Annotated in this window: 120 protein-coding genes and 3 pseudogenes (2 of these 123 only partly in view); 65 read left to right on the top strand and 58 right to left on the bottom strand. The window is 49.3% G+C overall.

Translation table 11 applies throughout. From position 1 onward, the window contains the following. Together P4D80_RS01710 and P4D80_RS01705 are read left to right on the top strand one after the other, a co-directional pair. A protein-coding gene (locus P4D80_RS01710; protein WP_421657129.1) for an ATP-binding protein crosses the window boundary here: on the top strand, positions 1–1128 show its 3' portion. It extends 792 nt beyond the left edge of the window; the window shows 1128 of its 1920 coding nt (coding positions 793–1920); its start codon lies beyond the left edge, outside the window; its stop codon occupies positions 1126–1128. Between the two features lie 248 nt (positions 1129–1376). Beyond that, positions 1377–2027 (top strand): PTPA-CTERM sorting domain-containing protein, encoded by a 651-nt coding sequence (locus P4D80_RS01705; protein WP_421657128.1) that lies wholly within the window; start codon positions 1377–1379, stop codon positions 2025–2027. A 55-nt stretch (positions 2028–2082) separates the two neighbouring features. Here the strand turns inward: P4D80_RS01705 and P4D80_RS01700 are convergent, their stop codons facing one another. From P4D80_RS01700 to P4D80_RS01690, 3 genes are all read right to left on the bottom strand, one after another. Then, a complete protein-coding gene (locus P4D80_RS01700) occupies positions 2083–2415 on the bottom strand; it encodes a hypothetical protein (protein WP_421657127.1) in 333 nt (110 codons plus the stop codon). Positions 2416–2856: 441 nt separating this feature from the next. Further along, positions 2857–3336 (bottom strand): CYTH domain-containing protein, encoded by a 480-nt coding sequence (locus tag P4D80_RS01695; protein WP_421657126.1) that lies wholly within the window; start codon positions 3334–3336, stop codon positions 2857–2859. 48 nt (positions 3337–3384) lie between these two features. Then, positions 3385–4368: a carbohydrate kinase family protein gene (locus tag P4D80_RS01690; protein ID WP_421657125.1), complete on the bottom strand. Its 984-nt coding sequence runs from the start codon at positions 4366–4368 to the stop codon at positions 3385–3387. 214 nt (positions 4369–4582) lie between these two features. On the opposite strand from P4D80_RS01690, the gene P4D80_RS01685 reads away from it, so the two are divergent. Next, complete coding sequence (locus P4D80_RS01685) at positions 4583–4843, top strand: hypothetical protein (RefSeq protein WP_421657124.1); 261 nt, start codon at positions 4583–4585, stop codon at positions 4841–4843. A 33-nt stretch (positions 4844–4876) separates the two neighbouring features. Here P4D80_RS01685 and P4D80_RS01680 read toward each other — a convergent pair whose 3' ends face one another. Further along, on the bottom strand, positions 4877–8041 hold the full coding sequence (locus P4D80_RS01680; RefSeq protein WP_421657123.1) for a PAS domain S-box protein: 3165 nt from the start codon (positions 8039–8041) through the stop codon (positions 4877–4879). A 568-nt stretch (positions 8042–8609) separates the two neighbouring features. Continuing rightward, positions 8610–9071: a hypothetical protein gene (locus tag P4D80_RS01675; RefSeq protein ID WP_421657122.1), complete on the bottom strand. Its 462-nt coding sequence runs from the start codon at positions 9069–9071 to the stop codon at positions 8610–8612. A 326-nt stretch (positions 9072–9397) separates the two neighbouring features. On the opposite strand from P4D80_RS01675, the gene P4D80_RS01670 reads away from it, so the two are divergent. The 5 genes from P4D80_RS01670 to lptC all read left to right on the top strand — a co-directional run bounded on the left by P4D80_RS01670 (position 9398) and on the right by lptC (position 15299). After that, a complete protein-coding gene (locus tag P4D80_RS01670; protein ID WP_421657121.1) occupies positions 9398–9871 on the top strand; it encodes a phycobilisome protein in 474 nt (157 codons plus the stop codon). A 286-nt stretch (positions 9872–10157) separates the two neighbouring features. Then, positions 10158–10865: a phycobilisome rod-core linker polypeptide gene (locus P4D80_RS01665; RefSeq protein WP_421657120.1), complete on the top strand. Its 708-nt coding sequence runs from the start codon at positions 10158–10160 to the stop codon at positions 10863–10865. Positions 10866–11638: 773 nt separating this feature from the next. Further along, positions 11639–13246 carry a methionine--tRNA ligase gene (metG, locus tag P4D80_RS01660; RefSeq protein WP_421657119.1) on the top strand — a complete coding sequence of 536 codons (1608 nt, stop codon included), beginning with the start codon at positions 11639–11641 and terminating at the stop codon, positions 13244–13246. 76 nt (positions 13247–13322) lie between these two features. Continuing rightward, entirely contained in the window at positions 13323–13928 is a 606-nt protein-coding gene (locus P4D80_RS01655; protein ID WP_421657118.1) for an NYN domain-containing protein, read from the top strand. Between the two features lie 192 nt (positions 13929–14120). After that, positions 14121–15299, top strand: a complete 1179-nt coding sequence (gene lptC, locus P4D80_RS01650; protein ID WP_421657117.1) for an LPS export ABC transporter periplasmic protein LptC — start codon at positions 14121–14123, stop codon at positions 15297–15299. 24 nt (positions 15300–15323) lie between these two features. On the opposite strand, the gene P4D80_RS01645 is transcribed toward lptC, so the two are convergent. Both P4D80_RS01645 and P4D80_RS01640 read right to left on the bottom strand, forming a co-directional pair. Continuing rightward, on the bottom strand, positions 15324–16076 hold the full coding sequence (locus P4D80_RS01645) for a Uma2 family endonuclease (protein WP_421657116.1): 753 nt from the start codon (positions 16074–16076) through the stop codon (positions 15324–15326). Between the two features lie 65 nt (positions 16077–16141). Further along, positions 16142–17488: a D-alanyl-D-alanine carboxypeptidase gene (locus tag P4D80_RS01640; RefSeq protein ID WP_421657115.1), complete on the bottom strand. Its 1347-nt coding sequence runs from the start codon at positions 17486–17488 to the stop codon at positions 16142–16144. 392 nt (positions 17489–17880) lie between these two features. On the opposite strand from P4D80_RS01640, the gene P4D80_RS01635 reads away from it, so the two are divergent. Together P4D80_RS01635 and P4D80_RS01630 are read left to right on the top strand one after the other, a co-directional pair. Next, on the top strand, positions 17881–18555 hold the full coding sequence (locus tag P4D80_RS01635; protein ID WP_421657114.1) for a cofactor assembly of complex C subunit B: 675 nt from the start codon (positions 17881–17883) through the stop codon (positions 18553–18555). 173 nt (positions 18556–18728) lie between these two features. Continuing rightward, positions 18729–19247 (top strand): DUF456 domain-containing protein, encoded by a 519-nt coding sequence (locus P4D80_RS01630; protein WP_421657113.1) that lies wholly within the window; start codon positions 18729–18731, stop codon positions 19245–19247. Between the two features lie 32 nt (positions 19248–19279). On the opposite strand, the gene P4D80_RS01625 is transcribed toward P4D80_RS01630, so the two are convergent. The 3 genes from P4D80_RS01625 to P4D80_RS01615 form a co-directional block, all read right to left on the bottom strand. Continuing rightward, positions 19280–20164 carry a class I SAM-dependent methyltransferase gene (locus tag P4D80_RS01625; protein ID WP_421657112.1) on the bottom strand — a complete coding sequence of 295 codons (885 nt, stop codon included), beginning with the start codon at positions 20162–20164 and terminating at the stop codon, positions 19280–19282. A gap of 613 nt (positions 20165–20777) precedes the next feature. Further along, positions 20778–22148: a thioredoxin-disulfide reductase gene (trxB, locus tag P4D80_RS01620; RefSeq protein WP_421657111.1), complete on the bottom strand. Its 1371-nt coding sequence runs from the start codon at positions 22146–22148 to the stop codon at positions 20778–20780. A 163-nt stretch (positions 22149–22311) separates the two neighbouring features. Then, entirely contained in the window at positions 22312–22980 is a 669-nt protein-coding gene (locus P4D80_RS01615; RefSeq protein WP_421657110.1) for a hypothetical protein, read from the bottom strand. Between the two features lie 443 nt (positions 22981–23423). On the opposite strand from P4D80_RS01615, the gene P4D80_RS01610 reads away from it, so the two are divergent. Further along, positions 23424–25598 carry an FAD-dependent oxidoreductase gene (locus P4D80_RS01610; protein WP_421657109.1) on the top strand — a complete coding sequence of 725 codons (2175 nt, stop codon included), beginning with the start codon at positions 23424–23426 and terminating at the stop codon, positions 25596–25598. Between the two features lie 166 nt (positions 25599–25764). Here the strand turns inward: P4D80_RS01610 and P4D80_RS01605 are convergent, their stop codons facing one another. Together P4D80_RS01605 and P4D80_RS01600 are read right to left on the bottom strand one after the other, a co-directional pair. Next, complete coding sequence (locus P4D80_RS01605; protein ID WP_421657108.1) at positions 25765–26406, bottom strand: DUF1361 domain-containing protein; 642 nt, start codon at positions 26404–26406, stop codon at positions 25765–25767. Positions 26407–26620: 214 nt separating this feature from the next. Then, positions 26621–27256: a hypothetical protein gene (locus P4D80_RS01600; protein ID WP_421657107.1), complete on the bottom strand. Its 636-nt coding sequence runs from the start codon at positions 27254–27256 to the stop codon at positions 26621–26623. A 62-nt stretch (positions 27257–27318) separates the two neighbouring features. Here P4D80_RS01600 and P4D80_RS01595 point away from each other — a divergent pair, with 62 nt between their 5' ends. Beyond that, positions 27319–27552: a hypothetical protein gene (locus P4D80_RS01595; RefSeq protein WP_421657106.1), complete on the top strand. Its 234-nt coding sequence runs from the start codon at positions 27319–27321 to the stop codon at positions 27550–27552. A gap of 115 nt (positions 27553–27667) precedes the next feature. Here P4D80_RS01595 and ilvN read toward each other — a convergent pair. Then, a pseudogene (gene ilvN, locus P4D80_RS01590) lies at positions 27668–28190 on the bottom strand (acetolactate synthase small subunit). 258 nt (positions 28191–28448) lie between these two features. Between ilvN and P4D80_RS01585 the strand changes: the two are divergent. The 4 genes from P4D80_RS01585 to ndk all read left to right on the top strand — a co-directional run bounded on the left by P4D80_RS01585 (position 28449) and on the right by ndk (position 32203). Continuing rightward, entirely contained in the window at positions 28449–28802 is a 354-nt protein-coding gene (locus tag P4D80_RS01585; protein ID WP_421657105.1) for a translation initiation factor, read from the top strand. A 71-nt stretch (positions 28803–28873) separates the two neighbouring features. Beyond that, positions 28874–30034 carry a glycoside hydrolase family 10 protein gene (locus P4D80_RS01580; protein WP_421657104.1) on the top strand — a complete coding sequence of 387 codons (1161 nt, stop codon included), beginning with the start codon at positions 28874–28876 and terminating at the stop codon, positions 30032–30034. A gap of 83 nt (positions 30035–30117) precedes the next feature. Further along, complete coding sequence (locus tag P4D80_RS01575) at positions 30118–31695, top strand: FAD-dependent oxidoreductase (RefSeq protein ID WP_421657103.1); 1578 nt, start codon at positions 30118–30120, stop codon at positions 31693–31695. 58 nt (positions 31696–31753) lie between these two features. Continuing rightward, a complete protein-coding gene (gene ndk, locus P4D80_RS01570) occupies positions 31754–32203 on the top strand; it encodes a nucleoside-diphosphate kinase (protein WP_421657102.1) in 450 nt (149 codons plus the stop codon). Positions 32204–32358: 155 nt separating this feature from the next. Here ndk and P4D80_RS01565 read toward each other — a convergent pair whose 3' ends face one another. Continuing rightward, complete coding sequence (locus P4D80_RS01565) at positions 32359–33150, bottom strand: TerC family protein (RefSeq protein WP_421657101.1); 792 nt, start codon at positions 33148–33150, stop codon at positions 32359–32361. A 369-nt stretch (positions 33151–33519) separates the two neighbouring features. Here P4D80_RS01565 and psaM point away from each other — a divergent pair, with 369 nt between their 5' ends. Together psaM and P4D80_RS01555 are read left to right on the top strand one after the other, a co-directional pair. Further along, positions 33520–33615 (top strand): photosystem I reaction center subunit XII, encoded by a 96-nt coding sequence (gene psaM, locus P4D80_RS01560; protein WP_421657100.1) that lies wholly within the window; start codon positions 33520–33522, stop codon positions 33613–33615. Between the two features lie 480 nt (positions 33616–34095). Beyond that, on the top strand, positions 34096–34476 hold the full coding sequence (locus P4D80_RS01555; RefSeq protein WP_421657099.1) for a hypothetical protein: 381 nt from the start codon (positions 34096–34098) through the stop codon (positions 34474–34476). Here P4D80_RS01555 and P4D80_RS01550 read toward each other — a convergent pair. After that, positions 34473–35267 carry a tetratricopeptide repeat protein gene (locus P4D80_RS01550; protein WP_421657098.1) on the bottom strand — a complete coding sequence of 265 codons (795 nt, stop codon included), beginning with the start codon at positions 35265–35267 and terminating at the stop codon, positions 34473–34475. The genes P4D80_RS01555 and P4D80_RS01550 overlap by 4 nt on opposite strands. A gap of 879 nt (positions 35268–36146) precedes the next feature. On the opposite strand from P4D80_RS01550, the gene P4D80_RS01545 reads away from it, so the two are divergent. The 5 genes from P4D80_RS01545 (at position 36147) to P4D80_RS01525 (ending at position 39147) form a co-directional block, all read left to right on the top strand. Next, positions 36147–36611 (top strand): hypothetical protein, encoded by a 465-nt coding sequence (locus P4D80_RS01545; protein ID WP_421657097.1) that lies wholly within the window; start codon positions 36147–36149, stop codon positions 36609–36611. Positions 36612–36641: 30 nt separating this feature from the next. Then, positions 36642–37196, top strand: a complete 555-nt coding sequence (locus P4D80_RS01540) for a glutathione S-transferase family protein (RefSeq protein ID WP_421657096.1) — start codon at positions 36642–36644, stop codon at positions 37194–37196. A gap of 76 nt (positions 37197–37272) precedes the next feature. Beyond that, positions 37273–38136, top strand: coding sequence for an alpha/beta fold hydrolase (locus P4D80_RS01535; protein WP_421657095.1), 864 nt, complete (start codon positions 37273–37275; stop codon positions 38134–38136). Between the two features lie 96 nt (positions 38137–38232). After that, positions 38233–38892, top strand: coding sequence for a hypothetical protein (locus P4D80_RS01530; RefSeq protein ID WP_421657094.1), 660 nt, complete (start codon positions 38233–38235; stop codon positions 38890–38892). A gap of 117 nt (positions 38893–39009) precedes the next feature. Next, a complete protein-coding gene (locus P4D80_RS01525; RefSeq protein WP_421657093.1) occupies positions 39010–39147 on the top strand; it encodes a hypothetical protein in 138 nt (45 codons plus the stop codon). A 53-nt stretch (positions 39148–39200) separates the two neighbouring features. Here the strand turns inward: P4D80_RS01525 and P4D80_RS01520 are convergent, their stop codons facing one another. Further along, positions 39201–39791 carry a chromophore lyase CpcT/CpeT gene (locus P4D80_RS01520; protein WP_421657092.1) on the bottom strand — a complete coding sequence of 197 codons (591 nt, stop codon included), beginning with the start codon at positions 39789–39791 and terminating at the stop codon, positions 39201–39203. Between the two features lie 136 nt (positions 39792–39927). On the opposite strand from P4D80_RS01520, the gene psb29 reads away from it, so the two are divergent. The 3 genes from psb29 (at position 39928) to P4D80_RS01505 (ending at position 43570) form a co-directional block, all read left to right on the top strand. Continuing rightward, positions 39928–40656 carry a photosystem II biogenesis protein Psp29 gene (gene psb29 / locus P4D80_RS01515; RefSeq protein WP_421657091.1) on the top strand — a complete coding sequence of 243 codons (729 nt, stop codon included), beginning with the start codon at positions 39928–39930 and terminating at the stop codon, positions 40654–40656. 456 nt (positions 40657–41112) lie between these two features. Further along, entirely contained in the window at positions 41113–42204 is a 1092-nt protein-coding gene (locus P4D80_RS01510) for a polysaccharide biosynthesis/export family protein (protein ID WP_421657090.1), read from the top strand. Continuing rightward, positions 42194–43570 (top strand): GumC family protein, encoded by a 1377-nt coding sequence (locus P4D80_RS01505; protein ID WP_421657089.1) that lies wholly within the window; start codon positions 42194–42196, stop codon positions 43568–43570. Before P4D80_RS01510 ends, P4D80_RS01505 begins: the two co-directional genes overlap by 11 nt. Positions 43571–43795: 225 nt before the next feature. On the opposite strand, the gene P4D80_RS01500 is transcribed toward P4D80_RS01505, so the two are convergent. Continuing rightward, the gene (locus P4D80_RS01500) at positions 43796–44293 is read right to left on the bottom strand and encodes a hypothetical protein (protein WP_421657088.1); all 498 of its coding nucleotides are present in this window, start codon (positions 44291–44293) and stop codon (positions 43796–43798) included. A 242-nt stretch (positions 44294–44535) separates the two neighbouring features. Here P4D80_RS01500 and P4D80_RS01495 point away from each other — a divergent pair, with 242 nt between their 5' ends. After that, complete coding sequence (locus P4D80_RS01495; protein ID WP_421657087.1) at positions 44536–44919, top strand: DUF4346 domain-containing protein; 384 nt, start codon at positions 44536–44538, stop codon at positions 44917–44919. A gap of 288 nt (positions 44920–45207) precedes the next feature. Here P4D80_RS01495 and psb32 read toward each other — a convergent pair whose 3' ends face one another. Then, entirely contained in the window at positions 45208–45930 is a 723-nt protein-coding gene (gene psb32, locus P4D80_RS01490) for a photosystem II repair protein Psb32 (protein ID WP_421657086.1), read from the bottom strand. 206 nt (positions 45931–46136) lie between these two features. Between psb32 and P4D80_RS01485 the strand changes: the two genes are divergently transcribed. From P4D80_RS01485 to P4D80_RS01465, 5 genes are all read left to right on the top strand, one after another. After that, complete coding sequence (locus tag P4D80_RS01485) at positions 46137–46421, top strand: formate dehydrogenase accessory sulfurtransferase FdhD (protein WP_421657085.1); 285 nt, start codon at positions 46137–46139, stop codon at positions 46419–46421. A 79-nt stretch (positions 46422–46500) separates the two neighbouring features. Next, the gene (locus P4D80_RS01480; RefSeq protein ID WP_421659610.1) at positions 46501–46650 is read left to right on the top strand and encodes a formate dehydrogenase accessory sulfurtransferase FdhD; all 150 of its coding nucleotides are present in this window, start codon (positions 46501–46503) and stop codon (positions 46648–46650) included. Further along, positions 46628–46876, top strand: a complete 249-nt coding sequence (locus tag P4D80_RS01475) for a formate dehydrogenase accessory sulfurtransferase FdhD (protein ID WP_421659609.1) — start codon at positions 46628–46630, stop codon at positions 46874–46876. Before P4D80_RS01480 ends, P4D80_RS01475 begins: the two co-directional genes overlap by 23 nt. A 126-nt stretch (positions 46877–47002) precedes the next feature. After that, positions 47003–47497 carry an alpha-ketoglutarate-dependent dioxygenase AlkB family protein gene (locus P4D80_RS01470; RefSeq protein ID WP_421657084.1) on the top strand — a complete coding sequence of 165 codons (495 nt, stop codon included), beginning with the start codon at positions 47003–47005 and terminating at the stop codon, positions 47495–47497. 10 nt (positions 47498–47507) lie between these two features. After that, entirely contained in the window at positions 47508–47606 is a 99-nt protein-coding gene (locus tag P4D80_RS01465; protein ID WP_421657083.1) for a hypothetical protein, read from the top strand. 727 nt (positions 47607–48333) lie between these two features. Here P4D80_RS01465 and frr read toward each other — a convergent pair. The 4 genes from frr to speB form a co-directional block, all read right to left on the bottom strand. Then, positions 48334–48855, bottom strand: coding sequence for a ribosome recycling factor (frr, locus tag P4D80_RS01460; protein ID WP_421659608.1), 522 nt, complete (start codon positions 48853–48855; stop codon positions 48334–48336). A 13-nt stretch (positions 48856–48868) separates the two neighbouring features. Further along, a complete protein-coding gene (gene pyrH, locus P4D80_RS01455; RefSeq protein ID WP_421657082.1) occupies positions 48869–49597 on the bottom strand; it encodes a UMP kinase in 729 nt (242 codons plus the stop codon). A gap of 122 nt (positions 49598–49719) precedes the next feature. After that, positions 49720–50259, bottom strand: coding sequence for a thioredoxin family protein (locus tag P4D80_RS01450; RefSeq protein ID WP_421657081.1), 540 nt, complete (start codon positions 50257–50259; stop codon positions 49720–49722). 102 nt (positions 50260–50361) lie between these two features. Then, positions 50362–51270: an agmatinase gene (gene speB, locus P4D80_RS01445; protein ID WP_421657080.1), complete on the bottom strand. Its 909-nt coding sequence runs from the start codon at positions 51268–51270 to the stop codon at positions 50362–50364. 194 nt (positions 51271–51464) lie between these two features. On the opposite strand from speB, the gene P4D80_RS01440 reads away from it, so the two are divergent. Further along, positions 51465–52397 carry an alpha/beta fold hydrolase gene (locus tag P4D80_RS01440; protein ID WP_421657079.1) on the top strand — a complete coding sequence of 311 codons (933 nt, stop codon included), beginning with the start codon at positions 51465–51467 and terminating at the stop codon, positions 52395–52397. 207 nt (positions 52398–52604) lie between these two features. Here P4D80_RS01440 and P4D80_RS01435 read toward each other — a convergent pair whose 3' ends face one another. Both P4D80_RS01435 and dnaK read right to left on the bottom strand, forming a co-directional pair. Beyond that, positions 52605–53582 carry a DnaJ C-terminal domain-containing protein gene (locus tag P4D80_RS01435; protein ID WP_421657078.1) on the bottom strand — a complete coding sequence of 326 codons (978 nt, stop codon included), beginning with the start codon at positions 53580–53582 and terminating at the stop codon, positions 52605–52607. A gap of 191 nt (positions 53583–53773) precedes the next feature. Then, positions 53774–56137, bottom strand: coding sequence for a molecular chaperone DnaK (dnaK, locus tag P4D80_RS01430; RefSeq protein WP_421657077.1), 2364 nt, complete (start codon positions 56135–56137; stop codon positions 53774–53776). Positions 56138–56707: 570 nt separating this feature from the next. Here dnaK and mnmA point away from each other — a divergent pair. The 4 genes from mnmA to P4D80_RS01410 all read left to right on the top strand — a co-directional run bounded on the left by mnmA (position 56708) and on the right by P4D80_RS01410 (position 59708). After that, positions 56708–57778: a tRNA 2-thiouridine(34) synthase MnmA gene (gene mnmA, locus P4D80_RS01425; RefSeq protein ID WP_421657076.1), complete on the top strand. Its 1071-nt coding sequence runs from the start codon at positions 56708–56710 to the stop codon at positions 57776–57778. Between the two features lie 6 nt (positions 57779–57784). Then, positions 57785–58135 carry a hypothetical protein gene (locus P4D80_RS01420; RefSeq protein WP_421657075.1) on the top strand — a complete coding sequence of 117 codons (351 nt, stop codon included), beginning with the start codon at positions 57785–57787 and terminating at the stop codon, positions 58133–58135. A 258-nt stretch (positions 58136–58393) separates the two neighbouring features. Further along, entirely contained in the window at positions 58394–58570 is a 177-nt protein-coding gene (locus P4D80_RS01415) for a hypothetical protein (RefSeq protein ID WP_421657074.1), read from the top strand. 49 nt (positions 58571–58619) lie between these two features. Beyond that, positions 58620–59708: a DUF6745 domain-containing protein gene (locus P4D80_RS01410; protein WP_421657073.1), complete on the top strand. Its 1089-nt coding sequence runs from the start codon at positions 58620–58622 to the stop codon at positions 59706–59708. Positions 59709–59731: 23 nt separating this feature from the next. Here P4D80_RS01410 and P4D80_RS01405 read toward each other — a convergent pair whose 3' ends face one another. The 3 genes from P4D80_RS01405 to P4D80_RS01395 form a co-directional block, all read right to left on the bottom strand. Beyond that, positions 59732–59923 carry a hypothetical protein gene (locus tag P4D80_RS01405; RefSeq protein ID WP_421657072.1) on the bottom strand — a complete coding sequence of 64 codons (192 nt, stop codon included), beginning with the start codon at positions 59921–59923 and terminating at the stop codon, positions 59732–59734. 177 nt (positions 59924–60100) lie between these two features. Beyond that, positions 60101–60553: a Fur family transcriptional regulator gene (locus tag P4D80_RS01400; protein ID WP_421657071.1), complete on the bottom strand. Its 453-nt coding sequence runs from the start codon at positions 60551–60553 to the stop codon at positions 60101–60103. A 409-nt stretch (positions 60554–60962) separates the two neighbouring features. After that, complete coding sequence (locus P4D80_RS01395; RefSeq protein WP_421657070.1) at positions 60963–61253, bottom strand: DUF3253 domain-containing protein; 291 nt, start codon at positions 61251–61253, stop codon at positions 60963–60965. 82 nt (positions 61254–61335) lie between these two features. Here P4D80_RS01395 and ruvA point away from each other — a divergent pair, with 82 nt between their 5' ends. Then, the gene (gene ruvA / locus P4D80_RS01390; protein ID WP_421657069.1) at positions 61336–61959 is read left to right on the top strand and encodes a Holliday junction branch migration protein RuvA; all 624 of its coding nucleotides are present in this window, start codon (positions 61336–61338) and stop codon (positions 61957–61959) included. Between the two features lie 347 nt (positions 61960–62306). Then, a complete protein-coding gene (locus P4D80_RS01385) occupies positions 62307–62654 on the top strand; it encodes a hypothetical protein (RefSeq protein WP_421657068.1) in 348 nt (115 codons plus the stop codon). Positions 62655–62938: 284 nt separating this feature from the next. Here P4D80_RS01385 and P4D80_RS01380 read toward each other — a convergent pair whose 3' ends face one another. Both P4D80_RS01380 and P4D80_RS01375 read right to left on the bottom strand, forming a co-directional pair. Next, positions 62939–64699 (bottom strand): glycosyltransferase, encoded by a 1761-nt coding sequence (locus P4D80_RS01380; RefSeq protein ID WP_421657067.1) that lies wholly within the window; start codon positions 64697–64699, stop codon positions 62939–62941. 63 nt (positions 64700–64762) lie between these two features. Further along, on the bottom strand, positions 64763–65164 hold the full coding sequence (locus P4D80_RS01375; RefSeq protein WP_421657066.1) for a hypothetical protein: 402 nt from the start codon (positions 65162–65164) through the stop codon (positions 64763–64765). Positions 65165–65495: 331 nt separating this feature from the next. Here P4D80_RS01375 and P4D80_RS01370 point away from each other — a divergent pair, with 331 nt between their 5' ends. The 6 genes from P4D80_RS01370 to P4D80_RS01345 all read left to right on the top strand — a co-directional run bounded on the left by P4D80_RS01370 (position 65496) and on the right by P4D80_RS01345 (position 69285). Then, entirely contained in the window at positions 65496–67559 is a 2064-nt protein-coding gene (locus P4D80_RS01370) for a prolyl oligopeptidase family serine peptidase (RefSeq protein ID WP_421657065.1), read from the top strand. Between the two features lie 179 nt (positions 67560–67738). Then, positions 67739–68221 (top strand): response regulator, encoded by a 483-nt coding sequence (locus P4D80_RS01365; RefSeq protein WP_421657064.1) that lies wholly within the window; start codon positions 67739–67741, stop codon positions 68219–68221. A gap of 98 nt (positions 68222–68319) precedes the next feature. After that, complete coding sequence (locus P4D80_RS01360; protein ID WP_421657063.1) at positions 68320–68529, top strand: hypothetical protein; 210 nt, start codon at positions 68320–68322, stop codon at positions 68527–68529. After that, complete coding sequence (locus P4D80_RS01355; protein WP_421656047.1) at positions 68513–68734, top strand: hypothetical protein; 222 nt, start codon at positions 68513–68515, stop codon at positions 68732–68734. Before P4D80_RS01360 ends, P4D80_RS01355 begins: the two co-directional genes overlap by 17 nt. After that, positions 68710–68976 (top strand): group II intron maturase-specific domain-containing protein, encoded by a 267-nt coding sequence (locus P4D80_RS01350; RefSeq protein WP_421657062.1) that lies wholly within the window; start codon positions 68710–68712, stop codon positions 68974–68976. The genes P4D80_RS01355 and P4D80_RS01350 overlap by 25 nt, the downstream gene beginning before the upstream one ends. A 12-nt stretch (positions 68977–68988) precedes the next feature. After that, positions 68989–69285 carry a hypothetical protein gene (locus P4D80_RS01345; RefSeq protein WP_421657061.1) on the top strand — a complete coding sequence of 99 codons (297 nt, stop codon included), beginning with the start codon at positions 68989–68991 and terminating at the stop codon, positions 69283–69285. A gap of 65 nt (positions 69286–69350) precedes the next feature. Here the strand turns inward: P4D80_RS01345 and P4D80_RS01340 are convergent. Further along, positions 69351–70678 (bottom strand): annotated as a pseudogene (locus P4D80_RS01340) (IS4 family transposase). Positions 70679–70955: 277 nt separating this feature from the next. Continuing rightward, positions 70956–71456, bottom strand: coding sequence for a hypothetical protein (locus P4D80_RS01335; RefSeq protein ID WP_421657060.1), 501 nt, complete (start codon positions 71454–71456; stop codon positions 70956–70958). A gap of 501 nt (positions 71457–71957) precedes the next feature. On the opposite strand from P4D80_RS01335, the gene P4D80_RS01330 reads away from it, so the two are divergent. The 3 genes from P4D80_RS01330 (at position 71958) to P4D80_RS01320 (ending at position 73367) form a co-directional block, all read left to right on the top strand. After that, positions 71958–72107: a hypothetical protein gene (locus P4D80_RS01330; RefSeq protein WP_421655398.1), complete on the top strand. Its 150-nt coding sequence runs from the start codon at positions 71958–71960 to the stop codon at positions 72105–72107. Between the two features lie 163 nt (positions 72108–72270). Further along, a complete protein-coding gene (locus tag P4D80_RS01325) occupies positions 72271–72906 on the top strand; it encodes an IS110 family transposase (RefSeq protein WP_421656796.1) in 636 nt (211 codons plus the stop codon). Between the two features lie 71 nt (positions 72907–72977). Next, on the top strand, positions 72978–73367 hold the full coding sequence (locus tag P4D80_RS01320) for a transposase (protein WP_421657059.1): 390 nt from the start codon (positions 72978–72980) through the stop codon (positions 73365–73367). Between the two features lie 233 nt (positions 73368–73600). Here P4D80_RS01320 and P4D80_RS01315 read toward each other — a convergent pair whose 3' ends face one another. From P4D80_RS01315 to P4D80_RS01295, 5 genes are all read right to left on the bottom strand, one after another. Further along, the gene (locus tag P4D80_RS01315) at positions 73601–73981 is read right to left on the bottom strand and encodes a PIN domain-containing protein (RefSeq protein ID WP_421657058.1); all 381 of its coding nucleotides are present in this window, start codon (positions 73979–73981) and stop codon (positions 73601–73603) included. Positions 73982–73988: 7 nt separating this feature from the next. Continuing rightward, positions 73989–74249: a hypothetical protein gene (locus P4D80_RS01310; protein WP_421657057.1), complete on the bottom strand. Its 261-nt coding sequence runs from the start codon at positions 74247–74249 to the stop codon at positions 73989–73991. 152 nt (positions 74250–74401) lie between these two features. Beyond that, on the bottom strand, positions 74402–75358 hold the full coding sequence (locus P4D80_RS01305; protein ID WP_421657056.1) for a hypothetical protein: 957 nt from the start codon (positions 75356–75358) through the stop codon (positions 74402–74404). 325 nt (positions 75359–75683) lie between these two features. Continuing rightward, complete coding sequence (locus P4D80_RS01300; protein ID WP_421657055.1) at positions 75684–76100, bottom strand: hypothetical protein; 417 nt, start codon at positions 76098–76100, stop codon at positions 75684–75686. 181 nt (positions 76101–76281) lie between these two features. After that, positions 76282–76860: a WD40 repeat domain-containing protein gene (locus P4D80_RS01295; RefSeq protein WP_421657054.1), complete on the bottom strand. Its 579-nt coding sequence runs from the start codon at positions 76858–76860 to the stop codon at positions 76282–76284. Between the two features lie 162 nt (positions 76861–77022). Here P4D80_RS01295 and P4D80_RS01290 point away from each other — a divergent pair, with 162 nt between their 5' ends. Further along, a complete protein-coding gene (locus P4D80_RS01290) occupies positions 77023–77712 on the top strand; it encodes an IS1 family transposase (RefSeq protein WP_421655414.1) in 690 nt (229 codons plus the stop codon). A 12-nt stretch (positions 77713–77724) separates the two neighbouring features. Here P4D80_RS01290 and P4D80_RS01285 read toward each other — a convergent pair. Then, a protein-coding gene (locus tag P4D80_RS01285) for an ISKra4 family transposase (protein ID WP_421657053.1) occupies positions 77725–78734 on the bottom strand; the annotation gives its coding sequence in 2 pieces (ribosomal slippage) (positions 77725–78578 and positions 78578–78734; 1011 coding nt in all). A 587-nt stretch (positions 78735–79321) separates the two neighbouring features. Between P4D80_RS01285 and P4D80_RS01280 the strand changes: the two genes are divergently transcribed. Together P4D80_RS01280 and P4D80_RS01275 are read left to right on the top strand one after the other, a co-directional pair. Then, on the top strand, positions 79322–79732 hold the full coding sequence (locus P4D80_RS01280; protein WP_421657052.1) for a transposase: 411 nt from the start codon (positions 79322–79324) through the stop codon (positions 79730–79732). A 14-nt stretch (positions 79733–79746) separates the two neighbouring features. After that, a complete protein-coding gene (locus P4D80_RS01275) occupies positions 79747–80682 on the top strand; it encodes a transposase (protein WP_421657051.1) in 936 nt (311 codons plus the stop codon). 87 nt (positions 80683–80769) lie between these two features. Here P4D80_RS01275 and P4D80_RS01270 read toward each other — a convergent pair whose 3' ends face one another. Beyond that, positions 80770–81084, bottom strand: coding sequence for a hypothetical protein (locus P4D80_RS01270; RefSeq protein WP_421657050.1), 315 nt, complete (start codon positions 81082–81084; stop codon positions 80770–80772). Between the two features lie 590 nt (positions 81085–81674). Here P4D80_RS01270 and selD point away from each other — a divergent pair. Next, positions 81675–84068, top strand: coding sequence for a selenide, water dikinase SelD (gene selD / locus P4D80_RS01265; protein ID WP_421657049.1), 2394 nt, complete (start codon positions 81675–81677; stop codon positions 84066–84068). A 109-nt stretch (positions 84069–84177) separates the two neighbouring features. On the opposite strand, the gene P4D80_RS01260 is transcribed toward selD, so the two are convergent. Continuing rightward, positions 84178–85458 carry an N-acetylmuramoyl-L-alanine amidase-like domain-containing protein gene (locus P4D80_RS01260; protein ID WP_421657048.1) on the bottom strand — a complete coding sequence of 427 codons (1281 nt, stop codon included), beginning with the start codon at positions 85456–85458 and terminating at the stop codon, positions 84178–84180. Between the two features lie 213 nt (positions 85459–85671). Here P4D80_RS01260 and P4D80_RS01255 point away from each other — a divergent pair. From P4D80_RS01255 to P4D80_RS01245, 3 genes and pseudogenes are all read left to right on the top strand, one after another. Next, positions 85672–86683: pseudogene (locus P4D80_RS01255) on the top strand (ABC transporter permease). 205 nt (positions 86684–86888) lie between these two features. Further along, positions 86889–87011 (top strand): hypothetical protein, encoded by a 123-nt coding sequence (locus tag P4D80_RS01250; protein ID WP_421657047.1) that lies wholly within the window; start codon positions 86889–86891, stop codon positions 87009–87011. 85 nt (positions 87012–87096) lie between these two features. After that, positions 87097–87738 carry an ABC transporter permease gene (locus P4D80_RS01245; protein ID WP_421659607.1) on the top strand — a complete coding sequence of 214 codons (642 nt, stop codon included), beginning with the start codon at positions 87097–87099 and terminating at the stop codon, positions 87736–87738. Positions 87739–87842: 104 nt separating this feature from the next. On the opposite strand, the gene P4D80_RS01240 is transcribed toward P4D80_RS01245, so the two are convergent. After that, a complete protein-coding gene (locus P4D80_RS01240) occupies positions 87843–87998 on the bottom strand; it encodes a hypothetical protein (RefSeq protein WP_421657046.1) in 156 nt (51 codons plus the stop codon). Positions 87999–88543: 545 nt separating this feature from the next. Here P4D80_RS01240 and hetR point away from each other — a divergent pair. After that, positions 88544–89446: a heterocyst differentiation master regulator HetR gene (gene hetR / locus P4D80_RS01235; protein ID WP_421657045.1), complete on the top strand. Its 903-nt coding sequence runs from the start codon at positions 88544–88546 to the stop codon at positions 89444–89446. Positions 89447–89512: 66 nt separating this feature from the next. On the opposite strand, the gene P4D80_RS01230 is transcribed toward hetR, so the two are convergent. Further along, positions 89513–90586: a dipeptide epimerase gene (locus P4D80_RS01230; protein WP_421657044.1), complete on the bottom strand. Its 1074-nt coding sequence runs from the start codon at positions 90584–90586 to the stop codon at positions 89513–89515. Positions 90587–91124: 538 nt separating this feature from the next. Between P4D80_RS01230 and P4D80_RS01225 the strand changes: the two genes are divergently transcribed. Further along, positions 91125–91688 carry a hypothetical protein gene (locus P4D80_RS01225; RefSeq protein WP_421657043.1) on the top strand — a complete coding sequence of 188 codons (564 nt, stop codon included), beginning with the start codon at positions 91125–91127 and terminating at the stop codon, positions 91686–91688. A 26-nt stretch (positions 91689–91714) separates the two neighbouring features. Here P4D80_RS01225 and P4D80_RS01220 read toward each other — a convergent pair whose 3' ends face one another. The 5 genes from P4D80_RS01220 to P4D80_RS01200 form a co-directional block, all read right to left on the bottom strand. Beyond that, complete coding sequence (locus P4D80_RS01220; RefSeq protein ID WP_421657042.1) at positions 91715–92674, bottom strand: aldo/keto reductase; 960 nt, start codon at positions 92672–92674, stop codon at positions 91715–91717. A 95-nt stretch (positions 92675–92769) separates the two neighbouring features. Beyond that, complete coding sequence (locus P4D80_RS01215) at positions 92770–93561, bottom strand: RecB family exonuclease (protein WP_421657041.1); 792 nt, start codon at positions 93559–93561, stop codon at positions 92770–92772. A gap of 5 nt (positions 93562–93566) precedes the next feature. Further along, positions 93567–93803 carry a DUF2811 domain-containing protein gene (locus P4D80_RS01210; RefSeq protein ID WP_421657040.1) on the bottom strand — a complete coding sequence of 79 codons (237 nt, stop codon included), beginning with the start codon at positions 93801–93803 and terminating at the stop codon, positions 93567–93569. Between the two features lie 594 nt (positions 93804–94397). Continuing rightward, positions 94398–94586 carry a CPXCG motif-containing cysteine-rich protein gene (locus P4D80_RS01205; protein WP_421657039.1) on the bottom strand — a complete coding sequence of 63 codons (189 nt, stop codon included), beginning with the start codon at positions 94584–94586 and terminating at the stop codon, positions 94398–94400. Positions 94587–94595: 9 nt separating this feature from the next. Beyond that, positions 94596–96257 (bottom strand): B12-binding domain-containing radical SAM protein, encoded by a 1662-nt coding sequence (locus tag P4D80_RS01200; RefSeq protein ID WP_421657038.1) that lies wholly within the window; start codon positions 96255–96257, stop codon positions 94596–94598. 124 nt (positions 96258–96381) lie between these two features. On the opposite strand from P4D80_RS01200, the gene P4D80_RS01195 reads away from it, so the two are divergent. From P4D80_RS01195 to P4D80_RS01185, 3 genes are all read left to right on the top strand, one after another. Then, the gene (locus P4D80_RS01195; protein WP_421657037.1) at positions 96382–97905 is read left to right on the top strand and encodes an AAA family ATPase; all 1524 of its coding nucleotides are present in this window, start codon (positions 96382–96384) and stop codon (positions 97903–97905) included. A gap of 77 nt (positions 97906–97982) precedes the next feature. Beyond that, positions 97983–98459, top strand: coding sequence for an SH3 domain-containing protein (locus tag P4D80_RS01190; RefSeq protein ID WP_421657036.1), 477 nt, complete (start codon positions 97983–97985; stop codon positions 98457–98459). Positions 98460–98759: 300 nt separating this feature from the next. Next, a complete protein-coding gene (locus tag P4D80_RS01185; RefSeq protein WP_421657035.1) occupies positions 98760–99353 on the top strand; it encodes a hypothetical protein in 594 nt (197 codons plus the stop codon). 302 nt (positions 99354–99655) lie between these two features. Here P4D80_RS01185 and P4D80_RS01180 read toward each other — a convergent pair whose 3' ends face one another. The 7 genes from P4D80_RS01180 to P4D80_RS01150 form a co-directional block, all read right to left on the bottom strand. Continuing rightward, on the bottom strand, positions 99656–100117 hold the full coding sequence (locus P4D80_RS01180) for a Fur family transcriptional regulator (RefSeq protein WP_421657034.1): 462 nt from the start codon (positions 100115–100117) through the stop codon (positions 99656–99658). Between the two features lie 320 nt (positions 100118–100437). Next, positions 100438–101685 (bottom strand): RNA polymerase sigma factor SigC, encoded by a 1248-nt coding sequence (gene sigC, locus P4D80_RS01175; protein WP_421657033.1) that lies wholly within the window; start codon positions 101683–101685, stop codon positions 100438–100440. 701 nt (positions 101686–102386) lie between these two features. Then, positions 102387–103112 carry a triose-phosphate isomerase gene (gene tpiA, locus P4D80_RS01170; protein WP_421657032.1) on the bottom strand — a complete coding sequence of 242 codons (726 nt, stop codon included), beginning with the start codon at positions 103110–103112 and terminating at the stop codon, positions 102387–102389. Positions 103113–103361: 249 nt separating this feature from the next. Then, positions 103362–103622: a hypothetical protein gene (locus P4D80_RS01165; RefSeq protein ID WP_421657031.1), complete on the bottom strand. Its 261-nt coding sequence runs from the start codon at positions 103620–103622 to the stop codon at positions 103362–103364. Between the two features lie 57 nt (positions 103623–103679). Continuing rightward, entirely contained in the window at positions 103680–103880 is a 201-nt protein-coding gene (locus P4D80_RS01160) for a hypothetical protein (RefSeq protein WP_421657030.1), read from the bottom strand. 337 nt (positions 103881–104217) lie between these two features. Beyond that, on the bottom strand, positions 104218–105300 hold the full coding sequence (gene psbA, locus P4D80_RS01155; protein WP_421657029.1) for a photosystem II q(b) protein: 1083 nt from the start codon (positions 105298–105300) through the stop codon (positions 104218–104220). Between the two features lie 280 nt (positions 105301–105580). Then, complete coding sequence (locus P4D80_RS01150; protein WP_421657028.1) at positions 105581–106666, bottom strand: hypothetical protein; 1086 nt, start codon at positions 106664–106666, stop codon at positions 105581–105583. A gap of 513 nt (positions 106667–107179) precedes the next feature. Here P4D80_RS01150 and P4D80_RS01145 point away from each other — a divergent pair. Together P4D80_RS01145 and cofG are read left to right on the top strand one after the other, a co-directional pair. Beyond that, positions 107180–107971 (top strand): helix-turn-helix transcriptional regulator, encoded by a 792-nt coding sequence (locus P4D80_RS01145; RefSeq protein WP_421657027.1) that lies wholly within the window; start codon positions 107180–107182, stop codon positions 107969–107971. Between the two features lie 98 nt (positions 107972–108069). Next, a complete protein-coding gene (gene cofG / locus P4D80_RS01140; protein WP_421657026.1) occupies positions 108070–109074 on the top strand; it encodes a 7,8-didemethyl-8-hydroxy-5-deazariboflavin synthase subunit CofG in 1005 nt (334 codons plus the stop codon). 312 nt (positions 109075–109386) lie between these two features. Here the strand turns inward: cofG and P4D80_RS01135 are convergent, their stop codons facing one another. The 3 genes from P4D80_RS01135 to P4D80_RS01125 form a co-directional block, all read right to left on the bottom strand. Beyond that, positions 109387–109569 carry a chlorophyll a/b-binding protein gene (locus P4D80_RS01135; protein ID WP_421657025.1) on the bottom strand — a complete coding sequence of 61 codons (183 nt, stop codon included), beginning with the start codon at positions 109567–109569 and terminating at the stop codon, positions 109387–109389. Positions 109570–109713: 144 nt separating this feature from the next. Next, positions 109714–110616, bottom strand: a complete 903-nt coding sequence (locus tag P4D80_RS01130; RefSeq protein WP_421657024.1) for a DMT family transporter — start codon at positions 110614–110616, stop codon at positions 109714–109716. Positions 110617–110705: 89 nt separating this feature from the next. Continuing rightward, positions 110706–111098: a VOC family protein gene (locus P4D80_RS01125; RefSeq protein ID WP_421657023.1), complete on the bottom strand. Its 393-nt coding sequence runs from the start codon at positions 111096–111098 to the stop codon at positions 110706–110708. Between the two features lie 171 nt (positions 111099–111269). Here P4D80_RS01125 and P4D80_RS01120 point away from each other — a divergent pair, with 171 nt between their 5' ends. The 3 genes from P4D80_RS01120 to P4D80_RS01110 all read left to right on the top strand — a co-directional run bounded on the left by P4D80_RS01120 (position 111270) and on the right by P4D80_RS01110 (position 112878). Then, the gene (locus P4D80_RS01120; protein ID WP_421657022.1) at positions 111270–111902 is read left to right on the top strand and encodes a DUF1186 domain-containing protein; all 633 of its coding nucleotides are present in this window, start codon (positions 111270–111272) and stop codon (positions 111900–111902) included. Then, on the top strand, positions 111892–112056 hold the full coding sequence (locus P4D80_RS01115; protein ID WP_421657021.1) for a hypothetical protein: 165 nt from the start codon (positions 111892–111894) through the stop codon (positions 112054–112056). The genes P4D80_RS01120 and P4D80_RS01115 overlap by 11 nt, the downstream gene beginning before the upstream one ends. Positions 112057–112281: 225 nt before the next feature. Next, the gene (locus tag P4D80_RS01110) at positions 112282–112878 is read left to right on the top strand and encodes a DUF2721 domain-containing protein (protein ID WP_421657020.1); all 597 of its coding nucleotides are present in this window, start codon (positions 112282–112284) and stop codon (positions 112876–112878) included. Positions 112879–113086: 208 nt separating this feature from the next. On the opposite strand, the gene P4D80_RS01105 is transcribed toward P4D80_RS01110, so the two are convergent. Together P4D80_RS01105 and P4D80_RS01100 are read right to left on the bottom strand one after the other, a co-directional pair. Then, the gene (locus tag P4D80_RS01105; protein WP_421657019.1) at positions 113087–113377 is read right to left on the bottom strand and encodes a hypothetical protein; all 291 of its coding nucleotides are present in this window, start codon (positions 113375–113377) and stop codon (positions 113087–113089) included. A 14-nt stretch (positions 113378–113391) separates the two neighbouring features. Then, positions 113392–113863, bottom strand: partial view of an NAD(P)H-dependent glycerol-3-phosphate dehydrogenase gene (locus P4D80_RS01100; protein WP_421657018.1) — the final stretch only. The gene runs 491 nt beyond the window's last position; the window shows 472 of its 963 coding nt (coding positions 492–963); its start codon lies beyond the right edge, outside the window; the stop codon is at positions 113392–113394.

Here is a 113863-nt window from a genome sequence, read left to right as displayed (position 1 = left end):
TGGCTGGTCGGCTACAGCCCAGTACAGATCCCAATGAGTGCGAAAGAAAAACGCACCTGGATAGTGCTGTCCGTTGCCCCACTCAACAATGCCCTCTACAGCCTGGAAGAAGTAAAGCAGGTGTTGGTCATCCTCACCCTGGGGCTGGTTGCAGCTAACCTGCTAGCCACCATCTACATTTCCCGCGACCTGGCACGCCCCCTTGAAAAACTGGGAGACTATGCCCTCCATATTTACCAGCGTCATCCCTCCGATCTCGCTCCGAAAAATTTCAAAATTCGCGAACTCAACCAACTTGCCACCGCCCTCGATAGCATGGTGCAACGGTTGGAAGATCGTGCTGAAGAATTGGAAACTGCATGGCAGGAAGCACAGGCAGCTAATCAACTCAAGAGTGAGTTTCTGGCAACCACCTCCCATGAATTAAGAACCCCCCTCAATGCCATTATTGGTTGCCTGCGTCTGGTAAAAGATGGCTCCTGCGATAGTCGAGACGAGGAGTTGGAGTTTCTCCAGCGAGCGGATGATGCTTCCATTCATCTCTTGAAGATCATCGATGACCTGCTCAACATCGCCAAAATTGAGGCAGGCAAGATGGAACTCAACCTTCAGCCAGTCTCTATTCAAGCATTGTGTGAGCAGTGCCTGAAAATGGTGCAACCCGGTGCCGAGAAAAAACATCTTTCTCTTTCAATGGAAATCGACCCTCATCTCGATCAGGTGCCCCTGGATGAGCGGCGCGTTCGCCAGATGGTGATTAATCTTTTATCCAATGCCGTAAAATTTACACCTGAAAAGGGACACGTTCAACTAAAGGGGCGGATCGACTATGGTTACCGGTTGGAACAAGACATGCGCCCTGACCACAGTCCGGTCACTCCCAGCACTCCCTACCTCTGCCTAGAAGTAAACGATTCGGGAATCGGCATTCCCAAAGAGCGGTGGCATCTGCTTTTCCGTCCCTTTCAGCAGGTGGACTCCTCTCTTACCCGCAAACACGAAGGAACAGGACTGGGGTTAGCGCTAACAAAACGCCTTGCTGAACTTCATGGCGGCACCATTTCCTTTCAATCAATCCCCGGCAAGGGAAGTACCTTCCGGATCTGGCTACCTGTTGGAAGAAATTGAGCCTTTCAACTTCACACCACTCTATTTCAATCCGTAAATCGGTGTTGCTGAATTTGGCTATGAAATAGGTGCTGTATGCTCGAAACTTCGTTTCGATTCATACTGCTTTTCAGCAATGCCCGTAAATCTTCAGTAAAGATACGGTTGTTCGGCCCATTATTGCCGGATGGAATCATTCTAAATGGGAATAGTATCAGTACTACTACGGGCAAAATACCGGAAGTGAGCCCCCGACGTTGAGAGGAACTATGAGCACAAATATACTTCCAATGGCGATCGCTGGCGCAGCTCTGCTTACCCTTACCACTACAGGAACGGCTCAAGCGGTCACCTTCTTCACCAATCGCACAGCCTGGGAATCCGCTGTTGGACGTTTCACAACCGAAACCTTTGATGCACCAGTAGCCAATGCCCCGGTGATTACATTTGCGAATGGAGTTACCAGCACCGGATCGGGGGGCTCCATCCTCAATGAGATAGGAGGGGGAACTTACCTGGGGCGGGTAGATACGAGTGGTAACTTCCCTGACCACTTCAGAGAGATTCGATGGGTATTCCCAAAGCCAGTGTTCGGGTTTGCTGCCGATTGGATTGATACTACAACGGGTAGTGGCTTAACAGTTTCTGGAAACTTTGATGGCTCTGGTGTTCAGACTATTTCATTTCGCGATCGCCTCGGCGATCCTGGCACTGGTTTCCTAGGGATCGTGGGAATCGCTTCTTTTTCAGAACTGGTGTTTCGAGAAGAAGTTGCGGTCTTTGGAGACATCGGTGACGAATTCTTTCAAGTCGATAATCTTTCAACAACAGTCGTGCCTACCCCCGCTCTGCTACCAGGATTGATCGGACTGGGACTGGGAATATGGCGTAAGCGAAAACCGGAAGCAATGACTGATTAGAAAATAAAAGCCCCGGAAGCATTGCCGGGGCCCTCAGTTTAAGAGTGGAGTTAGATTATCTGGAATTCAGTATTCCCTTGAGCTTGTAATATCCATCACCGTGATGCTCAATTTCCTCTACCCGATACCGAACAATTTCACCGTCATTAGGCAAAATTAAATGGTCGTCGGGCTGAATTTTGCTACTGTAACCCCAAATTGAGCCTCTTCCAATTTCCCCGAAAGCCTCAAAGGTGTAGTTTTGCCCACTCTTGTAGTGGCTCAGGTTATGAACAACCGTAACCGGAGCTTGTTGAAACAAACCAGATTTCGCCAACAGCCTTGTCAGAGTCTTTAGCCGCTTCATTCGTTGCGGATTGAAGTCCGTTAAATCCAGCTGCGAGTTCATAGGGAAGCTGTTTCCAAATCGGTCAAACGCTACAAGCGACAATTTTGCATTTCTATAGCTGTCGCTAGGTTGATTGGGACATTGATCTTAAAAGGGGGCGGGGCTTACCCCCAGCCAGGAGTTCTACCCTTGCACCCCGTTTTAGACTTAGTGGTTATAGTTATTTCTCACACTCCAAATAAGATCGCTGTATAAAATTTATGAACATTAGCATTTATGGACATTAGAGTATAGTTTTGGTAGGGCTCGTTTCACCCGAATGGACGATATTTCAACTGTCTACTAAGGTATTCTCGCCTACATCAGATATATCCTGTGGAGGTAAGGTGTGGGATGGGGGGTGTGGAACAGTTGTTAGAGAGGGGTGAGGGGTTACTCTCCCACTCATCCACTTCTTTCAGTTCCTGGCCTCTTTCTTCTTTCCTCTTTCTCCCCCCGCCCCTAGTCCTTAATCCCCTTTCTCCATTGACTAAATGGATTCTTTGCTAGGTTGGCGTTGTAGTAGCGAGGATCACCAGAAACCTCTTTGCCTATCCAATCGGGTAGAGTAATTGTCTGGTTTTCGTTGGTCAACTCAACCTCTGCCAGCAACAGTCCCTTATTTTCCCCTTCAAATTCATCAATTTCCCAAATAACCCCATCCACTTCAATCCGATAACGTGTTTTCTCAATCAAGGGAGGCTCGCACAGGCTGTGCAACATTTCCAGGGCATCTTGGATGGGAATGGGGTATTCATACTCTGAGCGGCTGAACCCAACAGAGGGCCCTTTGATGGTCAAATAACCTTGATTGCCAACCACCCGGACTCTCACCGTTTTCGGCCCTGTGACGATGTAGCCTTGGCAGTAACGGCTCCCGGTTGCCAGAGAACGCCAACGATCGCCCTTAACCAAAAACTTTCGCTCAATTTCGATTGGCATACAGGATGGACCTAACTCATTAGGATTTGGCTACTGGGATACAAAACCTTAGCCCGGTTGCTGCTGGAGATACAGAAAAGCTTCCACTTCAGCAGCAGTTGGTTGGGCGGCGATCGCGCCCGGCCGGGTTGCGGTCAGGGCACCCATGGCACTGGCATACATCACCACCTCATGGGCAACTTTGGGATCGCGGAGGCTCTGAATCCCACGCCGACAGAACTGATGCAAAATTCCTGCAACGAAACTATCACCAGCACCCGTTGTGTCTTCTACTTCAACGGTAAAGGCTGGAAGCTTACCTTCATTTTCACCCAGGTAGTAAGAACAGCCCTTTTCTCCACGGGTAACCAGCACCCCCTCAAGGCTACCAGCCCGATGGGCAATCACACATGGATCGGTTGTCTCAAATAGCCATTCGGCTTCCTCTTCAGACAGCTTGAGAAAGTCTGTGTGGTTGATCAGGTCATGGATCACGGCTGGAGCGATCGCCGGATCTTTCCAGAACACTGGTCGCCAGTTTACATCCAGCAGAATCTTGAGGTAGTACTGGTCTGCCAGTTCCAATGCTCGTTGGATAGCAGCCCGGCTATCGGGGTAAGCCATTTCCAGGGTGCCCAATACTAAAAATTCAGCCGACTCAAACAGGGAAACGGGCAGCTTACTCGCTTGCAAATGGGTGTCGGCAAAGATGGAAGTGTCATACTGACCAAATCCTGCGAAGGCGCGATCGCCCGCCTCGGAACGCACTACATAAACGACCCGTGTCGGGGCTGTAGGGTGGCGCTGAACCCCAGTTCCATCTACCCCAATATCCTGCAACAGCTCTACCAGCGAGTTTCCCAATTCATCCTCCCCCACACAGCCAATAAACCCGGTAGCTGTGCCTAACTTTGCCAGACCACAGGCAACATTGGCAGGTGCGCCTCCTGGGTAGGGAGTCCAGGATTTTACCTGTTCCAGCGGCAGCCCTGGTTGGTCTGCCAGAAAATCATACAGAATTTCACCAAGACAAAGTACACGAGATTTGCTCACAACCGTCTACATTCCTTCACAGTCTTATAGCAGGTTATCAGATAGCTCCTGCGGCGGCATTGAGTGCCTCCAACTCTCCATTAAACTCCATGATTGATCCGCAAATCCCCTCAGAAGGTTGGCAGGGGTTGCACCAAAAATCCTAAGAACTACCATGTAAGAGAATCCTTTCTGTCGAGTTAAATCAGGACATTGTTGCCTGGAGATTTATCCAATGTCCCTAGATTTGACCACAAACGACTTGCTCTTACTTGAAAAATACCGTCTGGAGCGGTTACGTTCCTTCTTTGGGAATACGCTCAATTTGTGTTTTCTGCATTTAGATAAAAATAATACTCTTGCAATTCATTGTTCCGAGCCCTGGGTGGTCGATCAGGTATTGAACGAGATCAACCATCTCCGCTGGTATGCATGGATAGTGGTTGGGGCGCGACGGCTATCTATACGGCTATCTATATATTTCGCTGAAGAATAAATTTATAATATAAAACGGTTACTCGCAAACCTATCAATTCATTGAGGGCAAAATTGCGGTAAATCGAGTCCAGCCATTCTCGCTTTCAACCTGGATGGTTCCTCCGAGTTGAGTGACAAGTCGCTGTACCAGTGCCAGCCCAAGCCCGGTGCCGCCCTGCTTCCAGGGGTCTGCATTGGGGACCCGGTAAAACTTTTCGAAGATACGAGGCAATTCTGTGACGGGAATCTCTGCCTCATTACTGATGGAAAACAAAATTTGAGGAACGGTGTCAAAGGACATTTCGCTGTGCTTAACCTCTACTAACAATTTGCCACCGGGTGGGGTGTATTTGCAGGCATTATTCAGAAGTTCTGCTAGAATCCGCTCCAGTGCAGCCCTGTCTGTGACGAAGCTGGATAAATTGTTGGCTAGTTGAGTGTTGAGTATTTGCTGGCGTTCGTTAGCACGTGAGTAAAAGGGTGCCAGGATAGAGAGTAAAAACTCTTTCAAATCAATCGTTTGCAAAGAAACAGGATAGGATGAGGCTTCCAATCGCTGGAGATCCAATAAGTCGTTGATCAGTTCAATTTCCCGAATGCATTCAGACTGTAAAATTTCGAGGTAGCGATCGCGTTTGTCTGAAGTATTGACGTTCTTGAGCATGTGAATCGCCATTTTCATGTTAGACATGGGCGTGCGCAGCTCATGGGAAACCGTGCTCAGAAAATCATCTTTAAGTCGGTTTAGTTCTTCCAGGGTAGCTACCTGGGCCTGAGCGGTTTGGAACAGACGGGCCTGGCGAATGGCGATCGCACACTGATTGGCAACCTGCTGCACCATGCGAATTTCTAAATCGCTAAATATTTCCTCAGAAGGCTTAAACAGCCACAAATTACCCAGTACATTCTGATTATCCACAATCGGGCAGGCTAGAACAACACAAGGTGCCCGAAATTGGCGTACTGAACTTTCACCTATGCGACAAAACTGTAAATACTGGCCTTGCAACAATGGGTCGTAAATTTCAGAAAATTCAGCCATCTGAAATACTGAACCAATAGCAGAGGCTAGCACATCAGAGCGAATGCACTCATAGCGTATAGTGACTGTACGCTGGTCGAGGTCGTATAGGGCAGCATTACAGCCTCTAATGTCCAGAACAAATGCCAGTTCTTGCACAGCCGTTTGCAGGATCTGGTCTTCGTCCAGGCTATCGCGTACCGAGTCTGTAATCCGTTTCAGCATGGCTTCAAATTGAAGCGCCTGCTGGAGTTGAGCAGTTCGTTCCTGAACCAGACCCTCTAGCTCGGTGTTGAGTTGTTGCACCTGGCGGTAAAGTTCGGATTGTTGAATGGCGATCGCCACCTGGGTGGCCAGTTGCTCTAGCAGACTGATTTCAATCGGTTCCCAACGCCGTGCTTTAGAGCATTGGTGAACACCCAAAATGCCCCAAAGCCGATTGCTGTGTAAAATGGGCACAACCAATAACGCTTTAATTTGGGCCCCATCCAGGTAAGTTCGACAGGCTGAGGAGACTTGTTCTGTGTCATCAATCACCAGATTTTTGCCCTGCCGATAATCATCCTGACACTGCTTGAACCAGTCCTCTGTCAGGTTAAACCCCATCAGAGAATGCCAACCAGCTTCAACGGACTCTGCCGTAGCCAGCCCGTTTCCTTCCGAGTCGATGCGAAAGATGACAACCCGTTCTGCCCGTAAGCATTGCCGCACTTCAGACACCGCCGTGTTGAGAATGTCTTCCAGATTCAGTGAGTTACGAACGCGCTGGGCAATTACCCCGATCAGTCGCTCCCGCTCTGCCTGTTGCCGGAGTACCTCCTCTGCCTGTTTCCGCTCGGTAATGTCTTTTGTGAAACAGTGGTACCCAATCAGGCGATCGTGCCAATCACAGGCCGTAACCATGACCACCTCCATGTGAAAGGTGGAACCGTCCTTCCGTAACCCCCTCACCTCAACTTCGGATTTGCCCTCAATCAACATTTCCTGCCGGGCTTCTTTCAAGAGGGCTACATCATCAGGGTGAACAGTTTGTTGCAGGGACATGCCAATCATCTCTTCCTGCTGATAGCCCAGGGACATAGCGTAAGCGCGGTTCAACGCAATATAATGTCCGCCAATATCCAATCGGGCAATCCCTTCTACTGCATTGCCCAGAGCCGTACTCATCTCTAACAGTTCAGCCTGAGCTTCCCGGCGATCAGTAACGTCTAGTAAGAAGATGGATAGTCCATCCGCCGAGGGAAAAACCCGAACTTCAAACCAGGTTTTGAGCGGGGGATAGAATTCTTCAAAAGTGACGGGAACCTGCTCCTCTAAAGCCCGATGATATTCTCGGTCGAAAGTGGAACCAGCCGCTTCTGGAAAGGCTTCCCACAGGGTTTGTCCCAGCAACTCTGCGGGCGATCGCTGGAACATCTGAGCAGCCCGCTGGTTAAGGTAAGTAAACCGCCATTGATTATCCAGCGACATAAAGGCGTCGGTAATACTTTCGAGAATATTAACAATCTGACGATTGGCGGTGCGTAGTGCTTCTTCCGCCTGTTTACGCTTAGTAATGTCGTGGCAGTTAATCACAACCCCATGAATTGCCACATCTTCTAAAAGGCTTGTTGCGACTGCTTCAAAGAAGCACCAGGAGCCATTTTTGTGCCGCACTTGATACTCAATCACAGGCTGACTGACTCCTGGATGCCGAATTGCACGTTGCAGAACGTGAAGGATAGAGTTGACATCTGTCGGATGTACAAACTCAACTGCAGAATGTCCCACCACTTCCGCTGGGGTGTAACCTAAAATCTTTTCAGTCGAAGGGCTGCAATAACGGAAAATGCCCTTTTCATCCAGGATGGCGATAATATCAGTAGCATTCTCAATCAGAGAACGAAATCGCTGCTCACTCTCCTGCAAAGCTTTTTCTGCCCACTGATGGTTAACGCTCTCCTGCCGAAACTGCTCATTGGTGTTGAGTAAATCTGAGGTGCGTTCAAGGATGAGTTTACAAAGAGAGGTTTGCTGGCTATTCGGCTCTGTAATGACCACGCTATCAACTTGAGCTCCAAACAGTGATTGGCAGAGCGCACCCAGTTCTAATGGCTGACGCTCCGCCTCAGCCATTAAAAGAATTTCCCACATTTGTTTGAAGGCTGCATCACTGTGACAGCACTCGCGCAAGCTTTTGAGATATTCAGGTCTCATAGCTTTGGTCTAACGTGGATAACTGCAACTACTCTATCCGTCTCACTGGTCGTGAATCAGAGGAATATAGGACATAACTTACCAAGGTTTCCAGGTCTGATTGACTCAAATATGAAGACGAGCAAATAAACGATTCCTAGAAATTGGGTTACGAATCTTCCCAAACTGTTTTTCCGACACTGTACTTAATGCAATTCTGTTTAATTTTTTGGGTTAATGATGGTTATGAGTAGCCCAAGCCTGTTCCAAAGTCGAGTTCAAATTTGGCTTCTCCGCCATTTCGCTCAACTTAAGATGAATGAATCTCGGAAAACCACTTGGATTAGGAAGCGTTGCTGAATTTGGTTATGAAATAGGTACAGTATGAATCGAAACGAAGTTTTGATTCATACTGCTTTTCAGCAACACCGATTAAGAACTAACGTAATATCTCTACCAAAAACTGGTATGCCTATCCTAGTGTTGAATACTGAATTTTGCAACGTGGGAGAGTAGGGCTCCGCATCCACTCCCCCCCTTTATAAATTAATCTTCACATAATCTTCACAAATTAATTATGACTATCCACTTAGACCGCTGATTGTAACCACTGGCGAATGGCTCGCCCTAAAAGCTGAAAATGAGTGCTCTCGGGTAAGGGCATCGTTTCTATTGGAAAGACGTAATAAATATCACCACGCTCGTTCACTTCAAATTCAGCGAAGAATTCTTGGGCCCAACCATCCAGATGGCGACGGGCGATCGCGGGTTCTATGCGAGTTGCCGTCACATAATCGAGTAGTGACAGCCGACCCTGATTCATTCGCAATAGCTGGAAGAATTGCTCTCGCAGGGCTCGTTTTTCTGCCTGAATGCCACTGTAAAGAAGCCACCCACCCAGCAACAGAGGCGACAGCCCAAAAAACACCAACAGCATTGACAGAATCGCCAGCCCCACCCCTGTTGCATGACTCAGCGTGATCCCTAGCAACAGCCCAATGGAAACTATGCCGCCCCAAAATAGCAAGAGTCCACCTAAAATTTTACTCACTCTACTCCAAAGTCGGTTCATCCTGCCAACCTCAGCTTGTATGTTCTGTTCATTTGCATCTCTCTCTAAGCTAGCTTGTTCTCCCATCAATCGGCATTCCACCCCAGAGAAAGAGGAGTCCAACGTCTTCAACCTCTTCTGATTTGTCAGATTAAGTTTGTCAGATTAAGTTCTGCTTCATTCTGTTGAGAAACACTTCAATTTGTTGGACTCCATTTTTTGTAGGGGCAGCCTGAAGATTAAATAAGAAATTAGTTGAGCATGAGAGACTCCCATTTCCGAAATCTTCCGAAACCTATTGAAAGAACAATTTGGTTGTAATCGCCATGCATACCCTCAACCATAAGCTTGAACGTAATATCCTGGAAGCAGATGGCCGCTATTTAGATACCCAGGAACTTTATCTGCTGGAAAATTATATTCAGAGTTACACCACTCGACTCCATACCTATCAGCAGCTTCGAGATAATGGCGAGCAACTGGTGCTGCAATCGCTTCGCAAAATGGCCAAAACCTACCCGGAGCTAATTCAACAGCACGGGCAGCGCTGTAAATACGACATGACTGAGGTGCTACGGTACATTGCGCTGTCAATTTTGCGAGATGATGAAACTTTTTTTAAGGAACAAATGACCGTTTGGCTGGATACCATTCTGCTGGCTTACAAGCGTAACCAGCATTGTGTGGTTGCCTATCGAGCTTTGCAGGAGGCGATCGCAACCACCTTGCCCAGCAACAATGCGAGTCTCGTCCGTCCTTATCTTGAGATCGTCCTTCAGACTTTACAGTCTCACGCTTGAGCCTACCCGAAACCTAAAATCGCTGTTGCTTGATCCGAGTAGGTGGAGTTGCCCAGCTTAGATAAGATTTATTGTCGCTCAACTTTATTGTCGCTCAACCCGCTGTTCCAAAAATATAGCTATAGCCACCAGGCTTAGGATGGGGTGCAGGGGTGGAACCCCTGGCTCGGGGCAAAGCCCCCACACCCCTTAAAGCCAATGTCCTAAGCAACCTGACGACGACTATAACTGTTTGCCGACGCCCCCAATTCCTCAGATATATAACCGAATCTTTGAGGATATCTTTATGAACCAGACCATACCAATGACTGTTAGTCATCAATCAACTCGTGAGGAGCGTCAAATCGCTCTTTATCAGATTTACCATCAGGTTTTGGAACGCCAGCCTTATCTCTACGAGCGGAAAATTCTGGCGAAGATCGAGAAGGATTTTCTTGCTGACAAAATTGGAGTTAAACGGTTTCTAAAAGAACTGGGGCATTCCGAGGTTTATCTCAATTCCTTTTACCACAATTTCTCGAATATGAAATTTCTGGAATTGTGTTTCAAACACTTTCTAGGGCGTGCTCCTGTAGGGCAGGAGGAAATTCAGACCTACTGCAATATTTTGATGCATAAAGGGGCAACTGCCATGATCACCGCTTTGCTGGATTCTGAAGAGTATCGCAAAGTCTTTGGCTGCTTTACCATACCCTATCCACGTCAACAACCGTTTTACCCATCTCCAAAAGCTTATATGGAGACACAATTGTTGAATAATGAATACATCGGCCAGCGGGGCCAGTCAGTTCCAACCATTTACTGGCACCAGTTGGGTTTGAAGTGTGACGGGGGTACCTGCCGCCATCCGGAGGCTGACGAGGATATTGAACTCAGCTTGTCTCAGGAGGAGCTGGCTCAATTGTTAGAGTTCTTACAAAAGAATCAGCCCGAGAAGACAGGTTCGACCCTATCTCCACAGCAAAAAGCCCTGCTCAGGCGAGCGATTGGTTGATTCAATTAAGATTGATCGTTGGTTCCTTAAGGGGGCATGGTTACGCCATGCCCTTTTTAGCGATGTTCGTTACCCCCAGAACCTTCCAAATCGATTCCGTGGCTTAAAAAATTCCAAAAAAATTTTGGTAAACCTATAGCCTGAAATTCTTTCCAGGGGGATCGCCTCGTTTCCAATGAAAAAATCACAATGGATCTGAAACGATCGCCCACCTGAAATGTTAACATGTCTTTACATAAATCCAGAGATCAAGTAATCTGGTTCAGCTGATTCTAGTTTTATTAATTGACTAGCTATTTAGTTTTATTAGTTGACTGGCTATTTCCTTCGAGGCTAGCAGTATCAGAAGCGAGGCTAGCAGTATCAGAAGGGGTTGTAGTGGGAGGCGGATTCAGACGCTTTGTGCTTTTGAGAACTTTTCTTCATGGTTGTAACTGAATCTCCGCGTATTCGCAAAGCACCGTCTAATTTCTCCTGATGTGTTTGAATTCCTTAGCCAGATGGCAATTTTTTTCTACGATGACTTGAATCCTTTGAAAAGTTGGTTAATTTAAGATTTTTCTTCATATTTCAAGACGCCTTACCGCTAGAATTTTTAAATAAATGGTTACTTTTACTTAACAGTCTCTTGAAGTTAACGATCTCTTCTACGTAGGTGCTTTGCTGGTTAGTTTTAATCAGGCATTTCTCAAAACACGTTTAAAATATGCGCGTATGCGCGGTTATTCTCTTGTGCTTTGAGGTGTTCTTTTCAGGCTTCTTCAGTTTCATCCATGGGTTCTAAAATCATAAGTAAAAATCTGTTTGCTATCACCACTCCTCTCTATTACGTGAATGATTTGCCCCACGTTGGTAGCGCCTACACAACGATCGCGGCAGATGTTTTAGCCCGGTTTCGGAGATTGCAGGGGGATTCCGTTCTCTTAATCACGGGTACTGATGAACATGGACAAAAGATTCAGAGGACAGCTGAGAGCCTGAAGCGGACTCCTCAGGAGCATTGTGATCTGATTGTGTCGGGGTTTGAATCTCTCTGGAAGCAATTGGGGATCCATTACGATCGCTTCATTCGAACAACTGATCCCCGGCACGAGGCGATCGTCAAAGAATTCTTTCAACGCGTCTGGGATCGAGGAGACATTTATCTTGGCCAGCAGAAAGGGTGGTATTGCGTTTCCTGTGAGGAATTTAAGGAAGAGCGCGATCTGCTGGAAGGACACCGATGTCCGATTCATCCAAACCGCGAGGCCGAATGGCGGGATGAGCAAAACTATTTCTTTCGCCTCTCCAGATACCAGCATCAGTTAGAGGCGCTTTACCGCGATCGCCCAGATTTTATCCAACCGGAAATCCGCCGGAATGAAGTGCTGAGTTTTGTTAGCCAGGGACTGCAAGACTTTTCCATTTCCCGCATTAACCTGGACTGGGGCATTCCTGTGCCCAGTGATCCCACCCATACTCTCTATGTCTGGTTTGATGCCTTACTTGGCTACGTCACCGCCTTGCTGGAACCTGATAGTGAACCCACACTGGAAAATGCTCTGGCTAAGTGGTGGCCTATTAACCTCCATTTAATTGGCAAGGACATCCTTCGGTTTCACGCAGTTTACTGGCCTGCAATGTTAATGTCAGCGGACTTGCCGATCCCTGGCTGTGTATTTGGACATGGCTTTTTGACCAGGGATGGTCAGAAAATGGGGAAAACTTTAGGGAATATTCTTGATCCGGTTGAACTTGTTAACCGTTACGGTTCGGATGCCGTTCGGTATTACTTCCTCAAAGAAATCGAGTTCGGTCGGGATGGCGATTTTAACGAAACTCGCTTCGTCAACATCTTGAATGCAGACCTGGCAAACGATTTAGGTAATTTGTTGAACCGAACGTTAAAGATGGTTCATAAGTATTGTGGTGCCCATGTTCCTGAGTTCTCTGAGGAGAAAGTTCAGGCAGACAATGTTCTGGCTGAACTTGGACAGGATTTGGGCGATCGCGTTGCTCGCGCATATACCACACTCAAATTCAGCGAAGCCTGTGAAGCCACCCTGACTCTGGTAAGGACAGGAAATAAATATATTGATGAACAAGCTCCCTGGTCTTTACATAAACAGGGGCAGCATGCAGCCGTCGAGCAAATCCTTTATACCGTTCTGGAATCTGTTCGGCTGGCCGCCTATTTGCTGTCACCCATTACCCCTAATCTCAGTACATCCATTTATAGACAATTAGGTTTTTCGTTGAACTTTAATGAGCAGTCTTCAATTGATGTCACTGCTCCGTTTGTAACCCACGCTCATTGGGGAGCGTTGCCGCCAGGCCAGCCTCTCGAGGAACCCTATCCTGTTTTTCAACGACTGGAGTTATTAGAAACCGTCCCTCTGTAATGCCAATTTATCTCATAAACCTGATAGACCCATAAAAGCGCTGCTTTACTTTATAAGAAACTGAGGTATAACACACATGTTGAGTAGCAACATAGAAAACGAATCCGTGTTTACGCAAGAGCAGGTCCTTGAGAATCGTGGTCGGGTGGCTATCTTTATTGATGGCTCTAACCTGTTTTATGCTGCGCTTCAGTTAGGAATTGAAATTGACTACACGAAGCTGCTCTGTCGGCTTACGTCGGGTTCTCGCCTGCTTCGCTCCTTCTTTTATACAGGAGTAGACCGCACCAACGAGAAGCAACAGGGATTTTTGCTGTGGATGAGGCGCAATGGTTACCGGGTTATTTCAAAAGATCTGGTGCAATTACCTGATGGTTCCAAAAAAGCCAATTTAGATGTTGAAATTGCGGTCGATATGATGTCACTGGTTGGATCTTACGACACCGCTGTTCTGGTTAGTGGTGATGGAGATCTGGCCTACGCCGTGAATGCCGTGAGTTATCGAGGTGTGCGAGTTGAAGTGGTCAGCCTTCGTTCCATGACAAGCGATAGCCTGATCAACGTGGCAGACCGTTATATTGACTTAGACAACATTAAGGAAGATATTCAGAAAACTCCTCGCAGCTACACCTATCGTCCGCTATCAGGGATTGGCTTAATGGATGAACCTGAAGAGGACTAACTCAGGTCAAATTTTCTGGAATGATTGAAAGCGGAATCGCTAAAGCAAACCTGCACAGAGCCTGAACCAGGCTATGGGCAATTAACGTTAGACTGTGGACTATACAGAGTAAAGCCCTTGCTGCCTGTTAGTGGTCTCCCGTTGTTTGTTGCCTATTATCCGTCGCTTGCTATAAAAGTATTGAAAAGTCTCATGTCGGTTTTGTTGACGCTCCGAAGAACTTGCCCGGCTGTTTTGGCTTGCTTAAAGCTAGGACTGATCGGTTTACTGCTGGTTACGTCCTCCTGTGGTGGAGGGGGTAGCCGCACGGCTGAAAAGATTGCCAAAGACAGTAAGCAGATTGAAGAATTTGATAACCAACTGACCTTCAATGACCTCTCCCTAGAGGGGTTTGATAAGAAGGGTCGCCTCTGGTGGAAGGTGAAAGCTAGACAGGCAACTTACAGTAAAGATAAACAGGTTGCTCGCATCACACAACCTGCCGGTGAACTTTACCAGGATGGAAAAGCCATTGTTGAGGTGAAGGCCCAGAGTGGGGAAGTGCAGCAGGATGGGGAAAAGATTTTTCTACGGGGGCAAATCACAGCTAAAGATAAGCGGAATGGCATGATCCTCAAGGGTGGAGAACTGGAGTGGCAACCTCAGAAGGATTTGCTGATTGTGCGCAATAACGTATCAGGAGATTACAAAGGAACGAATGTTTCTGCTAGGAATGGACGGTTTTTAACCCGTAGCAAGCGGCTGGAATTAGAAGGAAATGTGACAGCTATTTCGAAGGACCCGAATGCACGATTTCAATCCGATCGCGTTGTTTGGCTGGTTGAACAGAAGAAGCTAATGAGCGATCGCCCCCTTCAAATTGCTGGCAACCTTCCAGGTAAAACTGGGCAAAACCAGGCTACCTCCGGAGAGGGCATTGTTGATCTAAATACCAAAACAGCCACCTTGAACCAGGGTACTCAGATTACCCTGGTTGACCCTCCTATTCAGGTTTCTGGTAATTCTCTGGTATGGAATATTACAGGCAAGACGGTGGTTGCCAATGAACCCTTGACTATTGTCAATCCTAAAGAACGTGTGACCCTAACGGCGGATCGGGGGAACCTGGATATTACAACCCGGACAGCCTATCTGACGGGCAATGTGCGTGGCTTTGGGCAAAAAAATCAGTCTCAACTAGGGGCAAGCCGCCTCACCTATAACTTGACTACGCAGGACTTTGTAGCAGAGGGTGGGGTTACCTATCGCCAGGCTGACCCTCCATTTAACCTGGCTGGTCCAAGGGCGATCGGCAAGGTACAGGATCAAACCGTTGTGGTAAGTGGGGGCAGAGTTGTGACGGAGTTTATTCCCGATACGGTCATCCGATAATTACCCTCATGGGGTTTATCTCCGCTAGAGTGAATCAGGGTCAATATTTAATTCTCGGAGCTTGGCAGCTAAAAGTTCGGCCCGTTGCTGTTCTTGCTCGGCCCGTTGCCGTTCTTGTTCGGCCCGTTGCCGTTCTTGCGCAGCTAACTCTGAGCCCCAAAGTAGAAGGTTGCCTGTTTCGTCCCACCAGCGCAGCCAGTAGCCTGAGCGATTTTCACGGGTTCCTTGCCAAACTCCTAGAAACAGCCTCATTTCAGCTATCCAGTAGCGGCTATTCTCATCGGGTTCACGAACTTGATAGTGCTTTGAATCGTCCAGTCGATAGACCTCTAATACACCACTGTCAGGTTCAAAGATGGCGTAGTTTGGCACCTGAAGAATCTGTTCGTAGAAAAACCATTTGCCAGGCGGGTAGGTCGGCTTAACAGAGTATTCTTCCCCCTCAGTAACGGAGAGAAATTCCATCACAATGGCAGGTGCTTCCCCCTGTAATTGAGGAGTATAGCTGCGTTTAACTTCTTCCCGTGAAACTCGAATCGAAGGAATATATCCCCAATCAGGAGCTTTTACAACTACTCGACCGCCTAAGGTGGCGCAGATACCGTAGTTTGTGATGGTCAAAGCATTATCTGGCAGTCTTCCAGCAAGTTCCAGGCTTTCTGTTAACGCCGCAGCAAGAGGGGGTTGGTTGATGTTGTCCACAGGTTCATCACCCAGAACAAAGTCGTCTGGCAACTTTTCCCAGGTCACTGTGTAGGGGAGAGGAGTGGCTACCATAGTAATTTTCAGTACAACGTGAGGGAAGGTTGGAGGGGGGATGGGCCTTATTTTAGGAGCTTCTCCTAATTTCCCTGGTAAGTGTTGACCTCGACCGCCGATCGCACTGCTTGATTACGGCTGGTATCCCCTAAACTGGCAGAAGCCGTGCGGGCAGAAGTGGTGGGTGCGATCGCCACTGGAACCGATGGTGCCGTTCCCCATTGACGAATCAGAGCTTGCAACAAGGCATCTTGCTGATCCCGCAGACCATCCAGATTGGTGCCCCGGTTGATAATGGCAAACCAAATCAGACCGCGATCGCGAGTGGGCAGAACACCCGCCAGGGCACTGACATCATTCAATGTTCCTGTTTTCACCACAGCCGCACTGGGGATTTTGCGGTAGTCGATAGTGCCGCCGTGATCGACTCCGGAGATGGGGAAAAGATCGGCAATCGTCAGGCTGCGGGGCTGTACATAGCGCTGAATAGCGGCAAACATGGCACAGACAGCTCTGGGGGAAATGCGGTTTTCGACTCCTAAACCAGAGCCATTTTTCAACAAGATTTCCGATTGAGGGAACCCAGCCAATAAAGCAGACTGTTGCGCGACATACTGAGCGCCACCTAAGAAATTCGCCAATGATTCAGCAATGACGTTGTTGCTGTAAACATTCATTAGCTTGAGGATTTGCACCAGTGGAAGAGATTGGTGCCGCAACAGTTGGGTTTGAGGAGGAAGGAGATCGATGCCATAGGTAACAACCTGGACACGACCCACGATCGCCACCTGTGGGCGGGGGGTTCCCTTTGGCAAAGCATTGTACTGATACTCGGCTTCCTCAGACCAGAGTCTGGAGTCCAATGCCTGCTTGAACAGTTCTCCAGCCTTCTGCAGGTCGGTTTCAAAGTTCATCAAAAAGTTGCCGGTAATGATTAGATTGCCTGCCACTTTTCGGATACCGAGACGATTCAAGTCATTGCCAAGGGCGATCGCCTCTTCCCACACCATCAGCGGGTCACTACCACCTTTAACAACCAAATCTCCCATCAATACACCATTTTCGATGGGCCCAGTTGTACTCACCACAGTCTCAAAACGGTAATCCGGCCCCAAATCATGGAGAGCAACTAAGGACGTTGCAACCTTAGTCAGAGAAGCCGCTGGCAGAGGAGCGGTGCCCTCGTTGCTGGCAAGAAAAGTAGAGCCAGTTTGCAGCCAAACCCCTTGAGCTGACACAGGCAGTCCTGTTCTGGAAAGCTGTTGAAGATATTGCTGGAGTGTTAATTGGATGTTTGGATCGGGTGTACCAGGAACGACCATCCAAGGAGTATCGATTCCAGCGACCAGATTTACTGATCGCATAGGATCTGGCACACCTGCCATCGTTAGCCAGAGAGAAACCAACCCAGTGCTAAACAGTTCCAGCAATCCTGCCTCCTGTAGTTGTACCAGAAAGAGTGATCATGAACGTTATACACCAGGTTGGGTAATGGACAAGTAGAGGAGGGTACAAGTGGGGGGTCGCGTTGTTAGTTGTTGGTCGTAGAAGAAGAGAGGGGTGAGAGGTGGAGGAGTAGAGGGGGGATAGGAAGAGGTGAAAGGGGCTAGGGACTAAGGGTTGGAGTTTATTCTCCCTTTTTATAGTTCGATCGTACCATGAACTGACATGAGAATTGTCCGTTTAGGTCTCTAAAAATTTCTAAACCACTACTATGTATAGCAGTCCTAAATCAGTCGTGAGATTGGGAGGCTTTGTGAGAAAGGATTCCGCAGGAGTCCTTTCTCACAATCCAAATAGGATTGCTATATTGTTTTTTCCTATGGCTAAGTCGGATCAGAATCAGGTTTTGCGAGCATTGCCCATTATCGTGGGTGGGCTGGCTGGAGTTTTGTTGTTTGTAAATCGGCTCCTGACTCCGGAGTTGACGGATTCTCAGGCGAGATCGGATGCACTGGGGGTAATTTTAAGCGCCGTTTTGATTCTAACGGGTTTGTTGTGGCAGCAAATTCAGCCGCGTCCACCAGAGAGTGTCGATCTGATCGGGGAGGAGGGGTTTGAGCTGGAGCCAACGCTGCCAGATGCCGTGAAAACAGAGCTTGCCTGGGCCTCGCACCTGTTATTGACCAATACAGTAACGCGATCGCTAATCGTTTGGTACAACGGTCGGGTACTGCTGCGTAGAGGCATTTTGCCAGATAAACGGGAAGTCACACCGGGACCCATTTTGCAGCGAGTGTTGGAAAAACAGAAGCCAGTCTATCTGGTAGCACTGAAACTGTATCCCGGCAAGGTGGAATTTGACTACCTGCCGGAAAATACCCAGGGGCTAATTTGCCACCCCATTGGCAATCAGGGAGTGCTAATCCTTGGAGCCAACGCCCCCCGCAGTTATACTCGGCAGGATGAGAACTGGATCGGGGCGATCGCTGACAAATTAGAGAACACTCTAAGCCAGTGGAGTAAGTCAGTAAGCGATGAGCAGACAAACCTGTGAACACAGTAAGATGGGGAAAATAGTGATGCAGAGAGAGGAGTTTTGAGTTAGCCCTGACTGTTGGCTATTAACTCCCTAACCCCAGCCCCCAGTCCCTAATCCCTTTCACCTTTCCCTATCACCCTTCTACTCCTCCCCCCTCAATTGTTCTAACAACTAATAACTTTTCCCCTATGACCGATCTTCTCTGGCTTTACTGGCTTCTTGTCGCCGTTATGGTGGTGGGTATCGTTGGTGCGGTTGTGCCAACAATACCTGGCATCAGTCTGATTGTGGGTGCCATTTTTGTTTGGGGATTGGTGAAGGGATTTGGCGGTGTGGCTACGGCTCTGGCCGTCTCGGTTGTGCTACTGCTCTTGAGTGTGGCAATTGATTTTCTAGCAACTTACTACGGTGCGGTGAAGGCCGGAGCCAGTAAGTGGGGACAGATTGGAGCACTGGTTGGGTTAGTCGTGGGGTTACTTGGGTTGTTGCCAGCGCTGCCAGTGGGGGGGCCAGTGTTTGGCATCATTTTAGGGCCGCTGCTGGGAGCCATGATTGGAGAGCTAATCTATCGCAGGAATTTAATTCTGGCCACAAAGGCGGCGATTGGAATTTTTGTAGGTTCCATTGTTGGAAACTTAGTTCAGGGTTTGTTTGCCATTGCCAGTGTGTTGGTTTTTCTGTGGACCACCTGGCCTTTCCGGGTTTGAGTGCGGGCAGGAAATGGGTGGTCACAAGACTTTCATTCAAAAGATTGGGAGTTGAACAGCACGAGATTGCGTTTCTGGGGGCGATCGCCCGATTTGCCAAACACCATTACGTGCTGTTGTGGTAAATAGCCCTTTGTTTCTATCCAACTCAACCCTACATTAGCCATCTCCTTTTTAATTTGCTTCTGGGTCATTTTGTGCAGGCCCTTGATCGGGATAAACGGATTTTCACCCCGATACTCCACCAGAATGACGCGACCATCGGGCTTGAGTGCCTGCACAACCTTCTGCATGACCTCATAGGGGTACTCAAATTCATGGTAAGCATCCACCATGATTGCCAGGTCGATGCTGGACGGTTCCAACCTGGGGTCTGTCTCACTAGCCAGCACAGGTTCTACGTTACTAATATTCTTCTCTCGTTTGATTTCGTTCAAAATTTCAATCATTTCTGGCTGAATGTCGATCGCCAGCACCTTTCCCTGAGGTACCAGTGGTGCAATGCGGAAGCTGAAGTATCCAGTGCCTGCACCAATATCTGCAACAACATCCGTTGGCTTCAGGTGAAGATCCTCAATCAATAACTGGGGTTGCTCCTCAAACTCGCGAGTGGGGCGTTCCAGCCAACCTGCACCCAGATGTCCCATGACCTGAGAAATCTCTCGCCCCATATAGAACTTGCCTGTTCCATCAGGGTTGTGAATAGCCCGTTCTTGATAAACAGAGTTTTCCTCTGTCAGTGCAAAAGCTGATAAGGTTCCACCAGTACTGAATAGAAAAGCTAAGCAAACTGCCCCTATCAAGATGATTCGTCTCAGCCAGCGTATCTGCGTATTGCCTTTCATTCCCTCACCTGCATTCGATAAAGGACAAACCCCATAGAGATCTAAGTAGGTAGTCACTAAGTAGGTAGTCATAATTAATTGGTAAAGGGGGGAGTGGGGGCTGCGCCCCCAGGTAGGGGGTTTCCACCCCCTCCACCCTCGAAAGTATCCTTAATTTAATTGCGCCTAGCTACTTATAGCGGTAACCACCTAATTTAGGGCAACCAGGATGTAAGGGATTAGGGATTAGGGATCAGGGACTAGGAGCCCGTCAGGATTGATTTCAGGCACGCCTAGAATCAACGAAACCCAATTTCCAGATGTTTTTGGGAGTTTACAGCCCACAAAAACAGCCTGGCAGACCGCCAGGGGTTAGAAGAGTTTTGAGTGCAGGTTAACTCCTGACCCCTTACTGTGCCCCTAACCCCTGACCTCCTCTACCCCTGCCATCTGTTATATCTGTTCACCATCCTATCGCTGACTGGTTGGGGAACGGTGAATGACCGATTTTATAGCTGTCGCCAGGTTGCTTAGGACATTGGTTTTAAGGAAGTGTGGGGGCTTCGCCCCCAGCCAGGGGTGGAAACCCTGCATCCCGTTCTAAGCCTGGTGGCTATCGCTATAGTTGCTACACAAAAGCAAAGGTTGTAGGACAAGGTATCGCCCTACAACCCTTATCCTCAAGAATGAAACAGTGAATATTGAGCTACATTAGAGTCCGAATGGTTTCCCGGTATTGGCTTTTTGGCTTCACCCCTTTCAGTTCGCCTACCTTGTCTTTGTTCTTGAAGAACTGAATGGTCGGAGTTCCCACCACTCCCGCAGCCTCAGCAATTTCGGGGTCTTGCTCAACATCAATCTCGACGTAATGGATTTTGCCATCAAATTCATCCACAACCTTATTTAGAATTGGCTTTAAGGTATGGCAGGGACCGCATTGAGGTGAGGCGTATTTCACCATAATCAGGCGATCGCTCTCGTGATAGAGCTTTCGCAGCGCATAGCCTCCTTCATGACGGGTTGCCGTCAGATCAAACTCTGCAGCTTGTTCCTCTTCGCTTTTCTTTGCAACTGCCTCTTCGGAAGGTTTCTCAGAGACTTCTGTTTGGTGAAACTCCTGTGCTAACCCATTAATAGACAACCACTTTTCTGCCAGCATCGCAGCCATACAACCCGTTCCCGCTGCTGTAATCGCCTGGCGGTATTCGTGATCCTGCACATCACCGGCAGCGTAAACACCCTCAACACTGGTTTCTACAGAGCCAGGTTTGGTAACGATATATCCCACATCGTCCAACTCAATCTGCCCCTTAAACAGCGAAGTATTGGGGGTATGACCAATGGCATAAAACAAACCCTTGACTGCCAGGTCACTCTCTTCACCAGTTTGGGTATTGCGAAGGCGAACCCCAGTCATGACTCCGTTTTCACCCAACACATCTACAGCTTCAGTATTCCAATGCACCGTAATCCGGGGATTTTTGAACACGCGATCTTGCATAGCTTTGCTAGCACGCATTTTGTCCGATCGCACCAGCATATGCACATGGTCGCCATATTTTGTCAAATACAGCGCTTCTTCCGCAGCGGTGTCGCCACCCCCCACAATCGCCAATTCTGCTCCCCGGAAAATAGGAGTCGCCCCATCACAAATGGCGCAGGCAGAAATTCCCCGGCTCCAAAATTCGCCCTCACAGGGTAACCCCAAACGTTTCGCAGTGGCTCCCGTTGCAATGATGACGCTGTGAGCGCGAACCTCCCGCTCCTCGGAACGAATGATAAATGGACGTTGACTGAAATCAACCGAAGTGACATCTTCTGTAACCAGTTCTGCCCCCCAACGAATTGCCTGGGCTTTCATCCGGTCCATCAACTTGGGACCCGTAATTCCCTCAGGAAACCCGGGGAAATTTTCCACTTCTGTCGTTGTCATGAGTTGTCCACCGGGTAACCCCCCAGCTTGAAACCCTTCAAATACAAATGGCTTGAGATTAGCGCGAGCAGCATAGATCGCAGCCGTATACCCGGCTGGACCGGAACCAATAATCACCACGTTCTCAACAGTAGGGTTTGTCATAGACTTTGAGCAAACTCATAACGACTACGCCTAGATTAACATAATTAAATTCTGTTGAGAACATCCGCAGGAAGTATCAGGGGGAAAGGGGTGGAAAGTGAGGGGTGATTGTCCTTGATGTTCGATACTTCAAACTCCAATACTCCACCACCCCATCACTCCGTTACTGGCAGTAGCCTAGGTTGCTCTCACCAGTTCCAACTCGGCTATTGACCATCCAACCTAATCCCGAAGGACGGAAGAAGGGAGTCCGGGTCATGTCAATCTGAACCCAGTTGAAGCCATCTGCCTGGGTACTAACGGCGGTGCCATTGGAGTTAAATGTGACAAATACGCGTTGACCAGGGTTGACTACTCCAATGATGTTGTTGGCATCTACATCGGGTTCACGACGGACGTTGATTGGTACAGGAGCTCTTGAGAATCGGCACGAAACCGGTGGGGGTGGGGGTGGGGTGCTGCATGCCTTTAACACCGCTGTTTGGATGAAGCCAGAAATAGGTAAGTTAATTTGGGCAAACTGGCTACCGGGGGGAGGAACAACGACCAGCCGGACAAAACCATCAGGCGGAACCAGTTGTAGAGCAGAACTGATGGTTGAAGCGGATTCAAAAATTGGGGTGGAGCGGTTGGCTGCCCGACACAGGGGATCCTGGGGAGAAATACCTGACCGGGTTTCCTCAGCGGGAGTGGCTGGCCGGGTTTCTGCGGGGGGCGTGGTTGGGGTAGCGGGTTGGTCCGTTTGGGAAAAAGCAGGGGAGGCTGTTCCGGTGAGTGCGATCGCCACCGCAAACAATACATTTGTAGACGTTTTCAAACCACTTATTTTCATGAAGAGCACTCCTCAGAAAAACAAAAACAGATTAATGAATTGCTGTTGAAATTGTGCATGTAAATTCTACAACGATGCTCAAATTAAGAAGATTCTTAGGAATTAAGAACCCTACTCGCCTCTTTTGCCCATTACCGATCGCTGCTCTGGTTCTCTTGACGCTATTTTTGGACTAAAAAAATAGCGTCTCATCCTGACAAGAACCGCTGCTTTAGCTCCGAATATATAGCGATCCTGTTCGGATTGCGAAAGAGCTTTCCCACCAGGGAAAGGCTTTTACAACTCCTCTTGTTCACAAACAATTTAGAACCGCTATAAATATCCTGGTAACAGATACGCTGGTAAACCTCTGCTTTGTTTTGACCTGTACTGAGTTTGTCCGAATGCTGCAATCGTTTTCCTTGACTACCCTGAGCCACCTGAGATCAGGAATGGTGGGGGGGATGATGCTCGTTTTTGCCGCGATTGTCCCTGTCCAGTCTGCTTTCGCATCTCTTCAGCGTGTTCCCAATCAAACAGTGGAATGTGAAATTCTGATCGTAGGAGGTGGGCTGGCAGGTACAGCCACTGCCTATGAGGCATTGCGAGCGGGACGCACCGTTTGTATGACTGAAATCACGGACTGGATTGGGGGACAACTCACAGCCCAGGGGACTTCTGCTCTGGATGAAGCAAAACGGCAACGGGAGCTTCTCTTTTTTCCCCGGGGCTATAACGAGTTTCGTCAGCGGATTAAGGCCAGATATGGCAAATTGAACCCTGGCGAATGTTGGGTTAGCGCTTCCTGTTTTCTTCCCAAAGATGCAAATACCATTCTGGTTGAAATGTTAGAGGAAGCAGCACAGGAAGGGAAAGGATTATTGAAGTGGTTTCCTTTCACGGTGGTTAAGGATCTGGAGTTGAGTGCGGATGGACGGTTGATTGAGGGGGCGATCGCCATTCAACACAGCCCGGCACCCGGCACTCCTCCCCTCAACAGCGAACCTCTTTCTCAGATTTTTGCAGACATCTACCGCTACGAAGACTCAGCCCGGCTCTCAAAGAAAGTGATTCGGTTAGTTCCTTTCAGGAGTCAGGAGTCAGGAGTCAGAAGCCAGGAGGGACTCAGGGGTAAGGGGTGGATGAGTGGAGGGGGAGATGAGCGCTCCACCCCTCCACCCCTCCACTCATCACCCCCTCCACCCCTGCCTGAATTCAAAACTCAAAACTCAAAATCCTCCTCTCCCATCCCTCCTCTTCCCTCACTTTCTCTAACTAACAACTCCCTCCCCCCCTGGATCGTCATTGATGCCACAGAAATGGGTGACCTGCTTGCCCTGGCGGATGTACCTTACCAGGTTGGGCTTGATCCGCGTACCTATCGCAATCCTTCTTCTCCCACAGAAGGCGGCGATCCTTACTGTCTTCAGGGATTCACTTACACCTTTGCGATGGAGCGAACAAAGGAACCCCAACCCCAGGAAATGCCTACCTTCTATCCCAACTACGAACCCTATTACGGCTACGATGTGGATCCGCAAAGGGCAGAGTTTGAGTACGTGTTCACCTATCGCCGCATCTGGAACCCACCTACGGATTTGCAGGAGAAAGCAGGTCCGTTTACCCTGCCTGCATCTTCACCGGGGTCCATTTCTATGCAGAACTGGACCTGGGGTAATGATTATCGTCCTGGCACTGTGCAGGACAATCTGGTTTACTCACGGGAACAGCTTCAGCAAACGGGGCAGCTTTCTCCTGATGGCTGGATGGGTGGTTTACGCATTGATGCCTTACGCAGTGCTGAGGAAATTGCCCTGGGTTACTATTACTGGCTGGTTGCGGGGACGACGGATTCCCAACTGCAACCCAGCCAGAAGAAACCAGAACCGAACCATCGCCTGTTGACTGGGTTTGATTCGCCAATGGGAACGATGCACGGTTTATCTAAGTTTCCCTATATCCGCGAAGGGCGACGCTTGATTGGGCGTCCAGGGTTTGGTTATCCCAAGGGCTTCACCATCTCTGAAACTGATTTTTCGATGGTTGACTTCCGTTCAGACTACTACCGTGAACTACCGGAAAGGATTTATCGCAATTTGTGGACTGATATCGCCGGGTTAGAAACCTATAAGGTGATCATCGAAGGTACTCCCCCAGCGGAGATCCAGCAGCGGACGCGATCGCGAATCTATATGGATTCTGTCGGAATTTCCCAGTATGCGATCGACTTCCACCCCTGCATGCTGGAATCTCCTCCCCAAAAGCCAGGTAACATCGAGCGTCCAGGTGTGCGTCAGGCCCATGGTCCTGCTTACCCGGCGCAGATTCCCCTGCGGGCTATGATTCCCCAACAAATCGACAACCTTCTGGTTGCTGGTAAAAGTATCGCCACTAGCTACATTGCTGCCGCTGCCTATCGGGTTCATTCCTTTGAATGGTCGGTCGGGGCAGCCGCTGGAACTACTGCATCCTTTGTTTTAGAAGAGGGACTACTACCCTACCAACTGGTTAGTGAGTTACCCAGCTTTGAGCCCAAACTGCTTCAACTCCAGCAACGGTTGGAAGCTAATGGCAACCCAACTGCCTTTCCAAAAACTTCCATCTTTAATCTGGATTGGGGACAGTGGAAGCCCTGGTGAGGAGGGATGGAGTGAGGACGGAGTGAGGGGGGAGAGGAGTGGAGGGGCGATAGGGAGAGGTGATAGGGGTAAGGGATTGGAGTGAGGGAGGTAATAGCTAACAGTCAAAGCTAACTCAAAACTCAGAACTCAAAGTCCAAAACTTCCTCACTCCTCACTTAAGAAACTAAACTTCAACATCCTTACCCATGCGAGCATAGCGGATACGGAGAATTAGTCCCAGGGTGATTTGTTTCATGATCCAGTACAGGACTACCAGGATGATGGAAGTGACTATCATGACCAGCAAGGGTAGCCTGGACGTTAAATCGTCGAAGGTTTGAAAGAAAACATCCTTAGGGTCAGCCACCAGATCCCAACTGTTATAACGGCGAAATCGGCCAATAAAAATTCCGATCGCACAAAGAAAATGCATTGTTAATTCACTCCACAGGACATACTGTCGGAGATCAAGCCGTTTCAGGTAATGTCCCTGGTTAATTAGAGAAATCACATACGCTTCAAAGCCACTCAAAATTGCAAGCATGTGCAGGGGGACAAACACCAGTGCAATAATGGTCGCTGAATAACCTAGGCGAATGCCCCGAATCAGGTGAATGATGTCAGTTAACAGATAGGGGGCATTGGGCAGAAAAGCAAAGTAGACAATAAGGCCAATCCACCAGATGGGCGATCGCACCACCTTTTTGCGGCGAAATAGCCAGAAGCTGAGTACCAGAGGAATAAATGCCAGAAACAGATTCCAGAGAATCCAACCGCTATAAATGTTGTTCAGCGCACTGACTAGTTCAAATAACTTCTCTCGCATAGTGTTTCTTCACTTAAGACAAAGTCTCCCGTTTCCCAGGTTAACCTCAAATTAAGGGAAGAAAAGCCAGGAGCGATCGCCGAAACCTTTTTTCCTCAACGGATACAAGCTTATCCATTGATTATTTTCAATGCTGTAATGCCTCACCCCTTGTACCTCACCCTTCACAACCCTGTTATCGTTCTGAGCACTAAGAGCCGTATAAGGATTGACATTACTTGCATCGCAATGAGCTAAAGATCGTGTCAGCTTTCTTTTCAGCATCCTTTCCATTGGTCGTTAAAATCACCAATCGTTCGACAGGTCCCTCTTGACGACTGGCAATATACCGAACGGCAGGCACGGGGGCAGAGAATTCGTCTAAAGTTTGCTGTCCCACTTCAACGGTGATAGGGATCGTTGTGCCGCAGAAGAGCCGTTGTTCCGTATGGGATTCCAACACTTCAAACGGCTGACTCGCTTCATCCGAAGGGGGATTTTCAAAGTCTCGTCTCAGTTCTTGCTGAGCTTCCTGTTCGGTTTCCTTATTCAGGGGAGTTTTGCCCACAAACAGCAGTACATCCGGTGGAGAGGTGTTACTCCGTACCCAGGCAAGCTTAGCGCTACCAATATTGATACCAAAAACTCCTTGAGAACCGCCAGGAATTTTGTAGTCTAACAGACTCCTGGCGATCGCTTCTGCCCGTACAGGGTCAAAGGCGTTATTCAGTACCTTGATTCCCAGCCCAATCATTCCTGCCGCAATTAGAGCGATCGCACCCATTACGATCAAAATGGCTTCCCACACACTGACAGGGTAGTGGGGAATTTCGCTATTGGCAGAAAGTTCGGTTAGGGTGTCATTGGTCATTAATTGATTATTGATTACTGAATCATTGGTCAAATAAACCACAATTTGCACTTATCCAGGGAATGGTGAATCTTAACTTAAATCAACTCCCAGGAATTGATCCAGTGCGATCGCTCATCGCCGTAGCGATTGTCTTGAAAGTTAAGAGGAGATGCCAAATTGGTGAAGGAGCAATGAGCAGGACAAGATGGCTGCTGAAACTGGAATGCGATCGCCCCCTCATCCCCTTTAAGAAAGCTACGATGTATCTGACGTTTCCCTTCAAAGTTTGGAGCTTCTCCTACAGAACTAAGTAGCTGGGCACAATTAAATTAAGGATAATTCTGGGGGTGGAGGGGGTGGAACCCCCCTACCTGGGGGCGCAACCCCCACTCCCCCCTTCACAATTAATTGTGGCTACCTACTTACCGCCTAAGAAATCTTTGCTTCCAACGATTTAAGATATTCGGTATTCACACCCGATTCGCGGATAAGGGCAATTTTGCCGGTGCGGGCAATTTCGCGAATGCCAAATTTATTAAGAACCTGGACGATCGCCACCATTTTCCCTGGATCCCCCAACCACTTCCAGCGTCAAAGAATCTTCAGCCACATCCACGACTCGCGCCCGGAAAATCTGTGCCAGTTCAACAATCTCAGAACGATTTGAGCTAACCGCATTTACTTTCAACAACATCAGTTCCCGCTCAACACAGGGCACTTCGGTAATGTCCTGCACTTTCAAGACGTTGATCAGCTTATAGAGCTGCTTGGTTAGCTGCTCAATGTCATGGTCGTCACCAGGAACTACCATCGTAATCCGAGAAATACCCATCTGCTCAGCAGGCCCAACTGCCAGGCTCTCAATATTGAAACCTCGACGGGCAAACAAACCAGCAATCCGGGTTAACACTCCGGCTTCGTCTTCAACCAGAACCGATAGGGTGTGCTTCATAGCTCTGTAGATCAAGAATGGGAACGGGGAATAGGGAAACGCTTGCCCAATGAGGTCTAGTCCCTTATCTTATCGTGATGGAGGTGGGCGATCGCAAGACTCTTGTGCAAGGGTGAGGGGGTGGAGAGGTGAGAGGGTGAAGGTTAGTTAGTTGTTAGTTGTTAGTTGTTAGTTGTTCCATCCACCCATCCACCCATCCACCCATCCACTTCTCCGTGACTCTATCACTCCATCACTCCATTACTCTTCCATCCGATCATGGCATCAAAACCCAAACCCGCTGGTAATAAAGACCGGGTTATCTACTCGGAATTTGGCAATCATGATAATCCTGATGCCCTCAAGCGAACTGTGCCGGATCTGCCACCTGATCAGCAAAACCTGCGGGTAGAAACTTCTCGCAGTGGGCGCAAAGGCAAAACTGTGACCATTATTCGCGGATTTCAGGCCAAACCCGAAACGTTGACAGACTTACTCAAAAAGCTGAAAACCCTTTGTGGGGCAGGGGGCACGGTCAAAGAGAACGAGATTGAAATCCAGGGCGACCACAAGCAAAAGATCGTTCAATTTCTTGTGCAATCGGGCTACAAGGCAAAAGCCAGTGGGGGGTAGCCGTGCGATCGCCCCACCGACTGAGCAAACTCCTTCTTCTGGTGACTTGCTTCATCACATTGGTTGCCGTTTTGGTTTCGTCCATCCCAATATCGTCTGGTGATTCAAACCAGCAGGCCGACGGCGATCGCCACGAAATTCGGGGGGTTTGGATTACGAATGTAGATAGCAATGTGCTGTATGAGCGTGATCGCCTCAGCCGCGCCATTCAAGACCTGGCCCAAATCCACATCAACACGCTTTATCCGGTCGTTTGGAACTGGGGCTACACCTCCTATCCCAGCCCTACAGCCCAGTCAGCAACCGGGGCAGCATTTGACCCCCGACCGGACGGCATAGAGGGACGTGATATTTTAGCCGAACTCATTCAACAGGGTCATCCTCGGGGGATGGCAATCATTCCCTGGTTTGAGTTTGGCTTCATGGCACCCGCCGATTCTGCGCTGGCCATGCGTCACCCTGACTGGTTGACCCAACGACAGGATAAAACCGAAACCTGGCAGGAAGGCATCTGGCCTCGCGTCTGGCTGAACCCCTTTAAGCCTGAAGTACAGCAGTTTATTCTCAATCTGATTCTGGAAGTTGTCACTCGCTATGACGTGGATGGCATTCAACTAGATGACCATTTTGGTCTACCCTACGACTTTGGCTATGATGCCTTTACCGTCCAGCTTTACCAACAGGAGCATCGGGGTAAGGCTCCCCCAACCAACCCTAAAGACCCGGAGTGGATGCGTTGGCGAGCCAACAAAATTACCAGCTTTCTTGAACGCGTGTTTCGGGAAGTCAAAGCCCGCAAAGAAAACGTACTGATTACCCTTTCTCCTAACAATTACGCCCATGCCTACGGTCACTCTTTACAAGACTGGCGCACCTGGGAACGGCGGGGATTGATTGAAGAACTGGTGCTGCAAGTTTATCGGGATAGCCTGACCGCATTTACCAAAGAACTTAAAGCCTGGGAGGTTCAAAATGCCCGTCGTCATATTCCAACTGGGATTGGCATCCTGACGGGGGTGAAGCGCCGCACAGTTCCCATCCAACAAATTCAGAAGCAGGTGCAAACTGTCCGTGATCAAAAATTTGCAGGGGTTTCTTTCTTCTTTTATGAAACGATGTGGAACCTGGTGACTGAACCTGCAAGCGATCGCACCACGGGCTTCAAAACACTATTTCCCACCCCAGCAGCCAGACCCAGTGTCTTAAAAGGTTGGCGTCCTCCACCCATTTAGTCCCCCACTCACTTAAAATACCCATTGCCTCATTTTCTCTGGGCTGGTCTAGAATCGTCGATGCCCTTCTTCTGCTTCTTACCATGACCGCCACTACCCAGCCTGTCCGTACCTATGATGTGATTGTATTCGGGGATGAAGTGCCCGGCATTATGGCGATTGTTGCCGCGGCCAGAGAGTTCAACCGCCGGACGGGCAGAAGACTGCGGGCCCTGTTGATGTTTAAGGGAAATTCTCAGGCAGGAGTAGGGGGGCATTTAGTCCGGGGTGGGCTCGCCTATCTTGATCGCAGCAGCATTCCGCTGGATGTACGACAATCGGTGGGTCTGGCAACCTTTGGCGACCCGTCTTCGTTGTATAAAGAATTTTTGCAGCGATCAGGCGTCATCCAAATTGCCCTCGACCCACGCAAAGCAGATGCGGCTCTGCGCAAGATGCTGAGTGAAGCCGGAGTCGATATTCTCAGCCGGGTTCAAATTGAGTCTGTGCAGAAGCAAGGAAACCGGATCACTGGCATCAAGCTTACCCGTGGAGAAACTTACCTGGCAAAACAATTTATTGATGCCACGGTTAATGCAGAGTTAGCCCAGGCGGCTGGAGTGAGAAAGCTCCAGGGATTTGGCACCCTTGGCCTGCCAGACTCCGAATTACCAGTCACGCTGGTGTTTGAAACAGAAGGACTCAGCATTCAACGCTTGAAAGAGGTTGAGCTGTCTTATATTCGCCGCCTGACCAATCCCCATGATTCTGAAGCCCAGCGATATATTGCGATCGCTGCCAGTTCTAATCAAGCTCTGGCTGATTTCTTGAGAAAGGACTGTGTCGATGCCCAGGGTAAACTCAAAACGATGGTCGTTGGGCGGGACCACATCGACATTCGCTGCCGGGCCCTTTCAATCTTCTACCATGCCTTTCGGGGTAAGAAATTATCGCTCGCAGAAAGTGGCATGATTTTGGACCAGGCCAATATTGCCTGTTTACCGGGGGGGAGGCTGTCCTGGAATGCGCTACTGTGCTACACCACGGGTGCCCAGGCAGAAGCCCTGGCCCGGGCAGGAGCAAAACCAACCGCTGCCATGGTTGAAGAGGTCACTTTTATTGAACGCTGGCTCAAAAGCGTAGGAGCCACTAGAGTCAAGCCCATGCTCGAACTCTATATTCGCCACGCAGGAAACGTAATCGATGCTGTTGAGCCTCTCAGTGGTGCCCGCATGTTAGAAGGCGGTGTTTTAGCCAATGAAGCGATCGCCACCTTTGGCTACCATTTGGATGTCCGTGGAGGCATCACTGGCTTGGGAGCCAGAGCAAACGAACGGGGCATTGATAGCATCACATTTCACACCCCGCCACTGTTTAACGTGGGTATCCGCCATGCATTGATGCGTAGCGTTCCCAATTTAGCTGTGGTCAGTCCGGCTTCTGGATTTGATGGTTATGCCTGTGCAGCAGGCAGAATTGTGGAATTCAACGTCGCTGTGGGGCAGGGAGTTGGCATTGCAGCGGCGATCGCCCTCAACAGTAACCGCAATCTAGCTGATATTCCTAACCGCGAAGTCCGGCAGGTACTGGTACAAACCGGCCAACTCCCCAAAATTTACGGCAGAGCTAACATGCTCGAAGCTTCCCGACTCCAGGCATTTGAATCCACAATGATTGCTTGATTACGAATTAAGATAATCTGGTTTCTGTAACAATCTGATCAAAATCGAGGAGTCAACCTTGGAACGGACATTTTTGGCCATCAAGCCAGACGGTGTACAACGCAAGTTAGTTGGTGAAATTATCCGTCGCTTTGAAGCAAAAGGCTTTACCCTGGTTGGCTTAAAGCTGATGAATGTCAGCCGGGAGCTGGCTGAAACCCACTATGGCGTTCACCGGGAGCGTCCCTTCTTCGCCAGCCTGGTGGATTTCATCACGTCAGGTCCCGTAGTTGCTATGGTTTGGGAAGGCGAAGGCGTGATTGCCTCTGCCCGCAAAATCATCGGCGCAACCAATCCTTTGAACGCTGAGCCCGGAACGATTCGTGGGGATTTTGGGGTCAATGTGGGTCGTAACCTGATTCACGGCTCCGATGCCCCAGAGACAGCCCAACAGGAAGTTAGCCTCTGGTTTAGGGAAGAAGAATTGGTCAACTGGCAGCCTACGCTGATGCCGTGGATTCATGAGTAAGAAGTGAGGAGAAAGGGGGGAGAGGTGAGGGAGTGATCGGGTAACGGGGTGATAGGGTGAAGTTTCTTTACTCCATTACTCCATCACTTTCCCACTCATCCACTCTCCTACTCATCCACTTCTTACTAACAACTAACATCTCACCCTTCTCCCCTTTATTTCTTAGACTCGACGGGCGCTTCCTCTGGCTCCCGTTTCAGTAGCTCCTCCGGTGTTTCAATCAGTTCTGTAGAAATTTCTGTCGAAATTTGAGACCCAGTTTCAGAGGGGGGCACAATTCGTTCGGAAAAGCCCCAGATGAAGATGACCGTAATCAAGCTGATCATCAACCACTCGGCAGGAACGAGGTTGGGGTAGACAACTCTAGCAAGCAGGCGGAGTCCCACAAGGGAAACGGTGATGTAGCCTGCATCTTCCAGGTGGGTGAACTCATTCAACCAGCGAATGAACAGCCCTGCCATAAATCGAAGGGTGATGATGCCAATCGTAGCGCCCAGGAGAACGAGCCAAATTTCCTGAGAAACAGCGATCGCTGTTGTCACACTATCCAACGAAAATGCCAGATCCGTAATCGCAAGCATGGGGATGGCCTGCCACAGGGACTTGAAACGGGGACCGTGATGTTGATGAATGCCGTCTTCGTCCTCATCGGACGTAAAATACTGCACCACCAACCACAGCAGGTAAAGAGCACCTGCCAATTCAAATTGCCAGTAGCGAATAACCCACGTTGCCGTCAGGATTAAGACCATACGTAGAATGTAGGCAAGGACAAGACCAATGTTGAGAGCACGCTGCTGCAATTTTTCGTCGTGCAATCCTTGCGTCAGGGCAGCAAGGGCGATCGCATTATCCGCAGACAACACCGCTTCTAATGCCACCAGAACCGGCAGCAAGAGCAGTGTTTCAAACCCAAAATTTGGGGAATCAAGTAGTTGATCCAGCATTAATAATGATGTGTTTCTGAAACAGAACCTTGAAAACTAGGGAGGTTGGGCAACCCCAAACTGTCCATCGTTGGCATGCAGTTAAAGTGACTTGACAGCAACATTACTAAGCCTAACGCTTAAGCGAAAAGTTCCGCCAGACTCCTGGCAGGTATAGCAATAGCCACCAGGCTTAGGACGGAGTGTAGGGGTTCTACCCCTGGCTGGGGCGAAGCTGCCACACCTCTTAAAACCAATGCCCTAAGCAACTTGACGGCAGCTATAGAAACCAATACCCTTGTGTTGCATCTTGTAACAAATTATTCCCGAAAAGCGCATTTTGACGGACATTGAGGAACGATGGATCCTACTCAAAGGAGTTTTGAAACAATGACTTTATCAGAAACCCAAGTCTTTGTTGCCCTTGTCATTGCGTTGATTCCAGGCATCTTAGCATTCCGCCTGGCAACCGAACTTTACAAATAGACACTTCCTTAACTCGTATGCATAGCCTGTTTGGATAGTTTTGCTCTACAAACTTTTCGATAATATTGCCTCTCAAAGGTTTTTTTATCGGTTGTGATGGAGTTGACTTCTAAACAGGCTTTCTACATTTCTATCGAAATAGGGTTGCTATCTAACCTTTCATTGGGTTTAATAGGCTAGCAACAATTGACGATTACAAAGCAATCATGGAATTAAGGAGTCAGGAGTCAGAAGCCAGGAGCCAGAAGTCAGAAGAAGAAAAGCTTCTGGGCTCTGGCTCTTGGCTTCCAGGTAGAGAGTCTAACTTTCATGATTTGCAGTGAGCACTGCTGATGACGAATTGACTTCTATTTTCAAGTTGGATTTTAAAGGATATTCTTTCTCACAGAGAGTATCATCCTGGATATTTAGAGCCTGAGTTTGCCGGATTTTGAGTTGAAGGCTCCCTTGATACATTAGCTTGGCCAGAGTAGAAATTCTATGTACGCATACCAACTGCCCCAGCCTGACCCTAAATTTACCCGACGTCCACGCAGGGCACCCCACACTACCCCTCGCAAGCGCCAAAGCCCTTACCGTGCGATCGCCGTTGAAACGGGTATTAAACTGGCGGTCAATGTGTTGTTGTCGGCAGTGGCTATCTCAGCTCTAGTCAGGCTGCTTCCCTACCGGGCTGCGCAAGAATCCAAGCTAAAAGAGCTGAGTGTCGCTGTAGAATCAACCAACAAGCGTGTCAGTCAAGTTCAGGCTAACTTCAGGCAGTATTTTGATCCAACCCAGGCACGAGCGTTGATGCAGCAGACTACCAATCGGATCGACCCCTCTCAACGGCAAATTATTTTGCAACCACCAGCTAATTAGCCCAGGGGTTCCAGTAGGTCGTTAAGCCAGTTTTGAACCTGCGATCGCAGACGATGAGACACATTAGCCGCTGGTAATTGAGGTTCAGGCAAAATTAGCAGTGCCCGGCGATAATCGGCAACCGCGCAGTTCCAGTCTCCAGCCAGGTGATAGGTGCGTCCCCGTTCGGCATAAATATGCCCTTCTAAAACTGAAGTGATGGCTTCATCGGGTTTTTGCAAGATTTGATTAAAACGGAGGGCAAGGTCAAAGTTATCGATGGCCTGACCATACATTTCCAGATCCCGAAAGGTAATGCCCTGGTTAATCCAGGCACGGATATTGGATGGGTCAAGATCGAGAGCCGTTTCATAATCAGCGATCGCTTCCGCCAAAAATCCTAAGGAAGCATAGCAGTTAGCACGGTTGTTATAAACCTTCGCCAGTCGAGGGTTCAATTGCAAAGCGCGATCGTAGTCTGCCAGGGCTTCCTCAAACTGATTGTTCTGAAAGTGGAGCAACCCCCGATTGTTGTAGTGAGTCGCGCTGTCGGGGTTGCAATGAATCAGTTTATTAAGCAGAGCGATCGCTTCAGCATATTTTCCCTGCCGAGCATTGTTCAATGCTTGCTGACTTAACAGACGCTCTTGTTCACTAAGGTTGAGGGAGGATGAATCCTTATCGTCTACCAGGATCCTTGCTTGCTCTTCATCGGAAGACTGGGTGGAATGGGAAGCGGTTGCAAAAGTTTGACTGGCTGCTTGCGCCTCACCAGTGTAATAATGGCGACCTGAAAATATACGTATGTTCATGTCATCCTCACGGCTCTAAGGCATAGATTAGGGATTTCCCTGGGAGCGTTGTTCTACCGATGTGTCACTTGCTAATGCGTCTAATGAAAGGATTGAGTTTGCATTTTTAAGAGGAATTCCAGTTTCTTTGATGGGATACAGTCGGCATTAGTTCCATTTCCGAAAAGAAAACCCTGAATCTGAATGGGTTTACATTTCTTAAGAAGCATTGGATAGAAGGATTGTTGCCAGTCCCCGTTTCTTAGCTCCCGAATTCTGGCCCTTAGCTTCTGTTCTCTGCCTCTAATCCCTAGTGGGTCACCAAACACTTTGCCTGGTTATCTAAACCCGGAAAAACCAATTTAGGAGATTTTGAAGGGTTGCAAACCCTTCAAAATCTGCCTAGCAGCCTACTAGTCCCAACCTCTTTTCTTCCTTCTTCCTACCGCTATACCTCTTATATAGCTCTACGCGGGTGCGTTAGGACATTGGAATTAGAGAGGGGTGGGGGCTTCTCCCCCAGCCAGGGGTTCCACCCCTGCACCCTGTCCTAACCATAATGACTACCGCTCGCTATATATCCGTCGCCAGGTTGCTTAGGACATTGGTTTTAAGAGGTGTGGCAGCTTCGCCCCAGCCAGGGGTAGAACCCCTACACCCCGTCCTAAGCCTGGTAGCCTATCGCTATATGTCCAGGAATAACCTGGAGCCCCAGGTTAAACAATTGGCAATGGGTGAAAAATATTTCAGTCAGGTACAGACATTCGGTAGATTTCATCTGTTTTGGGAATGTATCGGTTGTTCAATCAGATTTAATTGGGTTTTGAGATGCTGCTAGAATGCAATTTGGCAACCGACTAGCCTGCGTTGAGTTAGTTGAGTTATTTAATGGAATTTCCTATGACTACTGCAACCCTGATGCCTGAAGCATCTGATCTGTCGGCTGAGGATTATTTAGTTCTGGGTCTGGCAACCTGCTTCATTAAGGAAGAGGGTGAGGTTCATGAAGTGAAGGTTGCCGAACCGATTCCTTCGGCGGCTCTGGAAGCGATTGTGAAAGGAGTTCCGACCTCCTATAGTTTGGCGATCGCAACCACGGTTGGGGCGGTTCTGTCAGGTGATACACCCCAAATGCCAGCGGAATTTCCTGCCAATACCCAGTTCTGTGATGAATTTGCCTACCGGGCAGTGGCGGCTGCCCGCACTTACAAAGCTCGCGCAGTTGCCCAATCTCTCATTCCGGTGGGTACAACTAAAACTGATTTCAACTATTCCACCGAGCGCAAGCGTGTGCTTAACTCTCAGCGCATTGTCCGAACGGAAGACAATGTGAAACAACACGAGTACACGCACAAGGTGCTGTAGAACGACTTAATCGACGCTTCTTCAAAAACCATGCTAAAACTTTATGGCGGTGCCCGCAGTCGGGCTTCCATTGTTCGCTGGTATCTGGAGGAACTGAGTGTTCCCTATGAGTTTGTCATGCTGGATATGGCATCCGGTGAGCATCGGCGACCTCCCTATACTGACATTAATCCAATTGGTAAGGTGCCTGCGATTGCTGATGGTGACTTCAAACTCTGGGAAACGGGTGCCATTCTTCTCTACCTGGCAGAAAAATATGGGCCAGAACCTCTCTCGCTGGAGCAGCGATCCATCATTAATCAGTGGATTCTTTACACCAACGCGACTCTGGGACCGGGTGTGTTTGTAGAGGCAACGCGGGAAAGTGAAACGCCCCGTCATATGACGATGCTGAATCAATTGTTTCAACGCCAGCCCTATGTTCTGGGTGAGCAGTTTAGTGTGGCCGATGTGGCAGTTGGTTCCATGCTGGGATACATCCCAATGATGCTCAAGTTAGACTTGAGTGCCTATCCTGCTGTGGTGAATTACATTCAGCGCATTTCTGAACGCCCCGCTTATCAGAAGGCGATCGCAAATCGCTAATGAATACAAATTCCAAGCCAGGAGCCAGGAGCCAGTAGGGGCTGGGGATCGGAGGCTAGGGGCTAAGGGGGTCAGGATGCGAGCCAAAATACGAGACACTGAAATTTACTTTGATGTTGAGGGCTCCGGACTGGTACCAGATGGTACGCGCATGCGGGAGAAACCTACTGCGTTTCTAGTTCATGGTGGGCCAGGAGCAGACCACAGCAGCTTCAAGCCCACATTCTCCCCATTGAGCCAAAAGATGCAACTGGTCTATTTTGACCATCGGGGGCAGGGCCGGTCAGCGCGGGGGGCGAAAGAAACTTATACCCTGGACAACAATGTAGAGGACATGGAAGCCCTGCGCCAGTATCTGGGGTTGGACAGGATTGTTGTGATTGGGGTGTCCTACGGCGGCATGGTAGGACTGGCCTATGCCAGCCGTTACCCAGAGAATGTGTCTCATCTGATTGCGGTGGTGACTGCACCCGACTCTCGCTTTCTGGAGCGGGCCAAGGAAATTTTGGCAGAGCGCGGCACAGAGGAACAAAAGGCGATCGCCCAGCACCTGTGGAACGGCACCTTTGAAAGCGAAGACCAGCTAAAAGAATACTTTTGGGTAACTCGCACGCTCTACTCAATTACGGCTGACCCCAATTCTCCACCACCTAAATCCTGGGAACGGGCGATCGTTTCACCAGATGCAATTAATATCGCCTTTCAGGATTTTCTGCGAACTTACGACATTCGTGATCAGTTGCACAAAATTACAGCTCCAACTCTGGTTATTGGAGCGCGGCATGACTGGATCTGCCCACCAGAGTTTTCTGAAGAAATTGCCAGTCTGATTCCAAATTCCGACCTGCGCATCTTTGAAAATAGCGGCCATGCTGTGCGGGCAGATGAGCCACAAGCCCTGCTGGATGCGATCGCAGGATTCATTGTCTACAAACGCTGACGTGTGAGCCTACCGATGTCTCAGGGAACACTGGGGACAGCTTTCTTAACGAACACTGGGGACAGCTTTCTTAACAAAAACTGCAACCTGTCCCCCATGTCTAACAGTTCACCTGCAATGCCCAATGGAGTCTCGTCCCTACGCCTGACTCGAAGCCTCAGCGCCCTTGAAACCTGGGGGTTTGGATTGAGTGGTTTGCTGCTGTGGTTGGGTACCGCGCCCGGAATACACGTTGACTTGGGTTCTCAAGCGATTTGGGTCTGGCTTCCCGGTGTCATTGTTGGTGTCATGCTAAATTTGCAGGTCAAACATCTGGGGACTCGGTGGCCCGATGTTTCCGGTGGTACTCCCAACTACACCACTCGATTATTGAAAAACCATCCGGGATTAGCTCCCTACGTGGCAATTGGCTACTGGATTGGTTGGGTGTCGGTGCCATCAATGAATGCGATTATCCTGACCGATTTGATTCAGGCTAATGTTGAACCTATGGGAATTGCCTGTCCTGAAGTGCTATTGAAGGTCGGATTTACGGCATTGCCTTTCATCGTTGCGTTTAGCGGTACTCGTGCTTTAAGCATTTTGCACCTGTTTTTTGTGCTGCCTGCGATCGGCTTTTTATTTATCTTCTGCACTCAGGGGTTGGGCTGGTTAGCCATTTCCCCGGAAAGTTCCGGTCTATTGCTTGCTGACCGGTCAAGATTTCAGCTTCAGGATTGGGCGAAATGTTTTTTTAGCGGTGTATGCCGTCTATAGCTGCGAAACAGCATCCTCGTTCGTTGCCGATAGCCGCCGCCCTGCCACTAACTTACAGAGCCTTCATTTGCGGCCCTGATTCTTCCAGTCGTTTACCTGGGAGGTTCCTGGCTGCTGATGCGCCTGGCAAAATCCCCTGAATCAGGAGACAATGCATTTCTAAACCTGGAAGCGGCTGCCCGACCTTTTTGGGGGAATGCAGCTCCTATTCTGGTGAAGTTTTTAATGATGTTGCTGAAAAGCAGTATGAATTGAAATGAAGTTTCAAGCATACAGCACCTATTTCATACCCCCAAAGACTTCTTGATCTACCAGTGATACTCCTGTCGCTTTATGAATCGATAAGGACCCATTATCGCCCCCCAGATGACTTTTCCAGTCTCAGTATCAATTCCCTTGTCATAGCTGAGAAATTCCTCTGACCTGGCTTCAAATCCCAGGGATACCTGCCGAACTTCACCATTGTAGTTAAAGTAGCAGGGAGTATGGGGTGGGGGAGACGCCACAAATACTGATGGTTGAGGTTCGGTGACATCAAGAACACAACCAGGTAGAAGCTCGATCTGTTCATTGGTGAGACTTTTAAGGAGTTCCGGGTTGGCACCCGCCCCACTGATTGCACCTGGCTTTTTGAATGCATAGTACTGCACATGCAAAGGACGTTGAGTGTCACTGGTTTGTCTCAACCGCATTAACCTCTGGCGGTAGGGATTGTCCGGGTTCAAAACATTGGCCTGCTCAGCAAACAAGGTCAAGCTATCTTCTGTAAACAGGGGCACAGGACGCTGCCATAGCCGCAGATGGACGTACCAGATTGGTTCAGCGATCGCCTGCTCACGGTTATCAAACTCGCCTGCCATATGGCGAGCCAGCATCAGAAGAGAAGAGGAAAGAGCCATAGGAATACAAGGGGTAAGATTTGAGTTTGGGTGTCAACCTATAACTCATACCTCACAACTCAACCCTTTTTCCAAAACTTGGCAAACTTGCCCTCAAGCGCGAAAATGGGGAGTGTCGCCCACATGAATTTCTGCTGTGAATAACGTCCGCACCGTTTCTGATACCAAGCGAGCCTTCTACACCGTCCATACCCGCCCTATCAACTCAATCTACCGTCGGGTTGTGGAAGAGTTGATGGTAGAAATGCACTTGCTGGCGGTCAATGTGGACTTTGCCTACGACCCAATCTACGCCCTTGGTGTTGTCACCTCATTCCATCGCTTCATGCAGGGATACCGCCCCGAACAAGATATTGCCTCTATCTTTGATGGTTTATGCAAGGCGCTTCAGGACGATCCTAACCGCTATCGGCATGACGCTGAACGCATGGAGGCGTTAGCAAAGCGGTTGTCTTCCCAGGAGATGGTTGCCTGGTTGGAACAGTCACTGCCCATTCCTGATGTAGCTGATTTACAAGCCCAGGTGAAGGCGATCGCTCACAATCCCAAATTTAAATACAGCCGTTTATTTGCGATCGGGCTTTTTACCCTGCTAGAACTATCTGACCCCGAGCTGGTGAAAGAAGAGTCCAGGCGCACAGAAGCGCTGCAAAAAATTTGTACCGCTCTTAACCTTCCTGAAGATAAGCTGCAAAAGGATCTAGATCTGTACCGCAGCAATTTAGAAAAAATGGCACAGGCCCGCATTGTAATGGAAGATGCTCTTCAGGCAGAGCGCAAGAAACGGGAAGAGCGCGAGAAAGCCAAATCGGCAGCGACTTCATCTAACCCTTCAGATTCTTCGGAAGCGAAAGGAGAAGCCTGATACCAATACAGCAAAACGAAAGTTTTGTGGGGGGTTTGCAACACTAGGATTCTCGTCCAAGAGCTGAGATAACTAGAATAGTGCCCATTTTGCTGACAATTCTTCAAGGGTACGATCGCTTGAAATGAGTAGGGCACTACCATGAAAGATATCTGGAGAAGGATCTTTGACCTGGATTGGTCATGACAAAACCCGGTTTTACTGATTGCCTGCAGCTTTTTGAAATCCCAATTGAGCACCCAGATGTTAAGCTGACAAAGCTTTTCAAGTTTTGACCTGCTCCCTATCTGGAGAAAATTCACATAAAATTCACTAAAACCTTGAAGTTTTTATACAATTTTTGTAAGTTTTTATTAAATGGGTATTAGCCTTTTGTTTTGGCTTTTTCTCTCATAAGCTAAAGGTGGCGAGATCGGGGTGGCTCCAACTTGCAACATTTAATCTTGATGAGCCGTAATGCTGGCTAGAAGATTTACCATCTCGATGCTACTTGTGGCAATGGCTTCATCGGGTGTCGCTTTCCCCGGTTGGACGTTGCCACTTTCTCCGGGCGATCGCGTCCGCCTGTTTACCCCTCTGGATGACGAACTGCCCTCAAACAGCCCTTTTCGACTTAGTGGACTGTATGAAGTGAACCTGGATGGAACACTGCAAGTTCCTTTTCTGGAGCCTCAGCCTGCTGCGGGTCTGGAAGTAGCTCAAGTTGAAAAGAATCTGGTAGACGCCCTGATAAAGAAAGGGTACTTTCGTCAGGAATTTTTAGAACTGAGTGTTAAAGTTGCCCATTGGGCTCCTGTTTACGTCACAGTGTCAGGAGAAGCTTTTCGACCGGGGCGGGTTTTAATTAATGCGGCAGTTAGTGGCGAGAGAGATGGGGCATCTCAACCCGTCATAGAAGAGGCGATCGCAGGCAACTACCCACCAGAACGGTATCTAACCGCAGCTATTCGTCAAGCAGGTGGATTAAAACCCACAGCTGATATTCGGCAAATTCGCCTGATTCGCGGAAAGCAGGAAAAGGTATTTGACCTCTCAGGTGTGATTACCGGGCAGTCCGTTCCAGATGTGCCTCTGATTGCAGGAGATCAGGTGGTCATCCCCAGGGTGGCGATCGCTCAAAAGGAACTGGTTCGCCCATCTCAGCTAACCCCTACCGAAATTCCCGTTCTGCTATCGAACTTAACGGCACCCCATACTCCTAATCAGGGCAAGGGGGGGCAAATTTTGAATCTGGAATACGGCACCCGCCTTTCCCAGGTCGTTGTTGCAGCAGGCTGTGCTGGGGGAACCCGGTCTACCAATGCCAGGCGTAAAGTTGCCCTAGTTCGGACTAACCGCCTGACAGGCGAAACCAATGTAATTGATCGCCCCGTAGAACGGCTGCTAAACAACGCCTCCAACGATAAGGAAAACCCCTTTCTGATGCCGCAGGATGGGGTAGTTTGTTACGATTCAAAGGTCACAAACATCGCCAGCATTCTTCGCACCGTCGGCACGATCTTTAGCCCTTTCTTCCTAATTCCAGGGTTGTTCAGGCATGACGAATGAGTATCCACCCATTTCGCCTTCTGCACTGGCAGCCTCCATTGACCGGGGCAGGAGATTACGTTATGTAGCTCTAGCTCTGGCAGCGAACCTCTCAATTTGGGGCATTGTTCTTTTTCTGCTAAAAGACTCTCCCCGTGAATACACCAGCCAGTGGTCGATCATGGTGTTAGGGAAGGTACCAAAATCGGCTTCTGATGAAGGTTCTGGTTCAACTGGGGCTACTTCTGCTGCCAGCGAGGCTGGAAATTTCAAAGCAAGCTACAAACTGATTGCAACAACGGATAGTGTTCGTAAAGCCGCCGCTGCTAAGGTGGGTATGACAACTGAGCAGTTTAGCCAACCCCAGGTTCAAGTGCTTCCAGGTACTGAATTAATGACCTTTACCATCACAGGCTCTACCCGCCAGGAAGCGCAGAAAAAAGCCTATGCTTTACACGAAGCTTTTCAGGAGCGGTTGAATCAGTTGCGGATACAGCAGGCAGAAGAACAGGAAGCTGGGTTTGAAAATACACTCAGTGTTGCCAGAAAGAAGTTGGAGTCTGCCCAATTTCGTCTTTCTGACTATAAGGTGCGGGCGGGTTTAGCGTCTAAGGACCAAATTGATGAGCTTGCCCGCAGTATTGAAACTTTAAGGCGATCGCGGGCAGAAGTTGCGGCTCAACAGCGGGATGCCAGCATCCGTGCAAGACAATTGGCGACTGATTTGAACATGTCTTCCAGCCTGGCTTCGGAAGCATTTACCCTGCGAACAGACCCACTGTTCCAGCAGTATCTAAGGGAATATAGTGAAGCAACAGCAAGCCTGGCCAACGTTTCAATCAAACTGGGGCCTAACCATCCCGTTGTGGTAGGGGAAACGGCTCGTCAGTCGGCTGCACAAGCTGCACTTCTAGAGCGGGCTGAGGCATTGCTGGGACGTGCAGTGGATCTGGCGGCGATCGCCCGCCTGAATACTGGCAGTGGCTCCCAGACCGCCACACCCCGTGAAGATCTGTTTAAACAGATTGTCAACTACAATGTGGAGCGGCAAGCCCTTGCTGCTCGTGTGCAGGAAATCGATCGCCAGATTTACCAGCTAGAACAACGGCTTAATATTTTAGCTCAGCGTAACTCAACACTAGATGCCTTGAATCGGGATATGCAGATTGCGGAAGCCATTTTCTCTTCTAAGCTGGCAGGGTTGGATGCCAGCAGCGTTCCTATCTTCAATTCCTATCCTCCCATTCAAATGGTTGCTGACCCGACCCTGCCAGAAAAAAGGTGTAATTCCCAAACAAAAACCCTATTTTATCTTTGCCACAATTGCCTCTTTGTTGACAACTGCCGGGCTCTTACTCCTTTATCTACGCAAAACACCGCCCTTTAAGCAATGGCTTCATCGACATTAGATTTCTGGGGTGACTTAGGAGCATTAGATTTCTGGGGTGACTTAGGAGTGATATAGCTGTCGCCAGGTTACTTAAAACATTGGTTTTGGTTTTAAAGAGATGGGGGGTGCCTTACTCAAATCAGGGATAGAAGTTGGTTAAAAGAGATTCGTTGTCTTAAAGCAATCAGTCCGCCGCGATCGCCACATCCCGCTCATACCGTGTCACACTCTCTCGCCGCAAGAAACTAACACCCCAACGGGCAACACCTCAACCTCAAATCCAATTTCAGCCACTTTCAGATTCAATAGGGATACCTTCCAACTGGCTGGACGTAAAGTCCAGGAGCTCACCGTTGAATCTGGGTAAACGACCTGAGGCAAATAAGTGACTCCAATCACATTAAACTCCCCACCACACAGCTGAAGCAGCCGTTGCACTTCGCGCCAATCATAGATCAGGCTCTGGCATGCCTCTTTTTCACAGCCAATAAGTCTGGCACCCAGCAGCCAAGTGAGCCTGGCGCAGATTTCCTCTAAACGAGAGCGATCGCCTTTTAACAGCGCGGCCTCCTCTGGCAAAAGAGCCGTATTCGTCGTCGGCATCCAAAGCTCAAAACAGGCGTAGGCATCAATTGGAATGGTGGTGAGCTTCAAATGAGGTGCCAGGCCAAGGGGGTTAGGAGCAACCGCCAACTCGGTTGGAATGAAGGAGTCAATCATCGCCTTGAGATTCTACTCACAACTACACGTAGGGTTCCCCCAGCTACAGATAACTGCTAGAGGTGCTTCGTATCCAGCATGACCTTTCTCAGATTCCATTACGTTCAGCAGCCATAAAAAGTGAGTAAAGTGTCGTTAAAGTCTGATGGGCTACCATTGCGTATTCTGATGTCACTCTATAACCACTCCTTAAGAGAGTCTAATATGGATAAAGGCTCATGCATCTTTCACGACCCTACACCATGAATCAAGCTATTGCAAACGCAACTACCCTAGATGAGAGGCTCTCAGCACGCCACATTGATCTCGACCCTGGTGGGTATTTCATCATCTACTTAAACCGAGATGAGGGGTTGATTTGTGCTAAACACTACACAAATATTATTAACGATCGCGGCCTTGCCTGCGACCCGGAAACTGGCAAACCTTTCCTCTGCGATCAAAAGGTTGAGCGTACACCCAGTCGAATTTATAGCGGCAGAACCGCCAAGGAAATTTGCGTACAACTATTTGAGGAAATTCACCCCTGCCCGGTGACTCGTCTGGACCATGCTGCCTATTTAGGACGGGAATTCCAACGAGCGGAAGCTGCTCTGTTTACTGGACAGGAGTACGTGCAGGACTAGTGTTGCAAACACTAGGAAAAAAGGAGGAAAGAAGGAAGAAGGGGAAAGGAGTGGATGAGTGGGAGGAGGGAATAAGGGGGTGATAGGGTAACGGAGTGATGGATATAAGATGGATGTAAAAAGCAATTATCGGGTTTGTCGAGAATGTCAATTTTTTTGTGGCAATCTTGAAAAGGGGGTCGAGAGAATCGAGGTTTCTAACGACGAACAACGAACAACTGCCCATCACTCAACCACAGACCTCCCTCCCAGCATCCCTGACCCCTATCATCTCCCCTATCATCTATTTCATCGCTCTTGCATGTAGAGGTAGAAGTAGTAAGTTGCCATCGGAACAATTGTGGCAACGACCAGAAAGGTGATAACCCAGAAAGTTGCGTTACTAGATTTGGTTTCCTCTGGGGTTGCGAAGGTGCCCTCTACCTGAATGTTATCCTCAACAACGGGGGGACCGGGATCTGGCCTGCCAGAGAGGACAGCAACCAGGCGATCGCTTGCCTCTAGAAACGCCTGATTGTACCGTTCACCTTGTTTCAGCGGTACCAACACTGTTTCCTGGGCGACGCTTTGAGCGATTTCATCAGGCATCACTTCCTTTACTTTGGCGCCTGTTCGAATGCCTGTATTGTTTGTTTGACTATCGATGACCAGAATAACCTGGTTTGCCTGAGATTCTGGGGTTGGGAACCAGCGTTCAAACAACTTGTCAGCAAAGCTTTGGGCCGTTTCTCCATAATCAAGCCGGTGAATGGTCACAAACCGGACTTCATAACCTGTATTTCGGGCTAAGGTTTCCAGATCAGAACTAATCTTGCCTTCACTGAGGCGGCTTAGAATCTCGGCCTTGTCAAACACCCAGGTGGCGGGAGTCAAATCAGGAATTTCGTAAACGCTCGTTGCATTAGCAGGGGAAGCCAAAGTTTGGCTAGCCAGGAGAACAGCAACTATTGCCAGAAGCAACCGTTGCAGTGTGACTTTCCAATTTTGGAACTGATTGAGGAGCCGTTTCATAGGAACCATATTAGAAACCGTATTTAGAGAATACTACGTTTCTTAACGAAGATGAGAGAGCAATGACTTAGAAGCGGTTTGAAAATAATAGACATTATCGGAAATAAATCGCTCGATATGAGAATGGGTGATAAAGCAATGAGAATTGACAGTTTCATGCAAAGAATTGATTTCCTTTCTTGTTTTCGATTAAGTCTAAATGAATTATGAGCTTTATTACCATGCGCACACCCGGAGCCGACTTTGAATTGGCTGCTGGATTCCTTTATACCGAAGGTATCATTCAACAACGGCAAGACATTCGCCGTATTAGTTACTGTATTGATCCCAATGCAGACGGTGAACAACGCTACAACATTGTCAATGTTCAGTTGCGAGAAGATCTAAGATCTGGTTCCCGATCTTCAGCCTTTAGAACGTCATTTTTACACTACCAGTGCCTGTGGCTTTTGCGGCAAGACGAGTCTGGAATCATTAAAAATTCGGTGTGAGAGGGTTTCTGCTGCTTGTCCGGCAGTTCCGGCAACAGTGCTTTATTCTTTTTCTGAGCAGTTGTAGACGGCGCAGGGAATTTTTCGGGCAACAGGTGGGTTGCATGCGGCAGCTCTTTTTAATGCCGAGGGCAAATTGCTGTCGTTGCAAGAGGACGTTGGACGATACAATACTTTAGATAAGCTGATTGGAGCATCGCTGTTAAATTGGAGCATCACTGTTAAGTGATGAACTTCCTCTTGCAAACCACATTGTTATGGTCAGTGGCAGGGCAAGCTTTGAGATCATGCAAAAGTGCCTGACTGCCAGGGTTGCCATTGTTTGTGCGGTTTCAGTCCCCACTAGTTTAGCGGTTGCTCTGGCACGCGAATTTCATATGACTCTGATTGGCTTTTTGCGAGGAGAATGCTTCAATATCTATGCTGGTAAAGAGCGGATTGCTCTGGACGCTTAGGTGGGAAATAGGGGTTGGAGCCAGGGGCCAGAGATGGAGAAATTTCAATCACTCAACACCCAAAACTTTCTTCACCCCTTGCCATGTTCTCTATCCATACCCATTCAGCGTTCACTTTGGCAAGAGTTGAAAGTAGAGGATTATCAGCAGGGACAGGCATTGTCATTGCCTGATGCAGAGGTAATCTGGTACCCACAAGCATTTTCATTGGAGGAAAGTGACCAATTATTGGCAGAACTGTTGGATGGGGTTGCCTGGAGGCAGGAATCTATCACGTTGTTCAAGCGAGAGGTTTTGTTGCCCCGGTTAACGGCCTGGTATGGCGATCGCGGCAAAATTTACACCTACTCCAACCTGACAATGGAACCAGAACTGTGGACTCCTGCTTTGTTGAAGATTCGGTCAAGGGTGGAAGCGATCGCCCACACTACATTCAACAGTGTTCTGCTCAACCTCTACCGCGACGGCAGGGACAGCATTGCCTGGCACAGCGATGACGAACCCGAGCTTGGGGAAAATCCGATCATTGGTTCTGTAAGCTTTGGAGAAGCCCGTCGGTTTATGTTGCGCCACCGATTTCAGAAGCATTGGAAGGGGGGAGATCAATCTGACTCACGGTAGTTTTCTACTGATGAAAGGACCAACCCAGCACTTCTGGCAACATCAGATTTCCAAGACCCGCAAACCTGTACAACCCAGAATCAATCTGACCTTCAGGCAAATCCTGTAAGGATCATCTCTGCATTCTGAGCCAGACAAAGACTTCATGGGCAGTTATAGCTCTACGCGGGTGCGTTAAGACATTGGAATTAGAGAGGGAGTGGGGATCCTTACAAATTTAAATTGCACTCCCAAAACTTAGAAAGTCTTGTAGGCAGGCAACATGTTTTAGAACTTACTCAAGTTATTTTTGTAAGGATCCTGGGGGCTTCGCCCCCAGCCAGGGGTGGAACTCCTGCACCCCGTCCTAACCATCATGACTATCGCTACATAGCTGTCGCCAGGTTGCTTAGGACATTGGCTTTAAGGGGATGTGGGAGCTGCGTCCCTAGTCAGGGGTTTCACCCCCTGCATATGGTTCTAAGCCTGGTGACTATAAGCTATAGTTGCAGTTCAACAGTTTGCAAAACTGAAAGCGGATAGTCTCCATATATCAGTTCTGGTTGCTGGTTAGGGAGAAACATTGGCACGCTCAAATCATCGGATCGATAAACCAGCCTGACTGGCTCCCATACTGAAAACAGTGAAGAACATTACCAATCACCCAATTGGGTTTCTGTTCGGGTGATAGAACTTCGATCGTCCAATCGGGTACTAAATAAAATCATTAGGCACTTCGCCTGTTTCGCTAGAGGGAATGCGCTGCCATTAAGCCACTGAAACATCCGGTACAATTCGCCCTCCAAGGGTACAACGCAACTCAGGAACAGAACATAAGCCAGCAACCCAATCACATATTAAACAGTTGTAATGTCCTTTTCTTTCTCAACCAGTAACTCGTCTACCTTTGCGATATATTTATCTGTCAGCTTTTGAACTTTGTCTTGCAGATCCCGTGCCTCGTCTTCAGAAATGTCACCAGCCTTCTCCTGCTTGCGCACAGAATCCACCGCATCCCGACGAATGTTGCGGATGGAGACTTTGCCTTCCTCGGCAAACTTGGCAGCAAGTTTGACCAGTTCCTTCCGGCGATCGCTGGTCAATGGCGGAATATTCAACCGAATCACGGAGCCATCGTTGTTGGGAGTCAGCCCCAGATCAGACATTTGGATGGCTTTTTCAATCAGATTTAGACTACTGCGGTCAAACGGTTGAATGGTAATGGTTGAAGCATCGGGAGTGTTGATGCTGGCCAAAGACTTGAGAGGGGTTGGCGCACCGTAGTACTCTACCATGACACGATCAAGAAGAGACGGGTTTGCCCGCCCCGTGCGGATAGTATTGAAAGACCGTTGAGTTGCCTCAACTGCCTTGTGCATATGGTCTTCAATGTCAGCTAACTTCACAGAAACCTCCGACAAGCGTTCCAATCGGTTCTCCCATCACTGCTCGGCGAACGTTACCCTTCACTGAGAGGTCAAAAACAATGATGGGAATATTGTTGTCCTTACATAAGGATATGGCAGTACTGTCCATAACCCGCAATTCTTGAGTCAAAATATGCCCATAGGTCAGTGTTTGAAAGCGACGAGCCTGAGGATTGACTCGCGGATCGGAGTCATACACACCGTCTACTTTAGTTGCTTTAAACAACACATCTGCCCCAATTTCAGCCGCCCGTAAAGCTGCGGTTGTATCTGTGGTGAAGAAGGGGTTGCCAGAACCGGCCCCAAAAATAACGACCCGCCCCTTTTCTAAATGGCGAATAGCTCGCCGCCGAATGTAAGGTTCAGCAACTTCCTGCATGGAAATAGCTGTCTGTACTCGCGTCGGTACATCAATTCGTTCTAGCGCATCCTGGAGGGTCATGGCGTTCATGACAGTAGCAATCATGCCAATGTAATCAGCCGTCGCCCGTTCCATCCCAGCCGCCGCACCTTTCACTCCCCGAAAGATGTTGCCACCACCAACTACAATTGCGACCTGAACGCCGCTGGCGACTACATCTGCTACTTCCTGGGCAATATCTTGCACGATAGTTGCGTCAATTCCGTAGGGGAGATTGCCCATCAGGGCTTCACCGCTTAACTTAAGCAGAACCCGCCGGTAAGTTAATCCCATGTAGTGACTACTTTTTCAACTCCAGTCTATTCTCAACCTAAGATAGCACTAAGATGTAAATTGTCAGGTAAACCTGGAGATACAAGGCCTATTGAGACGGAATATAAGGCATTTCGGCTGAATTAAGCCCGCCATTTGACTGAGCAGCCAACGGGTTCGGTACTGGTGGGAGTAATGGTTTCACCGCTGAGAATTTTGGCGATCGCCTCCCGCAAATAAGGCACCTGCACCGCCGTTGGGTCATTCGGGTTGTCATCGATGCACCCGCTATAGCACAGCACCCCTTCCTGATTCAGCAGAAACACATGGGGAGTTTTCTGCGCTCCAAAGGTTTGGGCAACGTCCTGAGTCTCATCCCGCAGATAGGGAAAGTTGAGTTGATTGGCGGAGGCAAACTCCTTCATGTTTTCAAAGCTGTCGTCAGGAAATTGTTCCGCATCGTTGGAGTTGATGCCAATCAGAGTAAACCCCTGGTTCTGAAAATCGGCCTGAATTTGCTTGAGGCGATCAAGGTAAAGCCGCACGTAGGGGCAGTGATTGCACATAAACACGACTCCAACGGCTCGAAACCGTTCGAGGTAGCGGGCAAGATGATGAACTGAGCCATCAATTCCCGGTATCTCAAAATCTGGAGCGTATCCACCAATCAAAGTGCCAGTCATTTCCATGTTTAGCCAGGTGAGGGGTGAGGGGTGAGGGGTGAGGAAACTGATTGGTCAGATGCCAGGTATCGTTTGTCGCTGACCAACAACTAACCGCTTCAATTACCAACCTTTTGCAACGGCCTGATATCCAATAAGTTTATAAACCAATTTGGCAGCGGTGAACTCTGAAACTACGGAATCGGTGACAGGGGCCAGTTCCATAACGTCGCAGCCGATCACTTCATGCTCTTCAAAGATGCGTTGCAAAAAGGTGAGCAGGGCATACCAGTTCAGACCGCCCGGTTCAGGGGTACCAACGCCTGGGATCAGAGTGGGATCAATACCGTCCAGGTCAATGGTGATGAATACTTTTGGTGTCTGGATGCTGTTTAGGGCCCGTTCCATCCAATCCGGCTGGGTAGCAATTTCTCGTGCCCGGATGACCACCAGTTGCTTTTCTTTAATAAGGTCGGCTTCCTCCTTGCAAATACTGCGAATGCCGATTTGAACCGTGGGTAAATCCATGTCTACAATGCGCCGCATGACACAGGCATGGTTGTGCAGCGAGCCTTCGTACTCATGTCTGAGATCGCCGTGGGCATCTACCTGTACAACGGTGAATGCTTCGCCAGGGTATGCCTGCCGATAGGCTTCCACGACACCTGTTGTGATGCTGTGTTCTCCACCTAACGAAATGACGAATTTGTCGTCCTTAACCAGTTGGTAAACGGTTTCCTGAGTGGCCTTCAGCATCTCTTCGGCGGTGACTTTGTTGTGATTGCGGGTATCTGCGATCGCCCCATGGGTCCAGATCCCCACCTCCCACAGCTCACGGTCAAGCTCTTCATCGTAGACTTCGACCTGCTGAGAAGCATCCAGAATCGCGGCTGGACCATTCTCACAACCCCGACGATAGGTGGTGGTGGCTTCGTAAGGAATAGGCAAAATCACAGCCCTAGCCTTGGCGTAATCCGTTGCAAAGTCAGCACCCAGAAACGGTAGATCGGAAACAGAAGTTTGCACCAGCATGGCAGAAATTAATCAAGCAACACTCAATCCTGACACAGACTTTAGTGAATCGACTACTGAGGGAGCAGGGATGAGGAGTGAAAGATCGGGGGAGCGAATTTTTGGCTCTTCATCGTCTCCACCCCTCATATCTTCAAGTTTTGTTAAGAAAATTTGGCAAAATGGAGAAGAAAAGGTTTTGGCATCTGCATGTCATGATTGCAACAACTCCTTCTATTGTCACTCAAAGTGAGACGCAAACCTGGATCTGGCAGGGTTTTCCCATTGCCTATCAGGCTCTTGGTACACAGGGACCAGCTGTGGTGCTGGTGCATGGGTTTGGGGCATCTCTGGGGCACTGGCGAAAGAATTTGCCAGTGTTAGCAGAAACTTGCCGGGTGTATGCTCTGGATTTAATTGGATTTGGTGCCTCTGCGAAGCCCGTTCCCGGCCCACTTAAGCCCGGTGAACAGGTGGAATATACCTTTGAAACCTGGGGCCAGCAAATTGCTGATTTTTGCCAGGAAGTGGTGGGGGGACCAGTCTTTCTGGTAGCAAACTCGATTGGTTGCATTGCGATTATGCAGGCAGCGGTGGAAAATCCTGCGATCGCCCATGGAGTTGCAATGCTCAACTGCACCCTGCGCCTGCTGCACGATCGCCGTCGCACCACCCAACCCTGGTTCAAACGCTTCGGTGCGCCCCTGCTGCAACGCATCCTGAAACAAAAGTGGATTGGCAAAGCCTTTTTCAATCAGATTGCGCAGGCAGAAACCGTCCGCAAAATTCTGCTCAAAGCTTACATTCGTCAGGAAGCGGTTACCGATGAACTGGTCGAACTACTGCTGGCTCCTGCGAAAGACCCCGGTGCGGTTGATGTATTCATTGCCTTCACTGGCTATTCGCAAGGACCACTCCCAGAAGACCTGCTGGAGGTGCTGCCCTGTCCGGCTCTGATTCTTTGGGGAGAAGACGATCCCTGGGAACCTATCGCGATCGGTCGTGAACTTGCCAAATTCCCTCAAGTCCAGAAATTTATTCCTCTGGCTGGGGTAGGTCACTGCCCCCAAGATGAGGCTCCAGAGTTAGTCAATCCCATTCTGAGGGACTGGATTTTATCGACTACTCAATCGGTCGACATGGAGTAAGTTTAGTAATTAGCCAACTTTTACCACTGGCATCAGGGATAAGTCCCATACCCATCGAATTGAATCCAGGTCTGATGCCACCTCCTTTACAGCGATCGCGCCAGACACCCTCAGCCTTAAAAACACTAAAGCATCATTCTCTGAATGGCTTCTCAGACTCAAGTTTTTATAGTCCGCAATGCATGCATTCCAAAAATCCGCGTGCTCCTAGACCGGTAGATCGGCGCGGGGGTTGAAGGTTTCTAGCTGGCGCAGTTTTTCGTAGAGTTCCCGTTCTTGAGCAGTCAGGTCGCGGGGGATGACGATTTGAATTTCAACGATCTGGTCGCCGCGATCACCGTCCTCTTTGGGGTAACCTTTGTCAGCCAGGCGCAGACGCTGACCCGAACGAACACCTGCAGGAATGGTCATTTTTACCCGACCATCGAGGGTGGGGACTTCCACCTGTCCTCCCAGGACAGCTTCGCTGGGAGTAATGGGTAGCTGGCAACGAATGTCAGACCCTTCCAGCTTGAAGAAAGGATGGGGGGCGATGTCAATCTTCAAGTACAGATCACCACCGTTGACGCCCTGACCTTTGAGGCGGATGCACTGCCCCGCAACCATTCCCGAAGGCATGTTCACTTCCAGCGATCGCCCATCTTCCAGGCGAATTCGTTCCCGTCCACCCAGGTAGGCTTTCTCCAGTGGCACACTCAAACGCGCTTCGGCGTCACGGCGAGTGGCACGGGGGACGCTGTAAACCTTGGTGGTTTTGGTCGTGCCGGGACGGTAAGGGTCGCGGGAGGGCTGACTGGTTACGGTGCTGCTCTGCTTGGTGCGGCGGTTCAGGAGTTGATCGACGAAACTATTGAAGTCGGGAAATTCGCTGAAATCGACCTCCCCGGTGGAGGAGCGATCGCCACGACCATTCCAGCCACGGGCACCTGAACGGGCAGAGGCTCCCTGAAAGCCGCGCTGCTGCCAGAACTTGCCGAACTGGTCATACTGAGCGCGTTTTGCCGAGTCAGACAAGACTTCGTAGGCTTCATTGATGTCCTTAAACTTCTCTTCTGCCTGCTTATCGCCAGGATTTAAGTCAGGGTGATATTGCCGGGCGAGACGACGAAAAGCTCTTTTGATCTCTTCAACCGTCGCCTCCCTCGCAACCCCCAGAATGTCGTAGTAGTTCCGAAAGTTTTGCATGGAGTTCAGTATAGCCAGAAGTCAAGGAAGTAGAGGGTAAAGAGTAGGGGGTCGGGTATCAATCTTCTAACCTGAATTACTTGTCCTTCATTATTTCCCTCTCGTCCCACATTCTGGCAAGCAACTTGCCAGGTCATCGTTATCTTTACGTTTATCCTTAACACTTCACCGAACCGGGAGAACCTTTTTCCCTAAAGCCAGTCGTCATCATCATCCCAATTATCTTGGCTGAGGTTTGGACGAGGATTGCGAGTAGGACGGAAAGGGGGGCGGCGATTGCGATCGCGATTGGAAGCACGGGAGTCGTAGGAGGATCGGCTCTCCGGGTAGGAAGTACTGTCCCGCCCTTGCCCAGTATCACTGCGATTGTTGCGTTCCGGGTAGCGATTTTCGCCATAGCGGGGTTCGCTGCGGGAGGGTTCGCTCGTTCCGTAGTTACGTCCACTGTAGCGATCGTCGTTGTAGTCGCGGGAGTCATAACGGTTGTTGTTGCGGGCAGAGTCGCGGGGAGAGTCACTATAGCTACCGTAATCGCTCCGCCCGCTGTAGCGATTGCTGCTGTAGTCGCTCCGTCCACTCCCCCCGTAGCCATAGGAACTCCCGAAGTAGCCGCCATCGCGTCCACCGTAGGAACTGCCGTAGTCACGGCGCTCATCCCGGTAATAGTCGTAATCGTCATCGTCATCCAGGAAGAAGCTCTTGATAGCGCCAAAGATGCTGTCTCCTTCTTCCTCTTCTTTGTTGCGCTGATAGACTTCCCGATTCAGGTCATACACGGCATCTTGCAGGTTGGCCTGGGCCTGATCAATACCGCGATCGTCGTTCTGGGAAAGGGCTTCCCGCAATTGCTGAATTGACCGCTCAATTCGAGAGCGGTAGCTGCTGACAAACTGCATGCCAAAGTCGAGAGTGGCTTCCCGCAATTGCCGTTCTGCCTGAACAATCAGGGATTCTGCCCGGTTACGCTTTTCAACCTTTTCTTTCTTGAGGCGATCAGCTTCGGCATACTCCTCTGCATCCCGGATCATCTGCCGGACTTCCTCTTCGCTTAAAGTGGAAGCTCCCTGAACCGTGATACTTTGCTCCCGTCCGGTGGTGCGCTCCAATGCAGTGACTTGCAGAATGCCGTTAGCGTCAATGTCGAAGGCTACCTGAATCTGGGGAATACCTCTAGGAGCAGGAGGAATCCCCGTGAGCTTAAATCGTCCGAGCGATTTGTTTCCGGCAGCCATTTCCCGTTCACCTTGAAGGATATGCACCTCCACCATGGTCTGGTTGTCTTCGCCGGTTGAGAAAATGTCGGAACGGCGGACGGGAATTGTTGTGTTGCGGGGAATGAGCTTTTTCATCACACCGCCAATAGTTTCCAGCCCCAGGGAGAGGGGAGTGACATCCAGCAGTAGAATATCTTTTACCTCTCCCGCCAGAATGCCAGCCTGGATGGCTGCTCCTACTGCCACCACCTCATCTGGATTGACGTTCTGGTTGGGTTCCAGGTCAATCAGGCTGCGCACCAACTGCTGCACAAAGGGAATGCGGGTAGAGCCTCCAACCAGCACCACTTCGTCAATTTGAGCGGGACTCATCCCAGCATCCCTGAGGGCCTGCTTCACGGGACCCCGAATCCGACCCACCAGATCGCTACACAGACTCTCAAATTGGGAACGAGTGAGGCGGGTTTCCAGGTGTTTGGGACCTTCTTCGGTGGCGGTAATGAAAGGCAGGTTAATTTCGGTGACGGTGACCCCAGAGAGTTCTATCTTGGCCTTTTCTGCGGCCTCAGTGAGGCGCTGGAGAGCCTGGCGATCGCGCCGCAAATCCACCCCCTCTGTCTCCAAAAACTGCTCCGCCAGCCAGTCTACAATTCGCTTGTCGAAGTCGTTACCGCCCAGTTGGGTGTCGCCGCTGGTGGACTTGACCTCAAACACACCATCTCCCACTTCCAGAATGGAAACGTCGAAGGTGCCGCCACCCAGGTCGAATACCAGAATGGTCTGATTGTCTTTACGGTCTAAACCGTAGGCAAGGGAAGCAGCCGTTGGCTCATTCAAAATTCGCTTCACTTCCAGTCCGGCAATGCGGCCTGCATCCCGTGTCGCCTGTCGCTGCGAGTCGTTGAAGTAGGCTGGAACAGTAATCACCGCTCCGGTCACGGGTTCTCCCAGGTAACGGCTGGCTTCATCGGCCAGTTTTTTCAGCACCATGGCCGAAATTTCTTCTGGGGCAAACTCTCGTTCAAGCCGGGGGCATCTGATCTTGATGTTGCCGTTCTCGTCTTTGCGGATGGTGTAGGGAACCCGCTTAGACTCTGGGGTCAGTTCGGCATAGCGGCGTCCGATGTAGCGCTTGACGCCATAGAAGGTGTTTTGCGGGTCGAGGACTGCCTGCCGCCGCGCCATTTGCCCCACCAACCGTTCCCCTTCTTTGCTGAAACCCACCACAGAAGGCGTGGTTCGCATTCCTTCGGCATTGGCAATGACAATGGGTTTGCCACCCTCCATGACGGCCACTACTGAGTTGGTTGTCCCCAGGTCAATGCCAACTACCTTTCCCATGCGTACCTATTCTCCCGTGCTGTTGCAGCCAGTCGCTTCTGTTAAATTTGCTAAACACATTGTATCGTGCCGATGAAACTTGCCTCTTAGATTGAGAAATAGGGCTAGAGTATGGACGATGGCATCAGTCCAGTAACCATTGGGTTGGGGAGTGGGGAGTAGGAGGGAGCCGGAATGGTATCCGTATTCCCGCCTTACTGCACTAGTGGTTTGTCAGTTTTATAGCTATAGCCACCAGGCTTAGGATAGGGTGCAGGGGTGGAACCCTTGGCTGGGGGCTTCGCCCCCACACCCCCTTTAAAGCCAATGTCCCAAGCAATCTGGCGACAGCTATAAATTTGTACCTCCGGATTGAGTAAGAGTGGTTATTTGGTGAGTTTTCAACTTACAAAACAACTTACAAAATAGGTCTTGACAGACCACCAGGTTTTGGCAAAACGCGTAAGTCCTGTCCATTTCACCTCGTTACCTTTCTGCCCTGAAAGAACACGGGTAAAATTGTTCTCCCCAGCAGGTGTTAGCCTAGAAGAGCAACCCTTGTTCCTGAGCTTTTTCTCATCCTTTCCGTCCATGAAAAAAGTGGTGGTGGGACTCTCTGGTGGAGTCGATAGTTCAACGGCTGCGGCGATCCTGCGCGATCGCGGCTACGAGGTTGTGGGCATGACCCTCTGGTTGATGAAGGGCAAGGGACAGTGCTGCTCAGAGGGGATGATAGACGCCGCCAGACTGTGTGACCAGTTAGGCATCCCTCACCACATTGTGGATATTCGAGAGGTTTTTCAGGAAAATATTGTCGATTACCTGGTCGCCGGATACAGTGCCGGAATCACCCCTCTGCCCTGCTCCCAGTGCAACCGGACGGTGAAGTTTGGTCCGATGCTGAAGTATGCACGAGAAGAACTGGGCATAGACTATATTGCCACAGGGCACTACGCCCGGACCCGCTACGATGAAACGACTGGACGCTATCAACTCCTGCGAGCCGTTGATCGGAGCAAGGATCAGACCTATTTTCTGTATGACTTGCCTCAAGAAGTTCTGTCTCAGGTGATCTTTCCATTAGGAGAGCAGCCCAAAACTGAAACCCGTCGAGTAGCCGCAGAATTAGGTTTGCATACCGCCCATAAGCCGGAAAGCCAGGATCTTTGTCTGATTGAGGCCAATGGTTCCATGCGGGCATTTTTAGACAAATACATCACTCCCCAAAAGGGCGAGATTGTTGACCAGTCTGGCAAGGTGTTGGGTCAGCACGATGGCGTTCATCACTATACGATCGGGCAACGCAAAGGGTTGGGGATTGCCCACAGTGAGCCGTTGTATGTGGTGGCATTGGACGCGGTCAACAACCGGGTGATTGTGGGCGATCGCGCCGCCACTCTTTCCGCTGAATGCACTGTGCAGCGTGTCAATTGGGTTTCCATTTCAGAGCCCAAAGCTCCCATCAAAGCAGAAGTCCAAATCCGCTATCGCTCACCCGCCACTCCTGCCACCATCATCCCGCTGGAAAAATCCCGCGTCCGGGTGGTGTTTGATGCGCCGCAATCCAGTATCACGCCTGGTCAGGCGGCTGTTTGGTACGATGGAGAAGTATTGCTGGGCGGTGGCGTGATTGATCCAGAAGATTTCTTTGCACAAACCTGAAGAACTTTGGGAGTTGTGCCAGAATTGGGGCATCGGACTTTGGAGGAAGAAACCATGCTACCGATTCGCCGGGGAGACGTAATTTTGATGCCCATGCCAGCAACCTCCAACGAAATGGGCAAAAAGCTGCCGCATCTGACGCTGGCAGAAGGGGAAGTAACCGGGCACCGGCACCGGATTAGCGACGGTCAAGCAGAGTTGTATGAAAGGGACGGAACTCTCTATCTGCGGGTTTTGTCTGAACAGGCAACCCTGACTCACGAAGAACACAAGCCAGTTCAGATTCCTCAAGGCACCTGGATGGTGCGGATTCAGCGCGAGTATGAACCCGAAGGCTGGCGGTATGTAGCCGACTAGTCGATCAAAACAAAAATTTTGAAGGGGGTGGAGGGGGTGAACCCCTCGAACTCCCATTTTGCAAAATTTAGTGTTTGCAACACCAAGGATGGGTATTGGGTGAAATTGTCATCTAGTTAGTTGGTTATTGGTTTTGCTGTGAGTGTTCGGCTGGCGATCGCTAAGCAACCGATCAGTCATAAGCTATTTCATTACAGGATTCATGAGCAGTAACCAATGGCCCTTTCAGGTTTTCGGTTTACTTCGCTGAAGGAACCTATGTCCAAAATTGAGCGGTTGACTCTGGAACAGGAGTCGCTGATTCCGATGTATCGCGATCGCTGGCGGCAGGTCTCCCTATCGACCAGCCCGATCGACCGTGAAAAAGCGGAATCAGCGGTCAAAGCAACTTACGTCGCAATGGGGAAGTCCCCCCCCGGAAGTTACTTTCTTTAGCGGACCGCGAGAAGCGAAAGAAACCCTGGGGAAGAAAACCGTTGTCCAGTTGCTGGAACAGTTTGGTGCGCCATTGCTGCAAACACCGTTGTTGGTGGAAGTTTCGGAGCAGGTGCGATCGCACCTCTCCCCCACCCTTCTGCTGAATCTGGCTGAACAACTGCAAACGCCACAGCTTGAGCAACTGTCCTTTCGTTTACAACAGGGTACCTTCTGGAGCCAACTTGCTGAACTGATTGACCAGCAGCAAAATCAGGAGCAGTTCGGCGAACTTCTGTTCGATCAAATCATGGCCCAGTTCTGGGAACAGCAGCAAGCCGAGTGGCGGCGACACGTCCAGCGACAACCCGCTGGGCAACTGTTGATTCAGTTAGGAGACACTCTGGGAGAATGGACTGCACCCTTCACGCGATCGCTCGAAGCCGCCTTTTGGCATCCCCTCCGCAATCAGCCCATTTTTCAGGAATGGGAGCGGAGTTCTCGTCAATTACTGGGAATGTTCAGCATGCCTGGGCTGGGGTTCAACGCCCTCTGGCAAACAGTTGAGGTGTCCCACCCAGCATTGCTTGATTTCTGTATTTCAGTGCTGAAGGTTCCCCATGATCGCCAGCAGTGGCAGGTGTTGCGATCGCTTGTGACCGAATGTAGTCTTTACCTGACGTTTGAAAAATTTTGTCTGGTGCTGGATCGTCCCATTCGCCTCGCCCTTGATCCGGAGGGACGCCTCCATGCCGAAGGGGAACCGGCTGTCCAGTTTGCAGACGGTTATCGACTGTACTTCTTCCGTGATGTCCAGATACCTGAAACCTACGGTTCATTGCACCCCCACCACTGGCAGTCACGCTGGTTACTTGAAGAACCCAATGCCGAACTGCGCCGCGTACTGATTCAGGGCATTGGCTACACCCGTCTCTGTCAAGAGTTACGGGCGGTTGAGCTAGACTCCTGGCGTGAATACACCCTGTTACGGATTGACCAGAGTGTAGACGTTGAACCCATCTTTTTACTCAAAATGACCTGCCCCAGTACCGGGTATACCCATGCTACACGGGTGCCCCCAGAGGTACAAACTGCCCGTGAAGCCATTCGCTGGGTTAATTGGGATGTTGATCCAGAGGAGTTTATCACTGAAACTTAGCTGTTGAACCCAGGTTATGGTGGTTAGGGACTGCTGTCGATAACAATGACTGACTCGATCAGGTTGCCCGTCAGCGAGCGTTCTCGCGTTCCATCGGAATGAATGGTGTAAATCGCACTGCCGTTGGTGTAAACAATCGTGTCATCTAATGCCAGATCATAGGAAAGGACACCTTCCGCCAAGACTTCTGGAATGCCCTGATTGGCCTGTCTCACCAGTTGCCAGGTGCGGGGGACGAGGAATGGGGCATCGGGTTCACCAAAGCGGCGATCGCTATCGTTTCAGGTATAATCCATTCGCCCCAGACTTTATAAATATCTGGGCTCCACAGTCTGTCCGATACCTGCTCGCATCAGAGGTTTACCGGCATAGCGTTGCGTGAATTGGGGTATTTAGATTAATTGTTGGGGAAGATTGCGGTAGCCGTAGAAGTCGATGCGGTAATCCGTAATGGAAACACCAGTCTGCTCTTCGATCTGCTTGATCAGGGCTTCGGGTAACTCAACATGAATATCTAAGATTTGATTGGTGTCCAGGCAGTTGACATGGCTATGAGAGTCACTAACATTTCCATATAGCCGACCATCAGAGCGTTCGATGCATTCGATAATTCCCTTACCGGAAAGAGCTTCCAGATTTTGATAAACTGATGTATGACCGATTTCTTTACCCTGTCGGTTCAAGCGATCGTAGATTTCACGGGCAGACAGATGCTCTTTCTCTTGCCAGAGAAGCTCCAAGATGAAGCGACGCTGACGGCTCAAGCGCATTCCCATCGTTTGACACCGATCCAGAGCATCTTCCAGGGATCGAATCGGTTTCAGAGGTGCTACATCGTTCTGCATACTAAACGCTCTTAACGCAGGATGTCATTTTGCCACTATAAAACCCACAGTTCATCATAATCTGCGATTATAGCTGTCTGCGGAAGCTCTAGAGTCTCAAGCTATAAGGTTCTCAAAAATCCTGCTCTGTGAATTTGAGAAATACCACACTGCCTCTACGAGAAGTCTTGACTATCCACGGCTTCCCTGTAGACTTTGCTACTTAATACGGTTATACCACGATCTAAAACAAACTCGCTACAACTTTGTTTTACAGCTGTCGCCAGGTTACTTAGGACATTGACCTTAAGGGGGTGTGGGAGCTTCGCCCCCAGCCAGGGGTGGAACCCCTGCACCCCGTTCTAAGCCTAGTGGCTATAGCCATAGCTCTTATGACAGGGGCAGGGGCGGGCTTCATGGAATGTTTCTACTAGCGCTCCTGCTTCAAACCTTTCTCTGTAACCCTGAGCCGAATGGGTCCTTTGATATTGAGTGGGTTGATCGCCTTTCCCCCCTGGGTGATTTGAATCTCACCAGATTTGGCAAGTTCAATCCCAACCATACGAACTTCAGACATCAGCGATCTCCATTCCTCCCCTCCCAATTCTCTGGCAACCTCCGATGGGCAAATCGTTTTCTCCAGCCCACGGGTCCGGACTTTGGCTAAAATGCACTGACGAATGGTGAATCGAGAGATTATTTGTTTCGCCGTGGTTGACATCACGATATTGGGAGGTGCATTTAAGTAGGCGACTGAGCCAGGCTAGCTCAATAATAGATCACGTTTCTCCCTGACATTTCCCATGATTGGTTATCTCAAAGGCACCATTGCAGGCATTCAGAAAAGTGGTAACCGGGTTACGCTAATGCTGGACGTGAATCAGGTAGGATACGATGTGCAAATTGTGCCACGGCTGATACAGGAACTACCAGCGATCGGCGAAGCTGCTCAGATCTTTACCCATTTGCACGTGCGTGAGGACCAGATGGTGCTGTTTGGGTTTGGGTCGATGGCGGAGCGAGATCTGTTTCGCCAGCTGGTAAGCGTGAGTGGAATCGGTCCGCAACTGGCACTGGCGTTATTGGATACGTTGGGTTTGCAGGGGCTTGTGCAGGCGATTGTTTCGGGAAATACCCGTACCCTTTCGAGGACGCCGGGCGTGGGCAGTAAGACAGCAGAGCGCATTGCCCTGGAACTGAAAACGAAACTAGCAGAATGGCGGCAGGAAGCAGGGACGATCGCAGCTCCAGCGGCTGGTCCGGTGCTCTCAATCCAGGAAGATGTAGAGATGACCTTGCTGGCGCTGGGGTATACCAATAGCGAAATTTCTAAAGCTCTCCAGGCTGTAGGGCAAAGTACAACGCTGGCAAAAAATGCCGATGCGGAAGAGTGGATCCGGCAGGCGATCGCGTGGTTGAGCAGATGAAGGACGCTATCACTTGCCACTACATAGCGATCCTATTTGGCTTGTGAGAAAGGATTCCTGCGGAATCCTCTCTCACAAAGTCTCTCAATTTCACGACTGATTTAGGACAGCTATAGATAGCTGTCGCCAGGTTGCTTAGGACATTGGCTTTAAGGGGGAGTGGGGCTTCGCCCCCAGCTAGGGATGGAACCCCTGCACCCCGCCCTAAGCCTGGTGGCTATAGGTGTAGTTTGACAACAAGATAGTTTGACAACAAACATTTTGTATTGCGATAATACATCTATCGACAGTGCATGCAAATACTTCGGATTCACAAACTATCTCCACGCTTCACTGGAAGGATTGCTATGAAACGCTTCATTTTTGCTGGTTTAGCCACTGTAGCTCTGGCTGTTGTTGCACCCCCTGCAAGCGCAGAGCCAACTGCTTTTACCCTCAACGTCGCTAACTCTGCTTCTACTGTCCAACTCGCCCCCTCGGAACTGGTGACAATGGCTCAACGAGGCTACTTAAAAGATCAGGGGATTGCCAGTTATCAAGTTTTGACTTCGGAATACATTTTGGGTCAAATCAATGCCCAGAAACTGGTTCAAGCAGCAATTAACGCCAAACTACTGCCCCCTTCAGTCGCCAACAATCAAGGTTATCTGAATGCGGTTGAGGCTCAATTGCAAATTCAACTCAGGGTAAATTAGTATCCATTCATGCCCGCACTGCTTGGAAGCCATAGCAAAACCCGGTGTCCCAAGCAAACTGTTGACAGCCAAGTATCTAGGCGCAATTAACTTAAGGATAATTTCGGGGGTGGAGGATGCCCCCCTGCCTGGGGGCGCAGCCCCCACTCCCCCCTTTACCATTAATGATGGCTACCTACTTATAACTACTGCTGTAAAAACCTTGATTTGCTTTAGGAAGCCAGAAGCCAAGAACCAGAATAATAAACTCTTCTGGCTTTTGGCTTCTGATCAGATACCGCGCATCACAATGTTTTAGTTTTAGGTAACACACAGAGACGGAGCAGGCTACGAAAAATAAGCCAGAGAGATCGCATCTCTCCGGGAGCAGGCAGACACTGCCATTGCCCCGGATTACAAAACAGCAACTCAATTAAGCGACGCTGTTGATCGGTACTTAATGAATCAAACCCAAGGGTTAGAATGGGGGCCTCTTTGTCATGGTTGACATCAACAATCGTTGCCTTGAGGGACAGCTCTTCAACCGGAAGATGCAGGATGACCGGGATACATGATCGCGATCGCATCTCTAAAAAACCGGGTTTAGCCAGTCTCACTTCTGCGCCAATTTCAGACAGACGGATAGTCACGCCACGCATCACCTCCTGCCCCACTTCCAACTGCACCGTTCGCTGCTGCTCAAACCACTCGTAAGGAGTGGGCTTTGGCCGATCAAACATTGCCAAAAGTGCAATTCCAATTACAAATAAGTTGTAGCTACTCCAGAGGGCTCCCAGTTTGATAAAGTCCGATTCTGCTGGGGAAAAATCACCTGCATAGTTGACCCAATTGTTTGCTTGCAGAATGGCGCTAATTCCTGTAAGTACCCACAACACGATTAGCGGAATCGCCAGCTTCCAGCGAAATATTGTTTTCTGGGTAGTGGTTCCCTTGGGGGTCACCTGGAATCCCTTAGAAAATGGGCTAACCAGTGTATGCAAAATGGTTGCGGAAAGAGGGAAACAAAGAACGACCGAATAAATGTCTGCTAGCAAAGCTCCAAAAGCCCGATGTCGTAGCCAGGCGAAGGTTGCCATCTGGAAGCAATACAGGGGCAGAAAGAAATAAGCCCAATCGCTCAAATTAGCAACGAAGGGGACAACTCCCAGAAAGGCGATCGCGATCGGCACCAGCAGAAATAGCATCCGGAAAACCGTGTTAAACCACTGGAGAATCGCTTCAAAGTAAGCAATCCTTTGACGCAAGGTAAGCCCAGGAATCGTCAGGGGATTCTCTTTAATAAAAAAGGCTTGCAGCGTTCCCCGTCCCCAGCGTTGCCGTTGAGAAAGTTGAGATAACAAGTCTTCGGGAACCAGACCCGCACTAAGATTTTCGTTCAGATAAACGGTTTGGTAGCCACGAGCAGTCATTCGAATGCCGGTATAGAGGTCTTCAGAGATGCTTTTGGTGACAAAACCACCCACCTCTTCCAGAGCACTGCGGCGCATCACGAATGAACTTCCGTAGCAGGGAGTACTATTGGACCCTTCCCGCAGCAAAAGGTAGTGGCGGAAAGAAACTTCCGTCTCGTGGGGAACTTCTTTCTCCAGACCCAGATTGCGAGTTACTTGGTCAGGGTTGTAAAAGCATTGGTGCGTCTGCACCAGGGCGATCGCGGGTTTCTGGAAAAAGCCGACGGTACGGGTTAAGAAATTGCGGGTTGGCACAAAGTCAGCATCAAACACAACAACCAGTTCACCGCTGCTGTTGCGCAGCCCATAGTTCAAATTTCCTGCTTTAGCATTGCGATTGACAGGTCTAGCAAGGTAGTGACAACCTAATTCTTCAGCCAGATGACGAATCTCCTCTCGTTTTCCATCATCCAACACATAAATTTGCTTGTTGGGATATTCCAACGCCTGACAACCCACAATGGTACGCCTCAGAACAACGGGAGGCTCATTAAACGTTGGAATCAAGATATCGACCGCAGGAACGAAATTGCCTGACTCCACTGCCACAGAGTAGCGGTCAGCATCACGAGTGCGATCACGCTCCCGTAGCATCAAAAAAAAAGCTGGATCCCCAAAGTGGCAAATGTCGCAGCCTCCATCCCCAACAGCAGCAGGCTAAACGCCCCATTGAAGGGATTGGACAGGTTGAGCGTAGCCAGCGATCGCCACAGTAGATACCTGGCAACCAGCACAAGTAGGATAGTAATCAGCAGAAACCTTGACCAGGCTTTGGGTTTGGGAGAGATTCGCAGAATCACCTGCGCCACCACCAGCAATGATAGGGAAAGTAGCCAGCCCGCATTTTCGGAGGGAGCTTGCAGCCATTCCCCTCGAAGCTTGCTGCCAATCGTTCAAAGTATGAAAGATTTGGCTAATGCCACCAATATTGGCAGACCAGGCAAAGGAAATTACAACGAAGCAGGTAGTTACACCCAGCAGCCAGAGGGTTGCCCACCGGGGTTGCTGAATCAATCGATGGAAGTGAGGCTTAGTACGTTGAACCTGTCTAGTAGTCACTGGAATTCACCACAGTGGGACGACACTGAACAAATCGCTCTAATTATTAAGAACCAATTATTAAGCAATATTAAGGAGAAAAAATTCTTTCTTCTGGGAGATTGCATGGACGAACTTCCCAGGAGCTCTCTCGTTGCAACACTTCTTAATACGGGATATCCCAACGCGACGGATTCGGATGTTTACATATCTTAAAGGTTTTCTGCCAGCTCGAAGGGGGCTTTGGGAAAGCGGTCATGGTCGATAGAGAAGGCGATTTTTTCTCTTTGCGATCAACACACTGATAATCCTCATCTGGCACTATGGACAAAGTTGCTTGGTATCCTCCGTTATGACTGCTGCTCAGCCGTTAATCTATCCTCAGAGTCAAAAAGTCAACCAGATAGACGATTATCACGGTACAAAAGTTTCCGATCCCTACCGCTGGTTAGAAAATCCCGATACGCCGGAAACGAAAGCCTGGATCGAAGCACAAAATCAACTCACCTTTGGTTATTTGAGCCAAATTCCAGCCCGCGATCGCATCCGGGAACGGCTGACGAAACTGTGGAATTTTGAAAAATACGGCACCCCCTTCAAGGAAGGCAAGAATTACTTCTATTTCAAAAACGACGGTCTGCAAAATCAGAGCGTCCTTTATACACTTAAAGCTCTGGATGCTCCCCCCAGAGTTTTGCTTGACCCCAACACATTTTCTGAAGATGGCACCGTTGCCCTTTCAGGGTTGGCCGTTAGCAATGATGGTAAACTCCTGGCCTACGGTTTATCGGCATCCGGCTCAGACTGGCAAGAATGGAAAGTGCGGGAAGTTGAAACAGGCGTCGATCGCTCCGATCACATTAAGTGGATCAAATTTTCCGGCGCGTCATGGACCCATGACAATAACGGCTTCTTCTACTCCCGTTACGATGAACCCAAGGAAAAAAGCAAGCTGGAAGACGTCAACTATTACCAGAAGTTGTTTTACCATCACCTCGGTACGCCCCAGTCCGAGGACATTTTGATTTACCAGCGACCCGACAAAAAAGACTGGGGTTTTAGCGGGGGAGTGACTGAAGATGGACGGTATCTCATTGTTTCCGTCTGGTTGGGCACCGACACCCGCAACCTGGTGTTTTACAAAGATCTGTCCACTCCCGACGCGCCGGTGGTTGAATTGATCAACACCTTTGAGGCAGAGTATAGCTTTATTGACAATGAGGGTACTCGCTTCTGGTTCCGCACGAATCTGGATGCGCCACGGGGACGGGTGATTGCGATCGACATTACCCAGCCAGACCGTACTAACTGGCAAGAAATTATTCCCCAGGCCGCAGAAACCCTGGAAGGGATCAACGTTCTGAACAACCAGTTTATTACCACCTATCTCAAAGATGCCTACGATCAGGTCAAAATCTTCGAACTGGACGGCCATTTTGTACGGGATGTGGAGCTGCCAGGAATTGGTTCTGTGGGCGGTTTTGGTGGTAAGCGGTATGACACTGAAACCTTTTATAGCTTCACCAGCTTTACCACACCGACCACCATTTACCGTTACAACCTGGTGACGGGGGAAAGTACGCTTTTCCGGCAGCCACAGGTGGACTTTAATCCCGACGATTACGAGACGCACCAGGTCTTTTACCAGAGTAAAGACGGGACAAAAGTGCCCATGTTCATCGTTCACAAAAAGGGGCTGGTGCTGGATGGTAACAATCCCACCTATCTCTATGGCTATGGCGGGTTCAATGTTTCCCTGACTCCCGGTTTTTCGGTGAGCTTGCTGGTGTGGATGGAAATGGGAGGAGTTTATGCTGTTCCTAACCTGCGGGGCGGCGGCGAGTATGGCGAAGACTGGCACCAGGCAGGCATGAAGCTGAAAAAGCAAAACGTGTTCGATGACTTTATCGCTGCGGCTGAGTGGTTAATTGAGAACCGATACACCTCATCAAAAAAGCTGGCGATCGGTGGGGGGAGTAATGGAGGGTTACTGGTCGGGGCCTGTATGACTCAACGTCCTGATCTGTTTGCGGCTGCTTTGCCTGCGGTTGGCGTGATGGATATGCTCCGCTTCCATAGATTCACCATTGGTTGGGCCTGGACAGCGGAGTATGGTTCTCCCGACGATCCAGAGGAATTCAAAGTACTCTACGCCTACTCCCCATTACACAATCTCAAACCAGGTACGGCCTATCCAGCAACCCTGATCACCACTGCCGATCATGACGATCGCGTCGTCCCCGCCCACAGCTTTAAGTTTGCGGCGGCCCTGCAAGCTGCCCATGCCGGTTCGGCTCCGGTACTTATTCGCATTGAAACCAAAGCCGGACATGGGGCAGGCAAACCCACCACTAAGATGATTGAAGAAGCAGCTGATCGCTGGGCTTTTCTGGTCAGGGTTTTACAGATCGAATAAGTAAAGTGGTCAGTTTTGAGTTTTGGGTGATGGCAGGTATCAGGTGATAGACACCGCGATAAGTCTACCATCAGAGAGTTTTTGGATTGATACCTGGGAGGGGTTTGCTTCCCTTAACTTGTCTAGTAAAAAGGAATTGCGGAAACGATTTTGCCGGTTACCCTGACCCTTCTTCAGTCATGTATCGAATTGCTGTTGTGGATGATAACGAGGCATGGTGCTTTGTCATAGATAACCTGTTTCAGCAGGAAGACTTTATTGTGTCAACTTTCACGGACGCTGCTGCTTTTATCCGAGAAGCAGAGCAGTTTGATATTGCTTTAGTTGACTTTTCCATTCCGCCTCGCCGTTACCAAAAGGAAATGGATGGTCCTGATATTATTCGCAAGTTGAAAACGAGTTTAGCGAAGCCTCCCTTTTTGGTCCTCATTTCTGCCTTCTTCACCGAGGATGTGCTGCAGAGTGCAGATAAGATTTGTCCAGAAGCCGATGCTTACCTGAGTAAAAGCATGAGCTTACAGGAGATTTTGCACCAGGTAAAAGGGTTTGCTGTTTCAAAGAAGTTAGGGGCGAAGTTAGGGGCTAGAAGCTGGGGGCTAGGGACTAGGAGCCAGGAAGGAGTGGGCAGAAGAGCTTGGGGAGTGGGAAGTAGGAGGGGATGAGTGGAGAAAGTGTCAGGCTGCGATCGCCACTGGAGGATGTTTTAGAAACGAGGTTTTAACTCCTTGAAAACCTGATTCCCTCGCCTCCATTTCCAGGATTGCCAAAAGAAATTGCCAAGCCCCACGGCCAGGGAGAACGAAAGTTGGGGGTGCCTGATGTCGTTGACCGGGTGATCCAACAAGCCATCCTGCCAGTGCTGAGTCCCATCTTCGACCCTGGATTGTCCGAGTCCAATGATGGGAGCCGACCGAAACGTTCTGCTCACGGTGCCATCCGGCAGGTGAAGACCTTTGTTAAATCGTGTTAAATCGGGGGATCGGTATGCGGTTGACCTGAATCTGGAACAATTCTTTGATACAGTCAACCACGATGTATTGATGTCCCGCATTGCCCGTAAAGTAACTGACAAAGTGCTTTTAAGCCTCATCGGTCGTTACCTGAGAGCAGGAGTGCTAGTCGGTAGCACAATTCAGGCAACGGACAGGGGATGGCGAACATTCGCCGTTACCTGACCCAAACGCTGAAGCTTAGGGTCAATCGCGAGAAAAGTCGGGTGGTCAAGATCGAAGACCTGGAATACCTGGGGGTTACCTTCCGAGGCATTCAGATCTTGGCTTCGAACCAGGCTCTGCAAGACTTCAAACACCGACTCAAGGGGTTAACTTGCCGCAACTGGGGAGTCTCGATGGCAGAACGAATCGAACGGTTGAACCGATACGTGCGAGGCTGGATGAACGACTTTGGCATTTCCTAACATTACAGTCCCATGGAGGAGTTAGAGGGTTGGTTGAGGCGGCGGATTCGGATGTGTTCCTGGAAGCAGTGGCGTAGACCCAGAACTCGCATCACCAACTTGCTCAAACTGGGGACAACAAAGCGTCAGGCGATTTTGACGGGCATTCGCCGTAAAGGCTATTGGCGCTTGTCAAAGACGTTCGCAACGCATACGGGAATGACCAATGAGTGGTTAGAGCCACAGGGGGGGCTATCGATTAGGCAACTTTGGATGCAAGTTCAAGGATATGCCTCATCAATCATCAGAGTTGTTTGCGCGTCTTCATGAGCCGCCCATTGCGGACCCGCATGATGCTATCCATTACGCAAAAGTGAGCGGAAGCTTGATCAAGCTTAGGCTTTAGCCGCAAGTTGTGCTCCTTGGAGTAAGTGATGCAATACTCCAAGCCCTCGCCACAACCTTTTCAAGCCCGGCTCACCATCTGCCGTACGAGCTAGAAAACCTCCGAGTTGAGCAATCCAGCGTACGGCTTGACGAATCGTTGGCGGCTTTTTGGAGCGATTTTGGGGTTCAAACTTGCGGCGCAACAATTTCCATTCAACTGGCTGTAAGACTCTTTCACAGGAGTCATCCGGGCAGAGTCTAGCGCGGTAGACCAGCCTCATTAAGCGCCAGGCCACGATTGAGTAAGTCGCCAAGGCATTGAGCAAGCGCTGTGCGGTTTCCAGTTGCAAGGCTTCAATCCGACAGCCGCTTTTGAGGGTGAAATGAAATCGCTCAATCAACCATCTCAGGCTGTACCAACGCACACACCGCCAAGCCTGCTCGAGGCTGTCAATCGGTAGGGGCGTGAGCAGTAACCAACGAATAGGCTTACCCTCGGTTGGGACACTCGCTTCTTCGACGCGTAGCACATTGAGGTGACAGGCTGACACTGGTTGGGCCCTTTGTGAGGACGGGGCACCGCAATGGTCACTTGCATTCCCCGTAGGGTTAAGGTTGCCCGTCGCGCGGGGCGTTCGGGATTACGCTCGAGGTCTATTGTTTGTTGTCCCAGGATGGGCGCTTGTTCGAGCGTGGGAATCAAATAGTCCAACTCGTGCTGCACTTTGCGATTATGCTCAGCGCGAATCAGCAAGTGGCTATGAGCGCGTCGGGGCTGGACAAACAGGTCGTAAATATCGGCTTCTCGGTCGCCCACATGGACCAAACACATGGACTCGTCGATGCCCACTTCCGCCGCTCTAAGCGTGTCGAGCCAGCGTCCACTTTCCTTGTCACAGGTGGCCTTTTTCCGCCGCTCGTTCCGCTTGCCAGAACGCTCGTTGCGTGTCCAGGTGTGCTGGTGCAGTAGCCCCAACGGTTCACCGCCACCACTGACGGCAAAGCAGCTATGCACTTTAATGCCCTGTTGCTGGCTCTGATGGATAAAGCCTAATCCACTGGTTTGCTTCAACCCGCTGAAGTCTAAATCTGTCGTGTCCTGAATCGCCAACACCACCGCCTGCCCGTTGGCTCGCTCCACCACACTGACTCGATGACTCGCTAAAATCTGCTCTGGCTTCACCCGCTTGTTAGCCCAAAACCGATAGATACTTTGACTCTCAGATGCACTCGTACTCGCTTGCGGCACACTCTCAGTTGGATGTTGGGCGAAACGACGCACGATTTCTCGCAGGCGTTGCCCATGCCGAAAATCGCAAAAGGGATGGCTTTTAATCTCTTAGCGTGCCCAATCTTGCATCGGTCTCCGCTCCAAATAGTTCAACAGCTTGCCATTAGACTCTCACATCCGATTCCTCTAATCCATATCCTGTAACACTTCTACGTACTGGTGCCTAATGGATAGCAATCGGGGGGGGGTTGGGGGAGAGTTAAATGCTCTCCTCGACCCGATTGGGCTGCTTTGACAAATTGGTATTTTTTGAATCGTTTAATACACCTCAGCAAGTCCATTATTCATATTTCATGAAAAATTTTATCTACTCTATTTATACTTACAGCAAAAACTTGTGGCTAGAGTATTGCTTTAATACTCTCGTGAAAATTTGCAAATAAACTGTAAATCCGATAAGTGATATCGCAAGATAGAGCGCCGCATAAAAAACGCTTGAGTAACAAAGAATTGCGAAAGGTATAAAAGTAATGAAAGCAGTGAATGAAAGCACAAATGTTCTGAATGCTAAGTGGTATGACGCTACGATAAATCTTGTCTCTCCAAATCTTGTCTCTCCTTTGCCTAAATTGAAATTGAAAACTTGTGAATCTTCTGCCTCTCTTAATTCTTTTTTGATTTCCATTTCATATGCTTGCAAGTTATAGACAAAATACCAAGAATAGGATTGTTTAATTAAGTTTGATAATGCAACTAACCCCAAGATTATAAGTAAACGCCAAAAAACCAAAAACAAAAACAGACTTTCCAAAAACAAAAACAGACTTGAATCAAGTTTTGGAATTGTGGGCAGAATGATTTCTGAAATTGGTTTCCCAGACAATGATAACTGCGCCTACTACTCCAAGTGACTTGAAATCGTCATAAGTGCTACTTATCAAACTTTCTGCCTTGTTATTAAGTCTTACATACTCTTTGTAAAGATATTCTAATCTTTGATTAGGAGTTGTATCTGTTTTTGACACACCATAAGCAATCTGAAAACGTATCCCACAGACTATCTCGAATTACTTAACTTTAGATGCTGACAGATAACCTTCAAGTGCGGTCTCCACCAATCGCCTTACGGCATAACGGTGAAGTTGTGCGGCGGTAGATAACCTTGAACTCCCACCGATAATCTTTGTTCCGTCCGCACCAACGCAGTTATGGGGAGACGGAACAGCGCAAGAGAGGAGACGACCATGCAGTGAGCGACCGGCAGATGTCTACTAACATATTGCTTCGCTCCTCTCATGCAGCTCGCTAAGAGCCAGAGAAATGGTAATTAGGAAAAGAGACTGGGCTAGGGATTGAGGACGACCATCCAACGTCAGACAGCCGGATGTCTACTAACATATTGCCTCGCCTCAACCCTGACCGGCTTCCCTTAACGAATTCTCAGGGATTGCGTGGTTTTCACACCTTCCATAATCTCTTCGCTCAGAAGCAGGCAGCCCAGTTCCTGACAACAAACTATCCCCAACTTAGCTGATGGAAAGAACCTTTGTCGCCTACATCGGCATCGACTGGTCAGATCGTAAACACGACATCTGTCTGTATGACCCCCGAGAGCGCACAGCGAGAATACAGCGTGATCGGCACTCAACCGCAAGAGATTGCCAATTGGGTTGCGACCTTGCAACAGCGATACGGCAATGACCCAATCGCCATCTGTCTGGAGCAAAAGCGAGGACCCCCTGATTTACGCACTGTGCCAGTACGAAAACCTAGTGCTGTTTCCCATCAATCCGCGCACAGTCTCCAACTATCGGCGAGCCTTTCAGCCCTCACGCGCAAAATCAGACCCCGTGGATGCTCAAATTCTAATTGAGCTGCTGCTCAAGCATCCTGACAAGATTCCTCCGTGGCAACCCGCATCTTGTGAACTGCGAGCCTTGCGGCAGTGGAGTGAATCTCGCCGCATGCTGGTGGGCGAGAAGGTGCGGTTGACCAATCGTATGACCGCTGCGCTGAAGAACTTCTACCCCCAAGTGCTGGATTGGTTTGAGGATAAAGATACTCAAGTGTTTTGCGACTTTATGACTCAATACCCTGATCTCCACTGCGCCCAAGCTGCCTCGGCTGAGGAATTGACTCAGTTCTTCCAGTCTCATCGAGTCATTCGCCATAGCGCCATTGAACGGCGCATTCACCAGATTCAAACCGCTGGTACCCCGCTGACAGAAGACCCAGGCATCGTCAAACCGATGCAATGGCTGGTGCAAACGCTGGTGATTCAACTCAAGGCACTCTTGCATCGACTCGATGAGTTGAATCAAACGATTGAGTAGTTGTTTCAGTCTTTGCCAGATGCGGCGTTTTCGAGGCTTTACCAGGAGCAGGCCCCCATTTAGCCCCTCGATTGCTGGTTGCCTTTGGTGATGACCGCAGTCGCTTCGGCAACGCCCAGGCGTTTATGAGCTATATCGGCATTGCACCGGTCAAAGAAGAGAGTGGCAAGAAACGCTGGACGCACTGGCGCTGGAGTTGTCCAAAGTTTCTGCGGCAGTCCTTTGTGGAGTGGGCTGACCAGTCGCGGCGACACTCATCGTGGGCCAATGCGTTCTATCAGCAGCAGCGGCGATCGGGCAAAAGTCATCCCAAAGCGATTCGCGCTCTGGCGTATAAGTGGGGACGAATTCTCTGGCGCTGCTGGCAAGACCGAGTGCCCTATGACGAAGACCGCTATCTGGCAGCGCTCCAGCGGAAGAGGTCGCCGTTAGCGGCGATGCTAGTCCCAAAGCCCAGTTGAAATGACTACTACAGCAGGTGAGTGCGGCAATTCTACGGCTTAAGTCACGCTAAAAGACACACGACAGTTCAACGAATGGAACGTATTTAGGAATGAAATATTGAATGCAATTTAGCCAGCTTTTTAGGATGGCTTATGGTCTGCTGCGTTTTGAGTCTGTGCATCAATTTACTCGGTATCTTTTCACAGTTGACTGTTGACTCCGTCTCCCTCAGGGCCTATGTTAGGCGGCTTCAGCGACTATAGGGTTGCTCTAGGCTCAAGCCTGGGATGACTCGATAGTGCTTCACGTTGAAAGTGCAGAGGGTTGCGTTACGTCCAACGACACAGGCCGCAATCAAGGCATCAATCAGACCAACCTTATGCGACAGATGATAAGCCGTGAAGTCAGATAGGGCACGGGCACAATCAGTTTCAGTCGGCCAAACTATTGGTAACGGTGATACAAGCTGTAGAACCTGACGCACCTGTTGCTTATTCTGAGCATCCTGAATCAACTCCATCACGACAAATCCAGAGATACTTGGCAGATTTGGGAGAGAGGCAAACCAAGCCAGTGCTGGCTCATAACCTCTCTGAATATCGATCATGATATCAGTATCGACTAGATACATTCGCTACCTAAGCCCGCTCACGGTGTTCAGCTTGGTCGCGCAGTCTACGTGCATGCTCCTGGCTGTCAGTAATATCAGGTCGGGAGTTGATCACCCCAACACTTTCCCAATAGCTAACAAGTTCTACCCCTGTTTTAGGAGGATTTTGCAGAAAAGGGCGAAAGGATAGAACGCGGAGAATATACTCTGTTAGAGGCAATTTAAGCTGGGATGCCTCTCTGGCTAGTTCATGTTCTAGCTCTGAAGGTAATTCTAAGGTGATGTTCATAGTAGTGCTCTTAGCTAGTAAACAACGCTGTGATTTCTCTCAGCACAATCCTGACAGATGCCATAATTATGCACCCACAGAGTTTTCGTTGCAGATACTCCTTACAAACTCGAAAATTGACAAATTAGCTTAAGTAAAAAATGCATCATCCTTCATCTAAGTGTAGAAAATTCTAGTAGCAACGAATATATATCATTCACTGGATTGAGCGGTGGTGTGTAGTAATTCTGGTACAGTGGAAATCCTGAACGACGCTGATGTGCTACTACCGCCTCTAATACATGTTTATCATTAAATATTTCTTTTATACGCTCTTGCATGATGTATGCAAGCATAGCAAACATACGAAGTCGCTGATCTTCTCCACATGGAAGATGACAAAGCTCATCTAGTCTTTCTAGAAGTTGCTGCCACTCTTTACGCAAGCGAACAGGGTAGTGTGGTATACGAGCACAAGCATCACGAGAACTTTTTTGCAAAGCAGAACTTAAGGGTTCGCCTAATTGGATGTTTAGAAGGGCTATGTTTAGAACCTGATCAATTTGAAAAACACCTGCTGTAGATAATGTCTCAATACAAGCCACACGACATTCCTCAGCAACACCAATTTCCTTAATCAAATCTTGCGAAATATCTATATCGAGAGATTGATATAACTCTTTTGACCATCCCAAAAGTCGTAATGAAGTGCTGTACAGTGGCAAAGTCTGATTTGCTGCAATGAGAATATGACTATAGTATTCTGAAGTATAGTGTGTCTGGTTGATTTCATCTGCTCTATCCAAAAGCTCGTAAGCTTTATCCTTATAAAAATTTGCAGCTTCTAAAGAAGGCAAATTATGTCCTTCGCCAAATATTTGTCTAGCGCATGCTCTCGCGAGAATGGAATAATGTAAAACAGCATAGGAAGTATGAGTACTCAACCAGGAATCCATTTGTGCAATTACGATAGCTGCTGCATAGTCTTTATTATTTAACGCAAGCAGATTTAATTTTGCTGCATGCAAGACAATTTGAATCAACCCATCAGTTGCAGGAATTGCATCAACACGATTCTCTTGCTTATAGATCTCAATTACATGTTGTAAGCTCTGAACTGCTGAAAGCAAGTGATTAACCCAGTTAGGTAAATTCTCTCATTGCTGTGACAATATGGATGAAACTTGATCGATATTGTGGGAAAGTGCTTCAATGACTTGCTTACTACTTTCTGAGTCTGAGTCAGAAAAGAATGTGCTTCCTGAGATAGCAAGACAGTCAAGAGCGGCACTAGCGAGGTAATATCGAGTTTCACCATTTAATGGAGACCCTGAAACTAGCCTTCCAGTTAGAGCCATTTCTAGAAGGAGCATTGTATTTATTACTCACAAGCTATACTTTTTCAAAATACTGGCATATTGCTACAGAAGCTTTGTGTGATGCTCGCTCTGAAAGTCAAAAGTCCGATAAGATTTGAATCAACTCATCGTTATTTATTTGTTCTGGCAATATGTTTGAAGGTAAATCTGGAGGCAATTGTTGGACAAGACTCATCCACTTAACTTCCATCTCGTTTTGCCACTCCTGAGCAAGCTGAAGTTCCTCCTTTAGAGATCTAACTTGTATTTCAAGATTTCTTAACTGATTCTCCTCTTCTCGCTGTGCCAACTGGGTACCTTTTGCTTGAATATAAGCTTGGAGAAACTGTTGAAGAACCCATGCAAGGACTGCGAGCGTTGCAAGTGCAATTTCAGGAACTCCAAAACGTTGTTCACCTTCTTTCGCCCCTCGCATAGCAAGGTATGAACCATAAGGATATAACTCTTCCTCTATGTTCTCTCGGAGCTGGAGCATAAGTTCATCACTAGCCATGTTACCCCTCCTAAATAGAAAATATGAGGAAAACTATAGTACAAATAATATTTGTCGAGAATGATTTTTTGATCTATAAAGTTTATCCGGGTACTGCTTGAAATGCTATTGGGTTTCCCGCCAAATTGAGTGTCGGCATCCTAGACTTATCATCTTCGCCATCAAACAGTTCCATAGACTATTACCCCTCGCGCCACACCTTTATTTTTCCATCCTTACTTCCACTAGCAAGCAACCCATCTGTGCTAAAAGCTACGGTCACCACCTTCTTATGCTCATCAAGAGTACAAATAAGCTCGTTCTTTTCGACATCCCAAATTCTGATCTGAGTATCATCACTACCACTAGCAAGAATTTGACCAGAAGGGCTGAAAGCTATTGACCTAATAGAGGAATGTACTTCTATTTTTCGAGTCTCCGTTAAATCCTCTACCCTAAAGAACCTTATCTTGCCATCATTACTAGCACTAATAATTATCTGACCATCAGAGCTGAAAGTTAAATGATTAATAGATGTTCGTGGAATGTGAGTCTTATTTTTTCTATCCGTTGTTCCCTTTTCGATCCCCCAAGTTTTAATAATTCCATTTTCATCCCCACTTGCTAAAATTTTATCGTCTGGACTAATTGCAACCGATGTTATGGAGGATAAGTGTGGGTCAAGTAAACCGCCAGTTTCTTTAAAACTCCATGCATGTTCTTTCTTAGATAAATTCCAAAGCTCAAGAGACTTGTCCTGACTACCACAAACAGGGAGCATGTCACTTTTTCATAAGCAATTATGCCTAACTTATAGGCAATGGTGAACCAATTAACCCATTGAGATACGCACAACGATGAGCTAACACTTGCGCGACATTTTCCCGATGCGGCGTTGCTGCAAGGGTAATGCACAATTTGGCATTATAGAAGGATGAGAAGGATGAAATGTCCTCAATGTAATTCAACTGAAACGGCAAAGAACGGGCATCGTCGAGGCAGACAATGCTACAAGTGCAAGCAGTGTGGTCGGCAATTTCTTGCAACTTACTATCCTTGGCGCTATTCGAATGAGGTGAAGCAATTGTGCATCAAGATGTACCTCAACGGCATGGGACTGCGAGGCATCGAACGGGTCACCGAAATCCATCACACGACGATTCTGCGTTGGATTCGGGCGGCAGGACACCAATTGCGGGATGCGCCAGAAGTAGAGGAGATTCCAGAGAACACCGATTTGGACGAACTGCAAACCTTTGTAGGCAATACGCGCAACAAGCTATGGATTTGGACAGCGGTTAATCATAAGAGAGCCGGAATCTTGGCGTGGGTGATTGGTGACCGCAGTGCGGAAACATTCAAGTGGCTGTGGTCAATGGTCAAATGCTGGCAATGCTTCTTCTATATCACCGATGGATGGAAAGTCTACCCGATGTTCATCGAAGAGGGCGACCAGATTGTGAGCAAAACCTACATGACTCGCGTGGAGGGGGAGAACACTCGTCTGCGGCACTACTTGGCACGGTTGCACCGCAAGACCTTGTGCTACTCTAAGTCTGTCGCAATGCTGAAATGTTCCCTTCGTTTGCTGCTTCACTCCTTGAAGGATTGGACAGTTCCTTTGCCAGCTTAAATCATTACAGTTTCAGCAACGCCCCCGATGCCATTGTGCTCCTGAAAGTTGTACCCGCTGACCGATCTGTTTGATAGCTGATTCAACCGCACCGGAACCAATCGAGTACAACCCTTCCGCCTGAAAATACTCGTAATTGACGATGCGATGTTGATGTTTACGCAAATACTCACAAAAGTTCTTTGCCTGTTTTCTGCGACACTCACCAAACAAAGCAATTGTTGCCTCAACTTGACCTTGCCATAGCAACCCCTTTGCTTGATGGAGCCGTTTGATGGAGCCACCAACCTTGTGCAGGTTCTCCACCAGATGATACCAGTCCAAAATCTCTAAGCGTTGCTCAGCAGTGGCAATTTGGCTGATGATATTCCAAATGCCATCATGACCATCTCCTAAACAAACGACGGGTTGAGCCAGGGATTGCTCATTCACCCAATCAATCAATTGAGCATTGTTTTGAAAGTTGGCAACTATTCCCTGGTCGGTAGCAATCGCTTTGTAATCTTTCCATTCACAGGGTTCGCCTAAAGGAGTTCTCACTCTCACTTTGCCACCATCGATACTCAACTCTGCCATCGGTTGTTCGATGTTTGGCAACTCGAAGGTTTGACGATGCACGAGACGCTGTTGCGTTTTGGCAGCAACCCGAATGCCGGTCAAGTAAGCTAGATCTTGCGCCGCTTGCTCATACGATACCGTTGCACTCAGACGCAAACAGCAGTTCTCTAAGTGAGGACTCAACTGACGATGCGGCAATACCTTCAGTTTCTCAGCTTGTTTTGTGGTAATTTCTAACACGCCTAAGGTGCTTTTCAAGGTTCTGGCTCGCCCTGCGACTGTGCCTGTAATCGCTGCAATAAAAAATTTCCCAACTCTGGACTGACATGGGCTTGAATCTTCTGTCTAACGGTCATTTCAATACCTTCTAACGTTTGCATGGCATCAGGGTCGCTATCGTCATAGAGAATTTTGGCAATTGCTTGGAGGTGGGCTTTGAGGGCTTGCTCTTGTTCGGGTTGCATGGTCTTGTTGGTGGAGTAGATTGCTCTAATTCTGAGCGATAGCCCCTATCTTTTCCAGTACCTCAGTCTCTTAAGCATGTCTACTCACTGCAAAAGTGACATGCTCCCGCTAACAATTTATTATACAAACTTTATCAGTATATCTCCCCCTATAGGGTAAATAAACAGACTGCCTACTGTATATTTCCCCAAAACTGGTAGATCAACAGCAGCCTTGCTGGATATCTCCCTCAAATGGGCTGGATATACAGCAAAATTCTGTGTATCTATCTTAGCAATTCAGTAGAACAGATATACTATTACTACACTTTTTATACTACGGTACTCGGTAGTGCATCAAAGCAGTGTGGGAAAATTTGTAACAATTGCCAGACGACCTTCATTTGCCTGTCTTCAGATTTGAGTCAATCAAACCTGAAAATCTTGGTAAGTTATGAGCCCACATTTCTCTGATTCACGACCGTACTTTTCCTGCTTTCAAACATATACTCGCCGCTTCTAAGCTCGACTTTATCCATTTTGAGGATAGGGAGGAATATAGAGAAAAGGGTGAGACGCATCGAATACCCTCTCACCCCTAAAATTCTATGTTTACCTTAATCGTAGCAAGTCTGTTCGCGGCTCTGTTGGAGACGTTTGGGGGCTTGGTTTCTGGTCGAGTCTGGCAGCATGTGCAGGTTTTAGTGATTGGAGCGATTCTTTGTCCGGGCAAACGTAGCGCCAGTGCGATTTTGCGGGTGATGGGACAAGCAGAGGAGCGACGCTTTGGCAAGTATCATCGGGTACTGAGTCGAGCGGTTTGGTCGAGTTTGAAAGTTGCCCGACGATTACTGGGGCATCTGCTCAGTACCTTTGTGCCGTCAGGCATGGTGGTGATGGGGATAGACGATCCGATAAAGCGGCGCAAGGGCAACCGGATTAAAGCGAAAGGGATTTACCGAGATGCGGTGCGCTCCCGTGAGGCACAGGTGGTCAAAGTCAGGGTTTACGCTGGTTAAGTTTGATGCTGTTAGTGGAGATTCCTTGGGCTCAAAGCGTCTTGGCATTGCCCTTTCTCACGGTGCTGGCTCCATCAGAGCGTTATCATCAGCCACGAGGACGACGGCATAAAACGTTGACGGATTGGCCAGTCCAGATGCTCAAACAAGTGCGCCGTTGGTTGCCTGAACGCTCCTTGGTCATTGTGGGAGATAGCAGTTTTGCGGTCTTAGCGTTGCTCCACAGGACTAGTCAGTGGGCCAATCCCGTGCATTGGGTCAGTCGATTGCGCCTGGATGCGGCCCTGTATGAACCGGCCGTTGCCCGTCAACCTCATCCAATGGGACGCACTCGCATCAAAGGCAAGCAGTTGCCAAAGCTCAACCCAATCCTCAATGATGCCCAAACCGTTTGGCAATCCCTTACCCTGCAACGCTGGTACAGCAACACCGAACGCCAAGTTGAACTGTGCCGCGGCACTGCCGTCTGGTATCACACGGGCAAACCGCCAGTGCCTATTCGTTGGGTTCTGGTGCGCGACCCCAAAGGACACACGCATCTGGCGGCAACGCCCGCCGAGATTTTGCTTTGGTTTCGGCCACGCTGGCAGGTGGAAGTCACCTTTGAGGAGGTGCGAGCCCACTTGGGCGTTGAAACCCAACGGCAATGGTCTAACCTGGCTATCTTGCGCACGACTCCAGCTCTGTTTGGCTTGTTCTCTCTTGTCACTCTGTTAGCTCATTACCTGTACGCTCAACAACCATTTGATCTACCCACAACAGCCTGGTACACCAAATCTCTCCCGACCTGCGTCGATGCTCTCGCAGCGGTTCGACGTTGCCTCTGGACATCTAGACTTTTTGACTGGACGTCTAGACTTTTTGAGAGGTCGCACGAAACCCCTAGCTCCACAAAAGTCCCTCCTGAATTGCTCGAACTCTGGAGTACTCTGCTATGTTATGCGGCGTAATTGGATAAAGTCGAGCTTGGGACATTGGTTTAAGGGGGAGTGGGGGCTGCGCCCACTCCCCCTTGACAATTAAGTATGGCTACCTACTTAATATTCGAGAAACAGTGTGTTGAAACTGGCTGTTGCGATCGCCTGGTCACGCTTGATCGGATTGGTTTCCAGCGGAATGGAATCTTTCAAGCTGCGGGCGGTTTCTTCCAGTTGTGCTACCTGGCTTTCGATGGTTGTTAACCGTTGCTGGATGCGATCGCGCCGTTGCTCTAGCATCTCCAGTTCTTGCTGAAGCCGTTTTCTTTCATTCACCAGCTTATAAATATCTAAATAAGCGGCTGCTTCAGTTTTTTGGCGAGGTAGGGTACTTACTTTAGGGCGAATTTGTCCCTGGTAAAGTCGGGGGCGCATAGGCAATAGCAGAGAAGGGATGTCTTTAGATTGCCCTGATTGTTTGGGCTTCTAACGTTTTTAGCATCACCAAGATTTCACAATTGGCATCTCTACCTGAGGTGGGGTTAATCGCCAGCAGGGGATTATTAATTTTCTTTGAGGAGGGACACCAATCCCTTCAAGCTCGAAAAATCGGGCGTTTTGCAAAGTAACTAGTAGGTTTTATGATTTATACCGACCATTCTTGAAATTTGAACGGGGTGCAGGGTTCCACCCCTGCGTGGAGGCTTCGCCCCCCTTGTTCACAAATAGTTTGTGAGCACTACATGCCGCTGACAAAATCACAATTGAGGCCCTGCAAAAGTTCAAACAGTTCGATGCCGTACCTACGGCTCTCTCAGCCTGAACGGAAAACTGCAAGTCTGGCTCTCCCTGACGGGGGGCTAAGCAGTGGGGATGGGGCTGGCAGTGTACTGATTTGCTTCCCCAGAAATAGCGAGACTCGTCATCTGCTTATTTCTGACATCTGTTTCATCGTTTCCTTAAACACTTGTTAGGTTAGGACTTGTGCTGGATCTTTTCTGGCATGAGTCCCTTTGATTTTGAAGATGAAACTGGAACCCAATCCAATTACTAAAGATCTGGTACTGCTGGGTGGAGGGCACTCTCACGCGATCGCTCTGAGAATGTTTGGGATGAAACCATTGCCAGGAGTACGATTGACCCTGATTACGGAGGCTTCTGAGACCCCCTACTCTGGGATGTTGCCAGGGCATGTGGCAGGTTTTTATAGCCATGAAGAGTGTCACATTGATCTCCGTCCCCTTTGCCAGTTTGCGAGAGCACAACTTTACATCGATTCAGCCATTGGGCTGGATCTAGAAAACAAGCGAGTCCTTTGTGCCAACCGTCCCCCTGTACGTTTTGACGTACTATCCCTGGATATTGGCAGCACACCCCAAAAGCCTGCTGTGTTAGGTGATTTGAACGCTATTACTCCGGCTAAACCTGTCAGGCAGTTTCTTGAAAATTGGGAACAGTTAGTTAGAAACATTGTCCAAAATCCTGGGGCTCCTATCTGCCTTGGAGTTGTTGGTGGTGGTGATGGAGGGGTTGAACTGGCGTTGAATATGCAGCGTCGCCTCCAGGAAGTATTAAAGGCGGCTCATCAACCCCTGGATAGATTAACGATTCATTTGTTTCAACGAGATGCTAGTCTACTGCCCAGGCATAACCGCTGGGTGCGATCGCACTTCCACCAACTTTTGACCCAGCGAGGCATTCAGCTTCACCTGGAAGAAGAAGTTTGTGAAGTGCAGCCCCACTACCTCCGCTGCAAATCAGGACTGGCTATGAACTGCGACAACATCGTTTGGGTTACGCAGGCATCAGCCCCGGACTGGCTGGGCAAAGCGGGTCTGGAAGTGGACGAGCATGGATTTGTACTAGTAGACGATACATTGCGATCGTGCTCCCATCCCCAGATATTTGCTACGGGTGACATTGCCACCATGGTCAACCATCCCCGCCCCAAAGCTGGGGTATTTGCCGTTCGTCAGGGTAAGCCACTCTTTTACAATCTGCGCCACGCCCTGCAAGAAAAACCACTCAAACCTTACTATCCACAAAAACACTATCTCAGCCTGATTGGGACTGGGGATGGCTCGGCAGTTGCTTCACGAGGCTCCCTGGGCTGGCATTCTCCCCTCCTCTGGAAATGGAAAGATCGAATTGATCGAGCGTTTATGGAACGGTTCAAAAAGTTGCCAGAGATGGAGGGAACTGGAAGGAAGGTGCCGAGAGGGGCCAGGAACTGGGGGCCAGGAGCCAGGGATCAGGAATCAAATGCTAACTCAGAACTCAAAACTCTCCCACCCCATCACCCCATCACCCTATCACTCCATCACTCATCTACCCATCCACTCCTCCCCTCATCTACTCATCCCCTCTCACCCACCATGCGCTGTGCAGGTTGTGGTGCAAAAGTGGGTAGTCCTATTCTGGAACGAGTGCTGCAACGGATTCGGCAACCGGCTTTTCCGGCTCCTTTGAGAGACGATATTCTGCTGGGTCTGAACGCGCCTGACGATGCTGCCGTCGTGCAAATTCCATTTGGGATGGTGATGGTACAAACTATTGATTACTTTCCCGCCTTGTTGGATGACCCGTTTGTGTTTGGTCAGATCGCTGCTAACCATGCCTTGAGTGACCTGTTTGCAATGGGGGCACAGCCACAGAGCGCGTTGGCGATCGCCACCCTTCCCTATGCCAGTCCTGCCATTGTTGAAGAAACACTCTATCAGTTGCTATCCGGTGCGCTGAAGATTTTACATGAGGTCAGTGCTGAATTAACCGGAGGACACACTACTGAAGGCAAAGATCTTGCTTTTGGATTGGCCTGTAATGGATTAGCAGATCCTGATCGCTTGTTACGGAAGGGAGGAATGAAGCCGGGGCAGGTGTTAATTCTGACCAAGGCGATCGGGACGGGGGCTTTATTTGCGGCCAATCAGCTTCAAAAAGCAAAGGGGATCTGGATCGATGGGGCAATTGAATCTATGGTGCAATCTAATCAAAAAGCTGCCCTCTGTCTGTTAGAGCATCAGGCAACGGCCTGTACTGACATCACTGGTTTTGGACTAATCGGGCATCTGGTCGAAATGATCCGCAATTCTGAACAGATTGCCGTCAAGCTCAATTTGAATGCTGTTCCGCTGCTAAACGGTGCGCTGGAGATCACCCAGCTTGGGATTATGAGTTCGCTTTATCCGCAAAATTTGCAGGCGATGGAGTTCATTGAAAATGGCACTAAAAGGTTCGAGGATCCACAATTTCCACTACTGTTTGACCCCCAAACATCGGGGGGGCTGCTGGCAGCAGTGCCTGAAGAGATGGGCGATCGCTGCCTCGCGGCTTTAAGGTCCCTAGGCTACTCCCACAGTGCTATTATCGGACACACTCTTCCCCACTCAAACGTAGTGAAACCTATCACGCTCGCATAAGACAGCTCAACGCGAAGGGGGGAGGCTACTGGAAGGCGTCGTTAGGAGCGGGATCGCCCAGGCTTTACATTGTTGCGCTGAATTGAAGGAAGATGGGTGTGGCTGAATGCTAAGGGCGAGAAATCGGCGATCGTGGATCGGTGGGACGCGCTACTAAAATGCCAATTCGGCTCTCAACGTTGCTTACATAGTGCTGCAAATCGTGGGAAACTTTGACACCGCTATTAGGGGCTGCATGGATTAGTCCCAGGCTACCATCCTCATTGCGGTAGACCAGGCCAGTGTGTGTTACATCTAGACCCGGAATATCGGTGGCGATCGCCACAATATCTCCCGGTTGCAGTTGAGCGTAGTACTGCCGAATTTGGCTCTGAGGAATGTAATAAAGGGTCAATGGATTGAGGCTGGATTCCATCTGTTGCACACAGCGGTAGGTGGCATCATTCACCAGTCGGGGATAGCTACTGCGGTGGGTACTCATAAAATTTAGTGTCTTGGGAAAGGGCACACCGCCTATCTCTGCCGCAATGTTGAGTACATTTCCCCGCCGTTGGTTATCAGCAATCCATTCCGAGAAGTAGTGCAGACGGCTACAATAACCGTCAAGCCGACCGTCCCGGTAGCGGTGATTTTGTAAATGATGGGCAAAGGTTGGATAGGAGTAATCCTGTATGGCGATGCCCCGGGCCAGGGCCAAAACCGTTTCCACAAACAGAACACAATCAAACCGGGTCAGCGAAACCACCAGCGTTTCTTTTGAGGATCGATCTAGCAGATTAGCCTCATAGGGGCTACCTAGTAGCTGCTGGGCGAGCGCCTGTACGATCTCCCCCATCGGACGATTATGCAGCGATCGCGAACGGGCATTCTGCATAATCTGCTCAAACTGGGAACTATCCTTTTCATTAAAAGGGTTGGCTGCATAGGGCGATGCCTCTTCTTTACCAGGGGCCAACAACGAAAGCACCGTCGAAACTTCCGCTTCCACAATCCGCTGATCCACAAGCGAAACATAGGGCAGCCGGTTTAAATCGTCAGATAAGTGAAGCGATTCGGTCGCGCTGGCATGATTGGAGGACACGGATTTAAGAGCCGCCTGCTCTGACTGGTCTGAAACAACCGTCGAGCGACTGAGGGGAGCCATGTTTGGGAGAGGGCAGAAGATGATTAAGCCTGCCGTAAAGAGGAAACCTGTTATTCGCTTCAGGAGTTTTTCCATCACAAATCGATGCGATCGCCGAGAGCAAATTCCATTCTCTGCAACTAGTAGTCTGCCAAGGAGTTCCACCCCTGCAACCCCAACAAAACTTTCGTTTTCAACCCCAACAAAACTTTCGTTTTGTTGTACTAGTGGTCCTTCAAAACTGTTTTTGTGGGCTGCAAACCCCAAAAGCACCTGGAAATTGGTCTTCGTTGGTATTAAGCACGCCTGAACTCAGTCCTGACGAACTACTAAGAGCAGTTTTGAGCTAGCCAAATCTAACACACACGACCGACTTTGGATTTTAGTTTTTTAACCTTAGACTGAAAGAGCTCTATGGCAAAGAATTTGAGCTTTTCCAAATCCCTTCCCACTATTCAAAAAAGTCAAGAAAGTTCATCCGTGTGGCTCTACATCCTCAAACGTTTACTGGGCTTACTGCCCGTCCTTCTGGGAATTACCCTCCTCGTTTTTTGCTTTCTACATCTCATTCCTGGCGATCCTGCCGTAGTTCTGTTAGGAGAACGGGCAACCCCTGAACAACTCGCTGCCTTGCGGGAGCGGATGGGATTGAACCAACCCCTGCCTGTCCAGTACCTCACATTCCTGGGAAACCTGCTTCGCTTTGATTTGGGCACCAGCATTATCAGTGGTATTCCCATCGCCGATGAATTAAAGAGTCGATTTCCCGCTACCCTGGAACTATCAGCCGCTGCTATTTTGGTTGCCCTGGTTCTGGGTATTCCAGCAGGGATTCTGGCAGCCATTCGAAAAAATAGCTGGCTCGATAACTTAATGATGACCAGTTCGCTGGTTGGAGTTTCTCTGCCCGTTTACTGGCTGGGACTTTTGCTGATTTACCTGTTTTCTGTCAACTTGCAGTGGCTGCCTCCCAGCGGGCGGATCAGCATCGATGCGGGTTTCGACTTTCAGCCCCTCACCGGCTTCTACATCCTGGATGCCCTCCTAAAACTAGATGGCAATGCTCTAAAAGACATCCTGGCTCACCTGGTTTTGCCCGCTCTAGCTTTGGGAACTATTCCGCTGGCCATCCTGGCGCGAATCACCCGCAGCGCTCTACTAGAAACCCTGTCACAAGATTACATTCGCACCGCCAGAGCCAAAGGTGTCCCCGAATTGTGGGTCATTCTCCGCCATGCTTTAAAGAATGCCCTTCTGCCAGTTGTCACCATTACCGGGCTCCAGTTTGGCACCCTGCTGGGAGGAGCCATTTTAACAGAAACCATCTTTTCCTGGCCCGGCATCGGTTCCTGGATTTACGATGGCATTTTTTACCCGTGACTACCCAGTCGTGCAGGGGGGAGTCATTTTTGTGGCAATCGCCTTCGTCCTGGTCAACCTGTTAGTAGATATCTCCTATGCTCTTTTTGATCCGAGAATTCAGTATAAGTGAGGGGACGGGAAGGAGTCAGGAGTCGGGAATGGGGAGTGGGAGGGTGGGGGAGTGATGGAGTGGAGGGGGGATGTAAAGAGCCATTACCCTATCACCCCATCGCCCTATCACCCCTTAACCCATCACCCATCTACCGTGTTGCCTGTTGCCTTTATTAGAACTCAAAACTCAACACTCCCCTCTTTAACAACTAACAACTCCCCCTATGCCCCTGACCCAACGAGCTGTTCAACGCTTCTGGCAGTCTTCCTCAGGAAGGATTGGATTGGGGCTGGCGATCGCCCTCGTTTTACTGGCGTTGCTGGCCCCTATCTTGCGCCCCCTATGACCCGGCGACGGATCGGAACTACCTGGCACGGTTAGCTCCTCCCAGTGCAGCCCACTGGTTTGGAACTGATGCTTTGGGACGGGATGTGCTAACCCTGGTCTGGTATGGAATTCAAACATCGCTGGTGGTCAGCGTGGTTTCAGTGGGTCTGGGACTGATAATTGGGCTGCTGTTGGGGCTGACTGCCGGGTATTTTGGGGGATGGATTGAGGGGGTGATTGGTTGGGTGACGGATATTCTGCTGGCATTTCCATCGATTTTGCTGGCGATCGCGATTGTCACGGTCACTGGCCCCAGTCTGTCCAGCGTGATGGTGGCAGTCGGTATTGTTCAGGTGCCGATTTTCACCCGGTTAACACGGGCGATGGTGCTTTCCCTCAAGGAACAGGAGTTTGTGCAGGCAGTCCAGGCACTGGGTGCCTCACCAAGTCATCTGCTGTGGCGTCATATTTTACCGGCTAGCCTGGCTCCCATTATTGTTCAAGCAAGTCTTTCAATTGGCACAGCGACCCTGGAAGCAGCAGGATTAGGATTTCTGGGTTTGGGGGCGCAACCTCCTACCCCAGAATTGGGTACTATGCTGTCCGATGCCTTTAAGGGGGGGTACTCCCTCACTGCTCCTTGGACGACCCTGTTTCCCGGTCTCTTCATTACACTGATTGTTCTGGCATTCAACCTCCTGGGTGATGGGCTACGGGACGGGCTTGATCCGCATTCTTCACGCTGAACTTTTTTGTTTTGTCCTGATTTACTCATCCGTGCTCCGTATCAGGGAATAGAAACCTTGATACGGACGACACGTTTATGCGGCTTCATCTGCTACCAGGATCTCTACTGACCGTTGTGTTTTCTAGGTTGGGTGCGGTAGTTACACCCGCAACCAGATGTCTTCAATTCCTCAATCTTTTCAGCCTCATAGCTCAAACTGAAAACAGCCGCGATCGCCTCTTCCATCGCGGCAGTGGTCGGCGAGAATTGTTTGGACAATGGTATTATGCGTAGGCATAATCAATCATGCCTGTCATCTGATATGGGTGCAAGGTGACAGGCAATGGGCATTGACTTTCTCTCGACCCCACCTGCTACCTCCTGCCAAACAGAAGTAGACCATTACTGATTCCTGGAATGTAAAGAAGATTGATGCTTGAAACTTCGTTTCAAGCGCTCTCTACTTTTTCGGCAGCGTTAAGAAATAAAATTCACTTGATGACTGACCAGTTTTTTTGGAATTTTAGGAATATTCTGAGTAATCAAGTAGCAAATTCTTCAAGATTCAAGCTTTAATGATCCTGGTGATAGAGCAGTTCAATCTTGTGCGATCCGGCGATATATTTGTAGCTGTCGCCAGGTTGCTTAGAGCATTGGCTTTAGGGCGTGTGGGGGCTTCGCCCCCAGCCAAGGGTTTCATTCCTGCATCCCCTCCTAAGGTTGGTGGCTACAGCCATATTTACCTAACACGCGAACTGAATCTCTAGCAGAAATCACGGATCTTCGCCCCCATTTAGTGGCATTTCTAAACCTATTTGCCTAACATGACCAACGACCTCGATCTGATCAAACGTCTTAGCCCCAGTGCAATGGATCAGATCCTGCTTTATCTGGCGTTTAGTGCAATGCGAACCAGTGGGCATCGTCATGGAGCTTTCCTGGACGCAGCCGCGACCGCTGCCAAATGCGCCATCTATATGACCTATTTGGAGCAGGACCAGAACCTCCGCATGACAGGCCACCTGCATCATATTGAGCCTAAGCGGGTTAAGGCCATTGTTGAAGAAGTGCGGCAGGCGCTGACCGAAGGCAAACTTCTCAAGATGCTGGGCTCCCAGGAACCCCGTTACCTGATTCAACTTCCTTACGTCTGGTTAGAGCAATATCCCTGGCAACCAGGGCGATCGCGTATTCATGGCACCAGCCTCACCACTGAAGAAAAGCGCCAAATTGAGGCAAAGCTTCCCCCTACGGGTTTGCCAGATGCGCAATTGATCAACTCTTTCCAATTTTTAGATCTGATTGAGTTTCTCCACGCTCGCTCTCAGGAAGACCTGCCACCTGATCGGCGAATGCCTCTCAGCGAAGCCCTGGCAGAACACATCAAGCGGCGATTAATTTACTCAGGCACCGTCACTCGCATCGATTCTCCCTGGGGAATGCCATTCTACGCCCTCACCCGCGCTTCCTACTCCCCTGCGGACGAGGAAGAACGCACCTACATTATGGTGGAAGACACGGCCCGCTACTTCCGGTTGATGAATGCCTGGGCAGGGCGGGTGTCTGAAGTGATGCGCGTGCTGGAAGAACTAGACATTCCCAGCGATCGCCTCGATCAGGCTATGGAAGAACTGGACGAAGTCATCCGCGCCTGGGCAGATAAATACCACAAGGCAGGCGGCGAGCCCTTTGTGCTGCAAATGGTCCTGGGACCGAGAGAAAAGTGAAGGGAAGCAGTAAGTTGCTGGTCGGTGAGGAGTAATAGTCATTCATCTACCCCTTCACTCATCCACTCATTCACGTTCCCTCTTCCTCACCCCCAACCCCGGCTGATCGTTCGGCAACACCCGCCCATCCTGAAAAACTGCGCCAGTGAAGGGATCGTCTAGTAAGTTGAGATGGCTATCGAGATCGAGCTGATCAGCCAGGGGGGAAAGGTGGGCGAGGGCAGTGTTTAGCAGGGAACTGTCGGAGTAGCAACCAAACATGACTTTGAGGCCGCAGGCTTTCGCAGTTTGAATCATGCGCATGGCTTCGGTCAGGCCACCGGACTTCATGAGTTTGATGTTGATGCCATGCACGCGATCTGCCAAAGGAGGGATATCGTAGCTGGTGAAGCAGCTTTCGTCTACAAAAATAGGGAGGGGCGATCGCTGATACAGATCTGGCAAATCCCCCTCCTGCCCTTTGGCTAAGGGCTGTTCCAGGTAGGTAATTCCCCGTTCCGCAAGCCAATCCGCCATCATCAAAGCCGTCTTCAAATCCCATCCCCCATTAGCATCAACGCTGATTTTGGCAATCCCCTCGGCCACTTCTTTCACAGCCAATACCATTGCCTTGTCTGCTTCAATGCCTTCCGGGTTACCCAGTTTTACTTTCAATGCCTGAATGCCCTGGAGCGGCATGGCGACAGTTCCCCTACCCAACCATGCTAAAACACGCTGTCGAGCCTCCTCAGGGGGAGCGATGCCAATGGTAATGGAGGTGGGAATGATGCGATCGCGATCCAACCCCCACAGTTGCCACAATGGCAAATCTGCCCGTTTACCTGCCCAATCGTGCAGTGCAATATCTAAAGCAGCACGGGCAGCCGAAGGCAAACCAGCATTCAGCATCAATTTCTCAATTCGCTGCCGCTCCAGAGGGTTGAAGACTTTTAGTAAAGGAGCAAATTTCTGTAGGGAGCGAGCAATTTGCTCAGTCGTTTGAGGCCGTTCTCCAATCGAAAAGGGAGAAGCTTCTCCCCAACCGCGAATCCCTTCATGCTCCACCTCAATCCAAACGTTGGTCGTTTGAGCCGTAGTGCCGCGACTGATCGTCAGAGCAAACCGTTTGTGTACGGTGAAGGTGGCCATTCGGATTTGCATGGTGCTCGGGTTATTGAATCGTGAAATTGAGATCCCCGACTTCTTTGCTGAATCATTCAATCCCAGGTCAGCGTCAATTAATTAAGTCTAATTGAGTAATTAAGTCGGGAATCTGGGGGGTATCCTACCCTCATTCACCAATGCTTCAGGCTTTTCAATATCTCCTTTTTACACTCTGCATGATTCCTTATTCAAGGAAGATATTCCATATTAAGTTCTCTTAAAACCTTTAGACTCCTCGCCGTTTTCCATAATAGAAATGGGGTTCAAATTACCATCAGGCTATCTGATTTGTTCAAGGAAACTTCTTGGAATTACCGGGTTTCTCATTGAAGATCATTGCTATAGTGATCCTTCTTAGGATTTGAACGGGATGTAGGGGGTCCACCCCCTGCGTGGGAGCAAAACCTCTACCTCCCTTCGCAAACTATTTGTGAACGCCATATTCAACAAAAACTCAGCGTTGCTTGAGGAAGGGCATTGCCTAACTGCTTTATTTCAATGTCATTCAAAGGATCTCCTTCTCTGGAGGTGCTATATGAAAAACCGATGGTTAAGTTTGGGGATGAGTTTGGGCTTCTTCATCAGCTCGATCCCTGCCGCATTTGCAGTTCAACCCGCTCCAATAAGCGGGAGTGCCAAAGTCTCGTGGTCGAAGGTTGTTGAAGATCCCTTCGATGGCAAGATTGTTTACGACAAAAACTTTACCGACGATTTTGAGTTTGTTAGCAGTTGGTCAAAAAGTGGAATTCGTGCCACTTATATCCAGTTCAGGTCAGAATTTGTAGGGTACCGCACCACCTGGCGCACACGCACTTACTACGATAAACACGGCAGAAGAAGGTACGATCGCTACCCCGATCAGGAACCTATCTACCGCCGTTACTCGATCAAACACACCCCCAAAGCGATTAAATTTGCTATCAATGGTCAAATTTATACCTACGAAGAGGGGGCTGTCCCACTCGAACTGGCAGCAGCTCTTGCCAGCGCCCCTCCCCAAAATATGGTAATCCGTCTGATATGGGATGACGGCAGAATCCAGGATATAGAAATCGGCAGAGGCACAGTGGAAGCCTGGAAAGCCATTTTCAGGTCATAAGCTCCTCATTGCTGATCAATTGCTGATCACCAGTTCCACATAACAGGATTGTCATCGAGATAATCGGTGACTGAACGTCCGATAGCATTAATCTCTGCCAGATCCGCTTCAGACAGACGGATATTGGCTGCTTTAGCGTTCTCAACCGCCTGCTGTGCATTACGAACTCCGGTAATGGCGCTGGTTTGAGGTTGGGCAATTAGCCATGCCAGTGCCAAGTTACCCAGGCTAGTCTGGTAGCGATTTGCAATTGGACGCAGCTTTTCAAGAGCTTGTTGGGCACGGGCGTAGTTTTCACCCTGAAACAGCTTGTTTTTCGCCCGGTGATCGCCCTCCTCAAACTGGTGATTGGGACCAAATTTGCCCGTGAGTAGCCCCTGTGCCATCGGAGAATAGGCCAAGATAGAGATTTTGTTTTCAATGCAGTAAGGAACCGTTTCCTTTTCAACATATCGCCAGAATAGGGAATAGGGGGGTTGTAAACTGTCGATGCGTCCATACTGAGAAGCTTCTTCTAATTGAGTCCGGGAAAAGTTGGAGACGCCGATCGCTCGAATCTTCCCCTGCTGCTTTAGGTCGTTCAAAGCGCTCATTGTCTCCTCAATCGGCACGACTTCGCTGCCGTAGGTACCAGAAGGCCAGTGAATCTGGTAAAGATCGATGTAATCGGTCTTTAGCCGTTTGAGAGAACCTTCGCAGGCATCAATGACCTGCTGATACTTGAGGTGGTTAGAAAACACTTTCGTGGCATAAACTACCCGATCCCGTACATCGGACAGAGCCTCTGCCACGATTTTCTCCGAATGCCCCTGACCGTAAACCTCAGCCGTATCCACGGTTGTAATGCCAGCCTCAAAGGCGGCCCGAATCGCTTTAATAGTTTCCCTATCTTCAATCCCCACCCACATCGCTTTTCCTGCCTGCCAGGTGCCCGTGATGATAGGGGTAATGCGAATACCGGAGGTACCAAGTTCTCGTGTTTCCATGAGCAGTTCCTTGAAAAAGTTTTGAGTTTTGAGTTTTGAGTTCCGAGTCGCAACCCCTTAACTCATAACTCAAAACTTAAAACGCATCACTCCCTCTAGAGGTTCAATACCAACTGAAGTTGAGATTTAGCGTGGGTTTCTGGTAAAGGGGCGGGGTTAGCCGTAACCGCAGAACAGTAACGGGCAAAGGTACAGCGATTGCACTGCTCACCTGGCATGGCTTCCCAGCCCCGGTCGTAACGCAACCGCACAGCAAGATTACCAATCATCTCCTGCACCCGTTCCTTGTGCGCCTCTGTCGCTTCAAACCGGATCTTCTCGCCAGTTCGCAGAAACAGAAGACTGAGATACTTCAAACTTTGCTGATAGGTCTGCTCCAGAGCCAGGTAGTACAGCCCAATCTGAATATCCATCTCCATCTCATCCGGTAGTTTTGCTTCTCGACTCGACTTGTAGTCAATCAGCTCTAGCCCATCGGTAAGAAAGTCAAGTCGGTCATACCGCCCTACAATCAGGAACTCCAGATTTTCAACCTGTAAATAGCCCTGAATTTTGCCCTCTACTGCCAGCGGTTGGGTCAGTGCCACCTCACTAGCAATAAAGTTGTGATAGTAGTTCTCCAGAATCTCCAACCCCTCCGAAACCTGGCTAGCTGTTAAACCAGCAGAGTGTTGCCGCCAGCAATGATGCACCCAGCGGAGATCGGGCAACGGCTGGCGGTAATGCCAGTCTCGGTGACATTGGGCAAGGGCTTGATGTAAAGCAGTTCCCAATGCCGCTGAGCCGAAGAATTCATTGGTTGTTAACTTCCGCTCGTACCGCAAGTAGTAGGCATAAGGACAGCGATGATATGCCTGAAGTTTCGTTGCTGAGATCTGGTAGGCCATAAGGATTAGTTGTTTTGTCCAACCGGACGTTTGAACATCGTGTCTAGATAGATGCGTGACGCCTGCCGCTGGTAGAGCTTTTCTGGAGAGGATTCAGTTCCCCGGTTTTGCAGCAAAAACAGGGATAAGGCCGCCGTAAAGACCCGGTCTTGATCCCAATCGGGACGCATTTCCAGATAGGTTCTGAGGGATTCGTGTAGCACTTCAGGAATTTCAACAAGGAGGCTGACCGTACTGTTCATAGAAGCCTTAACTCCCACATTGGGTAGTGAATGGTTCGATAGATTAACAGGCTGCTGATCCACGCAGCCAAAAGCAACGCAACCGAGCCCCGCCTTTGCTAGCCTGGCTTCCAATCAATATCTGGAGGCAGGTTCTGCAAATTTGGGTCAGTGCGCTTTCAAGTTGGTCGCATCATTTTGCAGCTGCCGAAGGGCTGTTGTCAATGCTGCGAAATGTTACGAAGAACTTAAGTCGGTCAAAACCCCAACGAAGGAATCGAGGTTTCAACCAGTTTTCTGTTACTTTCCTTAACAAAACACTGGGACTGATCGAACCCTTTACTTGTTTTTTCGCGTGCCCATCGAAAATGCTTCAAAGTCCGATTGATGCGTTCAAGCTGTGGAAAATTCATTTCAAGTTGTGGAAAACCTGTGGAGAAGGTGTGGAGAAAACTTGTTTACTTTGTGGAAACGGTGTGGAATTTGTGGGGAAAATTGGCGGCAATGATAAGAATTGCAAAAAGTTTAAAAGTTAGGATTTGCCGACCAATATCAGTTCATCTGTATTGAATTGAAGAGGGTTAGGGGTTATTGGAGCGCGATCGCCCCTTTACCTCATCCCTCAAATTCGCTATCAATTTCGACTTCCAGAGTGTCTTCATCTACTCGCAGGTAAAGAATATTCGGACGGCAGCACACCTGACAGTCTTCGACATAGGACTGGTATCCCCCGGCACTCAGGTCAACAAAGGTGGTGTTTTCTTCACCGCAGTAGGCACAGAAAAATTCAGCAGTTGTTTGCATGGAGTATTATCAAACGCTCAGTAGCTCTGGTTTGGGAACGGAAGCACCGAAGTACTCGGTGGCTGCTGCTAAATGTTTAATCAGTGTGGCTTGAGGCAATGGACCTTGAAGATGGCTCCAGGGGAGGACCCGATCCAGTGGCCAGTCTGAATACACGTAAAATTCCAGGTCGGGCACTTGGCCTCGCAGTTCTTTGAAGGCCCGACGATAGCTGCCCAGAGAATCACCGTAGTGACGAGTTAGCTCCAGTAACCGGGAGAGGCGGCGATCGCCCCTCGACAGCAAAGCCTGAATGATTGACCAATTGTAGCTCTCTGGGCGGAAATCCACTCCCATCGGGCGCAGTTTCTTCTGTAACCATTGCAGCCGCTTTTCTGCCTGAGTGTTCACCCCAAACCACTGAAAAGGGGTGTGAGCCTTCGGCACAAAAGTGCTGCACCCAAATGTCAGCCGCAAGCCGGGAGCCGCTTTCCTGATTTCTTGCAGCATGATTACGGTTTGTTCCAGGTCGTCGAGTTCTTCGCCCGGAACGCCCGCCATTCCGTACAGCTTCAAATGGCTGAGTCCTCCAGCTTTGGCGTTTATCGCAGCCTGAATAATTTCGTCGTTGGTCAGCTTTTTGTTGATAATTTGACGCAGCCGCTCAGAGCCACTTTCAACGGCAATAGTGATGGAACGGGTGTCGTGTTTCACCAAGGTTTTCGCCAGTTTAGGAGTGACCGTATTCGTCCGCACGGAAGCGATGCTGAGGCGAATCTGGTCATACTCTGAACGGTTGAGATAGTCCAGCAGGCGGTCAAATTCTGGGTGCTGAGTCACAGAGGCTCCCAGTAAACCAATTCGATCCGTTACCTCTAGCCCGCGGGCGATCGCTGGAATCAATGATTCCTCCACACTGGCAACCCGAAATGGCAACGTCAGGTAGCTGGCCAGACAAAAGCGGCACATCTCCGGGCAACTCCGTACCACCTCCACCATGTAAATGTTTTCCCAGGCCGCTTTTTCTGTCACAACCGTTGAGGCTGACAGGGTATTACCCCGATACGTTCGCTTTTCAATTTGGGTAGGAAGGTCAGGCGCAATGGGAGCGATCGCCTTCACCGCTCCCCGTTCCCCGTCATAGGCCACTTCATACAGACTGGGCACATAAATTCCCGGTACCTTCGCCAGATGCCGCAACTGGGTTCCCTGCTCTGCCTCCCGCACTTCTTGATAAGCATCAATAAACTCTTCCAGCAGCAGTTCCCCATCCCCCAGCAAAATCACGTCAAAGAAATCCGCAAACGGCTCCGGGTTAGCCGTCAACACAGGGCCGCCACCAAATACCAGTGGATACTGGGTCGAGGGGGAGTGGGAAGCTCGTTCTCGCGCCCAAATTGGTAACCCCAACGACTCCATCAAGCCCAAAATATTTACGTAGTCCAGTTCCCAGGACAGTGAAAACCCCAATAACTCAGGCTGGGATGGTAACGGCTCATGAATATCGGTAAACAGTCGCCTCACCTGCAAGTCCTGTCGAGAGGCCAGCGTTGCCCACACCACCTGATAGCCCAGGCTGGTAATCCCGACGCTGTACTCATTCGGAAACGCAAAGATAACCGGTACTGCATCGTCGCTTGGATTTGCTGGAGTAAATAAAAGGCGTTCAGCCGTGAAAGGAGAAACAGTCATGAATTAAGGCTTTGGTGAGCTGATAAAATTTGCATCCTCTTCTCTTGTAACGTGTATCCCAACCATTGGGGTAAAGTGAGGAAATCCAGACCTCTGATTCAACCTGCTTTCGGGGCTTGCATTTATGAGCTTTAGCGATGAATTTGAGTTACTCCTGCGTGCCCGCTACCCGCTGATTTACATTCCCACCCGCGAGGAAGAGCGAATTGAAGCGGCGATCGCCCATTCGGCCAAACAACTTGGCAATCGGGCAGTCTACATTTGGGATTTTGTCGATGGCTACCAGGGAAACCCCAACGACGAAGGCTTTGGTAAACGAAATCCATTGCAAGCCCTGGAATTTGTTGAAAAATTGCCAGCCACTGCACCAGCAATTTTTATTCTGCGGGACTTTCACCGCTTTCTAGAGGATGTTTCCATTTCCCGTAAGTTGCGAAACCTGGCACGTATCCTCAAGGCCCAACCCAAAAACATTGTTCTCATTTCTCCTCAAATCACCATTCCCGACGAATTAAGTGAAGTACTCACTGTACTGGATTTTCCTTTGCCCTTGCCAGCAGAAATTCAAACCGAGATCGAACGCTTACTGGCTGTAACCGGCCATGCCCTAGAAGGCCGTGCCCTGGATGAGCTGGTGCGTTCCTGCCAGGGATTGTCAATGGAGCGAATTCGCCGGGTTCTGGCACGGGCGATCGCCACCCACGGTGAACTCCGTCCTGAAGACGTTGATCTGATTTTGGAGGAAAAACGGCAAACCATCCGTCAAACTCAGATCCTGGACTTCTACCCCACCACCGCCAACATCTCCGACATCGGCGGGTTAGATAACCTCAAAGACTGGCTCCTGCGGCGGGGAGGAGCCTTCTCCGAACGGGCACGGCAGTATGGCTTACCCCACCCCCGTGGGCTGCTGCTGGTTGGCATTCAGGGCACCGGCAAATCACTAACAGCGAAGGCGATCGCCCATCACTGGCACCTCCCCCTGCTACGCCTGGACGTTGGACGGTTGTTTGCCGGACTGGTCGGTGAATCCGAATCCCGCACCCGCCAGATGATTCAACTGGCAGAAGCTCTGGCTCCCTGCATTCTCTGGATCGACGAAATCGATAAAGCCTTTTCTGGAGTTGATAGTAAAGGCGACGCCGGAACCACCAGCCGCGTCTTTGGCACCTTTGTCACCTGGATGGCCGAAAAAACCACTCCTGTCTTCGTCGTCGCAACGGCAAATAATATTCAGTCTCTACCACCAGAAATGCTTCGTAAGGGGCGTTTCGACGAAATCTTCTTCGTCGGTCTGCCAACTCAGGAAGAGCGTCGAGCCATTTTCTCAGTTCATCTTTCCCGCCTGCGTCCCCACAATCTTAAGCAATACGACCTTGATCGGCTCGCCTACGAAACCCCCGACTTCTCCGGTGCTGAGATTGAGCAAACCTTGATTGAAGCAATGCACATCGGCTTTAGCCAAAATCGAGACTTCACCACCGACGACATCCTGGAAGCTGCCAGCCAAATCGTTCCCCTGGCAAGGACTGCCCAGGAGCAAATCCAGTTTTTGCAAGAATGGGCTGCCGCTGGTAAAGCTCGTCTCGCCTCAAAGCACAGTAGCTTAAGCAGCCGGATTCAGCGCCAAATGCAGCAACCCGATTAGTTTCAATCAAATCTAATGCAACAAATTTCCGCGCTGACTATACAATTGCAGCCAAAACCGTTCTCTGGGTTATCACTATGAGCTGGTCAGATCTGATCAAAGTATTAAGCGGTATTTTTTTTGCATTTGTTCTGATTGCCTCTGGTAGCTTTATTGCCGCCCAGTATGTGATTGCTCAGTTCACCGCTCCCCCTCCAAGACCCACCTTTCCGAACGACAATCCCTCTCCCAAAGCGAAACCAGTGACAGCAGCCCAGGCAAACCCCGCTGCCGTCAAACCCTCTCCCAGTCCTTCCCCCAGCCCATCCTCCAGTGAAACCCCCTCTCCTCAGAAAACAGAAGCCTCCGGCTACCGGGCCCGTATCGTTCTATCGCAGGGGCTGAACCTGCGCGAAAACCCTGACCGCAATGCTGAAAGGATTGGCGGTGTTGAATATAACGAATCAATTGTCATTCTTGAAGATAGTCCGGATGGAGAATGGCAGAAGGTGAGAGTTGAAAGTAGTGGGCAGGAAGGCTGGATTAAATCTGGCTATGCCGAGCGAGCAAACTGATTACTTCTTCTACCCAATAACTAGCAAAAATATGCCGGAATAGATGGTTGCAGATTACTAGTCCTTTGTGATCTGTAGTAGTGGTTGATTGATCATCGGTTCTCACAAAGCCCAGCCATTGCCCGTTTAAGTCAATCTAGATATTTGAAGACACACTCATCAATTTGAAGATTAGTTGCGCATTCATTCGATTTTTGCAACTAATTTTAGTTGCACAATTGATAAATCTAGATTTTTGATAAAAAATAGACTATATAGCCACTTCTAAGGCTTGCCAGTCCAAATTTCTGTGGGAAAGCTATGAAAATTTTCGCCCTTCTGCACTCTGCTCGCGCCAGCCGAGTTCCTGATGTGCATTCTTCTACCGCTGGCTCCAGGCACTCAGTGCAGAAGCAATTGGCAGGTGTTGTCAGCTTGACGGCCCTGCTCCTAGCCCCCTCAGTAATTCTATTGACACCAGAAATTGCCGCTGCAGGGGGACACTCATGTTGTGGTGGACGACGTCACCGCCCAGTAAAGCACTACCCCAGCCGAGTCACGTCCTCCAGTTGCAAACGGCCTAGCTGCCCCAAACCAGTTCGCCCTGCTCCCCCTATTGTGGTGGAACGGCCCAGCTGCACTCCATCATTCTGCCCGCCCCCTTTCCAGCCTCCAGTTGCTATTCGTCCGCCTATTGAGGTAGAAGGGTTGCGCTACGTTGTTGCCATACCAGGAGATAACCTGGAAGAATTGATGCTTGTCCAACGATTTGCTCCGGGGGCATTTCTCGCGGATTCCCGTTTAGGCATGTTCATTAATGCCGGTTCATTCTCCGAGCGCGAACCTGCTGAAATACGGGCTGATGTTCTTCGGGCTTACGGATTCGATGCCCAGGTCAGACATAGAGACTTCTAACGGGCAAGCCGCAACCATTATAACGGTAGTCATTATGGTTAGGACGGGGTGCAGGAGTGGAACCCCTGGCTGGGGGCTTCGCTCCCACTCCCTCTCTAATTCCAATGTCTTAACGCACCCGCGTAGAGCTATAACCCTGATTGGAAGCATGGCGTTGCTGAAAAGCAGTACGAATCGAAACGAAGTTTCGAGCATACAGTACCTATTTCATACTCAAATTCAGCAACGCTTGATTGGAAGCATTGAATTGGATGAGTGGGTGGGGATTATGACTCATCCACCCCTTCTTCAAGCCAGCAAGCTTAAATGGGTAGGAGCGATCGCTGACAGGTAGGACATACCGCATGGATTGTCAGTTGACAATCCAGTAAATGGTAGCCCTCTTTCTGTGCGGTCTTCGCACCAATCTTCAAAACAGGATCGCTCTTGAACTCAACTGTCTTACTGCACCGAACACAAATTAAATGGTGATGATGATAGGGGTAGGGCTGATTCAATTCATAATGCTTGTGGCCTTCCGCTAGCTCCAACTCTCGCAGGATTCCCATACGAGCCATTAATTTCAGTGTTCGATAGATGGTTGAAAGGCTAATCCCTTCCCCTTCTTGTTGCAATTTATTGTAAAGGTCTTCAGCGCTAAGGTGATTTCCTTTAGGCAAGTTTTGAAAGATATGCAAAATCGTTTCTCGCTGAGGAGTTAAGCGCCAGCCCTTCTCGTTGAGCTCAGCCTTCAGTGAAGCGGCAGTATAAGGAGGAGCTATCATAATCTTCTCAATAATGCTCATTTAATGAGAATGATACACAATAAAATCGTGATTTTCAACTAAGATTACTTATTGAGAATAACTCTTGAAAAGAATGATTTTTACCTACCTGTAAACGTGAGCCGCAACAAAGGTTTGCAGATCTACCTCCATCAATAAGCCCGGATTTCTGCAAAAGAATTAGATTTCATTGATGATTCAAAAAGGCTGAAACCTATAAAAAAACGGAGTTTCACAGAAGAAACCACGCTTTTGCTGGTCTCTAATCTAAGTGTGAATAGGGAAACCGATTAGAATCTAAGTGTGAATAGGGAAACTAATCAGCTCAACGACTCTAGATAGTCACGCACACGGTTACGGCGCTTGGGCTGGCGCAGTTTCTGTAATGCCTTTGCTTCAATCTGGCGCACTCGTTCCCTTGACAGGTCTAAAGCACGCCCAATCTCCGCCAAGGAGTAAGGATGACCATCCCCCAGACCAAATCGCATCTGAATTACATCCCGTTCCCGGCTGGTCAGGTCTGCTAGAAGCTGCTGTAAGTCACGACGGAGAGCTTCCCGCATGAGCGTATCTTCTGGCGAAACATCATCAGTTTCCAACAGATCACCCAGTTCGGTATCTTTTTCCTTCCCAACTTTGGTTTCCAGCGAAACGGAGCGCGGTACTCGCAATAGAACTTCCCGGACTTGCGGAGCGGTCATCTCCAGTTCCAGGGCAATGTCATCGATTGTGGCGGTGCGACCTTTTTCCTGAGAAATTTTACGCTGGGCTTTTTTGATCTTGTTTAGCTTTTCGGTGATGTGAACGGGCAGGCGAATGGTGCGACTCTGGGTTGCGATCGCCCGAGTAATGCCCTGACGAATCCACCAGTAGGCATAGGTGCTAAAACGGTACCCTTTCGTAGGGTCAAATTTTTCAACTGCCCGTTCTAGCCCTAAGGTCCCCTCCTGAATCAGATCAAGCAGTTCCAGTCCCCGGTTCTGGTACTTCTTGGCTACAGAAACCACCAGACGGAGGTTCGCTTTGATCATATGCTCTTTTGCCTGGATTCCCTCTGACTGAATTTTTTCCAGCTCTTCCACTTGAAGACTGGCAATCTCTGCCCACCGACGCTTCCCTTCCGCCAGAATTGGCTTAAGATCTGCAACTGTAACCCCAGCTTCGGTGGCCCATCGTTCCAAAGAAGGGCGGTGACCTAATTGAGAGGTAAGGCGATCGTGGGCATCAATCAGCTGAACATAGCATTGAATGGGACCTGTTTCCTTCTGTGCAGCCTCTGTCCGCATTTCTAGCAGACGCATATAACGCTGTACTCGCTGAGCTTCCGAGACTTCTTCATCCCTTCCTAGCAAACGCACCCGACCAATCTCCTGGAGGTATAGACGCACGAGGTCGGTTGTGCGACGACTCGCCGCACGCTGGAAGCTGGCTGAGTCCGCATATTCCATCTCTAGACTCATCAGGTCATCTACAGTTCGATCATTATCAGCAGAACCGTCTGACTGAAAACTTCGGTCATAGAGTTGTTCGTCAAAGTCTACTTCAGCGTAAAAAGATGATGCTGGCATAATGCTTGTCTCAGTGGCTCCAGGTAAGAATGGGCTTCAGTCAACTTTGTAGTGTTATTGTTCCCGCCAATTTGGACTAGAAAACACCGCTTAGAGTTCCGTAATGAACTCTTGACAGACCCAAGTTTTCTGAGCTTGTATGGCATGCATACTGCTTGCGATGATTTTGCACCCCAAAAAGTTCACGCAAGAGCGCCGGATTGTTGACAACAGGGAGCTTTAACTTAGCTGTTAGTATATGGACTGGCGTTTGGACAGGTTAGTGACCCAAATCAAGTGCCAACATAACCTACATCACTTCTAATGCAATTTCCTGAAATTTCCTGGCTACAATCCACTTCTTCATCAAGGCTTTGAATAAGCTTCAGTGAAATCTCTGTTTTTGAGGATAACTGTTGTGGTATGAAGCAGAAATCACTGTTAATCACTCCAATGACCACACGGCCGTTCCCATTACACTACTCTTTCAATGACTGGAAAAGTATAGCTGGCGCCAGATTGCTTAGGATATTGGCTTTAAGGGGGGGTGGGGGCTGTGCCCCCAAGAGCCAAGGCTTCCACCCTTGCACCTCGTCCTAAGCCTGGTGGCTATTGCTACAGCAGAGCTGTTGCCCAACCTGTAGTTGAGTGTCTGTAGGAACTTTTCCTGGAAAGCCTCTACAGATGAAAACAACATTTCTGGAACATTACCGGAGTGGCAACTACTGAAAGTTGACGATGCGGGCAAAACTTGCAGGCTGTAGGCTAGCTCCGCCAACCAAAGCTCCATCAATTTCTGGCTGAGCCATAATCTCGTCAATATTATCTGGTTTTACCGAGCCACCGTACTGGATGGGGACATCTGGATTGGTTAACTGTTTACGGATCAACCCAATAACCCGATTTGCCTCAACAGATTCACAAGTATCGCCAGTTCCGATCGCCCAGATAGGTTCATAAGCAATAATCAAATTTGTCTGGTCTACATCGACCAGATCTTTAGCCAGTTGATTGAAAATTACGGATTCCGTTTCCCCCGCATCTCGCTGTTGCTTTGTTTCACCCACACAAAGAATTGGAGTCAACTCAGCAGCCTGAGCCGCTTTTAATCGCAAATTAACGGTTTCATCCGTTTCACCAAAATACTGACGCCGCTCGCTATGCCCAACAATGACATATCGAACTCCAACTTCCGTCAGCATAGGGGCAGCAATCTCTCCGGTATAAGCCCCTTCCTTTTCCCAATGAACATTTTGGGCACCTAGCCGAATCCGACTGCCATGTAAACTCTGGGATAGGCTAACCAGGGCGGTGAATGGAACGCATAGCACTACTTCCCGATCTTCAGGTGTTTCACTTATCAGTGGAATAAAGCCTTGAAGAAACTCCAGCGCCTCTGCCTGGGTTTTATACATCTTCCAATTGCCAGCAATCACAATTCTTCGCACGGTTAGCCTAGTAGTTGGGAATACATGATAAAGAAAAGACCATTTTTCAGTCTAAAGCTTCAGGGGACATTTAAACAAACGAAGAGCCAGTTCGTCATCAGCAGTGCTCACCGCCAATGATAAAAGTTAGACTTTCTGACTTGAAAAATAGAGCCCTTGATTCCGTTGACTCGTTTTTTTCGTTTGTGGCGCTGTACGCAGTTCATTGGGGTTACTTAGAGTCTTTATAAGAAGGACGAAGGATTGATCTTATTCAAACGCTGCTAATTTCTGGGTCGATATCACCTGACGGTTTACCACATCAACCTCTGTCACAAAATTCTGATTGTCGCTTGTATGGACAAGCATCACTCTAGTGGGGGCAATTTGTACCATACCGAGTATGCGATCTACACTTGGCAATAATTCTGTGTAATTTTCTGTGTAATTCCTTCCAGACACTTCAGACGGTGCGATCGCTTTTTGGTCAGTTTCAGTCAGGCGGCCATCCTCATTCGAATCGTCCTTCACAACTTCGTACATGAGTCTCTGAACTTCAATCAGGCTATCAGCTTTATCCTTTCGACCCTACTTCTCAATATTCACAAACAACATGTCGTTCCTGGGAACCAGACGCACGGTTGGTTTGTCAGCAGTATTCAGGATCAAGTAATTGCGCGTACTGGAGGCAGCTTTGTCATAGTAGTCCTGCCGATACTCTTGCTCAGCATTAATCGGCGCGAAGTAGTAAGATGTACCTTCGATGAGTGCAAATGGCCCCAAGCTCATCTATGTTTTTGTAGTTTGGGTTGGAGAGGCAATGTTAATCACACCGGATGCTGTGCGTTGCCTGAAGGTATCTCGATAAATCTGATAAGCAACGTAAAACCCAGTACACTCAGTAAAAGTAGCTTCATTCCAAAGAAAATTAAGGCATTCGCAGATTTAATAAAACTAAAGAATAAAAAGAATAAAGAAGCGAGGTTCTTGCATGGTTTTGTAGGGTAAAGCGGTGTAATTTGCTACTGCCTAAAGTTGCGGGTGCAAGGTTTCCGCGATCGCTCCCCAAAAAAGCGCCCCCTGGCGGAGGCGCTTTGGATTACCAAATCAGAATCTCAGAATCGAATTAGCCCTGGATAGCAGGAGCCGAGAGCGCAACCGGAGTCGCTTCCCCAGCCGCCAAATCCAACGGGAAGTTGTGCGCATTCCGCTCGTGCATCACTTCCATCCCCAGGTTCGCCCGGTTCAGAATATCCGCCCAGGTGCTCACTACACGTCCCTGAGAATCAACAATGCTCTGGTTGAAGTTGAACCCGTTCAGGTTGAACGCCATCGTGCTGATGCCCAACGCCGTAAACCAGATCCCAATTACTGGCCATGCACCCAGGAAGAAGTGCAGCGCCCGCGAGTTGTTGAAGCTCGCATATTGGAAGATCAACCGCCCAAAGTAACCGTGAGCTGCCACGATGTTGTAGGTCTCTTCTTCTTGACCAAACTTGTAGCCATAATTGGCAGACTCGTCTTCAGTGGTTTCGCGCACCAGAGAAGAAGTCACCAAGGAACCATGCATCGCACTGAATAGGCTACCGCCAAACACCCCGGCAACCCCCAGCATGTGGAACGGATGCATCAGGATGTTGTGCTCTGCCTGGAACACAAACATGAAGTTGAAGGTACCAGAGATACCCAGAGGCATGCCATCGGAGAAGGATCCTTGACCGATGGGATAGATCAGAAATACAGCGGTTGCTGCAGCCACTGGCGCAGAATAAGCCACACAAATCCAGGGACGCATGCCCAGACGGTAGCTCAATTCCCACTCGCGGCCCATGTAGGTGAAAACACCAATCAGGAAGTGGAACACAATCAGCTGGTAGGGACCGCCGTTGTACAGCCACTCATCGAGGGAAGCCGCTTCCCAGATAGGGTAGAAGTGCAGGCCGATAGCGTTGGAAGAAGGCACTACTGCACCGGAGATGATGTTGTTGCCATACATCAGTGAACCAGCTACGGGTTCACGGATACCATCGATGTCCACTGGGGGAGCCGCGATGAAGGCGATGATGAAGCAGATGGTAGCAGTCAGCAGGGTGGGAATCATCAGCACGCCGAACCAACCTACGTACAGGCGGTTTTCCGTACTGGTCACCCACTCGCAAAACTGACTCCACAGGGTTTGGCGCTCGACGCGCTGCAATGTGGTTGTCATAGTCTTAATGAGTGCTTGATGTAACGTTTGATACATGAGCGGCTAAACACCGCATGTACTGAAGTTTACATCTCTTCATTGCTTTTTGTAAATAGCTTCATTAAGCTTCTTTGTTGAAAGCCTGAACAACGATGAAAAATCGGCTGGATAGGCGGTTGAGAAATTTGTTTCGTAAACAAAAGTTTAGATACAGGGTGATCTCAATCACATCTTTAAGCAAAAACAAAGAATAGGCACTGATAGACGCTGCCTACCACCAAACTCCAGAAGAGTGAAATTCTTAAAGCTTGTCTGTCGGACTCAAGCGCAGGTTGGCAAGCGCTTGATCTACATCCAGTTCCAGTAGTCGATCCAACCCCAAGTAGATCCAGCTATAGGGACGCTGGGCATCCTGAAACGTCTTCTGAAATCCCAGTGCTAATCGCAACTCTTCATGTAAGGGATGGATGATGAGAGAATATAGGTCGCAGATTCCAGGAAAGTCCTTTTGAATTTGGGTCAGCCAGTTCCGCGTGTCTTCCAGCATGATCTTCAGATTGGCTTTCTGGAGATAGACGGCATCAATTACCCAGGCTCTAATGTAGAGGGAGGTACAGCTTGCATCTCCGGGAACTGCTATCTTGAACGGGTCTTGGTCTACATCGTTAGAGAGGTAGAAGCTCTTTCCAGGGGGCTGAAAAAAATGAATTTCAGACTCACTGGCAACGGGATAAAGAATGTAAAAACCTACAGGGTTGAGATTATCGGAGCGGCGCAACACCCGCACCACTTTTGGATATTGCTGGGTCCACTGGCGAAGTAATCTGGTTAACTTCTGGGATGCGATAGCCGAATCTTTAATAATTTCAGCGTAGGTGCGAGTAAAAAGATTGGCAACTGGAATTGCATCAGTACGTGGATTAAAGCTATCCGGTTCCAGTTGAAATGACTCGTCAGGTTTCTTTTCGGCAACGGCTAACTCTGGAATTGAGCGAACCTGCAAGCAAAGAGTCTGCCCATCAAATTGTTTGTCGATCAGTCCTAAAGCCACTAACCGATCAATCATCATTCCAGCGGCGCGATCGCTCCCCCGGTCTTGATTTCCATAAAACAGTCCTGCGGCTTCTCGATGGGTACAGGCCACTGAACCTTCAGGGGGATAGAGCTGAGTCAAAGGATGGGACAGATCCATTCCATGTTCTTGCTGATACTTCAGCAACAAATATGCCCACAGACGAACGAAGTATTCTGCCCTGCGGCGAGTTAAACCACCCCGTCCCATCAACATCGATACGTAGGTTCGCTGCTTTTCAGGCGGGAAGAAACGATCCAGCAATTCTGGCTCAAGTTGGTCTCGCGATTCTGAGAAACGTTTCAAGGAACTCATTGATTCACAGCTATTAAAAGGGTTAAGACAAGAATCACGACTGGCTGCGCTAGCAGGTTGAGTGGAACTAAGCGTGCAATCCGGAAAGAAATACCCAAAAGGGTGAGGACTTTTACAAAAACAAACCTGAAAATCTGGAACATCAGTGAACAACATGAAGTTAGAAGATTACTTCCTGCCTTTACAGAGCTAACTTTAGAAGTAAGTATTCCTTAAAAGGGGTAGATACTGAAAACCTGTTGTGATCAGGTGAGGCAAGCGGCGACTGCCGCTCTTGTACCACTCAGGTTTCACCTACCCGAAGGCTAGTGTGGCAAATTTAATTCATTATTGACCAATTTATCCGATCCTACAATCGGAAAGCAGGAAAAACTTCACACTGTTTCACCCCCCTTCACCTCACCTCAGACTGTCTGGGTTCAATTCACCCATCTGGGACTAACTGCGAGCTGCTCATTGCGGGTTCACAAAGTCAGCGATCAGAATGTCCTCAATACTTGAGGAACTTGCTCTATGACAGCCCGTCTATTTTCAGTTCCATTGGAATCTACCTCTGTTAGTTCTTTGTTTTGCCCCCAATCTTCCGTTAGCACCAAAGCTGCCCGTCCCCAACGCCGCACCACTGGCAAACTGCCTGCCAGGCAATCACTAGACAAACCTGCCAAGGCACATCCCGTTGAAAACTTTGACCTCACCTCAATTTGGGGTGGCTTAATTGAGTTACTTCAGGAAGGTGTGATTGTTATTTCCCGTAACCTGAAGCCTGTTTACTGGAACCAGAAGGCAAAGGAACTCTGCAAGGGGTTATCAGAAATTGATTTGTCCTTGTTTGAACTGCCAATGGTGGTTTCCGAGATCTGCCATCGGTTGATTCGGGGCAATCGCTCAGTGAATCAACCCCTTGTCCTAGAGTGCCAAACAGCACACGGACACACCATTCGAATCAGCGCTCGCTGGTTTTATCCAGGGTCTTTCTACAGCGGTAATGGAAAAGTGTTGGATGCAGATATGGGTCAAAGCTCTGCTTATCCACCAGAATCGGAACAGTATTCACGTCCTTACATTCTGGTCTTTCTGGAGAACTGCACAGATTCCCTGCGGCAGGAACTGCGCATTGAACAGAAAAAGTATGACCTGACCGACCGGGAAGCCGAAATCTGGATGCTTTTGAGACAAGAATATACTTACCAGGAAATTGCCAAAATGCTTCAGATTAGCTTGAACACGGTTAAAACTCACGTCAAAAACGTTTACGCTAAGCGGCGGAGTTTTCAAGGGCAGGAAAAGTTTTGGTGTTCTGAGTAAGGTTATCTGTCATTCGTCATTGGCCACTCGCTATCTGTTGTTCGAAAATAGCAATTAGCCACAAATGACCATTGATGAAGGATTGACGACAACTCATAATGGATTCAACTTCCAAGACAGTCACCTACAGCCCTGCTTATACAATTGTGCCGACCTATGAGTGCTTCAACCGCTGTAGTTACTGCAACTTTCGAACCGATTTGGGTGCAAGTTCCTGGCTTAAGCTGGAGGACGCTGAGAGACAATTGAAATCGCTACAAAATGCTGGCGTGATTGAAATTCTCGTTCTGAGCGGTGAGGTGCATCCTGAGAGCCCGCAGCGAGAATCCTGGTTTCAAAGAATTTACAATATTTGTGAATTGGCCCTGTCTCTAGGCTTCCTGCCCCACACTAATGTCGGACCATTGAGCTTTGCCGAAATGGAGCAACTGAAAGCGGTGAATGTCTCAATGGGTTTGATGGTGGAACAAGTAACTCCTCGGCTGTTGCAGTCTGTTCATCGTCATGCGCCCAGTAAGGTGCCTGAGATGCGGCTGCAGCAACTTGCCTGGGCAGGAAAATTACAAATTCCGTTTACAACTGGTTTGCTGCTTGGCATTGGTGAAACGATGGCAGAGCGGAGGGAGACGTTAGCAGCGATCGCCCAGATCCATCAACGTTGGAATCACATTCAAGAAGTCATCCTGCAACCCTATAGCCCTGGACGGAAGGAGTCCTGGGTAGCCTCTCCCTTCAGTGCAGCAGATTTAGTCAAGGTCGTTACCCTTGCCCGTCAAATTCTTCCTGGTGAAATTACGCTGCAAATTCCTCCAAATCTAGTTCAGGATTCATCCTATCTGATTACCTGCCTGAATGCAGGAGCACGGGATTTAGGGGGGATTGGGCCGCGCGATGAGGTCAACCCAGACTATCCCCATCCAGTTGATACGGACCTGGCAAAAATTTTAGAAGAGGCAGGGTGGCATCTAGCTCCTCGATTACCCGTCTATCCTCAATACGATGAGTGGCTGCCTTCTCACTTACAACTTGCAGTTAAGAAAACTAGAAAGAACCTTTCCTTGACAACAGGAGCAGCAAAGAACGATGCTTCCCTGCCCCTCTAATGACCGTTTTATGACACTTTGTGGGGGCGACAGGCTACGACAACAGGCACCGGAAGATTTACTGCCTTTTGTAGCTCTACGCGGGTTCATCAGGACATTGGAATTAGAGAGGAAGTAGAGACTTCACCTCCAGCCAGGTTTTTCCCCTTCTGCATCCTTTCTTAACCACAATGACTACCGCTATACTCTCACTAGCAACCAGAGACTGAATCTTCTCCCCAAAAAACCGCAACTTCTATCGCCACTAAGCCAGCAGCAGACAGAGGTTGCGGGAAACCGATAAAGACCCCTTGCGGGTTCTTAGGGAGAAAACTACATCAGACCCCAGAAGTGGAGAACACCCTGACCGGAGAACAATTCAATCAATAAAGCAGACAGGAAACCGATCATGGCTAAACGACCGTTCCACAGCTCAGCCTGGGGAGTGAAGCCAAATTTCCAGGCATTGCGATCTGCTTCAATAGCGGGAGTTGTAACTTTGGTTGCATCTTGCATGGTTGACTCTCCAAACGGTTATAGGTTGATAGAGGGTTGTGGATCGAAATGCACTAAGGCTTGGGGAAGTAAAGACTTCCTTGATAAAGCTTTATGAAGCTTTGTAAATCAATATAACAACTAAATCGAAGATTGGGTAGGGAGCTATGGACTGAAGAGTAACCAAATGCCGCTTAAGGCGACAATGACTCCCACAATTGCCCGCATGCTGACTTTTTCGCCGATCGCGATCGCAATGGGAATCACAAACAAAGGGCTGGTTGCACTGAGCGCCTGGGAAACTCCTGCCGCGGCATGCTTCAGTGAGATCTGCTGCAACCAGATTGCCAGGAAAGTGCTGGCAAAGGCAGTTCCGATCAGTGTCGTCAACAGTTTGCGAGAACGAAGGGGTTTAAGCTCTTTCAAAGAGCGTCGTTGGATCGCTATCCAGATCAGCAGCACACTGGTTCCTCCCAGGAGACGTGCTAGTGTGCTCCAGAGGGGGTCGATGTCGGTTCCTGCCAGAGCGGCTCTGGAGAGAACAGCTCCACTTGCCTGACACAGGGCTGCCAATAAGCTAGACCCGATTCCTCGTAATGGTCGAAGTTGAGAGCAAGTAGCATCAGGAACCCGTTCAAGTACGACCCAGATAACCCCTGCAATGGTTAGAGCAATGCCAAACCAGGCAGCAATATCCAGGTACTCTTGCAAGAAAATTAGCGCCAGTAGAGCTGCCAGTGGAGGCGCCAGGGACTCGATGGCAAGCGATCGCCTTGCCCCAATACAATTCAATGATTCAAAATAGGCCGTATCGCCAATCCCAATTCCAATCACACCACTCAGGCTAAGGAGAGCGATCGCACGGTCATTCACTGTTGGGAAAAGTTTGCCCTGAAGCAGCAAAATAACCAGGATGAGGGCGATCGCCACCACTCCTTTTGCCAAATTCAGGAACAGTGGCGATAGGTGCCGTCCCACACCTGTGTAAATGACCGATGCGACCGCCCATATCAAAGCAGCCATCAGCGCAGCCAGTTCACCGCGAAAATCAGCAAGGAGGGAGAGCATAGAAAGAAGAAAGAAGAAAGAAGAAAGAAGAAAGAGGAAAGAGGAAAGAGGAAGAAGGGAGTTGGTGGGGATTCTTTATCCTTTCGGTTTCATCCTTTCTCTCCTCTTTCATGCAGAATTAACCAGTTTCCATCGGGATCATAGGCATAGATTTCTCGACCATGGGAAGCGGTGATGATATTGTTTACAGGTGGGTAGTTGAGATGGGTCAGGTGAGCGATCGCTCCCTCCAGATCTTCTACCTCTAGACACAATGCCATTCCAAAAGAGGAAGGAGAGGTCATCTCCGTATTCTCTTGCTCGTCGCGCTTTTTTCTGGGACAAAAAATTCCCAACTTCATCCCCGGTAAGCAAAATTCAGCATATACAGTGGGTTGGTACACAGGGGGTTCTTGATTGAGCAAGTGGCGGTAGAAATCGACAAGTTGCTCAAAATTGTGGGATGCCAGTGTAATGAATGCTTCAACAATCGTAAAAGACATAGGTTAAACCGTGGACTTTTTGTAACTATTGCGTAGGATAGGGGGTTAAAACGGATTTCGCCTTTACGGAATTGGGAATTCGCGATCGTTCCTGCTTGACAGAAACATGGTTAAAAGCTGGCACTTTCATAAAGGTGAAAATTCACCAATTTTCAAGGGATGGTCAAATCAATGGCTGAACACGCGTATCTACCTCCACTAGACAAACTGCTCACCTATGGGGACTGTCGCAAAATTCGTCAGTTTCCTGACTATGTGGAAGAACTGGGGTTGAAACCGGAACATATTCCGGAGTTAATCCGTATGGCAACGGATTCGGAGCTGAACTGGGCAGACTCAGATAGTCTGGAGGTCTGGGCTCCGGTGCATGCCTGGCGGGCACTGGGTCAGTTGAAGGCGGAGGCGGCGATCGAACCTCTGCTTTCAATTGCCGATGAATTGGAAGATAGCGATTGGTTCAATGAAGAACTGCCAGAAGTCTTTGCCATGATTGGCCCTGCGGCTATCCCACCAGCCGCAGCCTTTCTTGCCGATTCATCTCACTCACTTTATCCACGAGTAACCGCGTCCAAATGCCTGGTTAAGATTGCTGAAACTCACTCCGAAGCGAGAGATGAGTGCGTTGCTATCATTACTCAGCAACTCGACCAGTTTATGAAAAATAATCCAGCACTCAACGGTTTTTTGATCGCGGATCTACTGGAACTGAAAGCAGTGGAATCAGCCCCTGCAATAGAACGGGCATTTGCTGCTAAACGAGTGGAACTGGACATTGCGGGGAGATTGGCTGGATGTGCAAATTGAACTGGGACTGAAGACTCGCGCAGAGGTTCGCCAGATCCGAAACACCGTTGATGCGGAACATCTCGCGGCAAAAGCATTCAAACCCGTATCGGAACCTGCCCGTGGTTTTGGCTCTTTGCAAAGCAAGTCAGCGAAGAAGAGTAAGAAAAAGTAAAGCCCTGAGCGAGTGGGCAATCTTAACGAAAAGTTAGATTGCAATTTTCCAGATTTGGTGTAATGTAAGCAACCAATTTAGTCCCTAAACACTATTCAATGTGGACAGTGAGAAGAAAATTTTTCCTTTGGGGATCTGGCTCCTTAGAAAATAGTACAATCGAACCAATTTACGAGTGTTCAACTCACTGCATGCTTAAAGCCCCACCCTCTTCAGGAAAATTCCATGAGTGTTGAGCAGACAACTCAGTTAATTCAATTAATTTTAAACTCAGTGTTGCTAACGATCGCTTGTGCGCTGGCTCTGGGGCGGCTAGGAATCCGTCAAGCAACCGTTGAGGAGCATCTAAAAGCGGCAAGTCGGCATTATTCGGATTTGCTAGACCTGAAAGGTGAAATGGAGGAAAGTAGCAGAATTTTATCGCTTCGCCGGTTGAGTCAGACCAAAAAGGTTCTACGCCAGCTACAACAACGCTATCAAGTGCTCTACCAAAGTCTGCTAGCAACCCATTATGCTTTTTTGTTTGCAGTCATCAGCACTTTTATGATGACTTTGAGAGCGTTGGTCAATGCTGATTGGCTGATCACCCTTGCGATCGGGTTGTTTGTGATTAGTGTTTCGGTTTTGTTACTAGGCGTGGGCTTGACTCTGGTAGAAGTCCACCATTCTAAGCTACCTCTGTGGCAGGAGGTTGAAGGAATGCTGAATCTTGATAAACCTTCCAGATTCAGCTCGCAGGCAAGAATGCCTAAAGCCGTTAGCAGACGAGCACGATATGTACCATCGGAAAGCCAACCTCCTGCCAGGGTCCGGGTTGGTTAATGATGAGGGTACCAGCCAAGGGTGAAAGGAGTTAGAGGGAAAAAGAAAGAAGGAAGCAAAGAAAAAAGTCAGGAGCCAGGAGGAGAAAGGAGGGAATGGACAGGTGGGAGGGTGGAAGGTGGGTGAGTAATCCCTTTATCCGTCCACCTAATCTATCTATCCACCCATCTGCCCTTTTGCTTATGCCCATAGCCTGTTGCCTGATACCTTACTCTCCTATTTTTTGCGGAGGAATAACGCTAATCTGGTTTGTGCTGGGATCGCGTACTATCCAGGTAACTGAGTGATTGAGGTCTGTAGGGTTTTCGGTGATTCGAAAATACATTTTTTCCCCGCCGCGCATTTCGATCGCAAAGTCTCCCCTTTCGGCATAAACAACTTTGAAGCCGCGATCGCGCAGGCAAAACATAATCCAGGCTTTTAGGGTGCTTTTTGCGGGGTCAAATGCCACAGGCGGTTGCCTGAATAACTCTTCAATAATTTGAATCACTTGCACCAAGGTTTCTCCACTCCTCAATGAACTTCTGGTTTATAATCTCTTAACATCAAAGCTTCAACTGCCGCTTCTGGAGTAATTTCACTTCTCAGCAGACAATCGACCTGATGAGAAATGGGCATTGAAATTCCCTGTTGTGCAGCTAATTTTACAAGCACCTGAGTGGTGTTTACTCCTTCGGCAGTGCCCTCTATCTGCGCCAAGACTTCATCTAGCTTTTTGCCCTGGGCTAAGCCATAGCCAATTTGATAGTTGCGACTGAGGGAACTGTTGCAAGTTGCCAGTAAATCTCCCAAACCAGAGAGCCCATAGAATGTTTCGGGTTTTGCCCCCCAATGGGTTCCAACGCGGATGATTTCTGCCAGACCACGAGTGACAAGGGCCGCCTTGGCATTGGCGCCCAGTTGCAATCCATCGCAAGTGCCGACGGCGATCGCAATCACGTTTTTCAACGTTCCGCCCAGCTCTACTCCTAGGGTATCTGGATTG

The sequence above is a fragment of the Leptothermofonsia sp. ETS-13 genome, assembly GCF_049200465.1.
GTDB lineage: Bacteria > Cyanobacteriota > Cyanobacteriia > Leptolyngbyales > Leptolyngbyaceae > Leptothermofonsia.
The sequence above is the reverse complement of the archived record's forward strand: the minus strand, read 5'-3'. Positions and strand labels throughout refer to the sequence as shown.

Bases quoted from the DNA above. Each gene is read 5' to 3' on its own strand.
- P4D80_RS01705 (WP_421657128.1), top strand. From the start codon at position 1,377: ATGAGCACAAATATACTTCCAATGGCGATCGCTGGCGCAGCTCTGCTT.
- P4D80_RS01700 (WP_421657127.1), bottom strand. From the start codon at position 2,415: ATGAACTCGCAGCTGGATTTAACGGACTTCAATCCGCAACGAATGAAG.
- P4D80_RS01695 (WP_421657126.1), bottom strand. From the start codon at position 3,336: ATGCCAATCGAAATTGAGCGAAAGTTTTTGGTTAAGGGCGATCGTTGG.
- P4D80_RS01685 (WP_421657124.1), top strand. From the start codon at position 4,583: ATGTCCCTAGATTTGACCACAAACGACTTGCTCTTACTTGAAAAATAC.
- P4D80_RS01680 (WP_421657123.1), bottom strand. From the start codon at position 8,041: ATGAGACCTGAATATCTCAAAAGCTTGCGCGAGTGCTGTCACAGTGAT.
- P4D80_RS01670 (WP_421657121.1), top strand. From the start codon at position 9,398: ATGCATACCCTCAACCATAAGCTTGAACGTAATATCCTGGAAGCAGAT.
- P4D80_RS01665 (WP_421657120.1), top strand. From the start codon at position 10,158: ATGAACCAGACCATACCAATGACTGTTAGTCATCAATCAACTCGTGAG.
- metG (WP_421657119.1), top strand. From the start codon at position 11,639: ATGGGTTCTAAAATCATAAGTAAAAATCTGTTTGCTATCACCACTCCT.
- P4D80_RS01655 (WP_421657118.1), top strand. From the start codon at position 13,323: ATGTTGAGTAGCAACATAGAAAACGAATCCGTGTTTACGCAAGAGCAG.
- lptC (WP_421657117.1), top strand. From the start codon at position 14,121: ATGTCGGTTTTGTTGACGCTCCGAAGAACTTGCCCGGCTGTTTTGGCT.
- P4D80_RS01645 (WP_421657116.1), bottom strand. From the start codon at position 16,076: ATGGTAGCCACTCCTCTCCCCTACACAGTGACCTGGGAAAAGTTGCCA.
- P4D80_RS01635 (WP_421657114.1), top strand. From the start codon at position 17,881: ATGGCTAAGTCGGATCAGAATCAGGTTTTGCGAGCATTGCCCATTATC.
- P4D80_RS01630 (WP_421657113.1), top strand. From the start codon at position 18,729: ATGACCGATCTTCTCTGGCTTTACTGGCTTCTTGTCGCCGTTATGGTG.
- P4D80_RS01625 (WP_421657112.1), bottom strand. From the start codon at position 20,164: ATGACTACCTACTTAGTGACTACCTACTTAGATCTCTATGGGGTTTGT.
- trxB (WP_421657111.1), bottom strand. From the start codon at position 22,148: ATGACAAACCCTACTGTTGAGAACGTGGTGATTATTGGTTCCGGTCCA.
- P4D80_RS01615 (WP_421657110.1), bottom strand. From the start codon at position 22,980: ATGAAAATAAGTGGTTTGAAAACGTCTACAAATGTATTGTTTGCGGTG.
- P4D80_RS01610 (WP_421657109.1), top strand. From the start codon at position 23,424: ATGATGCTCGTTTTTGCCGCGATTGTCCCTGTCCAGTCTGCTTTCGCA.
- P4D80_RS01605 (WP_421657108.1), bottom strand. From the start codon at position 26,406: ATGCGAGAGAAGTTATTTGAACTAGTCAGTGCGCTGAACAACATTTAT.
- P4D80_RS01600 (WP_421657107.1), bottom strand. From the start codon at position 27,256: ATGACCAATGACACCCTAACCGAACTTTCTGCCAATAGCGAAATTCCC.
- P4D80_RS01595 (WP_421657106.1), top strand. From the start codon at position 27,319: ATGGTGAATCTTAACTTAAATCAACTCCCAGGAATTGATCCAGTGCGA.
- P4D80_RS01585 (WP_421657105.1), top strand. From the start codon at position 28,449: ATGGCATCAAAACCCAAACCCGCTGGTAATAAAGACCGGGTTATCTAC.
- P4D80_RS01575 (WP_421657103.1), top strand. From the start codon at position 30,118: ATGACCGCCACTACCCAGCCTGTCCGTACCTATGATGTGATTGTATTC.
- P4D80_RS01565 (WP_421657101.1), bottom strand. From the start codon at position 33,150: ATGCTGGATCAACTACTTGATTCCCCAAATTTTGGGTTTGAAACACTG.
- psaM (WP_421657100.1), top strand. From the start codon at position 33,520: ATGACTTTATCAGAAACCCAAGTCTTTGTTGCCCTTGTCATTGCGTTG.
- P4D80_RS01555 (WP_421657099.1), top strand. From the start codon at position 34,096: ATGTACGCATACCAACTGCCCCAGCCTGACCCTAAATTTACCCGACGT.
- P4D80_RS01550 (WP_421657098.1), bottom strand. From the start codon at position 35,267: ATGAACATACGTATATTTTCAGGTCGCCATTATTACACTGGTGAGGCG.
- P4D80_RS01545 (WP_421657097.1), top strand. From the start codon at position 36,147: ATGACTACTGCAACCCTGATGCCTGAAGCATCTGATCTGTCGGCTGAG.
- P4D80_RS01540 (WP_421657096.1), top strand. From the start codon at position 36,642: ATGCTAAAACTTTATGGCGGTGCCCGCAGTCGGGCTTCCATTGTTCGC.
- P4D80_RS01535 (WP_421657095.1), top strand. From the start codon at position 37,273: ATGCGAGCCAAAATACGAGACACTGAAATTTACTTTGATGTTGAGGGC.
- P4D80_RS01530 (WP_421657094.1), top strand. From the start codon at position 38,233: ATGTCTAACAGTTCACCTGCAATGCCCAATGGAGTCTCGTCCCTACGC.
- P4D80_RS01525 (WP_421657093.1), top strand. From the start codon at position 39,010: ATGCGCCTGGCAAAATCCCCTGAATCAGGAGACAATGCATTTCTAAAC.
- P4D80_RS01520 (WP_421657092.1), bottom strand. From the start codon at position 39,791: ATGGCTCTTTCCTCTTCTCTTCTGATGCTGGCTCGCCATATGGCAGGC.
- P4D80_RS01510 (WP_421657090.1), top strand. From the start codon at position 41,113: ATGCTGGCTAGAAGATTTACCATCTCGATGCTACTTGTGGCAATGGCT.
- P4D80_RS01505 (WP_421657089.1), top strand. From the start codon at position 42,194: ATGACGAATGAGTATCCACCCATTTCGCCTTCTGCACTGGCAGCCTCC.
- P4D80_RS01500 (WP_421657088.1), bottom strand. From the start codon at position 44,293: ATGATTGACTCCTTCATTCCAACCGAGTTGGCGGTTGCTCCTAACCCC.
- P4D80_RS01495 (WP_421657087.1), top strand. From the start codon at position 44,536: ATGAATCAAGCTATTGCAAACGCAACTACCCTAGATGAGAGGCTCTCA.
- psb32 (WP_421657086.1), bottom strand. From the start codon at position 45,930: ATGAAACGGCTCCTCAATCAGTTCCAAAATTGGAAAGTCACACTGCAA.
- P4D80_RS01485 (WP_421657085.1), top strand. From the start codon at position 46,137: ATGAGCTTTATTACCATGCGCACACCCGGAGCCGACTTTGAATTGGCT.
- P4D80_RS01465 (WP_421657083.1), top strand. From the start codon at position 47,508: ATGAAAGGACCAACCCAGCACTTCTGGCAACATCAGATTTCCAAGACC.
- frr (WP_421659608.1), bottom strand. From the start codon at position 48,855: ATGCACAAGGCAGTTGAGGCAACTCAACGGTCTTTCAATACTATCCGC.
- pyrH (WP_421657082.1), bottom strand. From the start codon at position 49,597: ATGGGATTAACTTACCGGCGGGTTCTGCTTAAGTTAAGCGGTGAAGCC.
- P4D80_RS01450 (WP_421657081.1), bottom strand. From the start codon at position 50,259: ATGACTGGCACTTTGATTGGTGGATACGCTCCAGATTTTGAGATACCG.
- speB (WP_421657080.1), bottom strand. From the start codon at position 51,270: ATGCTGGTGCAAACTTCTGTTTCCGATCTACCGTTTCTGGGTGCTGAC.
- P4D80_RS01440 (WP_421657079.1), top strand. From the start codon at position 51,465: ATGATTGCAACAACTCCTTCTATTGTCACTCAAAGTGAGACGCAAACC.
- P4D80_RS01435 (WP_421657078.1), bottom strand. From the start codon at position 53,582: ATGCAAAACTTTCGGAACTACTACGACATTCTGGGGGTTGCGAGGGAG.
- dnaK (WP_421657077.1), bottom strand. From the start codon at position 56,137: ATGGGAAAGGTAGTTGGCATTGACCTGGGGACAACCAACTCAGTAGTG.
- mnmA (WP_421657076.1), top strand. From the start codon at position 56,708: ATGAAAAAAGTGGTGGTGGGACTCTCTGGTGGAGTCGATAGTTCAACG.
- P4D80_RS01415 (WP_421657074.1), top strand. From the start codon at position 58,394: ATGTCCAAAATTGAGCGGTTGACTCTGGAACAGGAGTCGCTGATTCCG.
- P4D80_RS01400 (WP_421657071.1), bottom strand. From the start codon at position 60,553: ATGCAGAACGATGTAGCACCTCTGAAACCGATTCGATCCCTGGAAGAT.
- P4D80_RS01395 (WP_421657070.1), bottom strand. From the start codon at position 61,253: ATGTCAACCACGGCGAAACAAATAATCTCTCGATTCACCATTCGTCAG.
- ruvA (WP_421657069.1), top strand. From the start codon at position 61,336: ATGATTGGTTATCTCAAAGGCACCATTGCAGGCATTCAGAAAAGTGGT.
- P4D80_RS01385 (WP_421657068.1), top strand. From the start codon at position 62,307: ATGAAACGCTTCATTTTTGCTGGTTTAGCCACTGTAGCTCTGGCTGTT.
- P4D80_RS01380 (WP_421657067.1), bottom strand. From the start codon at position 64,699: ATGCTACGGGAGCGTGATCGCACTCGTGATGCTGACCGCTACTCTGTG.
- P4D80_RS01370 (WP_421657065.1), top strand. From the start codon at position 65,496: ATGACTGCTGCTCAGCCGTTAATCTATCCTCAGAGTCAAAAAGTCAAC.
- P4D80_RS01365 (WP_421657064.1), top strand. From the start codon at position 67,739: ATGTATCGAATTGCTGTTGTGGATGATAACGAGGCATGGTGCTTTGTC.
- P4D80_RS01350 (WP_421657062.1), top strand. From the start codon at position 68,710: ATGGCGAACATTCGCCGTTACCTGACCCAAACGCTGAAGCTTAGGGTC.
- P4D80_RS01345 (WP_421657061.1), top strand. From the start codon at position 68,989: ATGGAGGAGTTAGAGGGTTGGTTGAGGCGGCGGATTCGGATGTGTTCC.
- P4D80_RS01330 (WP_421655398.1), top strand. From the start codon at position 71,958: ATGTCTACTAACATATTGCCTCGCCTCAACCCTGACCGGCTTCCCTTA.
- P4D80_RS01325 (WP_421656796.1), top strand. From the start codon at position 72,271: ATGACCCAATCGCCATCTGTCTGGAGCAAAAGCGAGGACCCCCTGATT.
- P4D80_RS01315 (WP_421657058.1), bottom strand. From the start codon at position 73,981: ATGTATCTAGTCGATACTGATATCATGATCGATATTCAGAGAGGTTAT.
- P4D80_RS01310 (WP_421657057.1), bottom strand. From the start codon at position 74,249: ATGAACATCACCTTAGAATTACCTTCAGAGCTAGAACATGAACTAGCC.
- P4D80_RS01300 (WP_421657055.1), bottom strand. From the start codon at position 76,100: ATGGCTAGTGATGAACTTATGCTCCAGCTCCGAGAGAACATAGAGGAA.
- P4D80_RS01295 (WP_421657054.1), bottom strand. From the start codon at position 76,860: ATGCTCCCTGTTTGTGGTAGTCAGGACAAGTCTCTTGAGCTTTGGAAT.
- P4D80_RS01290 (WP_421655414.1), top strand. From the start codon at position 77,023: ATGAAATGTCCTCAATGTAATTCAACTGAAACGGCAAAGAACGGGCAT.
- P4D80_RS01280 (WP_421657052.1), top strand. From the start codon at position 79,322: ATGTTTACCTTAATCGTAGCAAGTCTGTTCGCGGCTCTGTTGGAGACG.
- P4D80_RS01270 (WP_421657050.1), bottom strand. From the start codon at position 81,084: ATGCGCCCCCGACTTTACCAGGGACAAATTCGCCCTAAAGTAAGTACC.
- selD (WP_421657049.1), top strand. From the start codon at position 81,675: ATGAAACTGGAACCCAATCCAATTACTAAAGATCTGGTACTGCTGGGT.
- P4D80_RS01250 (WP_421657047.1), top strand. From the start codon at position 86,889: ATGCCCCTGACCCAACGAGCTGTTCAACGCTTCTGGCAGTCTTCCTCA.
- hetR (WP_421657045.1), top strand. From the start codon at position 88,544: ATGACCAACGACCTCGATCTGATCAAACGTCTTAGCCCCAGTGCAATG.
- P4D80_RS01230 (WP_421657044.1), bottom strand. From the start codon at position 90,586: ATGCAAATCCGAATGGCCACCTTCACCGTACACAAACGGTTTGCTCTG.
- P4D80_RS01225 (WP_421657043.1), top strand. From the start codon at position 91,125: ATGAAAAACCGATGGTTAAGTTTGGGGATGAGTTTGGGCTTCTTCATC.
- P4D80_RS01220 (WP_421657042.1), bottom strand. From the start codon at position 92,674: ATGGAAACACGAGAACTTGGTACCTCCGGTATTCGCATTACCCCTATC.
- P4D80_RS01215 (WP_421657041.1), bottom strand. From the start codon at position 93,561: ATGGCCTACCAGATCTCAGCAACGAAACTTCAGGCATATCATCGCTGT.
- P4D80_RS01210 (WP_421657040.1), bottom strand. From the start codon at position 93,803: ATGAACAGTACGGTCAGCCTCCTTGTTGAAATTCCTGAAGTGCTACAC.
- P4D80_RS01205 (WP_421657039.1), bottom strand. From the start codon at position 94,586: ATGCAAACAACTGCTGAATTTTTCTGTGCCTACTGCGGTGAAGAAAAC.
- P4D80_RS01200 (WP_421657038.1), bottom strand. From the start codon at position 96,257: ATGACTGTTTCTCCTTTCACGGCTGAACGCCTTTTATTTACTCCAGCA.
- P4D80_RS01195 (WP_421657037.1), top strand. From the start codon at position 96,382: ATGAGCTTTAGCGATGAATTTGAGTTACTCCTGCGTGCCCGCTACCCG.
- P4D80_RS01190 (WP_421657036.1), top strand. From the start codon at position 97,983: ATGAGCTGGTCAGATCTGATCAAAGTATTAAGCGGTATTTTTTTTGCA.
- P4D80_RS01185 (WP_421657035.1), top strand. From the start codon at position 98,760: ATGAAAATTTTCGCCCTTCTGCACTCTGCTCGCGCCAGCCGAGTTCCT.
- P4D80_RS01180 (WP_421657034.1), bottom strand. From the start codon at position 100,117: ATGATAGCTCCTCCTTATACTGCCGCTTCACTGAAGGCTGAGCTCAAC.
- sigC (WP_421657033.1), bottom strand. From the start codon at position 101,685: ATGCCAGCATCATCTTTTTACGCTGAAGTAGACTTTGACGAACAACTC.
- P4D80_RS01160 (WP_421657030.1), bottom strand. From the start codon at position 103,880: ATGAGCTTGGGGCCATTTGCACTCATCGAAGGTACATCTTACTACTTC.
- psbA (WP_421657029.1), bottom strand. From the start codon at position 105,300: ATGACAACCACATTGCAGCGCGTCGAGCGCCAAACCCTGTGGAGTCAG.
- P4D80_RS01150 (WP_421657028.1), bottom strand. From the start codon at position 106,666: ATGAGTTCCTTGAAACGTTTCTCAGAATCGCGAGACCAACTTGAGCCA.
- P4D80_RS01145 (WP_421657027.1), top strand. From the start codon at position 107,180: ATGACAGCCCGTCTATTTTCAGTTCCATTGGAATCTACCTCTGTTAGT.
- cofG (WP_421657026.1), top strand. From the start codon at position 108,070: ATGGATTCAACTTCCAAGACAGTCACCTACAGCCCTGCTTATACAATT.
- P4D80_RS01135 (WP_421657025.1), bottom strand. From the start codon at position 109,569: ATGCAAGATGCAACCAAAGTTACAACTCCCGCTATTGAAGCAGATCGC.
- P4D80_RS01130 (WP_421657024.1), bottom strand. From the start codon at position 110,616: ATGCTCTCCCTCCTTGCTGATTTTCGCGGTGAACTGGCTGCGCTGATG.
- P4D80_RS01125 (WP_421657023.1), bottom strand. From the start codon at position 111,098: ATGTCTTTTACGATTGTTGAAGCATTCATTACACTGGCATCCCACAAT.
- P4D80_RS01120 (WP_421657022.1), top strand. From the start codon at position 111,270: ATGGCTGAACACGCGTATCTACCTCCACTAGACAAACTGCTCACCTAT.
- P4D80_RS01110 (WP_421657020.1), top strand. From the start codon at position 112,282: ATGAGTGTTGAGCAGACAACTCAGTTAATTCAATTAATTTTAAACTCA.